Below are 115,343 nucleotides of genomic sequence, written 5' to 3' on the forward strand. Positions count from 1 at the left end.
CCAGTAGAATAGATGGTAATTCCGAGCTCATCAAACTTTTTTACAATAGGCTCGAGACCATCTTTATGAAATACGGAAATTAATGCGGAGGTTACTTTTTTAGTGCTCATTTTCTTTGCGTGTAGTTATCGTACTATAATGACACGCAAAAGTAATCGATTAAAGATAAAAAACCGACGAGGTTATCAACAAATAAGCTTAAGTTGTAAACGCTTTAGGCCTGCCATTGTCCAAAAACGGACTAGACAACAGAAATGAGATGTTTTGGCCTTCCTAAAGTTTTATAACGGTCTACTTCTAGTCTTTTTCGATTAGTTGGGCAATTTCTTCATTGATAAATTCCAGAAAGCGCTCATCTTCCTCCGTAAAAGGGTCCGGAGTATTGGAGTCTATGTCTATTTGGCCAATATTTTCTCCATTGACAAATAGGGGAACCACAATTTCTGCCTTTACAGTAATACTACAGGCAATATAATTGTCTTGTGCCTTTACATCAGGGACCACAAAATTTTGATTGGAAACTGCTACCTGTCCACAAATCCCTTTTCCAAAGGGTATGATGGTGTGGTCTGTAGGTTCACCTGCGTAGGGCCCTAGTTTAAGTTCTTCTTTATCGCCATTTTTAAAATAGAAACCTACCCAGTCATAATGGGGAACGGTAGATTGAAGATAATCACAAAGCTCCTGCTGCTTTTGTTCAAGAGGTTTATCGGATTTTAATATTGTTAGTGCCTTAGGGCGAAGTTCTGTAAACATGCTCAATTTTTTTGCAAATATACGTATCGCCTTGGTCGTACCGGATTAAATTACTTAACAAGAAAAAAAGGATGCCTTTTTGGGGCATCCTTTTTTTCTATTGTCTCTGTATAACTTATGGTTGTATTTTTACATCGAACATGATATAGTCGTTGTTGTCAAACCCTGGTTCAATGGCCGTAACTTTTATAAGACCTTTTTTACCATAGTTGTCTACGAACTCTATAACGTCACCTGCATTGATGTTGGTGAATTTTTGAAAATCTGTCTTTTCAATAGAATCCAATTCACTGGCCATGGTAATGGCATCAAAATCAGCCCCCGTTTTTACGGAAAGTTGGAAGAACATTTCGTTTAATTCTTCGTTTTCGGCATCATCTTCTGAGTCATCAGGCTCTAGTCCGTCCACAAAAAATCCAAAAGACTCATTAAAGGTAGAAGCGGATGCTAAGGTAGCCTTGTCGTCTGCAGAAACACCAGAGGCTCCATAGTAATAGCCAAAGTCCCAATATGCTCTAAATTCAGGACCTTCATTGATTCGGTAAATATGATCATCCTCTGTGTCTGGTTGCTCCAAGAAAGAGAAGAAGGATTCGGTAGTACCGTCTTGTGCGGGTGCAAATAATTGAACATCGGTAAAACTCATAACCTCTGCATCCGGGTTATTTCCGTTGCCAACCGTAACGGTGATGGTTCCTACACCCAAAGCTTTTCTTTTAGTTGGGTCTCTAAAGTCTCCTTTTCCTGTGGTGGTCCAAAAGCTATAAACAATTTCTCCGTTGTCAATATCTGGTACCGGTAGACTAAAGGTAAAATCAATCTCTTTTTTGGTAGCTCCATCCAAATCAATGGATCCATCTGCCTTGGTGGCTTTTTTAAGGTCATCACTGTCCAGATCAAAATTGTTGAAGGGCATATCTCCACTTCCTCCAATATTTTGGGTTATGTACATTCTTCTTTGCGTAAGATCGGTAGAAGTGAAAATAACACGTCCAGGAACTTCCGTCCCAACTTCTCCGCTGGCTTCTGCCACCACAATGTCATTAGAAGGGTCTCCCTCGTTAAAAACTAGGGTAGCTACTTCCTCCTCCTCATTGGGTTCACCATCTGGATTTTCTTGTTGTGGGATGTCCGGGGTGTCAAAAACATTACCGTCATCAGAACTACAACTGGCCGCAAATAGCGAGAATGCCATTATAGCCGCTCGGTACGTAATTTTTGAAAACATAATTTTTTTCATCATTCAGGATTTAATTTTAAATGTTAATGGTTTTAGTTGAATGTGCTTTGTACACATCCTAATAATTAGTTAGAACGTTCTAAAGCTTAAATTATTTTCCTTGTTTGGGGGATGTTGTCTTAGCTCCTTTATTTAACAATTTCTTTGTTTGCCAATTATATGATCATGTTTATTTCCCCAATACTAGATTCATTTAGTGTCTATTTTGTAATTTTGCTACATGAAGGAATTCTTACATCGTATTTTTTCATGCTGCATGGCCCTGCTTTTGCTGGCATCTACCACTTCTTGGAAAGTGGAGAAGCATTATTGTATGGGCAGACTGATCAATGTGGCCTTTTTTGTAGATGCCGATGCTTGTGGAATGGATATGCCAGTCTTAGGTCAGCAGGAGGCTACATTGGAGCAAAAGACATGTTGTGATAATGAGGTGATTCTGCTTGAAGGTCAGGATGAGGTGACTGCTGTTAACAACGATTTGGATTTAGATCAACAACAATTTCTGATTGCCTACACCCTTAGTTTTCTAGAAGTTTTAAAACCTATAGAGTCCAAAGAGTTTTTATTTAACTCCTATCATCCCCCCAAAATAGTCAAGGATATTCAATTGCTTGACGAAGTCTACCTCCTTTGATTTTTTAAGTTTTTTCAGTTGAAACTCTTTTGGGTCCAACACCTTTGTTGCCTTTGAGGGATATTTTCTAATTGATTATTTCTTAAAAATGAAAACAGTACTACATATAAAAAATATGGTGTGCGACCGTTGCAAAATGATGGTCGGTCAACCATGGCACAATTAGGATATACTGATGTGCAAATAGATTTAGGTTCAGTTACCCTCACGCACCGATCGCCGTTAGATATCCCAGAAATTGCGCTGCTGCTACAGGAAAAAGGTTTTGAGCTGATCTCTGATTCCGAGGCTATTCTTTTGGAAAAAATAAAGACCAACTTGGTAGAATTAGTGCATCCGGATTCAGTACAGCAAGATGTGAACATTTCCATAGTGCTTTCCCGAAAACTGCATAGAGATTATTCTTATTTGAGCAAACTATTTAGTAGACGAGAAGGTATTTCCATAGAAAAATATGCCATTAAATTAAAGATGGAACGGGTGAAGGAATTGGTACAGATGAACCAATTGAATTTTACGCAGATTGCCTATGCCTTGGGATATAAAAGTAGTAGTCACCTGTCCCGCCAATTTAAATCGGTAACCGGGCTCTCCATGTCGGAATATAAAAAGGGACACAAGCGAAGAATTTCCTTGGACCAAATTGTATAAATCTAATCCATAAACTGTCAAAACAAACTTGGTATTGGCCCTTAGCTTTGTACTGTAAATTGTATTAAGATGAAGAAGACCTATTACATACACGGAATGACCTGTAACGGATGCAGGGCCCATGTTCAGCACATTTTGGAAAATGTGAATGGTGTTGGTGGCGTATCCGTTGATTTGGCCGAAGCAAAAGCGGAATTGGAAATGGACAAGGAGATTCCTTTCAAAACGCTTAAGAAAGCTCTTGAAAAGGACGGTGGTTCTTATTCTATTCATGAAAAGGAGGTGCAGCACCAAAAAATAAAGAAAAAAAAGCCGGTTGAAAATGGTACCGGCACCTTTTATTGTCCCATGCATTGCGAGGGCGATAAAACCTATGATAAGGCGGGCGATTGCCCAGTGTGCGGTATGGATTTGGTGGAAGAAGTTGCAACGGCAACCCCTACGGGCGAAATTTATACCTGCCCCATGCATCCGGAAATTGAAGAAGAGGAAATGGGTGAGTGCCCCATTTGCGGTATGGACTTGATGCCTAAAGAAGTGAATATTTCCGCGGAAGAGCGTAATTACCAAAAATTGCTTTCCAAGTTTTGGTGGGCCTTGGCCTTTACCTTGCCCATTTTTTTGATCGCCATGTCCGAGATGGTTCCCAATAACCCACTTTTTAAGGTAATGCCCTTAAGATATTGGAACTGGGTGCAGTTGGGTCTATCGCTTCCCGTGGTTTTCTATGCAACTTGGATGTTTTTTGAACGCGCTTTTCGCTCCGTAAAAACATGGAATTTGAACATGTTCACCTTAATTGGGATTGGTGCCGGTGTAGCTTGGCTTTTTAGTGTTTTTGCATTATTGATGCCCGATTTTTTTCCGGAGCAGTTCAAGACCGAAAGTGATACGGTACACGTTTATTTTGAAGCGGCTACGGTTATCCTAACCTTGGTATTATTAGGGCAGGTGCTGGAAGCCCGAGCCCATAGCAAGACCAATACCGCTGTCAAGGAGTTGTTGAAACTGGCGCCGAATAAAGCCGTAAGGTTGGTGAACGGAGAAGAAGAAAGTGTTGCCATAGATCAAATACAGGTAGGGGATTTGCTCCGGGTAAAACCAGGAGGCAAAATTCCGGTGGATGGCAAAATCACCGAGGGCGAAAGTACCATAGATGAATCCATGATTACCGGCGAGCCAGTTCCCGTGGAGAAGTCCGCAGGCGATACCGTTACTTCCGGAACCGTCAATGGAAAACAGTCTTTTATAATGGAAGCAGAGAAAGTGGGACAGGAAACCTTGCTTTCCCAAATTGTGGAAATGGTGAACAATGCCAGCCGCAGTCGGGCGCCCATTCAAAAATTAGCGGATAAAATATCGGCCTATTTTGTTCCGGCAGTGGTCTTTATTTCTGTGCTCACCTTTGTGGTCTGGGCCGTTTTTGGTCCGGAACCCTCCTATGTATACGCCTTGGTAAATGCCATTGCCGTACTGATCATTGCCTGCCCCTGTGCTTTGGGTTTGGCAACTCCCATGTCCGTTATGGTGGGAGTAGGGAAAGGGGCCCAAAACGGGGTGTTGATCAAGAATGCTGAAGCCTTGGAGAAGTTGAATAAGATTGATGTATTGGTGGTGGACAAGACCGGAACCATAACGGAGGGTAAACCTTCCGTAGAACAGGTGCTGGCCGCTTCCGATCATATGAAGGAAGATGAGTTGCTTCAGTTTATAGGTAGTGTCAATCAGTTGAGTGAGCATCCTTTGGCGGAAGCAACAGTTCGTTATGCCAAGAAAAAGGGCGTGTCGCTCTTGGAAGTGGCCAATTTTAATTCCGAAAGCGGAAAAGGAGTTTCGGGAAATGTCAACGGAAAAGTGGTAGTTCTGGGGAACGCAAAAATGTTGGAGGCGGAAAACATTTCATCTTCAGGTGAATTGAAAGAAGCTGCGAGCCATCAGCAGGAAAAGGGGAAAACGGTCTCCTATCTAGCCGTTGATGGTGAGCTTCTTGGTTATGTGGTGATTTCCGACAAAATAAAGGCTTCCAGTAAAAGGGCCCTTCAAGAACTGCAAAAAATGGGGATTGAAGTGCATATGCTTACAGGCGATAACAAGACAACGGCGAGGGCCGTTTCCCAAGAGGTGGGACTGGATTCCTTTAAAGCCGAAATGCTTCCGCAGGATAAATTGGCCGAAGTGGAAAAACTGCAGGCCCAAGGTAAGGTAGTGGCCATGGCAGGTGATGGTATCAACGATGCACCCGCATTGGCACAGAGTGATGTGGGTATAGCCATGGGTACCGGTACCGATGTGGCCATTGAAAGTGCCCAGGTTACCTTGGTGAAGGGCGATTTACAAGGGGTTGTAAAAGCCTACCGACTTGGGGAAGCCACCATGAAGAACATTAAACAGAATCTCTTTTTTGCCCTTATTTATAATTCAATTGGGGTACCCGTAGCTGCGGGGATATTGTTTCCTTTTTTTGGAATGTTGTTGTCGCCCATGTTAGCGGCCTTGGCCATGAGTTTTAGTTCGGTTTCCGTGATAGCCAATGCCTTACGATTAAAAACCGTTTCGCTTAATTAATTATTAAACACAGTTGATGAATAAAACAATAAGTTTCTTAATCTTTTTAATACTGGTACAGACTGTTAGCGCTCAGGATGTGGTGACGGGCAAAGTGGCCGAAGCTACTTCCAATGGAGACGGGCTTCCACTTGCCGGGGCCAGTGTGTACTGGTTGAATTCGCCCCTGGGAGCGGTTACCGATGTGGATGGAAATTTTGAAATTCCCTTTAAAAAGGAGTACGACCATTTGATCGTAAGCTACATCGGTTTTGAGTCGGACACCTTGGTCATCAAAAAACCGAAGTCCGTAAATGTGTTTCTAAAAGCCTCCAACGAGTTGGATGAAGTAGTGGTGGCCCAGAAAAAAGAACCGATGCAAAAAGCGTTTTACAGTCCGCAAAACGTGGTTACGGTCAACAGTGCGGAACTTTTAAAGGCAGCCTGTTGCAATCTGGCCGAAAGCTTTGAGACCAATCCCTCCATAGATGTCAATATTTCGGACGGACTTACCGGTACCAAACAAATACAGATGTTGGGCTTAACGAGTCCGTATTTGTTGATTACACAAGAGAACATACCCATGGTTCGTGGGGCGTCGCAAGCGTTTGGACTCACCTTTACGCCCGGTACATGGATAGAGAGCATTCAGATTTCCAAAGGGGCCGGTAGTGTAGTGAACGGTTACGAAAGTATATCGGGCCAAATAAATACCGAGCTCGTAAAACCCTTGACGGATCAACCCATATTTGTTAATGGCTATGCCAACCAAAATGGCCGTTATGAAATCAATACACATTTGAATACTAAGTTGAACGACAAGTGGAGTACCGGTCTGTACATCCATGGAAATAAAAGAACCCAAAAAGAGGATGATAATGGCGATGGATTTTTAGATGCGCCCCTGGCGGACCAAATCAACGTTATGAACCGCTGGCAGTACCAAAATCCGGAAACGGGATTCGTGAGTTTTTTTAACGTTCGGTTTTTGAACGATGAAAAGCAAATTGGGGAAGTAGACTTTTATCCGGATACGGATAGGATTACGGCAAGCAATCCCGTACTAAACGGAAATGAAGTATGGGGAGGGGAAATAGACACCCGAAGATTCGATAGTTCTATTAAGTTGGGTTATGTATTTCCTGAGTTGCCCTTTCAAAGTATGGGCTTTCAGGCGAGCTATAGTAAGCATTTACAAGATTCTTATTTTGGACTGCGAAGCTACGATATTGATCATGAGAGCATTTATACCAATTTTATCTTTAACAGTATCATTGGCGATACCCGAAACAAGTTTAAAACCGGGCTCACCTTTGCCTATGATGGTTATGAAGAAATGGTAAGTACCACGGATTACGGCAGAAGCGATCGCTCGGCAGGTGCTTTTTTTGAGTATGGCTATGAAAATTTGGAGAAATTGAGCTTAACCGCAGGTCTGCGTATCGATACCCATAACCGTGTGGGTACGTACATTACGCCCCGCTTTCACTTAAGGTATACCCCCTGGGAAAGAGCCAGTTTAAGAGGTTCGTTCGGAAGGGGAAAAAGAGCGGCCAATATTTTTGCCGAAAATCAGCAATTGTTCGCTACCTCTAGAAATATCAATATTTTGGATTCCGGTGGAAGTATTTACGGACTGAAGCCTGAAGATGCTTGGAACTACGGCCTTAGCTTTTTGCAAGGCTTCACGTTTTTGGGTAAAAAGGGAAACGTGTCCCTAGATTATTACCGAACCGATTTTAGAAATCAAATAGTGGTCGATTGGGAAAATCCGCGGGAAGTGTCCTTTTACAATCTTGAGGGTGAAAGTCTGGGTACCAGTTTTCAAGCAGAAGTAGATTACGAAATTCTGCCGCGAACCCATGTCAGGGGCGCTTATAAATATTATGACGTGCAAGTAGATTATAAGGGAGGAAGGTTGCAAAAACCCCTTCAGGCACAGCACCGCTTTTTTGCAAACGCCAGTTACGAGACCCGAATAAAAGAAAATGGAGCACAATGGCGTTTTGATTATACCTTGCACAGTTTTGGGGAGCAACGCTTGCCCAATACAGCCGATAATCCGGTTGCGTATAGGCTAGAGGAATATGCATCGCCCTACAACCATATGAACGCTCAGATAACCAAAGTGTTTTCAAATGCTTTTGAGGTTTATCTGGGAGGGGAGAATTTAAGTGATGTGCAGCAAGACAACCCTATTTTGGGAGCCGATGACCCTTTTGGACCGTATTTTGATACGAGTATTGTATACCGGCCCATTATGGGTAGAATGTTCTATGCCGGATTTAGATTAAAATTGTAATAACAACTAAAAATAGAAATAATGAAAAAGATAGTAACAACTCTTTTAATGAGTTTGGCAATTACTACCGTTTTTGCCCAGGACAAGAACAAAAAGGTAGAGATGGAAGTAGACGGTAAATGCGATATGTGCAAAAACCGAATAGAAAAGGCCGCCTTGGATGTAAAAGGGGTTAAATATGCCATGTGGGATATTCCCACTCATCAATTGTCTTTGGTTTTAGATGAGCGAAAGACCAATGCCATGCAGGTAAAAATGGCTATGGCAGAGGTTGGGCATGATACCAAGGAATTAAAAGCAACCGAGGAAGCTTACAATAAGGTGCACCCTTGTTGTAGGTACCGTGAAGATGGTTCTGATGATAGTGGTAATCATTGAAAATGAGGGATTTAGAGCCTTTTTTGGAAAGTGTTAAATTCTTCATAATTAAATTTGGGAGATTTAAAAACAGCCTACATTTAATTTAAATTTAATACTGTCAAATTATGGCAACATCTAAGAAACCGGCCCCAGCGGCCGCTGCCAAAAAAGTAGCTCCTAAGGCTGCTAAAAAGGCACCTTCTAAAAAGAAGTAATTTTTATGGGCCTGTTAAGAACAGGCTGGAACATGGAAAGGGAAACCATCTTAATTTAAACGATTGAGATGGTTTTTTTATTTTTAACGTTATGGTTTGGGGGATGTGGGATTTATAATAAGTATAAAGCAATTACAGAACACCCCTAAAGTCCCCTCAAGGGGACAATTAAAAAGTACTGAAAAGCAAAATCATAAAGGAACCGTTTAAGTTATTGGTAGCCAAATTAACAAAGGGCACGAGCAAAGATGCTCGCGCCAGCGGGGGGGCGCTTTAAAATAGCGGTATCTTGAAACCTAAAAGAGGTAAAGAGCCAATTATAGCTTACTCTATTGCAATAATGTTAATAGTGTATTTACTTGCTAGCTATGACACATTTTCCGTTGATGAAAATCTTCCTCCTCACGGAAAATGGATTGTTATTGTTTATAAGTTTCTTTTAAACGAAGAATTTGGCCATATAATTGGTAAAGTAGGTCTATTGTTGTTGGGTGGCTATTGCTGCCATCAACTATATAACACTTTTAAGACTAAAAAATAAGTGAGGAAAATAAAATGAAGGAGCGGATTAGGATGGACTTTTATAAATTAGAACTTAAACTGATTTTTGCCCAAATTTTGATTCCAAGGCTTTAAAATAGAGGTTATTATGAAACCTAAAAGAGATATAGAGCCAATCATAGCTTACTCTATAGCAATATTGTTAATCGGGTACCTTCTTCTGAATTATGGCTCGTTCTACATAGATGACGGTTACCCTTCATCATGGAAAGCAAAATTGATACACGTAGTCTCTATTTTTCTTTTAAATGATTCAGCCGGACGCATGATAGGCCAAATAGTTCTTTCGCTATTGGGTATCTATTGCTGTTTAAAACTTTACACAGTGTTAAAAACTAATAGAGGTAAAAAGTAACAAAAGGGAAGGTTGGCCCCTGAATGGTACAGTCAATTGAATATTTTTGGGGCGATCAAATAATAATGAAGTACGAATATGTAGTCATCGTATGGGTAGGATAAATGATTGTTTTTAGGACAGGCGAAATTTATTCATGTGGTGACTTCTGCTTTCAATTTCCAAAATTATGTGTAAAGTGAAAATTATCAAATTAATAGCTCTCTTTGAGTATTTAGCACATGTTGAAACCTCACCAGCCTTTAAAAAAATATTAAAAGCTTAAAACGATGTCTATTTAGTTATTTCCGATAAGGAAGAAAAAAATATAACTGAGAAGGATTTTAAACCATTATTAAATGTTTATAAGATTTATTCTGAGGCAAGACCTAAGGACATACAACTGGGTAAGTATGTGATGGATAAGATGCAAGAATTTTACAATTGTCAAAAGAAAATAGTCGAAAAATGAGTTCTCCATTATAGCGCGAGCGTCACGCTCGTGCTAACAGTAATAAAAAGTAAAGACAAGGATTTATAATGAGTAGAAAAAAATAACAAAACACCCCTGCAAAGTAATGTACCATTACTTTAACGTCCCCTCAAGGGAACAATTGATATTTCCCCTTCCGATAGCTATCGGAAGAAGGGGGTGCCCGCAGGGCGGGGGATGTATTCCCCCAAATGTGGCGACGTTGTGCCAACAACGGGCGAGCAGAAGTGATGGAGGTAGCATATAAAAGGAATGAAGAAAAAAGGCAATTAAATGCAACAAAGAACACCCCTGCAAAGTAATGTACCATTACTTTACCGTCCCCTCAAGGGGACAATGGGTTTATTTATAATGAAAGTACAAAAATGTTCGTGAAACGATGATAAAAATTAGAGGTTATTACCTAGGCAAAGGAAAGACACATGATGATTGGCATGCTGGAATATGCTTTAAAAGTCAAAATTATATCATATTGAAATTTTTTGAGGATGGAAAAGTTCTAAAAAACAATGAATGGATATTGTTAGATAGGCTTGAAGAAAATTTAAATAAGTTTCTTGAAGATTCCTTAAGAGAAATGAATTTAAATAAAAACAGAGATAAATTAACAAAATCAGGTTGGTGGGTTGGTGGTTTTAGAGAATGGGAAAAGCTTCTTGAATTAAGGTTTGAGTTCAACGATAATGCTTATTTGAATAATTATACTATTGTTTCCTCCGATTTGATTTTGGATGAAAATTTAAACGAATTTCATTACAAAAGAACAAAAATCGATTTGAGTTACAATAGCTAATAATTCCCCTGCTAGCGCGATTGTCACGCTCGTGCCAACAGTAATATAAAGTAAAGACAAGGATTTATAATGAGTAGAAAACAATAACAAAACACCCCTGTAAAAACCGTTTTGGTTTTTACTGTCCCCTCTCCCTCCCGATAGCTATCGGGAGCTATCGGAAGAAGGGGGCGACGTTGTGCCAACAACGGGCGAGCAGAAGCGATGGAGGCGGGGGATGTAATCTTTCAATATTGAATCTTGAATTAGGCTAAATAAAAAAAGCCGTTCCAAAATTTTTGGAACGGCTTTTACTTTTTTGGATGATGGAATTACATCATTCCTGGCATTCCGCCACCACCGTGGGGCATTCCACCTCCTCCGGCAGGAGCTTCTTCCTTAATATCGGTCAAGGCACACTCGGTAGTCAAGATCATTCCAGAAACAGATGCAGCATTTTCAAGGGCTACACGAGTTACTTTCTTAGGATCGATAATACCGGCCTTTAACATCTCAACATATTTCTCTGACTTGGCATCGTAACCGTAGTCCGCTTTTCCGTCAAGAATTTTAGCTACTACTACAGAACCTTCGCCACCGGCATTCTCTACGATGGTACGCAATGGAGCTTCAATAGCTCTTGCAACGATCTGTAGACCAGTTTCCTCATCAGGATTCTCAACAGTAACTTTGCTCAATACGGTCTTGGCACGTACCAAGGCAACACCACCACCGGCAACAATACCTTCTTCTACAGCAGCTCTAGTTGCGTGAAGGGCATCATCTACACGATCTTTCTTCTCTTTCATTTCAACTTCAGAAGCGGCACCTACGTAAAGTACGGCAACACCACCGGCCAATTTGGCCAAACGCTCTTGAAGCTTCTCTCTGTCATAGTCAGAAGTAGTGGTCTCAATTTGAGATTTTATTTGGTTCACGCGGCTCTTGATATCCTTTTGCACACCACCACCGTTTACAACCGTAGTGTTGTCTTTATCAATGGTTACTTTTTCACAAGTACCCAACATATCAACGGTAGCATTGTCCAAAGAGAAACCTCTTTCTTCAGAGATAACGGTACCACCTGTCAAGATGGCGATATCCTCTAACATGGCCTTTCTTCTGTCACCAAAACCAGGAGCTTTTACAGCAGCAATCTTCAATGAACCTCTTAGTTTGTTCACTACCAAAGTGGCAAGGGCTTCCCCGTCTACATCCTCGGCAATGATTAATAAAGGCTTACCGGATTGGGCAACAGGCTCCAATACAGGTAGCAAGTCCTTCATGGCAGAGATTTTCTTGTCGAACAAAAGAATGTAAGGATTCTCCAGATCGGCAGTCATTTTTTCTGAATCGGTTACGAAGTAAGGAGAAAGGTAACCTCTGTCAAACTGCATACCTTCTACAACGTCTACATACGTATCCGTACCTTTAGCTTCCTCAACGGTGATCACACCTTCTTTACCCACTTTACTGAAAGCCTCGGCAATCAACTCACCAATAGTCTCATCGTTGTTAGCGGAGATAGAAGCAACCTGCTTGATTTTTTCAGAAGAATCACCTACTTTTTTAGACTGCTTGGCCAAGTTCTCAACAATAGCATCTACAGCTTTGTCAATACCTCTTTTCAAATCCATAGGATTGGCTCCTGCGGCAACGTTCTTAAGACCTTCTTTTACGATGGCCTGTGCAAGTACGGTAGCGGTAGTAGTACCGTCACCGGCTAAATCGTTGGTTTTGGAAGCAACTTCTTTAACCATTTGCGCACCCATGTTCTCAAGGGCATCTGCCAATTCAATCTCTTTTGCAACGGTAACACCATCTTTGGTTACTTGAGGGGCACCAAAAGACTTGCTGATGATTACGTTTCTACCTTTTGGACCTAAGGTTACCTTTACTGCATTTGCCAATGCATCAACACCTCTACGGAGGCCGTCACGTGCATCGATATCAAATTTTATATCTTTTGCCATAATTATTTATCGTTTTTTAAAATTTAAAATCCAATAATCCTACACCACAAGGTTTAGAATAATTCTTGGAGTTTATTTGTATTTAAGTGTTGTTGATTTTTTAGCTTAGACAATTGCCAAAACGTCGCTTTCGCGCATCATAAGGTAATCTGCACCTTCCAATTTTAGCTCAGTACCGGCATATTTTCCATAAAGAACGGTGTCACCTACCTTTAAGGTCACTTTTTCGTCTTTAGTGCCAGGACCCACGGCAACAACCTTACCTTGTTGCGGCTTTTCTTTTGCGGTGTCTGGAATGTAAATGCCGGACGCTGTTTTTGTCTCAGCAGCCATAGGCTCGATAAGTACTCTATCTGCCAATGGTTTAATGTTGACTTTTGCCATATTTTTAGTTTTTAGTTTGAAACATTATTAAACTCGTATCCTGTTTGGCAGAAATTATGCCATGTACTAAAAACTGACACATTGTTAAACAAAAATGCCAGCTTGTCATTCAAGCTGGCATTTTATACAATTTTGTCTCTTATTATAGGCTGTCAGACGGCGTAGTTGCCGGAGCCGGAACTTCCTCAGGAAGTGATTCCGGTACGGTTTCAGGAACCGTTGTCTCTATATCATCGCCATTTAACAACTTGGAATCATTGGTGCCAAAGTTGCCTTTAAGTGCAATGTTGGAAGCTAAGATGAGAACTACCAACAAAATGGCCAAGGTCCATGTGCTTTTATCCAGAAAATCCCCTGTCTTTTTTACACCGCCAACAACTTGGCTTCCGCCACCTCCAAAAGAAGAAGATAATCCTCCGCCTTTAGGGTTCTGTACCATAATGACTAGAACCAACAAAAAGCAAACGATGATGATAAGGATTAAAAAAATGGTAAACGTGCTCATAACTTCCTTACTTGTTATCTAATTGAATTCTTTCCACCGCTTTAATTCGGTCTGCAAAGAAACCACTTTTTTCCGGATATTTCAAACTTAAAATTTTATAGGCTTGAATGGCTTTTTTATACTTCTTTTGCTCGAGGTACACCTTTGCCAAAGTCTCCGTCATTAGCTCCTTTTTGTCGATTTTTATCGATTCTGAAATGGCTATTTTTGGTACGTTTTCTTTAGGTTTGATTTTGGGATTTTCCGCTATGAACTTATCAATTAGGTCGAATTTCTTCTTTTTGAGTACTTCTTCCTCCAAGGAATTGTCTTCTTCCTTTACCTTTTCCTTTGATTTCTTTTTAGAAGTTTCCTCAGGTGTATCCTCTCGCTTAACGGATTTAAATGCGGTAAGCTGAAGCCACTCTCCAAAACTGTATTTTTCCCTTTTTGTGAATGGTAACGGTTCACCAATTTCCAAATCCTTCTCCGCCATTTGCTTGGAACGTGCAATTTCAGCATCAATACTGGGGTCTTTGGAAGAAAAAAGTTGAGGGTCAAGAATGCTATCCGCTTCCTGTTTGGAAATGGGTATGGGCTCTTTGGTGTCCTCTTCTGCTTTATCAATTAAAATTTCCTCGGAGATAATTTCAGTGTCTTCCAAGGAAGTGGACTTACCAGAAATGGTATCAGCAATGGCATTTTGTAAAAAATCTTGAGAGGTAATAAAATCGAATAGTACATCACGGTCCGTGGTGTATGCCGCGGTCAGCTTAAGGGCGTTGTTGTACTTAAAACTATTAAGGTTCTTTAGGCCCTTTAAATGCAATGCCCGTGCCGCCTGAAAATAGGGGTACTCCTCCAGCACCTCTTCCAACTGATTGGTCTGAACAGGGTTTACCACCTTTTCCGGGTTTTGTAATAAGTATGTAAAATCCTTTACATTCATAGGGCCTTGTTACTAGACTTAGATTACCAATCTGCCAAAGAGGCATTAAAGATATCTTGGGTAATTCGTTCAAAAATTACTTCTAAGGCTTCGTCCTTTACGGCAGATAGCTGCAAATTATCGGCATAATCATAAAAGAAAGAAAATCTTTGGTCAAAATCTGCATCTTCCTTTGTTTTATTATAGAATCTCACTTTCACTGCCATAGATAGTCTATTTTGTGCAGCGGTCTGCTGGGCAGTTGCACTCATAGGGGAAATCCGGAATTCAACAATTTCGCCTTCATAAAGTAAATCCCCTCCAGAAGATACCAAATTTAGGCTGGTCTGGTTTTGAATACGGTCTTGTAAGGCCAAGGTAAAATCACGATCCAAGCCCGGTTCAAAAGTGGAACCCGGACTTTGCGTGGCATAATTTTGAAATCTGGGTACGCTAAAGGTCGTTGCCGTACCTACATTACCGCCCGTAAAATTATATACGCCACAACCACTTAAACTAAGGGTGAGTGCTATGCAACCAAGATAATATAAAATGCTTTTCAAGATTCTAGTTCTTATGAAATGAATGAATTTACAGATCGTACTGCTTTATTTTTCTATAGAGGGTACGTTCAGAAATGCCTAGCTCTGCAGCAGCGGCCTTTCTTTTTCCGCGGTTACGCTCCAAGGATTTTTTGATCAGTTCTACTTCCTTTTCCTGTAAAGATAGGGTTTCTTCTTCCTCTATTTCCTCGGCAAAATGGTACTTGTCCTCTGCGGGAGGTCTACTTACGGGTGTTTCTACTTTGGGTTCCGGTAAATGTAGTACCTCTAAGGAGGAACGGTCTATATCTTCAACATCTTCACCATTTTCTCCGTAGATTTTTCTAATAAGGCCTTCATTTTCTTCCTGTACCTTTTCGCCATTGTCATTCTTCATGAGCTCCAAGGTCAATTTTTTAAGGTCATTTAGGTCGCTTTTCATATCAAAAAGAACCTTGTACAGAATTTCACGCTCGTTGCTAAAATCGCTTTCGTCCTTCTTCTGGTTCACCACAGCCGGTAAATTGGTGCTTCCGGAATTTGGTAAATAACTATTTAAGGTAGACCAGGAAACCTGCCTGCTTTCCTCAAGAACGGAAATTTGTTCAGCAATGTTTCTGAGCTGCCTAATGTTACCCGGCCAGCGATATTTGAGCAACAGTTGTACGGCATCATCATCCAAACGGATGGTAGGCATTTTGTATTTCTGACCAAAATCTGAAGCGAATTTTCTAAAAAGAAGGTGAATGTCTTCCTGTCTTTCACGTAACGGCGGAATGTTTATTTCTACCGTACTTAATCTATAGTAAAGGTCTTCGCGAAACTTTTCCTTTTTAATGGCCTCGTACATATGTACGTTGGTGGCGGCCACAATACGAACATTGGTCTTTTGTACTTGGGATGATCCTACTTTTAGAAATTCACCGTTTTCCAAAACCCTTAAAAGCCTTACTTGGGTGGTAAGGGGCAGTTCCCCAACCTCATCCAAAAAGATGGTACCACCATCGGCCACCTCAAAATATCCGCTTCGGGTTTGGGTAGCTCCTGTAAAAGCGCCCTTTTCGTGACCAAAAAGTTCACTGTCTATGGTTCCTTCAGGAATAGCTCCACAGTTAACGGCAATATATTTAGCGTGTTTTCTATGGCTAAGGGAGTGAATGATCTTTGGAATGGATTCCTTACCAACCCCACTTTCTCCGGTAACCAATACGGAAATATCCGTTGGTGCCACCTGAACCGCTTTTTCTATGGCCCGGTTAAGTTTGGGGTCATTGCCAATAAGTTCAAAACGTTGCTTTATAGCCTGTACACTTTCCATAATATGCTTAACCGTTAAAAAACGGTGTTGTTATTTATATTTGAATTGGGTTAGCCCTGATTTTTTGAATAGCCAACCGCCTTGCCCAAAAGCGTGGCAGAAGTACAATCTTGCATTTCAACCAAGACAAAATCACCCACTTGGTAATGTTCCTTAGGAAAAACGGCAACCGTATTTTGCGAGTTTCGGCCCATCCAATGGTCATCTGAACGTTTAGAACTTCCCTCAATTAGAACTTCTTGAACTTTTCCCAAGTTGGCTTGAATGCGCTCAAAGGAGTGTTGTCTTTGTAGGTCAATAATTTCGGTAAGCCTTCTTTTTTTGATATCATCGGGCACATCATCCTCCAATTTTCTTTCAGCTAGTGTGCCTGGCCTTTCGGAATAGGCGAACATAAAACCATATTCGTATTTTACATATTCCATTAAGGACAAAGTATCTTGGTGGTCTTCTTCCGTTTCCGTTGGGAAACCTGCGATCATATCCTGTGATATGGCACAATCCGGTATAATCCTTTTAATGTTGTCTATCAGTTCAAAATATTCTGCACGTGTATGTAGGCGGTTCATGGCCTTCAAAATACGGTCACTACCACTTTGAACGGGAAGGTGAATGTAATTACAGATATTTTCATATTTGGCCATGGTGTGAATAACATCCAAGGTCATGTCCTGTGGATTGGAGGTTGAAAACCTAATACGCATTTTAGGCTGTGCCAAGGCCACTTTTTCCAATAATTTTGAAAAGTTAACGGCCGTGGCGCGTTCCATTTCCGAAGCTTTGTCAAAGTCTTTTTTAAGCCCTCCACCATACCATAGATAACTGTCCACATTCTGGCCTAAAAGGGTAATTTCCTTGAAGCCTTTTTCCCATAGGTCATTTACTTCTTGGATAATGGACTGTGGGTCTCTGCTGCGCTCCCTTCCCCTTGTAAAGGGTACCACGCAAAAAGTACACATATTGTCACAACCGCGGGTAATGGAAACAAAGGCTGTGATTCCGTTCGTGTTAAGCCTTACAGGTGCAACGTCTCCGTAAGTTTCTTCCTTGGATAGAATGACGTTCACCGCATTGCGACCTTCATCTATTTCTTGAATTAAATTGGGTAGGTCTTTGTAAGCGTCCGGCCCAACCACCATGTCCACAATTTTTTCCTCTTCCAGAAATTTATGCTTGAGTCGTTCTGCCATACATCCAAGAACACCCACTTTTAAATGGGGACGGTCTTTTTTTATCGCATTGAATTTCTCCAATCGCTTTCTAACGGTAAGCTCTGCTTTTTCTCGTATGGAGCAGGTGTTTACCAATACTAGGTCTGCTTCATTTAGTTGTTGTGTGGTATCAAAGCCTTCTTTAGAAAGAATGGATGCCACAATCTCACTATCTGAAAAATTCATTTGGCAACCATAGCTTTCAATATAAAGTTTCCTTGTATTGCCATTGGTACCGTCTAGTGAAAGGGTGGAACCTTGTAAAGATTCGTCAATTGTTTTTTCCATGTATTATTCCATCATAAATGCGGGCTGCAAATATAGGGCTTTATCTATCAGTGTGACAAATTGACAGTGAACTTTAATAGTATTTTAAACATAGGTCAGTTCCTTATATTTGTTTCATAACAATCAACCAATTGCCACATTAAATATGGATTTTAACCAAGTTACCTCTCGGATTTCAAAAAGCGATAAATTGGAATTTGGGGCTATTTTAACCAAGACTTTTGAATTGTATAAAAAAGTATGGCTCCAAGGTTTTTTTACCCTACTATTTGGGCTTTTATTAATTGCCCCATTTTACGTACTGTTATACATACCCATGATTGCGGCCGGAGTAACTGAGCCTGATATGTTGAAATCTGAAGAAATGAGTCCGGTATTGGGTCTAATGATGATGGTGCTAATGCCAATTTTAATGGTTGCTGCTATGACTACGGCCATCGCCCTTAATGCCGCTTTTCTAAGAATTTGCCATCACAAGTATCACAATTTGGATGTACAGGATGATTATTTTTATTTTTTTAAAAATGGTAGGTGGAAAAAGAGTTTGGCACTTGGGCTTATAATGTTGGTAATGGCTTTTTTAGGCGCCATGATGTGTGGGGTAGGTATTATTTATTTTGTAGTGCCCATTTCTTTGTTGCCCGCATTTTTTGCTTTTGCTGAAAGTCTTTCACCTATTGAGATTACAAAAGCTAGTTTGCAATTGGCCAATAAGAATTGGTTGGTCATTTTTGGTTTGATACTGCTAACGGGATTCATTGCAGAGCTGGGCATAATTCTTTGTTTTGTTGGCATTCTGTTTACTGCCATGCTCTCAAAAATACCTATGTATTTTGTATATATGGATGCTATGGAAAGCGCTAACGATACAGAAATTATTTAGTTAAATAATAGTTATGTTACGCAACTAAACGGTGAATTTTCCATCTTTTGGGAAACAAACCACTTGCTATTATGAAAAAGACTTTTCTAGTATTGTTCCTAGCCTTTACGGCACTATTTACCTCTTGCTCCGATGATGATAACTCTGAAAAAAAGGAATATCGCGTAGCGGTGCCCCTTACATCGGATTTAAGGGTTTTTAAAGAAGAGGCCGTTGATGTTATGGAGCCAGAACCTATACAGCAATCCGGTAAGATATATGCATATCAAGACTTTGTGTTCGTTAATGACCTTTACAGAGGTATTCATATTATTGATAACAGTAACCCGTCCACTCCACAAAATATAGCATTCATTAAATTGGAGGGTAATAACGACATCTCTATTAAAAACGATAGATTATATGCGGATAGTTATGGTGATTTGGTAATTTTTGATATCTCGGACATTGATAATATACCTGCGGCGAAAAGAATTGAAAATGCTATTTATCAAGAATTTTGGTGTACGGTAGGGTTCGATGTGGATTGGCCAGAGGCCGATTATTTTGATTATAGCGAGTTTGATGCCGGAAATGAGGCTATAGTTGGTTGGGAAGTGAAGAGAGAACGTCTGAGCCAAGCAGAGTTTGAAAGTAGGTTTGGTTATAATGATTTGGCGTTGCAAGATGGTATTGCCTTTAGTGAACCTGCCAGAGCTGAAAGTGCTGCTTCTGATAACAGTACGGGACAAGGTGGTTCTTTGGCTCGGTTCAAGATTGTAGGCAACTATTTATATGCAGTAGAATGGTCCAGTATCAGCATTTTTGATATTTCCGATTTAGATAACCCTGTTACCTTAGAGGATGTGTACACCAACGGCGCCATAGAGACTATTTATAATCAGGGTGAAATTCTGTTTTTAGGAGGGCCACAGGGAATGTACATCTACGATATAAGTAATCCTGAGAAACCGGTTTTTGTGTCGGACTTTCAGCACGGGACAGCATGTGACCCCGTAGTGGTTGATGGGGATTGGGCCTTTGTTACCTTAAGGGGCGATACTTTTTGTGGCAATACGGAAAGTGGTCTTTACGTGGTAGATGTATCCAATTTGACAAATCCATCCTTGTTTAAATTTTATCCATTAGCGGGACCTTATGGTTTGGGCTTTAAGGAAGAGTTATTGTTTGTTTGTGATGGTGCGGATGGTTTAAAAGTTTTTGACAAAAGCGATGTGGGCAACATTAAACTTATAAATCATTTTAAAGATATTGTTACTTATGATGTAATTCCGCTATCACAAAGTTTATTGATGATTGGGGACGGAGTGCTCTATCAATATGCCTATTCTGAAGGGAATATTGAACTTTTAAGTGAATTTAGTCTTAACTAATCCTTTATAATAAAGCTCTAAACGCCCCGTTATGTCGGGGCGTTTTTAGTTTGCTAGCCTAGCTGTTGTAAGGCAAATTAAAAATTTCAATTACTTTTGTTGCATCAAAAAACCGTTAATGGCCAAGAATTTAGTAATAGTAGAGTCGCCTGCAAAGGCAAAAACCATAGAAAAGTTTTTAGGAAAGGATTTTAAAGTAGAGTCCAGTTTTGGGCATATTGCAGATTTGCCTTCCAAAGAACTTGGAGTGGATGTAGATAATGATTTTGAACCCAAGTATATTGTTGATTCTGACAAGAAATCCTTAGTGAAAAAATTGCGGGATTTGGCCAATAAAGCAGAGACTATATGGTTGGCAAGTGATGAAGACCGTGAGGGAGAAGCTATTTCATGGCATTTGGCAGAAACACTAAAACTGGATAGGGACAAGACTAAAAGAATCGTTTTCAACTCTATTACTAAAAGTGCCATTCAAAAAGCGATAGAGAATCCGCGTACCATTAATTATAATTTGGTAAATGCCCAACAGGCAAGAAGGGTGTTGGATCGTTTGGTAGGTTATGAACTATCGCCTGTTCTTTGGAAAAAGATAAAACCAGGGCTATCTGCAGGTAGGGTGCAATCCGTTGCCGTACGTTTGATTGTTGAAAGGGAAAGGGATATAGAAGCTTTTACTCCAGAGGCTTCCTTTCGTATATCGGCAGAATTTAAGACAAAAGAGGGCAGTACGTTTGCTGCAAAATTGAATAAGACTTTTGCGTCAAAACAAGAAGCTCAAAACTTTTTGGAGCAGAATATAGGAGCCGATTTTTCAGTTGGGAGCCTAGATAAGAAACCGGGAAAAAAGTCGCCATCCGCGCCTTTTACAACTTCTACTTTGCAACAAGAGGCCTCCAGAAAATTATATTTCTCGGTTTCTAGGACCATGCAAGTTGCCCAACGTTTGTATGAGGCCGGTCTTATAACCTATATGAGAACGGATAGTGTTAATTTATCTGGCGAGGCCATAAATGCTGCCAAGGATGCCATTATTAAGAATTACGGGGAGAACTATAGTACTGTGCGTAATTTTAAGGGTAAAAGCAAAGGTGCCCAAGAGGCGCACGAAGCCATAAGGCCAACGGATATCACCAATCAGTCACCTTCTTTGGAGCGTGATCAGATGAAGCTTTATGAGCTTATCTGGAAAAGGACCATTGCCTCCCAAATGAGTGATGCCCAATTAGAAAGGACCAATGTGAAAGTGGTGGCCAATACCCATCAAGAGCAGTTTAGTGCCAATGGGGAGGTTATAAAGTTTGATGGTTTTCTTAAAGTGTACATGGAAGGGGTAGATGAAGAAGACCTGGTCGAGGAGCAAGAAGGAATGCTTCCGGCAATGGTGGAAGGGGAAGCGGTTTCAAATAACTATATAACCGCAACCGAAAGGTTCTCACGAGCTCCGTATAGGTTTACGGAAGCTTCATTGGTAAAGAAATTAGAGGAGTTGGGAATCGGGAGACCTTCTACGTATGCTCCCACTATTTCAACCATTCAGAATAGGGGATATGTGGAAAAAGGCACAATAGAAGGAACGGAACGTGCCTATGTGCAGTTATTGCTTGAAGCAAATTCGGTAAAAGAAAAGAAATTGTCGGAGATGGTCGGTTCCGATAAGGGCAAATTGGTGCCTACGGATATAGGAATGATCGTAAACGACTTTTTGGTAAGTCACTTTGCCAACATTCTAGACTATAACTTTACGGCCAAGGTAGAAGAGGATTTTGATGAAATTGCAGAAGGAGTAGAAGATTGGCAAAAGGTAATGAAGGAATTCTATAAGGATTTTCACCCTACGGTGTTGGATGTGGAGGAGAATGCCGATCGTGCCAGTGGAGAACGTATATTGGGAGAAGATCCAAAATCGGGTCGCCAAGTTTCGGTTAGATTAGGTCGTTTTGGGCCCATGGTACAAATAGGCACCGTGGAAGATGAGGAAAAGCCGCAATTTGCAAGTCTTTTGCCAGACCAATCCCTAAATACCATCACCTATGATGAGGCAATGGAACTCTTTAAGCTACCTAGAAAATTAGGGGTGTACGAAGGGGAAGAGGTTGAGGCCAATGTAGGTAGGTTTGGGCCTTATGTGCGTTTCGGTAAAAAATTCGTATCCCTGGAGAAAGGGGAAAGTGCCTTTGATGTAGATTTTGAGAGGGCCGTAGAGCTAATTAAGGAAAAGCAAAAGGCAGATGCCCCCATTTATAAATACGAGGATAAAGATGTAACCAAGGGTGTTGGTCGTTTTGGACCCTTTATCAAATGGGACGGAATGTTCATAAATGTGAACAAGAAGTATGATTTTGATAACCTTTCTGAAGCCGATCTTATAGAACTCATTGAGCAAAAGAAGCAAAAAGAGATTGAAAAAGTTGTCCAAAACTGGGAAGAAGAAGGAATTAGAATAGAAAAGGCCCGTTGGGGAAGACATAATATCATTAAAGGTAGGGTCAAAGTAGAACTGGCCAAAACCGTAGATGCCGCAAAAATGTCCTTGGAAGAGGCTAAATCTTTAATTGAGGCCAAAACTCCAAAAAAGAAAACGCGAGCAAAGAAGAAGAAATAGAAATTTTTATCTCAAAAGCAATAAAAAGCAGGTCTCAGATTTTAGGGAGCCTGCTTTTTTTCTTTTAAAGCCCCTTTTCAGTCGCAAACTTTCAAAGTGATAGTTATCTTTGAATTTATTGAACGTAACCTAGACTACTCGCAAACTTTTTAAGTAATGGAACTAGATTTTTTAGTACCGGTGGATGATAGGGTTTTGGCCCATTGCGAACTTCTTCCCCAACAGGCTATTGGTAAACATGTAAAAATACATTCAAGACAGGAGGGGATGCCACAAATGCATGGTGTTACCCTGGCCATTTTGGGTGTTAAAGAATCCAGGAACGCTTTTGAAAAAAAGCCGGAAAAATTGGATGTATCCGCAATTCGAATTCAATTGTATAAACTGCTGTTGGGAAATTGGAATACGAGCTTGGCAGATATTGGGGATATTGAGGAAGGGGCTACCGTAGAGGATACTTATTTTGTGGTTAAAAGTACAGTTGCGGCCCTGCTAAAAGAAGATATTGTACCTATTATTTTAGGTGCAACCCAAGATATTACCTATCCTGCCTATAGGGCTTTTGACGATTTAAAAAGTTTGGTCAACCTTGTTTCTATTGATAGTAGGTTCGATTTTGGAATGGACGATGAGTTAATTTCTTCCCATTCCTATATGAGTAAAATCATAACGGACAAACCTAACAATCTTTATAACTTTTCCAATATTGGGTATCAGAGCTATTTCAATGCCCAAGAAGAAATGGATTTAATGGAAAGGTTGTTCTTTGATGCCTACCGCTTAGGGGAATTGGGGAACGATATAACATTGGCAGAGCCGGTGTTGAGAAACGCTCATATGGTAAGTCTGGATGCCCGGGCGGTAAGAGCCAGTGAAATGGGCTACTCAGATAGTTTTTCGCCTAACGGCTTTACAGGCCGTGAAATTTGTGCTATTGCCAGATACGCCGGTTTTGGAGATAAAGTAAGTGTTTTTGGTATTTATGAGATGGAGAACGCCAATCAATCCAGTCAATTGATTGCCCAGATTATATGGTATTTTATTGAAGGGTTTAATTTTAGGATAACGGAAAGTCCCCTTGAGGAACTTGATAATTTTACCAAGTACAATGTGCCTTGTGATACGGAGCAGCTGACCTTTCATAAAAGTAGTCTTACCAATAGGTGGTGGGTGGAAGTTCCATCAATCTTAACACCACACACTAAAACCAATTCAGTAGCGTTATTACCTTGCACAAAAACTGACTATTTACAGGCTTGTGACCAAATAATACCAGAAAGATGGTTAAAAGCCTATAAAAAAGGGTTCAATTAATTAAGGTTTGTTTCAAAAGGCTGTTGTTCAAGGGTTTTGGAAAGAATCAAATCAAAAAGTAGAGAACCCGAAAAAAAATTAAGTATATATCCTGTTGATACAATATTTTAAATAAATCACAGTTTTAGAGTGTAGAATTAAAGCATAGTATTTGCAGTTAATAACCAAGAATCGAAATTTAACCTAAAGTATGAAAAAGCTATTGTTATCATCTATAGCGTTTGTCTTTTTGCTGAGCAGTTGCGGCTCAAGAACAAAAGGAGAGCTAGTCGGGGCCCAAGGTAATAAGTGGTATCCGGAGAAGCCTTATGGTATGGAGCTCATTCCAAGAGGTTCCTTTATTATGGGTAAAACCGAGGAAGACCAGGCCAAGCTCTTGAACGCGCCAACAAAGACCGTAACGGTTCGATCGTTCTATATGGATGATACCGAAATTACGAATAGTGAATATCGTCAGTTTGTAGAATGGGTAAAGGACTCCATTACCAGAACTAGATTGGCGATTCTTGCAGATGAATTGGGCTTGGGCCCAGAAGATGGAGGTATTGGAGACTATGCATTTAAGGATGCGGATACCACCAAACTTTCTGCATATGACAAATATATGTTGGACAATTATGCCGGAATGGGAGAAACCGGTTTTGAGGGAAGAAGCTTGAATAAGGATGAAAATCTTGTTTGGGATATTTCCGATTATCCAGATGAGTACTATACTGAGGTAATGGACTCCTTATATATTCCTGAAGAGGAATCGTATAATGGTCAGCGTACAGTAGATGTTACTAAATTAAAGTACAAGTACAGTTGGATGGATATTGAGGCCGCTGCTCGCTCCAGAAAAGGAAGTAGAAAGGACTTTATCCGTCAAGAAGAATTGGAAATCTACCCAGATACTACCGTTTGGATCAGAGATTTTGAATACTCTTACAATGAGCCAATGCACAATGATTATTTCTGGCACGATGCCTATAGTGACTATCCCGTAGTTGGGGTGTCTTGGGATCAGGCACGAGCTTTTTGTAACTGGAGAACCAAGTTCAAGAATGACGACCAAAAAAGTAGAGGCAAGCAATTTGTGAACCAATTTAGATTGCCTACCGAAGCAGAATGGGAATATGCCGCAAGAGGTGGTATTGAAGGAGGAACTTATCCTTGGGGTGGTCCTTACGTAATTAGTGATACGGGTTGTTTTATGGCCAACTTTAAACCTCAAAGAGGGGATTATGCAGCAGATGCCGCTTTATATACGGTAGAAGCTAAATCCTATGAGCCAAACGACTTTAACCTTTATAATATGGCGGGTAATGTTTCTGAGTGGACCAACTCCAGCTATGATCCCAATTCTTATGAATTTGTGTCTACTATGAACCCTAACGGTGGTGATGGCGCCAACGAAAGAAAAGTGATTCGTGGAGGTTCCTGGAAAGATGTTGCTTACTTCCTACAGGTAAGTACAAGGGATTATGAGTATGCAGATTCTGCTAGAAGCTATATTGGCTTTAGAACCGTACAGGATTACATGGGTGAAGAAGATTCAACACAGTAAAAAACATTTCCCAGGCTTAACGGCTAAAATTGCCCTTGGGAAAGGCACATAATAATTTTTTCAAATACACCGTTCTGAATTATAGTGATTTATCTTATTTCAGAACAAGAATACAAACGTAAAACCAAATCTTTATTTTTAACATTAAATTTCAAATTAAATCTTAAATTATGGCACAGTCAAAATCAACAAAGAAACTGTTTAACATGGCCTATGGCCTTGGAGCATCGGTAGTAATAATTGGTGCGCTATTTAAAATCCTACACTGGGAACTTGGTCCTCTTAACGGTGGAGTTCTATTAGCTATTGGTCTTATTACTGAAGCACTTATTTTCGCAATTAGTGCCTTTGAACCAGTTGATGATGAATACGATTGGTCTTTGGTTTACCCAGAATTGGCCGGTGGTGAATCTCAAGGTAAGAAAAGTAACCAAGCTGTTGAGGTTAAAGAAGCTGAAGCTTCCTTATCAGCTAAATTGGATAACTTATTGAAAGAAGCTGGTGTAGATGCCAACTTGATGGAAAGCTTAGGTTCTAGCATCCGTAATTTTGAAGGTGCTGCTAAAGGAATCGCTCCTACGGTTGATGCAATGGAATCTACAAGAAAGTACTCTGAAGAAATGGTACAAGCTGCCGCTCAAATGGAGTCTTTGAACAGCCTTTATAAAGTACAGTTGGAGAGTGCTAGCAAGCAAGCTTCCGTAAACGAGGAAGTAGTTCAAAATGCTGCTGCCCTTAAAGACCAAATGGAGTCTTTGGCTACCAACCTTTCTAGCTTGAACGGTGTATACGGTGGTATGTTGACTGCAATGAACAGAAACTAATTAGATATTAGTAGTTACCCCAAATCATTTATTTAATCAAAATCTAATTAGAAAACATGGCAGGAGGAAAACAATCACCACGTCAGAAGATGATTAACCTAATGTACCTGGTTTTCATCGCAATGTTGGCGTTGAACATGAGTAAGGAAGTACTTTCGGCTTTCGGTATTATGAACGAAAAGCTTGAGGCTTCCAACGCCAAAACCATAGAAAGTAACGAAGCCTACTTGGCGAACTTAGGAGTGAAAGCGGAAGAAAATGCCGCTAAGTACAAAGATTTGTACGCTAAAGCTCAGCAGATAAAAACTATGTCCAAAGAGTATTATGACTATTTGGAAGGTTTAAAAACTGAGATGATGGCAGAAGTTGAAGATCCAAAAGACTACATGGTAATGGACAAGTCTGATTATTTGGATCAGAAATTCTTCCAAGGAGATGGCCTTTCAGAAGGTGGACAGGAATTCATGAAGAGAATTCAGGATTACCGTACACAAGTAGCGGCCATTGTTCCTGATGGTATCAAATCATCTGTTGAAGCAAGGTTCGAGACTAACGAGGTTACCACTCGTGACGGTTCTAAGCAAGATTGGATCAATTATCACTACGAAGGCTTCCCTCAAGTGGCTTCTTTGGCCAAATTGACTGCGCTACAAGCCGATATTAAGGCTACCGAAGAGTCTGCTTTAAAGGCGATGCTAGAAGGTGAGTTGAGCGATCAAGTATCTTTGAAGAACTTTCAGACTTCTTTGTTCGGTAGTAAGTCCGCTTACTACAGTGGAGAGAAATATGATGGTAAAATCATCATAAGTAAAACTGATAACAGTTCTAAACCAGTAAGGGCAGAATTGACCTTGGATGGTCGTAAGCTTTCAGAAGGTTCAGATTATCAATTGGAAGAAGGTGGTGTTAAAATGTTGATCAGTGCCGGTTCTCCTGGTGACCACGAGGTGAAAGGAAAGCTTTTCTTTTCTCAAGATGGTGAGGAAATCGAAGTACCTGTAAACAACACTTTTGCAACTATCAGCAAGCCAAACGCTGCTTTAATTGCTGCCGATAAAATGAACGTAGTTTATAGAGGTGTTGCTAACCCAATGTCTATCTCTATTCCTGGTATTCCTAATAACAAGGTTACTGCATCTGCTCCTGGTCTTAAATCGGCCGGAGGTAGTAAGTACGTTATGAACCCAAGTACGGGTAGAACCGTAACTATTACCGCTAGCGGTAAGTTACCGGATGGTCAAACGGTTTCTTCTAAATCTGAATTCAGAATTAAGGATATTCCAAGACCAGCAGGTACTGTAAGTAAGCAAGATGGTACGGTTAAAATGCCAAGAAGAAACATGGAAATCGCTACTATTGGCGCAATGTTGGAAGACTTTGACTTTGATTTGAACTTGGCTGTTAGTGGCTTTAAATTCAAAGTTCCTGGTCAGCCTACTGTAAGCGTGAACGGTAACAAATTGAACGGTATGGCCAAAACGGCTCTTAAGAGAGCTAAGAGAGGTGATGTAGTTCAGATTTTTGATATCCAAGCTTATATTACCAATAACAAAAGCTACAAGCTTAAAAAAGTATCTCCTGTAGTTGTGGAGATTACAAACTAATAAATATGTTGAAAACCGGGTGGTCCTAGACTGCCCGGTAATTTTTAAAAATTGAAAAACATGAATTGGAAGAATGTTTTACTAATAGGAGCAGTAACTTTGTTGCCTGCATCCCTTATGGCCCAGGCGAATATATTGAACGCCAAAAAGCCCGAGGATATTGGTGTAAAGACAGAGGCGCAAAAAGCCTTGGACAATGACGCTCCATTGGAATATGGTTACGTAGATGATCGCGATATCTTATGGTCCAAGACCGTTTGGGAAGTGGTTGATCTAGATGAAAGGGTGAATTTTCCATTATATTATCCAACCGATACCATCGATATAGGTAATGACCGTAGGTCTCTTTACGATGTGTTATTAAAAAGTATTAAAACGGGTGAATTAGAAGATGTATATGCAGATTCTTACTTTACCGATAAACGAAAATTCAGTGACCTTTCCGCTACTTTGCAAAAGGTAGATACTACGGATTACGGATATGAGCAGTTGAATGCCGGGGAACAAGTTTCTCCTGAGTTTATCATGAGAAGAGACATCACAGCTGCCGATATTGAAGAATATCGCATTAAGGGTATGTGGTATTTTGATAAGCGCCAAGGAGAATTAAAATACCGTCTTTTAGGTATTGCTCCTGTTGCACCGGACGTTAACTTTATAGACGATGATTCTATGGATCCTTCGGATGCCAAGGTTGAGTTGTTCTGGGTATGGTATCCAGATGCAAGAAAAATTCTTCATGAGGCAAAGGTGTTTAACCAAAGAAACTCTGCGCAACCCATATCATTTGATATGTTGTTGAACGCACGTAGGTTCAACGGTGTAATCTATAGGGAGGACAATGTTCATGGAGATCGAAAAGTGAACGACTATATACCGGATAATGCATTGTTTCAATTGCTAGAAGCCAATAGAATTCAAGAGGTCATTAGAGACCGCGAACAAGACATGTGGGCTTACTAAGCCTTAAATAATATTCCAATTCAATAATAAAACCCCCGAAAGTTTTAGCTTTCGGGGATTTTATCTTTTTAGGGTTTTGTTTGAATAATATTCCATGCAGATGGCTGATTGGTTACCTTTGCCCAGATGGTAGATTATTTAATCGTGGGCTTGGGTTTGGCCGGGGTTTCCTTCTGTGAGAAGCTTCGGGAAAATGGTAAATCCTTTAAGGTAATTAGTGATTCATCCCAAACCTCTTCCCTTGTTGCGGGAGGTTTGTACAATCCGGTAATTTTAAAGCGATTTACGTTAGCTTGGAAGGCGGATGAGCAATTGCAATTGGCCAAACCTTTTTATCGTTCCCTGGAACGAAAACTAGGGGTGCAACTGGATTATCCTCTTAGGGTTTTTAGAAGGTTCAATTCCATCGAAGAACAAAATCAATGGTTTGAGGCAGCCGATAAAAAGTCGATTAGCCCATTTCTTTCCACAACACTCCATAGCAACAAAAATGAAAGCATAGTTGCGCCTTTGGGTTATGGTGAGGTGTTGCATGCCGGTAGGATAGATACCCGTTTGCTCATTCAAGCCTATAAAAATGAATTGTTAAAAAAGCAGCTTTTGGTTCAAGAGACCTTCCGTTATGAAAATCTTCTTGTTGAAGCTTCACAAGTGGTATACAAAGATATTTCCGCCAAAAGAATTGTATTTGCAGAGGGTTATGGGATTAAAGCTAATCCCTATTTCAATTATTTGCCTTTAAACGGTAGTAAAGGCGAGTATCTAATTATTAAGTGCCAGAAATTAAATGAGGAAAAAGCTATCAAATCCTCTTTATTCGTAATCCCATTAGGTGATAATCTATATCAGGTTGGAGCCAATTATGAGTGGAAGGATAAGACCAATTCTCCAACACTAAAAGGAGGTGACTGGGTGTTGGAAAGACTCGAAAAAATAGTTAAATGCAACTATGAAGTTGTGGGCCAAATGGCGGGTGTAAGACCTACGGTTAGTGACAGAAGACCTTTGATAGGAGCTCATCCAGAGAAAGAGAACTTGTTTTTACTCAATGGTTTTGGGTCTAGAGGCGTGCTTATAGCTCCGTTTGCCTCGGCCCAACTGTTTAATTTTATTGAGAATGGAGGATCTTTGGATTCAGAAATTAATATAAATCGTTTCGATAAAAAATGGGTCAGCGTTTGACCTCTTTTTTTTTCGAATCAAATTTTACAAATAGATTGATCCAAATATTTCTGGACAGTCTTATTATTATTGGGAGAAAGACAACGAGGGTGCCTACAATTGCAAAAAAGGAGTTTATAAGTGAAGCTCCTGCCATCAAATAGCTAATAACAAAGGCTGCGACTGCAAATGCTACCCCTACGGCATAACTTACATACATGGCTCCATAAAAAAAAGACGGTTCCATTTTGTATTTAAGACCGCAATGAGAGCAACGTTCATGCATTTTAAAAAGGTTTCCGAAACTATAAGGGTTCTTTGTGGTATACATGCTCTCCTCATTACACCTAGGGCAACTTCCTGTTAAAATGCTGTAAAGTTTGTTTCCTTTTTTTAACATTTGCAAAACTTTACACAAAGATAAGTATAAGCCCATATTTACAGGTTGCTTTTCTTGATTTCCCTAGTGTTTTGAAAGGGTACAACTAATGATAATAGGCCGTGGCCAAATAAAATAATGCTTGCCAAATGTTGAATATTCATAATCTTTCCGTCTCTTTTGGGGGAGAATATCTTTTTGAGGAAATTTCTTTTAGGTTAAACGGAGGTGACCGTGTAGGGTTAATTGGTAAAAATGGTGCAGGAAAGTCAACTTTATTAAAACTCTTGGCTAAGGATTTTGCTCCGGACACAGGAACCATTGCGACGGAGAAAAATATTAGAATAGGTTTTCTTAGACAGGATATTGATTTTGAACTGGGCAGAACCGTTTTGGAAGAGGCATATCAAGCTTTTGAAGAGATAAAAGAGTTGGAACTCCAATTGGATCATGTAAACGAACAATTGGCAAAACGAACTGATTATGAAAGCGAAGGATATAATCAGCTCATTATAGATTTAAGCGACCTCACCCATCGATACGAAATTCTTGGAGGGTATAACTACCAGGGGGATACGGAAAAGATTCTTCTTGGTTTAGGTTTTAAGCGAGAGGATTTTGATAGGCAAACCGAAACATTTTCGGGAGGGTGGAGAATGCGAATAGAACTTGCAAAGCTTTTGCTTCAAAGCAATGATGTGTTACTTCTGGATGAGCCTACCAACCATTTGGATATTGAATCTATAATTTGGTTGGAGCAGTTTTTAAATAATTATTCCGGGGCGGTAGTCATTGTTTCGCACGATAAAATGTTCTTGGATAATGTTACTAATCGTACCATTGAAATATCCTTGGGGCGTATTTACGACTATAACAAACCTTATTCCAAGTTTTTAGAACTGCGCTCAGAGATCAAGGAGCAGCAAATGAATGCCCTAAAAAACCAAGAAAGGGAGATTCAACAGGCAGAAAGGTTGATTGAGAAATTTAGGGCCAAGAGTAGTAAGGCTTCTATGGCACAATCCCTTATTAAAAAACTTGATAAGATGGAGCGGATAGAAGTTGATCAAGATGATAATGCCGTAATGAATTTACACTTTCCTGTTTCTATTACTCCGGGTAAAGTGGTAGCAGAAATTGAAAGCCTGTCAAAAAATTATGGTGAGAAAGAAGTCTTGAAAAATATTAATTTACTTATTGAGCGGGATAGCAAGACAGCCTTTGTTGGACAAAATGGTCAAGGGAAATCCACATTGGCCAAGATTATGGTGGGCGAAATTGAACATCAAGGCAAAATGAAACTGGGCCATAATGTGCAAATTGGATATTTTGCTCAAAATCAAGCGGAGTATTTAGACGGTAATAAGACCATATTAGATACCATGATAGATGCGGCCAATGAAAAGAATAGAAGTACGGTCAGGGATGTTTTAGGTTCTTTTTTATTTCAGGGGGATGATGTTGAAAAGTACGTAAAGGTTTTATCCGGTGGGGAGCGTAATAGATTGGCTTTGGCTAAAATGTTATTGCAACCATTTAATGTTCTCGTAATGGACGAGCCTACCAACCACTTGGATATTAAGTCCAAAAATGTGCTTAAGCAAGCTCTAAAGAATTTTGGAGGAACATTGGTGGTCGTTTCCCACGATAGGGATTTTTTACAGGGACTTACCAATAAAGTATACGAGTTCAAGGATAAGAAAATTAAGGAATACCTTGGGGACATTGATTTTTATCTGGAACAGAGAAAGGCCGAAGATTTCAGGAAAATTGAACAAAAATCTGACGCCGAAAAGAAAGGGAAAGAAAAATCCAAGGGAGGCAATGAATTCAAGGACCAGAAAAAGATTAAATCCTTAAAGAACAAATTAAGTTCGGTTGAAAGCAAAATTGCCACTTTGGAAAAGGAAATTGCTCAGATAGACCATGAGTTGTTAATGGATTATGATGCCACGATAGCGAAACCTAATTTCTTTGATGGCTATCAACATAAGAAAAAGGATTTGGAAAGTTTAATGGAAAAATGGGAATCGATCACTTTAGAATTGGAAGAAATAAGTACCAATTAAATGAAGTAGGAAAACCTGATTTAACTTCACCACAGAATAACTAGGTTTCACAACATTATAGGGTAGTTGACCGATATTTTTTGGTTTTTGTCCACTTATGAACGTAGTTTGTAGGGTGTTTCTTTAAAAACCAAAGTTTACTTACATAAGTGATTATCCAATTATGAAAAACCTACTTTTATTTTTTATAGTTTTATTCTCTTCTTCCCAAGTCCTTAAGGCTGAAGTTCCAGAATCAGAAAAACAAGCACTAATTGATTTGTTTAATTCTACAAATGGATCGGATTGGACCAATAAGTGGAATTTGGACACAGATGTTACCAAATGGTACGGTGTTAAGGTTGTGAATGATCACGTTACGGAAATTAATTTGTTCAGGAACAACTTGAGTGGGGTCATTCCTTCTCAAATAGGAGAATTGAAAAACCTTCGTTCCCTTAACCTTGCTTTTAATTCTTTGACCGGAGAATTACCATTGGAATTGGTTAAACTTTCCAAATTAAGGATATTAAAGCTAGAAATGAATAGAATTAAGGGAGAATTGCCAGAATCTATCGGAAGCCTAAAAAGCCTCGAGGAGTTCACGGCATTCAATAATTTCTTAACGGGTAAAATTCCCAGCAGTATTGGAAATATTAAAAACTTGAAAGTTTTGAACCTTTCCAGCAATAGTTTAAACGGAAGTATTCCAGAGTCCTTGGGAAGCCTTTCTTCCTTGGAAAGCCTTGGGCTATTTGAAAATACTTTGGAGGGACAAATCCCTTCAGAAATGGGTAAGCTTAGCAAATTGAAAGAATTGGTTTTGGCCAATAATAGTCTTGGAGGGGAAGTGCCTGCAGAATTTGCCCAATTAGCAAGTTTAGAAGTATTTCAAATCCAAAATAACAAGTTTCAATCTGTTAAGAATTTGGAATACATGAAATCTTCCAATGATTATCTGGTCTTTGATTATGATAAAGAGGAGTTGAATCTGGATTTTAAAGACCCCAACTTTAGCGAAACTAGAATGGCGGATACTAAATTTGAAGATGAAGGTGTAGATGAATAGATTACCATAATTTATTAGTTAGTTTGGTTAAAAGGGACGCAATTATGCGTCCTTTTTTTTACGAAAAATTAAAAAGACCTACATTTAAGATACATTTAACTTATCTCGCTTAAACTATTGGATAGATTTGTGGTCTAACCACCAGCTAACTTGAACTTATGGATACGCGTAAAATTACCCTTTCGGTAATTGGGGTGCTATTGATAATTGCTTCCGTTTTCGCGGCCAAGGCAATCATAGACAGCAAAACTACTCCTAAACCTAGGCCCCAGAAAATTGTGAAAACTGTGTTTGTAGATACAGTTATAAATGGGCAAGTTGCTATTAAAGTACCAGCCAATGGTAACCTTATTGCCAAACAACGCGTTGAATTATACTCAGAGGTTCAAGGTGTATTTAGAAAAGGAGCTCATTTGTTTAAGCCTGGCCAAAGATATAGCGCTGGGCAAACCATTATCAGAATAGATGCTGCTGAATATTCAGCAAGTGTCCAATCTGCCAAAAGCAACCTTTACAACCTAATAACTTCCATAATGCCCGATTTAAGGTTGGATTATCCGGAAATCTACCCCAAATGGCAGGAGTATCTGTTAAGTTTTGATGTAAATAAAACAACTCCGGCCTTACCGGAAATGACCACCGAAAAAGAGAAATTTTTTATATCCGGAAGAGGAATTCTAACGGATTACTATAATATTAAAAATCTTGAACAGCGTTTGGCAAAGTATACCATTTCAGCTCCTTTTAGTGGGGTACTTACGGAAGCTTTGGTAACCGAAGGCACCTTGATCAGGTCCGGTCAAAAATTAGGTGAGTTTATAGATACGGGGATATACGAGTTGGAGGTTTCCGTGAGTAAAACCTACAGCGATCTTTTAAAAGTAGGGGAAACGGTTGAACTTGTAAATCTGGATAGAACAAAAACCTATGAGGGTAGAGTAGCCAGAATTAATGGCAGTGTAGACCAAGCTTCACAAACCATAAAAGCCTATATAGATGTTAAGGATAGCAATTTAAGGGAAGGTATGTATTTGGAGGCCAATCTCAATGCAAAATCTGAAGAAGATGCTATAGAGGTAGATAGAAACTTGCTATTGGAGAATGACAAGATATTTGTAGTTCGTGATTCCATACTGGATCAAATAGATGTTAAACCTGTTTATTTTTCAGAAAGAAAGGTAGTGTTAAAGGAAGTGCCGGATGGTACAACCATTGTTTCCAAGCCTGTGGTTGGTGCCTATGTAGGCATGCTGGTTAAGGTGTTTGAAGAAAAGAGCAATCCCTAACATTTAAGGAATGAGGAGTATAATTTCCTACTTTATTAAGTACCATGTAGCGGTAGATGTATTCATAATTGCATTCTTCATCTTTGGGGTGGTTGGAATGCTAAGTCTTAACTCTTCCTTCTTCCCGCTTTCAGATTCAAAAAATATTACCATCAATATTACCTATCCCGGAGCCTCTCCACAAGAGGTAGAAGAGGGTATTGTTCTAAAAATTGAGGATAACCTAAAAGGTTTGGAGGGTATTGATAGGGTCACTTCTACTTCCCGAGAGAATAGCGGTATTATTAATGTGGAAATTGAAAAGGGTCGCAATATAGACTTCATGCTTTTGGAAGTAAAAAACGCGGTAGACCGTGTGCCTTCTTTCCCAACTGGTATGGAGCCCCTAGTGGTTTCAAAGTTGGAGGCAATTAGGCAGACCATTAGCTTTGCTTTGAGTGGGGAGAACGTTCCGTTGGCTACACTAAAGCAAATAGGGAGGCAGGTAGAAAATGAACTTAGGGCTATAGATGGAATAAGTCAGATAGAAATGACCGGTTTTCCAGATGAAGAAATCGAAATAGCCTTAAACGAGAATAGCCTCCTGGCATATGACCTCAGTTTTAGTGATGTGGCCCAAGCTGTTTCAAGGGCCAATATTCTGGTAACTGGCGGAAATATCAAGACTGATGCCGAAGAGTATTTGATCAGGGCCAATAACCGTTCTTATTACGGCAAGGAGTTGTCCAACTTGATAATTAAGGCAGATGCGTCTGGCCAAACGGTACGATTAAAGGATGTTGCCATTGTGCGCGACCGCTTTGCAGAATCTCCAAACGCCTCTTATTTCAATGGTGAACTTTCCGTAAATACTGAAATTACAAGTACCAATACAGAAGATCTTATTTCTTCGGCAGATCATGTGAAGGAATATATTGAAGATTTTAACCATAAATACAATAACGTTCAATTGCATGTGGTAAGCGATCAATCAAAGACGCTTAATCAACGTACCGAACTGTTAACGGAGAATGCCATTGTAGGGATGGTTCTCGTGCTCATTTTTCTCTCCTTGTTCCTAAATACAAGGTTGGCCTTTTGGGTGGCCTTTGGTTTACCGGTATCTTTCCTAGGAATGTTCATGCTCGCAGGAAATTTTGATGTTACCATAAACGTACTGTCCTTGTTTGGGATGATAATAGTCATTGGTATTTTGGTGGATGACGGAATTGTTATTGCGGAAAACATCTACCAGCATTACGAGAAAGGTAAATCGCCCATACAGGCGGCCATAGATGGTACAATGGAGGTAATACCTCCTATAGTTTCGGCCATTATCACCACTATATTGGCTTTTTCCATCTTTTTATTTCTGGATGGTAGAATCGGGGAGTTTTTCAGTGAAGTATCGGTTATTGTCATTCTAACGTTGGTTGTATCCCTTGTAGAGGCACTTATCATTCTTCCGGCGCATTTGGCCCACTCCAAGGCTCTTGCGCCCATGCCCAAGAAGCCAAAAACGAAAATAGGGATGGCATTTGCCAAGCTTCGTAACGTTAACGAAATGGGAGACCGTTTAATGGTATGGATGCGAGATAAAATGTATAGCCCGGCATTGCGATTTGGGCTAAAGAACAAAATTTTAACCTTCTCTTTCTTCGCCATGGCCCTTATTTTGACCATAGGTTCTATGGGTGGGGGTATAGTCCGGACCTCTTTTTTTCCACGGGTAGCGAGTGATAGGGTATCGGTAGAGCTTTCCATGCCCAATGGTACCCACGAAGATGTGACTGATTCCATCATTTCTTTAATAGAGGAAAAGTCGATAATTGTAAATAATGAATTATCGGAAAAGTACTTGAAGGGTACAGGTAAGGAATTATTTGAAAATACCATTCGTAGATTAGGTCCCGGTTCTTCAACCGCTACTTTGACCATCAATTTGTTACCTGGTGAAGAAAGACCGGATGAAATTAGGTCGGACATGGTTACCAACAGGCTTCAAGAGCTGGTAGGGCCTGTAGTAGGAGTAGAAAGTCTTATTTATGGGAGTGGAGGCAATTTTGGGGGAAATCCGGTTTCCGTGAGTCTATTGGGTAATAACATTGAGGAATTAAAGGCGGCCAAAGCAGAATTAAAAGCGGAACTGTTGAACAACTCCCTTTTAAAGGACGTAGCGGACAATGACCCGGCCGGAATCAAGGAAATTCGGCTGGAGTTAAAAGAGAATGCGTATTTATTGGGGTTGGACCTTCAAACAGTTATGAATCAGGTGAGGGCCGGATTTTTTGGTGCCCAGGCGCAACGTTTTCAAAGAGGTCAGGATGAAATTCGGGTTTGGGTTAGGTACGATAGGACTAATAGGTCTTCCATAACGGATTTGGATGAAATGAGGATTACCGCCCCTAGTGGAAGCAAAGTTCCCTTGAATGAAATCGCCAATTATACGATAGAGCGTGGTGATGTGGCCATAAACCATTTGGAAGGGCAACGAGAAATACAGGTTTCTGCAGATTTAAAGGACGAAAAAACAACCACGGCGGCTGATATAATGAGTGACATAAAGGAAAATGTCATGCCAGAAATACAGTCTAAATACCCTACCGTTACCGCTTCTTATGAAGGGCAGAATAGGGAGGCCAATAAAATGACGAGCTCTTTAAGAGTGGTAGGTTTATCTGTACTGTTACTTATTTATATAACTATTGCCTTCACCTTTAGAAGCTTTAGTCAGCCATTGCTTTTACTTTTAATGGTGCCTTTTAGCCTTACCGCTGTTGGATGGGGCCATTATATTCATGGCTTCCCTGTGAACATGCTATCTCTTTTAGGAATTATTGCACTTATTGGGATTATGGTAAATGACGGCTTGGTCCTCATTAGTAAATTCAATGGTAATCTTAGGGATGGTATGAAGTTCGATGATGCTATTTATGATGCAGGACGTTCCCGTTTTCGTGCTATATTCTTGACCTCAGTAACTACTATCGCGGGGTTGGCTCCTTTGTTGTTGGAGAAGAGTAGGCAGGCACAGTTTCTGAAACCTATGGCTATTTCAATTTCCTACGGAATTGGGTTTGCAACCATCTTAACATTATTGTTATTGCCCCTCTTTCTTTCCTTTAGCAACAGGATCAAGGTGGGTAAAAAATGGTTGGTCAAAGGTGGGGATGTAACCAAGGAAGAGGTTGAAAGGGCAATAAAGGAACAAAAGGAGGAGGAAGAAATGAACAAAGTGGCCAGCCCGTCCCTTAATGGAAGTTCTCGACATGGAGAGCCCGAAACAATAGAATTACAGGGTAAAGAATAACAGCTAATGAGTTTATTAAAAAAGTGTTTTTTCTTAGGAGCAATCTTCATATCGGTTGGTTTAATTGCCCAAGAACAAGAACTTCTTTCCAAGGACGACGCCATAAAACTGGCGCTGCTCAATAATTTTGATATTAAGATAGCCCGTAATCAGGTAGATGTGGCAAAGAACAACAAGAGTGTTCTTAATTCCGGATATTTACCGACGGTTACAGCTACTTCTGGAGCAAATTACTCTAGGGATGACTCTACAATTGAATTCCCCGGTCAAACTTTGGACGATGGAAGTCCCAGGCCAGATTTAAGCCTGTACAAGGCAGAAGCACAACGATACAATTCGGTCGTCAACGTCAACTATACTCTTTTTGATGGTTTAGGAAGGTTGTATACCTACAAACAGTTGAAGGAGCAATACCAGCTAAGTGAACTTCAGGCCAGGGAAACTATAGAGAATACCCTGCTTCAATTATTTAGCGTGTACTTTGAAGTGGCTCGCCTAACAGAAAATAAAAATGTATTACAGCAGGCTTTGGAAATTAGTACACAGCGAATTACAAGGGCCGAGTATTCTTTTGAATACGGGCAGAATACCAAGTTGGATATCTTAAATGCCCAGGTAGATGTTACTAACGACAGTATCAACCTTTTGAATACCCTACAGCAATTGGAAAATACCAAAAGAGATTTAAATGTGGTGCTTAACAGGGATTTAAATGTCGGATTTGAAGTAGACACGCTTATTTCTTTTATACCAAAATTACAATTGGAAGAATTGGTTTCCCAAGCGCAGATGAACAACGTTGCCATTTTGCAATCGCAAAAAAATCTAACCATTAATGAGTATGATATAAAAGTAAGTAGATCAGGATATCTACCCACTGTAGGGCTTAATGGGACCTATGGTTGGAATTTGAACCAAAGCGCTCCCTCCGCATTTTTTCCAGGTACTAACAATGAAAATTGGAATTTTGGCTTAGGAGCTAGTCTAACTTGGAATCTGTTCGATGGAGGTGGAACTACGGTCCGAATGAAAAATGCCAAAATAGCTTACGAGACCCAAGAATTAGTACTGGAGCAGATTGAACTTCAGGTAGAAAGGGATATACAAAATGCGTTGGCCATTTATGAAAACAGGTTGAATATCTTTCAGATTCAGGAACAGAATGTGCTTACCAACCAAAACAACTTTGATCGTTCCAAAGAACAGTTTCAGTTGGGCCGTATTACATCCATAGAATTTAGGCAGGCGCAAATCAATCTTTTAAATGCCCAAACCAATAAGAACTTGGCCAAGTATGACGCTAAGCTTGCAGAGCTTCAATTACTTCAGCTAACCGGTCAACTGCTAAATATTCAGATTTAAATCAAACACCTATTCCAAAATGGACATGGACTCAAGGTTGCAGATAAACTAAATTCTTTGTAACATAGTCGTAACTTAATTAAACTGCACATGTCATCCATAGGAATAGGAATTGTAGGTACAGGGTCGATCGTTAATAATTACATCAAATGCATTTCTGAGTTGGAAAATGCCCATTTGGTAGCTCTTTTCACCAAATCATCCGATAGGGTAGAGGCGGTAAAAAAGCAATTTGGGGTCGCGGCCTTTAGTAATATGGATGAATTTCTCTCCCAAGATATGCAGTTAGTGTGTATCTGTAATGAAAGTGGTAGACATGGTGAAGCCATTGAAGCTGCGGCGTTTGCGGGAAAACATGTGCTAAGTGAAAAGCCACTGGAAGTTACAACCCAAAAAATTGATCAAGCTATAGAGATTTGTAAAAAGCAGGGAGTGCAACTTGGTTGTGTGCTGCAAAATAGATGCAGTGCAGACTATCGTTTGTTAGAGAAGGCTGTAAATGAGGGGAGACTGGGAAAAATCTTAATGGGCAATGCCCATATTAACTGGTACCGTTCGCATGAATATTACGCGGGTAGCGATTGGAGAGGAACTCTTGAATATGATGGAGGTGCAGCTTTTATGAATCAGGGAATTCATACCATAGATCTGTTAACAAATCTATTGGGAGATGCCAAATCTGTGTATGGTAAAGTAAAAACAAGTGTTCATCCCATAGAAGGAGAAGATGTAGGTAGTGCTATTGTTGAATTTGAAAACGGGGCTATCGGCAATATAACGGCGGGAACCGCTTTGACCCCTGGCTATCCGGAAAGGCTTGAAATCTATGGGGAAAAAGGTAGTGTGCTCATGGAGGCCGGTAAGATTGTACAATGGAATGTTCCTGGTACAGATTCCCCAACAATAGCCCAAAGCGGAGATGCTTCAGGTGCCGCAGACCCTACCGCCATTGGTCATCAAAATCATAAGGAAGTCTTGGCAAATATGCTTCAAGTGATTTTGGAAGGAGGAGAGCCCATGGTAAATGGAACAGAAGCCCGTAAAGCGGTCGCAGTGATCAATGCCATTTATGATTCTTCAAGGAAAGGTGAATTGGTGCATCTCTAAAATCTAATGAATGTACGAGCATTTTTTTCAATGCCCCTACTGCTGGGAAGATATTTCAATGCTGATAGACCCCTCAATAAACAGACAGGTATATGTGGAAGATTGTGAGGTGTGCTGCAATCCTATAGAGGTTGAACCCATTTTTGAAAACTCTGAACTGATGGCTTTTGAAGCCAGAAGTATAGAGCAATAAGCCTAGTCCATTTCTTTTATTTTACCCCCAAAAACTTTATCCTTTTGTATTTCTTTTGGGTTTCCGTAGATGTAAATGGAACCTCCCGCTCTTACCTTTGCCTCTACCTTATCTGAAGCTTTTATGTCTGCACGGCCACCTGCATTCACGACCACTACGGTCTCTTTGGTATCCAGTTGTTTGTTGTAAATTTTTCCGCCCGTATTGACCATTACCTCTTGGGTATTGGCAGAACCGCTTAAGGTAACCTCTCCACCGGAAATAGACTTGGTGTATAAATCGCTCAATGCAACTTTCAGGTCAATCCTGCCTCCCTCTTGGGTCTTAATTTCAATGCGTCCGTCTTGTTTCAAAACTTCGTCAGAATTGATTTTTGCGTTTTCATTGGCATCAATTAGGGCCAAATCTTCTGTGTAATAAAGAGTTGCTTTTGCTTCGTCCCCATCCATAAAATTGTCAAATTCCATTTTTATTTTGAGGAGTCCGTTTTTATTGGAAATATTGACCTCATCCTTATCGTCTCCAGTAATCACGAGTTTGTTCTCCGAACTCTTGACCAAGGTGACAACTATTCTGTCGTAGGCTTTTAACTCGGTGAATTTATCAAGCGTTTTGGTATTGGCTTTTTGGGCAAAAAGACTTCCTGAGATTACAAAAAGAACTATAAAAAGGAGAAAACGATTTTTCATTTGAGTAAAAATTGATGAAGCTCAAAGATAACTCATTTTAACAAATTGAAGCCCCTAGGTGAGGTTAGAGGTTTAGGACCGGTAATTCTAGGGATGCATAAAGAATATGACAATTTTTTGCTTTTCTGGTCGGAAAAAACCCTTAATTTTAGCGAAATCCAAACAAATTAAACTATCTAAATGAAAAAAATTATTTACTGCCTGACCATCGTCGGTGCCCTAACTTATTCATGTACGGCGAAAAAGGTAGCAGTTGAGAAAACTCCTGAAACGGTCACTGAAACACCGGAAGAACCAAAATTACTTCCACCTGCTCAAAGTTCAGAAACCAATGGCTATACCGAAACTGTACCGGCTACCGAAGTAAGTTTTGATATGGTGGCCATACCTGCCGGAAGTTTTATGATGGGCAGTCCTGATTCCGAAACCAATAGAAAAGCGGATGAAGGCCCTCAGAAAAATGTGAATCTAGATGCTTTCTATATGGGTAAATATGAGGTTACCTGGGACCTCTTTGAATTGTTTTTTAAACAGAACAAAGATATGTTCGTAAAGCTGGAAAATGACAGGGTCATGAAGGTGGATGCCATAACCAGACCAAGTCCGCCTTACGAGGATCCTTCGTACGGAATGGGAAAAGATGGTTTTCCAGCCGTTAGTATGTCTGCCTATTCGGCATTGGTATTTTGTAAATGGTTAAGTACCATCACGGGCAAGTTTTATCGGTTGCCCACGGAAGCTGAATGGGAATATGCAGCAAGAGCAGGTACTACCACCGTTTATAGTTTTGGCGATGATTTGAGCCAAATAGATGAATATGCAGTTTATTATAAGAACAGTGAAAGCAAATATGCCAAGGCAGGAAGTAAAAAACCAAACCCTTGGGGGCTACACGACATGCACGGCAACGTCGCCGAATGGACGTTGGATGAGTACAAAGAAGATGCTTATGAAAAGACAGACGCTAAAAATCCTTGGGTGACGCCTACTGTAATTCATCCTCGTTCGTACAGAGGCGGGTCTTGGGATGATGATGCCGATAAATTACGATCTGCGGCAAGAACGGCCTCTAGCTTAAAGCAGCAAAAACGAGACCCTCAAATTCCAAAAAGTTTTTGGTGGTTTACCGATTCTAATTATGTTGGTATGCGATTGGTAAGTCCAAAAGAACAGCCTTCTGCGGAAGAGCAGAAGAAATTTTGGCAAACCGTGTTAGATGAGTAGGTCGCTTTAACCCCTATTTTGATTCATTAATAATCCGGAAATTTTCCGATAAAATATTTATAAATGAAAATTTTGATCACCATAGTATTGGTTGTTTCTACCTTCTCATTGCAGGCTCAAGAAAAATACATGCTACAAGATGACAGTACCTTGAAAATAAATGGAACCTCTACCATCCACGATTGGACGGTGGCAGCTGAGCAGCTCAGTGGAAAATTGACGGCAGATGGACAATCTCCAAAGTCAATCGAGTTGGATGTGGTAGTTGAGGGAATTAAAAGTGAAAGGGGCCCTACAATGGACAATAAAATGTACGATGCCTTGAAAAAGGATGAACATCCTAAAATTAATTTTACGCTTAAAGAGGTGAAAAGTTCATCGGTTTTGGTGGGTACACTTAGCATAGCAGGGCAGAGTGACAATGTGGAAATCCCTGTTGCGTTGGACCATACGGGAGATAACATCAAACTTTCAGGAAAATACGGAATAGCATTGGCCGATTTTGGTATCGAACCCCCAACAGCCATGTTCGGACAGATAGTCGTAGGAGAAAAAGTAGAGGTGGAATTTGCCTTAAATTTTTCAAAGTGATAAAGCGCTAAGCTTCTATGCAAAATGCCCATCTAATTGAAAAAATAAAGAACCTGTCAAAGTCCTTCTTGCCAGAATTTATTTCGGTGAGAAGGCATCTTCATGCCTATCCTGAACTATCTTTTCAAGAGGATGAAACTTCTAAATACCTTCGAAAGTATTTGATTTCCTTAGGTGTCGATACAGTAAAACAGGTGGCAAATACTGGCTTACTGGCTACCATACAAGGGAAATCCAAAGGGCCATCCGTTTTATTGCGTTCGGATATGGATGCCCTCCCCATCACCGAAGAAAATACTTTTGAGTTTGCATCACAAAATTTGGGAGTGATGCATGCCTGCGGACATGACGCGCATGTGGCCTCTCTCCTCATGTGCGCTAAAATATTGATGCAGCTAAAAAATGAGTTTGCTGGCGAGGTACAATTGTTGTTTCAGCCAGCAGAAGAGTTATGGCCGGGCGGTGCAACTAAGGTGCTTGAGGATAAGGTGTATAAGGATTTAGGTGCAATTCCGCATGTAGGGCAACACGTGAGACCAGATTTGCCCGTAGGTAAGGTGGGGTTCCGTTCTGGAAAGTTTATGGCGAGTATGGATGAAATTTTCCTTACAGTGAAAGGGAAAGGAGGTCACGCGGCCATGCCGGAAATAGCTGTAGACCCCGTTTTGATCAGTTCCCACATTATTGTGGCCGCTCAACAGCTGGTAAGTAGAATGGCATCACCAAAAACCCCTTCCGTACTTTCTTTTGGGAAAGTGATTGCCGACGGAGCCATTAATGTGCTTCCTAATGAAGTTTATATAGAAGGTACTTTTAGAACTATGGATGAGACCTGGAGATTGGATGCCCTAAAAAAACTGGAAAAGTTGATAAAGGGCATTGCAGATTCTATGGGTGGTACAGCTGAACTGACTTTTAAAAATGGCTATCCGCATTTGATAAACGATTCTCTTCTAACACCCTTACTTCACCAAAAAGCTTCGGAATATTTGGGAGCCGAAAATGTGGTTGAAATGGAACAGTGGATGGCTGCCGAAGATTTTGCCTACTATTCCCAAAACGGACCCTCTTGTTTTTATATGTTGGGAGTTGGCAATATTGAAAAGGGCATTGCTTCTGGTCTACATACCCCTACATTTAATATTGATGAACAGGCCTTGGAAATAGGCGGCGGTTTAATGGCTTACTTGGCTTTGTCCCAGTTATAACTTTCACATCATTTGTGGCAATTTTCTTTCTTTTTCTCTCTTAAATGTCTTTTATTTTGAGTTTGTGGTATAAATGGGGCTATTCATTGCCTAAATAGCATTGGACAAGACTGTTTAAAATCACTAAATTTAAATGCCAATTTACCTCACCAATTACTAACTATGAAACTCAAATTTACATTACCTCTCATTTTCTTATTGTTGATAGTTGTACTATACGGCTATGTAGATGGGTGGTTTTCTCCCAAGCCTAAAGAATACGCTTCCTTAAAAATACCCGAGGTTGTGGATTACAACTTTCATATCAAACCTATTCTTTCCGATAATTGCTATACCTGTCACGGTCCGGATGCGAATAAAAGAAAAGCTGGATTGCGGTTGGATATAGAAGAGACCGCTTTCAAGGAGCTTTCCGAAAGTTCCGGTTATGCCTTGGTAAAAGGAAAACCTCATAAAAGTAAGGTCTATGAGGTAATTGTTAGCGATGACCCCAAAATTATAATGCCCCCCGCCGATTCAAAACTATCATTAAGTACGTACGAAAAAGATTTAATTAAGAAGTGGATTGAGCAAGGGGCCGAATTTGAAAAACATTGGGCCTATATCGTTCCCGAAAAAGAAGAGCTTCCCCAAAGTGAAATATCGGATTGGGGAAATAATGAAATCGATGCCTTTGTTCTTGAAAAATTAGAGGAAAAAGAACTTCAGCCTTCGGAAAAAGCTTCGGACGAAATTCTAATCAGGCGAATTAGTCTGGATGTCACAGGTTTACCGCCTTCTCCGGAAATGGTAGACAAGCTATTGATAGATACTTCCGAAGAAAGAATTGAAAAGGTCATTGATGCATTTTTGGACTCACCTGCATATGGCGAACGTATGACACAATCTTGGTTGGATGTTGCCAGGTATGCAGATTCCCATGGATATCAAGATGATAGCTACCGCACCATGTGGCCCTGGAGAGATTGGGTTATTCATGCTTTCAACAGTAATCTTCCTTATGAGGATTTCCTAACATGGCAAATAGCAGGAGATTTACTCCCAAATGCCACTAAAGAGCAAGTATTGGCAACCGCCTTCAATAGAAATCATCCCATTACCCAAGAAGGCGGGGTTATTCAAGAAGAATACCGAGTAAACTATGTCTTGGACCGTACCAATACATTGGGTAAGGGCATTTTGGGACTTACCTTGGAGTGTGCCCGTTGTCATGACCATAAGTATGATGCCATTTCGCAAAAGGACTATTTTCAGTTTTATGCTTTTTTCAATCAGGTAGAAGAAAAAGGTCTGCAAATGGATGCCGTACAGGCTAAAAACCAAGAGTTTTTTGCCGATCCTCCATTTATTGAAGTAAGTGCCAAGGACACGTTGGATGTTTTGTCATTTATAAATATGCACAAGACGGAAAAATTGAACGTGATGGTGATGAACGATTCCGCTCCTAAAACTACTTATGTCTTAAATAGGGGAGAATACGATCAACCTACGGATTCTGTTTATCCCGGTACGCCATCCAATATTTTTCCTTTTTCTGGAGATTTACCTAAAAACCGCTTGGGATTGGCCCAGTGGTTAACGGATACCAAGAATCCTTTAACGGCAAGAGTTTTTGTCAACCGAATTTGGGGAATGCTTTTCGGAAAAGGTCTCGTAGAAACAGCAGAGGATTTTGGGGTGCAAGGGAGCTTGCCTACGCACCCGGAATTGCTGGATTGGTTGGCGGTTGACTTTATGGAAAATGGCTGGGACGTAAAATATTTGCTGAAGAAAATAATGCTTTCCGCTACCTATCAGCAGAAATCTGAGCTTACCCCAGAATTGAAAAAAGCCGACCCCGAGAATATTTGGTTGGCTAGGGCGGAGCGGTTTCGTATGAGCGGTGAGATGATCAGGGATTATGTTTTGGCAACTAGTGGTCTCTTGAATAGGGAAATAGGTGGCCCAAGTGTGCGTCCTTACCAACCGGAAGGCTTATGGGAAGAGACCAATGCCGGTGGTAACCGAGGGGTTTTGACCAAATACATACCTGATGAAGGCGATGATTTGTATAGGCGCTCATTGTACACGTTCTGGAAACGAACTTTGCCACCACCTTCCATGACCATTTTTGATGCACCCAACCGTGATTTTTCCGAGGTAAGGAGACAAAAGACTAATACACCCTTGCAGGCCTTGGTGCTGCAAAATGACGTTCAGATTTTAGAGGCGGCCCGCGTCATGGCAGAGAAAATGGTCTCTGAGAACCCTGATGATAAGGACTATGTTTCTAAGGTGTTTAAAAGAATATTGGTGCGTAGTCCTAAAAAAGAAGAGTTGCTCACATTGACCGCATATTACCACGATGCTTTAAAGACCTATTCAGAGAATATAGGGGAAGCCGAAAAATTGGTGGCCGTAGGAGATTTTGAAAAACTGGATGTAAACCCATCCAAAACGGCAGCACTCATGTTAACGGCCCAGGTTATTTACAATTTAGACGAAACCATTACCAAAGAATAAGCCATGAAAGAGAAAAACGAACAGAAAGAAAATCCCTTAAAGGTTAATAGAAGACATTTTTTCTCGCAATTGAGTGTAGGTCTTGGGTCGTTGGCGTTAGGGTCCTTATTGATTCCCGATTTATTTAAGAACGAAGGAAAAATAAGCGCAGATATGCCCTTGGGTATTCCGCATTTTGCACCAAAGGCCAAGCGCGTCATTTACCTTTTTCAGGCAGGTGCTCCTTCGCAATTGGAAACATTTGATTACAAACCTACCCTGCGCAAACGTATGGGAGAAGATTTGCCGGAGTCCATTAGAAACGGACAGCGATTAACGGGGATGACCGCCAATCAGGCTAAATTTCCATTGATGCCTCCCGCAGTAAATTTTAAACAGTACGGACAAAGTGGTACATGGATCAGTGATTTTTTTCCTCACATTGCTAAAATTGCCGATGAGATTACCGTGGTAAGAAGTATGCATACGGAAGCCATCAATCACGATCCCGCCATTACCTTTTTTCAAACGGGGAGTCAGATTTCAGGACGCCCGAGTATGGGGTCTTGGCTGAGTTATGGTTTGGGTAGTGAGAACAAAAATCTGCCTTCTTTTGTGGTGTTGACCTCTAGGGGAAAGGGAAATAGCCAAGGTTTGTATTCCAAATTATGGTCCAGTGGCTTTTTGGATTCCAAACACCAAGGAGTGTTGTTGCGTTCAGGTAAGGATCCGGTTTTGTATTTAAATGATCCTGACGGAATTTCCCGAAGCGAAAAGCGCGATTTGCTTAACGAGGTGTCAGAACTCAATAAACTCCACCATGTAGAAACGGGTGATGATGAGATAGAATCTAGAATCGCACAATATGAAATGGCCTATCGCATGCAAATGTCCGTTCCTGACGTGATGGATATTTCAAAAGAACCGGAGTCCATTGTAAAATTGTACGGAGAAGATTGTCAAGTGCCGGGCACCTACGCTGCAAACGCTTTGCAGGCAAGAAGGTTGGCAGAAAACGGGGTGCGATTTATACAATTGTACCATCAAGGTTGGGACCAACACGGCAATCTGCCCAATGAAATGGCCGGTCAGGCCAAGGACGTGGATCAAGCTTCGGCAGCTTTGGTTATGGATTTAAAACAACGGGGTATGTTGGAGGACACTTTAGTTATCTGGGGCGGTGAATTTGGCCGTGGCAATTACTGCCAAGGTAAATTTGATCCCGCCAATTATGGTAGGGACCATCACCCAAGGGCTTTCAGTATTTGGATGGCCGGAGGCGGTATTAAACCCGGCCTTAATTATGGGCAGACCGATGAGTTTGGTTACAATGTAGTGGAAAATCCGGTTCATATCAATGATTTTCATGCCACCCTTATGCATGCCCTTGGTTTGGATCATGAACAACTTACCTATAAATACCAGGGCAGAAGGTTTAGGTTGACCGACGTTGCCGGAAATGTAGTTAAAGACCTTTTATCGTAATGACAGACTCAAATTCTAAAAGTTCATGGGTAGATTATGTCATTTTCGGTCTATCCATTTTTCTGGTTTTTTGCCTCATTTTTGAATCCCGTATAGAACTTCCAAGCCTAGTAGGTTGGTTGGGACGTTGGCATCCGTTGATACTACACTTTCCCATAGTTTTTATTATCATTACCGTTTTCCTTGGTTTTACGAAAATGACTTTTCCGAAACTCCTGCTGGAAATCATGGTGATTTCTGTTTTGGTTACGGCCATTTCAGGTTTTTTTTTGGGGAAGGAAGCCGGTGAAAAGGGTGACTTACTTTTTTGGCACCAATGGCTAGGAGCAGGATTGGCTTTTCTATTGGTGATTTTTTATCAGGTAGAAAGGAGATTATTTGGTAAGGCGATTGTTAAAAAAGCGTTCTTGGTGGTCATGCTGGTGTTGGTAAGTTTAACGGGCCATTACGGTGGTATGGTCACCCACGGCGAAGATTATTTAGCGCTTCCTACCAGCAAGAATTCAAAGAAATTACCAGAAAACCCTTTGATTTATGCCCATGTGGTGGCTCCTATATTGGAAGATAAATGTGTTTCCTGCCATAATCCGAACAAGCAAAAAGGGGCATTGTTAATGCATAACCTTGAAGGTTTATTTAAAGGAGGGGAGCATGGTAATACGCTTGTTAGTGGTAATCCTGATGAAAGTGAGTTGATAAAAAGGCTGCACCTACCGCTGGAAGAAGAGGAACACATGCCGCCGGAGGGGAAGACCCAATTGGATTCCGATGAGATTGCCATTTTAGAAAGGTGGATCGCTTTGGGAGCTTCCGATACCTTGAAGTATGCTTCACTTTCACCTACGGAACCTTTACAGTCTTTGGTGAAAAATTTAATGGAGCCAAGTGCCGGAGATAGATGGAAAGAATTGCCTATAGTTGCCGATAGTACGCTGCAAAACTTGGCCAGTGATTATTTGACAATTACGCGAATGGCGGGTAATTCCAATGCTTTGAGTATAGATGTCTATTTACCACCTGAATATGACTCCAAACCCATTCTTGACTTGGAAAGAATTGCCGTAAATATTGTGGAATTTGACTTAAGTGGAATTCCTATTGGCGCTGAAGAAGTGAATTTATTGACTAAATGTGCAAATTTAGAGTGGCTGGAATTGGATAAAACCCCAATTACAAATCAAGATTTAGGTCAATTAAAATCACTTACCAACCTGACTCTTTTAAAATTATACGAGACTTCCGTAACGGATGAAAGCATTTCTACTTTACTGGCCTTTCAAAACCTAAAAAGGCTTTACATTTGGGGAACCAAAATTTCAAGCGAAGGCTTGGAAGAATTGACAAACCAAAAACCAAGTGTAAAAATCGACAATGGTATGGATAATGAGATAAAAGATTTCTTTGTTTCAAAAGATACCTTGTCTGCCAAAGAAAAGTAAAATGAAGTTTGATTTATCGGGAAAGAAAGCCATTGTCACAGGTGGTGGTAGTGGGATAGGGAGAGCCATTTCGGCAAACTTGGCCCTTCAAGGGGCTGAGGTTCATATTTTTGAACTCAAAGCAAGCAACGCCAAGGAAGTGTTGGGCGAAATTGAGGCAAAAGGAGGAAAAGGCTTTGTGCATGAATGTAATGTTTCGGTTCAAAAAGAAGTAAAGCAAGCGGTAGAAAAGGTGGCCTCCGGGCATGGGATTGATATTTTAGTGAACAATGCTGGCATTGCCCATATAGGCAATGTGGAGCTCACAAAAGAAGAAGATTTCGATAGAATTTATCAGGTAAACGTCAAAGGGGTTTACAATTGTATTCATTCCGTTATTCCCTTTATGAAAGAAAAGGGAGGTTCTATCATCAATATGGCTTCTATTGCCGCTACGGTGGGTATAAAAGATAGGTTTGCCTATTCCATGTCAAAAGGAGCGGCCTTGACCATGATGTACTCCGTAGCCAAGGATTATCTGGAATATAACATCCGTTGCAATAGCATATCTCCTGCTAGGGTACACACCCCTTTTGTAGATGGTTATTTAAAAAACAATTTCCCTGATGCCATTGAGGAAAAGTTTCAACAACTTTCTAGGACACAGCCTATAGGTAGAATGGGTAAACCTCAAGAAATAGCAGATTTGGCCCTTTATCTATGTTCAAATGAAGCATCTTTTGTAACGGGAACAGATTTTCCAATTGACGGTGGTTTTATACGTTTAAACGGCGATTAGTTTCTATGCCGTAAATTCTTTTTTACCAAATAAAAAGAAAAAGACAGTCTCGTACTGTTCACCAAGACTATCTCGAAGTCTGTTATAGGCCTTTCTCATTTGAACTTCAACCGTTCTTATGGATATGGATAGGTGTTCTGAGATTTCCTTATTGGTAAGTCCCTCCTGTTTGCTTAGGGTAAATATTTCCCTGCACCTAGGAGGGAGTTTTTCTATTTCTTTGGAAAGAAGCCCCAGAAAACGTTCTAATTTGTATTCATTGGTTTCTTCAAGAACCTCGAACATGTGCTTGTAATATTTATCCTCAAGAGGAAGTAGTTTTTTACCCTGCCTGTATTCATCAACAAATTCGTGATAGGCCATTTTATATAAAAAACTCTGTATGGAATGTTCGGGTTTTAGTTTTTTTCTAAAACGCCAAGTTTTAATGAAAGTGTTTTGAACAATATCCTGAGCAAGGCTTCGATCATGGATTAAAGTGAGGGTATAGCTGAAGAGTTTTTTATGGTATTTCTCCAGTAAAAATATATATGCATCTTCCTTTCCTTTGCTCAATCCATTGATTAAAACCTCATTGTTATCGTATTTCTGCATATTGATGATATACTAATTATCAAACTAAAAATTGGTTGAATATAAAAAAATATCAATAAAAAGTAAGTGTATTGTAAATATTGAACGTAATAATTAAAAAAGCAATTAAAAACTTGTATGAATTTAGGTTCCCTCGAAAGGCTTATAATTAAATTTTTGGGCAATTCTGCCAACGGCGAGGATTTAGACGAGCTGGATACATATTTTAGCAAGGAAGAATACAAGGTTTTTATAAAGAACTATTTAAAAACGCACTTTGTTGCCTTATATAAAATGAACCAACCAAATCTGGAGGAAACAAAAAAGGAGCTTCTAAAGGAAATCCGGAAAGACAAAAGACTCACGCTACGAAGAAATGTATACACGGGGCTTAAATATGCGGCCATTTTGGTTTGCTTTTTGGCAGTAGGATTGTATATGTACAATGGTAGTGACCAAGTTGAGGAGACCAATTTATTGCCTAAGGATAATGCCATTACTTTGGAGCACTCTAATGGAATGGTTGAACAAATTTCAGAGTCCGGTACCATATCGATTAAAGGAAAAGACGGTACTGTGATTGCCAATCAAGCTGGTAATAAGATCAGCTTTCAGACTTCCAAGCCCGCAAAGGAAATTGTTTACAATACCATTACCGTGCCTTATGGTAAAAATATAACCGTGGCCCTTTCGGACAGTACAGAAGTTACCATGAACGCCGGTAGCCGTATGACCTTTCCTTCCCAGTTTAAAAAAGGTTTAAAAAGAAAGGTGAAATTATCGGGTGAAGCTTTTTTTAAGGTAAGCCATGATAAAACACATCCTTTTGTGGTAGCTTTAGATAGCTTGGATGTTCAGGTGTTGGGTACCACTTTTAACGTGGCCAATTACAATGAAGATGCAACTACGGAAGTAGTTCTTGTTTCCGGTTCGGTTCAGTTGGTGCCCAATAAAACAAAAGAAAAAAGTCCCGTTCTTTTAAAACCGGGGTTTAAGGGTACTTTTTATAAGAATTCGTCCAAAATTGAAACGGTAGAAGTACCTACTGATTTGTACACCTCTTGGGTCAATGGGTATGTAGTGTTCAGGAATGCGCCTTTCAACAATATTTTACGAAAATTGGAAAGACATTACAATGTGGTTATTTCCAATCCCCAAAACCATTTGGAAGGGGAGCGCTTCAATGCTACCATAGATGTGCAAAATGAATCCATTGGTCAGGTTTTGGAATACTTCAGTAAGATTCACAATATTCAATTTCAAATATCGGAAGATAAAATAACCATCATTAAAAAGTAAGGCCTATGAAATGACTTAGAAAAAGCCCACGTAACCCGGCACAAAGGGTTTAATGATCGAAAAAAAGAAAAATCGGAGAATGTTCGCACCATCCTCCGATTGTAAGCGATTATCAATAATAACCACTCTAGATATTCAAAATTATGAAAAAACGGTTGAATTCCGCAGGAAGAACGTCCTGTCTATTCAAATTACAGATGAAATTATCGCTATTACTCCTAACGGTGACCATTGCGATGCAAGCCAACTCAACTTATTCCCAGAAAAAGATAACCCTTGATTTGGAGAATGTTACTCTCTCAAGGGTCATAGATGAAATTGAAGCGAATACAGACTTTAAGTTCATCTTTAACTCAGAAACTGTCAATACCAATAGGGTATTAAGCTTGCGCATTCGCAATGGAGAAATAAATAAGGTCTTGAATATGGTTTTCAAGCAAAGCCTTATTGATTATGAAATTTACCGAGACAAAATCTTGTTACTACCCAAAAAGGCCGGTGAAAGGGCTGCAATGGATACCAAGGTGGCACCTCCCCAACAAATGGAAGTTTCTGGAACTGTGGTAGATGAAGCAGGTACCCCCTTGGCCGGTGTAAACATTGTGGAAAAGGGAACTGGAAACGGTCAAATTTCCGATTTTGATGGAAATTATTCTATTTCGGTCGCCGGAAGAGAAACGGTTTTGGTATTCAGTTACCTAGGATTTGAAACCAAAGAGGTTCTAGTTGGCGATAGCACTGAACTTAATGTAACTTTAAAAGAGAGTGCCCAAGGTTTGGAAGAAGTGGTAGTTGTAGGTTATGGTTCCGTTAATAGGAGCGATCTTACCGGCTCTGTTTCCACGGTAGATGCCGAAGAAATCACAGCCTTGCCTACTACAGATGTACAACAGGCCCTCAAGGGTAGGTCTGCCGGTGTAAGGGTTACCCAGAATTCGGGTCAACCAGGTTCTTCGGTTCAAATTCAGATACGTGGGGGAAATTCTTATTTGGGTGATAACAATCCGCTTTATGTAGTAGATGGCTTTCCTATTACAGGAGGTATCGATTTTTTAAATCCTTCCGATATTGAGTCCATAGATATTCTAAAAGATGCCTCCGCCACTGCAATTTATGGTTCTAGAGGCGCCAATGGGGTGGTCATGATTACCACCAAAAAAGGTAAAAAAGGTCAAAGGGGTGTTGTAGATGTACAGAGTTACTACGGTATTCAAAATGTGATGAAAACCTATGACATGCTCAATTCTCGCCAGTTTGCTGAATTAGCGAACGTAGCAGCGGTCAATGAGGGAAACACAGAACCGTTTGACTTGAACAATCTTCCCAATGTCCATACAAACTGGCAAGACGAAGCCTTTAGGGCAGCGCCCATTCAAAGCCATACCTTAACATTTTCCGGAGGTAGTGAGAGTTCTTCCTATTCCGCTTCTGCCAACTATTTTGAGCAAGAAGGTATTATTTTGAATACGGGACAAAAAAGGGGGGCCGTAAGATTGTCCATGGATAATCAAGTGAATGATTGGATCAGATTGAGCGCCAATACGGTGTTGACGCGTAGTAAGACCAATAGGGCTAATGTAAACAATGGTAACTCAGGGAACAATATCTGGTCGGCAACCTTACAGGCACCACCAACTGTGGCTCCTTTTGATGCCGATGGAAATTATAGCGAAATCGATTTCTACGATTTTAGTCCGGTTTCCATTGATAACCCTTTGTTATACGCCGAAGTAAAGGATGAAATCTTTACCTCTAAGGTCTTGGGAAATATTGCTGTGGAATTTGAATTGGCAGACCGTTTAAAACTGAAGGTTTTAGGTGGTACGGAACAAGAATTTAGAGAGCGTAATTATTACTCCCCGTCCATCTTGAAAAAAAGAACGCCTCAAGGATCGGCCACTTTCAATATGTTTAGGGGTATTTCCTATCTAAATGAAAATACGCTTTCCTATGACGCCACAATTGGCGAAGATGATAGGTTGTCTGCCGTTGCAGGTTTTACCGCCCAAACGTTTAGAGGTAAAACAAATGAGTCCAGTGCTACAGGCTTTACTACGGATATTCTACAGGATAATGCTTTGGGTACCGCAGAAAGTACTTTACCAAATTCCAGTGATGTAAGTGATTGGAAACTGTATTCATGGTTAGGAAGGGTCAATTACAGCCTTAACAACAAATATTTGTTTACTGCCAGTGTACGGGCAGATGGTTCCTCTCGATTTGGGGATAACAATAAATGGGGAGTCTTCTCCTCAGGGTCTTTTGCGTGGAGATTGAGCAATGAAGAGTTTCTTTCCAACTGGGAATCCCTTTCGGATTTAAAACTAAGGGTAGGTTATGGTGAAACCGGTAGTACCGCTATTAATCCTTATCAGTCATTGAATACGTTGGGTGAGGCCAGAACCACTTTTGGTAATTCAGATGTAGTTGGCTTTGCCAATGTTTCCGCTCCAAACCCAGATTTAAAATGGGAAACCACCGCGCAAATGGGTGCCGGTATAGATGCCTCTTTCTTGGAAGGTAAATACCGCTTTACTATTGATTACTATAAGAAAAACACCAACGATTTATTGGCAATTATTCCATTGCCGGGATCAACAGGTTTCACTTCTTTGGTAACCAACTTGGGTGAAATTGAGAATACAGGGATGGAATTTAGCGCTGGAGCTACTTTTGGCAAGAGTGATTTCACTTGGGATGTTAATGCACAGTTGTCTTTCAACAAGAATGAGGTGATTACAATTGGAGAGGATATTTTTGGAGGTTCTTTGGATATTCCATTTAACTCTCCGGTAAACATAGCAAGGGAAGGTGAACCGTTGGGTATGTTCTACGGTTTTCAAGAAGATGGTTATGATGACCAAGGTGTTATTCAGTATGAGGACTTAAATGGAGATGGCGAGGTAACCAATGAAGATCAGACCATTCTTGGAGGGCCGTACCCAGATTTTATTTATGCATTGAACACAACGCTTAATTACAAGGCATTAAGTTTAAACATTTTCTTTGAAGGTTCTGAAGGCAATGAGCTTTTCTGGGCTACAGGAGGGTATATTGCCAACTCTTTCAGTACCGGGGGTAACCAAATTGTAGATGTCTATAACGATTATTGGACACCTCAAAATACGGATGCCGTATATCCTGCCCCAAGTGAGAATAGGGCACAATTGAGAGTTTCCGATCGCTTTGTGAAAGATGCCTCCTATCTAAGATTGAAAAACATTAAACTGGCCTACAACATCCCGGTAAAGAATATTCAACCGGATATTGCAGGCTTGCAAGTGTATCTAAGCGCCCAAAACGTCTTTACCATCACGGATTTTCCAGGATTGGATCCAGACGTAAACACAAGGGGAGGCGCTGGTGATTTAAGGTTGGGTATTGCACAGACCTCTTACCCAAGTTCACGTACCATCACGGTAGGTATGAATCTGAAGCTTTAATTTTTACAAAACAATTTAAAGAGATGAAAAAATATATATACATCATAAGCGGTTTGGTTTTGGGGCTGCTGTTCACTTCCTGTGAAGAGGCCTTGATGGAAGAGCCCGAAAGCCTTTTGGTAAAAGAGAATTTTTACAAGAACGAAACGGATGCCTTTTCGGCCTTGGCAGCAGTTTACGGAACTTTTCGTTCGGGTGGTAACCGTTACTTTCCGGTTACCTATTTCATGGCCACTTTGGAAAATAGAGCGGAATATTCCAACGGACGAGGAAGTCAAGCAGGTTTCAGTAACTATGATGGGCCTCTGGACAATACCAGCCAAGAGCGTGTGTTTGCAGCCTATAATGATATTTATCTTGGTGTAAACAGGGCAAATTCGGTCATATCTAATGTCGCTAATATCGAGGATATGAAAGAAGACCTGCGAAAGCAATACGTGGCCGAAGCGCGTTTTTTAAGGGCTTTTTTCTATATGAACTTGGTCAAGTATTGGGGCGGTGTTCCTTTAAGAACTGAGGAATTTACCAGTTTGGACCAGATTCCAGCTCCAAGGGCTTCCGTAGATGAGGTTTGGGAATTTATTATAACTGAGTTAAATGCGGTGATTCCTGATTTGGCCGATAGTTTTTCAGATGCTGATTCTGGTAGGGCCACCTCATGGACGGCCAAGGCGGCCTTGGCAGATGCCTATTTAAATACAGAAAACTGGCAATTGGCTGCGGATATGGCAGATGATATTATTGTAAACGGGCCTTATACCTTGGTAGAGGTGGCTGTAGCCGATGATTTTATGAATATTTATGGTCCTGAAGTGGTAACCCATTCCGAAGATATCTTTTCGGCGCACTATTCGGAGACCAACGGTATGGATGTTCCCAGATTTATTCATAGGGCCAATACCGGTTTCTCAATTGGTGGTTTTCACGCTTGGTTACCAGTTGAGAACTCTATCTTAGGTTCATGGGAGACAAATGATTTACGTAGACAATTTAGCCTCTATACGGAGTATGTAGATGATAACGGGGAAGTTCAGCAATTACCCGAGGATTCTCCCTTATTATTTCACAAATATCGTGATCCAGGAGCCGCTAGTGGGCCACAGAGTAGAAACAATATTCCGTTTTACAGACTCCCTGAGATGTACTTGATTTATGCGGAGGCTACGGCCGAAGCCAGTGGAGCACCAACTTCTTTGGCAACGGAGCGATTGAATATTGTTCGTAGAAGGGGTTATGGTTTTCCTTTGAATGCAGCATCAGCAGAAGATTATCCTGCGGGAATGTCCGCTACGGACTTTAAAAATGCCGTTTTGGATGAAAGGGTCTATGAAATGAACCTTGAGATGAAACGTTGGAACGATCTTCTCAGAACGGGTAGGGCGCAAGAATTTGTAGAGGCTACGGGCAAAACGTGGAGTGATGTATCACTTTTATTGCCCTTGCCGATTGATGAAATAAATAATAATCCGGCCATGGGTCCTGGTGATCAGAACCCGGGGTATTGATCGTGATTACTGTTAGTTGATGTTAGTTTCTATAAGCCGGGCCGTCATTAAGGTCGGTCCGGTTTATTTATAGGGAATTAACTTTTAGTTCAATTGCTTGAAAATTAACAATGAAAATTTACCAACTACCAAAATCCAAATTCTTGCCATTTACTTTTTTGGCCATCTTAGCATGCTTTTCTTGTAAGGAAGCTAAAGAACAAACCCGGGAAAAGCCCAATGTCATTTTTATATTGGCAGATGATTTAGGTTACGGGGATATTGGCGCCTACAATACTAATTCTAAAATACCTACCCCAAATCTAGACCAATTGGCCAAAGAGGGAATGATGCTCACCAATGCATATTGTCCCATTTCTGTTTGTTCTCCATCAAGATATGCTTTAATGACGGGTGTCTATCCGTGGAGAAGTTGGAACAAACATGGAGTAATGAGAAACTATGAGCCTTCTATGATGGAGGCCGATATGGTTACTTTGGCAGAGATGTTCCAGCAATCAGGTTACCGTACGGGCGGCTTTGGAAAATGGCATTTAGGCACCACTTTTCCGACGTTGGACGGGGAAAAACCAATGGGTTATGGGAAATTTTATGCAGCTAATAATGGGGCTAACCTTGATTTTTCCAAGCCTGTTTCCGATGGTCCTACCGATCACGGTTTTGATCAATGGTATGGCTTTAGTTGCGCCAGTGAATGCTGGATTTTTGAAAATGATAAGGTAAAAGCCTATTTGGAGCACGATTATTACACGGTGGAGAATGCACCTGGTTCCGATAAATTACAGCCCATTCCCATGGATAGTTTTTTAAATGAGATTACTGATCGGTCTTTGGAATTTATTTCCGCCAATGCGGATAAAAAAGAGGAACCTTTCTTTTTGTATTACGCACCGTATGTGCCGCATGTTCCACTGGCCGTTAGTGAGCCTTTTTTGGGTACCACCGAGGCTGGTACTTATGGGGATTATGTACATGAATTGGATCATTACATTGGTAAGCTGCTAAAAGAATTGGAAAACAGAGGCCTAAAAGACAATACCATTGTTCTTTTTGCCAGTGATAATGGGTCCGTTTTTAGGGAAACTTACAAAGGAATGACAGCCTCGGATGATAACAATAGGGTTCCTGGTCATTATAAGGATACCATTGGCGATAGCTACCCAGATTTGCAAGTTCCTGATTTTAAACATATACCCAACGGTGAACTCCGTGGATGGAAACGCACCGGGTGGGAAGGTGGTGTACGTACTCCTTTTATAGCTAGGTGGCCAGGTCATTTTCCGGAAGGAGGTAAAAGTGAGGCAATTCTCGCTTTGAACGACGTGCTACCAAGTCTAGCTTCCGTGTTGAATTTTAATTTTCCGGCGGATATGAAAATGGATGGGGAAAATCATTTTTCGGTTTTTGAAGGTTCAGGTAAGGGAAGGGAATCATTGGTAATCCAATCCGGTAACAACGTCTTTGGTTACAGAAAAGGTAACTGGAAACTAATTGTTTTAAAGGATGGCAATACGGATGGGATAGTGGATTATTTCTACGAGTTGTATAACTTACAGGAGGATCCCAGCGAATTGAACAATCTGGCAGAAAAGCATCCAAGAAAAGTAGCTGAAATGCATGATGAGCTGCAACAATACTTATAACCAAACAATACCATTAAAAGTTAAAAATGAAAAGTATAAGATATTATAAAAAAATCTCGCGGCTCTTGGCCTTCGCGGCCTTTACAGTGCTGTTTGTAGCTTGTAAGGAAGAAAAGACCGTGGTTGAGGAAAACATATTTACGGCAGATGTCATTGTTTATGGAGGAACTTCGGCAGCGGTAACTACAGCGGTTCAGGCAAAACAAATGGGAAAATCTGTATTGGTAGTTTCACCGGATAAACATTTGGGCGGTTTGTCCTCTTCCGGCTTAGGATACACGGATACCGGGAATAAAGAGGTGATCGGTGGTTTGGCACGTGAGTTTTATCAGAAAATATATCAGTATTACCAGAAGGATGAAACTTGGCAGTGGCAAAAAAAGGAAGAGTATGGCAATGTGGGCCAAGGAACTCCCGCAATTGATGGAACCAATAGAACTATGTGGATTTTTGAACCCCACGTAGCGGAACAAGTTTTTGAGGATTTTATTACTGAAAACGAGATTACCGTTTACCGGGAAGAATTTTTGGACCGGTCCAATGGCGTTACCCTTGACGATGGTAAAATAACACGGATAGAGACCCTGTCCGGAAAAAAGTTTGAAGGAAAGGTTTTTATCGATGCTACCTATGAGGGAGATTTAATGGCTGCCGCAGGTGTTAGCTATACCGTAGGAAGAGAGGCTAGAGAGACCTATGATGAGGAATGGAATGGTGTGCAAGTAGGTATTTTGCATCATCAGCATCATTTTGGCGATATGAATATCAGCCCGTATAAAATTCCCGGTGATAGCAGCAGCGGGGTGGTTTATGGGGTGTCTACTGAAGATCCTGGGAAACGTTGGGAGGCAGATAATAGGGTACAGGCCTATAATTTTAGGATGTGCTTGACCAAGGTAGAAGAAAATAGGGTAGCCTTTGAAAAACCGGATGGCTACAATCCTGAAAATTATGAGTTATTGGCAAGGGTGTATGAAGCCGGTTGGGACCAAACGTTTAATAAGTTTGACCCCATTCCCAATCTGAAAACGGATACCAATAACCACGGGCCCTTTAGTACCGATTTTATTGGTATGAACTATGATTATCCGGAGGCGAGTTATGAAAGGCGTGCCGAGATTATTAAAGAGCACGAGAACTATCAAAAAGGCTTAATGTACTTTGTGGCTACCGATGATAGAATTCCCGAAGAGGTGCAAAATGAATTTAAGCAATGGGGCTTGGCCAAAGATGAATTTGAGGATAATGGTCATTGGCCCCACCAAATTTATGTGCGGGAAGCGCGCAGAATGATCGGGGATTATGTCATGACGGAGAACGATATTTTAGGAAAACGCGAAGTGCCCAATTCCATAGGAATGGGATCTTATACCATGGATTCTCATAATACGCAGCGTTACATAACTCCAGAAGGCTTTGTGCAAAATGAAGGGGACATAGGAGTGCATGCCAAGGAACCGTATGAGATTGCACTAGGCACTATTCTACCTAAAAAACAGGAGGTTAGTAATTTGATTGTACCCGTGGCGGTTTCCAGTTCCCATATTGCTTTTGGGTCCATTCGTATGGAGCCGGTATTTATGATTTTAGGTCAAAGTGCGGCAGCTTTGGCAGGTTTGTCCATTGATCAAGGTAAAGCTGTTCAGGATGTAGCCTATGCAGATTTACAAAAGGAGTTGTTGCAAAAAGAGCAACGGTTAGAAGCCCCTACAAAAAATAAATAGCACGTTAATGGTCTCATTCTTACTTTCCATAGTTGTACTGATTATAGGATACCTGGTGTATGGGGTATTCTTGGAGAAAGTCTTGGGTATTGATAGAAACAAGAAAACACCGGCCTATGAACTTAGGGATGATGTGGACTATACTCCTTTACCCACCTGGAAGGTATTTATGATACAATTTTTGAATATTGCCGGCCTGGGACCCATTTTTGGTGCTATTGCAGGTGCTATGTTTGGGCCGGCCGCATTTTTATGGATTGTGCTCGGTAGTATTTTCGCTGGGGCCACGCATGATTATTTTTCGGGGATGTTGTCCGTTAGGCATAAGGGGTTGAGCATTAGTGAAGTAGTGGGGATTTATTTGGGGCCTAAAGTAAAACACCTCATGCGTGCTTTTACCATCATCTTGCTCATTTTTGTGGGGACGGTTTTCCTGGTAGGTCCGGCAAAAATTATTGATGGTCTCAGCAGCGAGAGCATGGGAGTGCCTTTCTGGGTGCTACTAATTTTGGTCTACTATTTTTTGTCTACTTTGTTACCCATAGATAAACTCATTGGTAAATTATACCCGATTTTTGGTTTGGCCATGCTTATTATGGCTTTAGGGTTGTTCGTTGTTCTTATGACCGGCGATTTTACCATACCAGAAGTCACCTGGGGAAATCTAAGGAACATGACTTCCAATCCCACGGAAACACCCATTTTTCCAGTGCTGTTTGTGACCATTGCCTGCGGAGCTATTTCGGGTTTTCACGCCACCCAGTCGCCACTTATGGCACGTTGCATGAGAAATGAAAGCAACGGGAGGGTCATTTTTTCTGGAACTATGATTACTGAAGGTATAGTAGCACTTATTTGGGCAGCTGCCGCAATGGTCTGTTTTGGAGATGTAGGCGCTCTTAATTCCACCATGGCTGCCAATAACAATAATGCAGCCTGGGCCGCAAACGAAATTACCTTATCCATGCTTGGGCAGGTAGGTGGGGTCTTGGCCGTTTTAGGAATTATAGCAGCTCCCATAACTTCGGGGGACACGGCTTTTAGGTCGTGTAGATTGATTTTGGCCGATGTCTTTCAACTCGACCAGAAAAAATACATCAAAAGATTTTACATAAGCTTGCCATTGTTCGTCATTGCTTTTGCCCTTACGCAGGTGGATTTCGGAATTATCTGGAGATATTTTGCATGGAGCAATCAGACCCTGGCCACCGTAGTACTTTGGACCATTACGGCCTATCTGATTTTTGAGAAGAAAAATTATGTGGTGTCTTTAGTGCCGGCCATTTTTATGACCATGGTTTGTAGTACCTATATTTTGATTGCGCCGGAAGGCTTCTCTATTGAAAACACCTATGCCTATTGGGGTGGAGCCGTTATAACCATTTTAGTAATGGGACTTTTTGGATGGTACGTGACCAAGGGTAGACTGCAAATGGCTTAAACCTGAATCGATGTTGAAATTGCTTTTAGGGCTATTTGCCCCGCTTATAATATGCTTTCAAATGAACGCGCAACAAATGGAAATTATAAATGCCGGAATTTCGGGAAACAATACCAAAGATTTATTGGCTCGCCTTCCCCATGTACTGGAGGAAAAACCAGATTGGGTGTTGTTGATGGTGGGCACCAATGATATGCTTAACTCCAATAAGTTTGTCCCTTACGAAGCGTATCAAAAAAATCTGAATTCATTGGTTCAAAAATTAAGGAAAAATGGAGCTTCAGTAGTTTTGGTAACCCCGCCTACAGTGGATTCCTTATACCTTTTTGAACGGCATAATTCAGAAAATTTTCAAAAGTCACCAAAGGAAAAACTGGAGTTCGTAAGGACCTGTATGCAAGATTTGAGTAAACAGCACGGCGTTTACTTGGTAGATGTTTTTCAGGCATTTCTCAATGCGAATATCCCGGTTCATAATGAGGATGGATTGATCATGAACGAAAAGAATTTCAACAAACGGGATGGGGTACATCCCACTCCGGAAGGATACCGATTCATCGCCAAAACTATTGCCCAGTCTTTGAATGACGGAAAAGTACGACTTAAAGGAAAGGTAATCTGTTTTGGGGATTCCATCACTTATGGATTGGACGTTGAAGGAGAAGGTACGGTTGAGGGCGAAACCTATCCCGCCTACTTAAAACAAATTTTATCAGGAAAGTAATAGGAAATCGATGAAGAGGAATGAAAGGATAGTGAGAATTCTTGTTGTTGGTTTAGGTGTTTGTCTCTTAGGAACATCGGCCTGTAAAGAACATAAGCCAAAAAGGGAGGTGAGTGAAACAGAAGTATCAAGTGCTGTTGAAAGCCCCAAATTGATTGTTTTGGCCGGCCAAAGCAATATGGTGGGCGGTGGTAATAGATCGAATACGGATTTGCCGGAATCCTACCCAAATATCACCTACATAAATCAAGGTTTTAGCTCAGGGTTGAAAAGGCCTGGGTCACATTCTTTTGGTCCTGAACAGGGCATTATACAGCAACTTAAAAAAAAGTTTCCTAAACAGGAATTTGTGGTCTATAAGTATGCCGTAGGTGGTTCTTCCCTATATGATTGGTTACCGGAACAAGATTCGGCCAAAGTTGCGGAAATGGGGCATCCAAAATTTGGAAGTCTTTATGACAGCTTACTAAAATATTTACCCAAACAATTGGAAGGACTGATATTACAACCAGATGCCTTTTTGTGGATACAGGGCGAGACCGATGCCCGCTTTCCGCAAGCAGGAGAGGAATACCATGAAGGATTTAAAAATTTATTGCAACGCTTCCGAAAGGACGGAGGAAATCCCGGAGTCCCTGTTATTATTGGACAAGTGAACCCGCCAGCGGAAAGATATCCTGCAGCTTTAGCGGTGATGGAGGCACAATCAAAAATGACATCGGCCTTGCCAAACGTTAAAATGGTAAGTCTGGAGGGTATTAGCAAACGGGAAGACAACTTGCATTACAATACACCAGGCCAGATTGAAGTGGGAAAGCGATTAGGAAAAATGTTGAATTCCATTTTGGAGTAAATCAGAAAACATATGAATATTAACGGAGCGGATAAAAAGGCGAATACCTATGACGCTATTGTCATAGGCTCTGGTATTAGTGGAGGATGGGCGGCCAAGGAACTTTGCGAAAAAGGGCTGAAGACTTTGGTGCTGGAGCGTGGGAGAAATTTGGAGCATGTAACCGATTATAAAACGGCCAACACGCCTATTTGGGACTTTCCTCATAGGAACAAAATTCCGCTTGAGATGCGAAAGGAGAACCCTATCATCAGTAGATGTTACGCTTTTAGGGAGGCCACCGAAGATTTGTTCGTAAAAGATGCGGTCCATCCCTATGTTCAGGAAAAACCTTTTGATTGGATCAAGGGCTATCAGGTAGGCGGAAAATCGCTTATGTGGGCGCGACATACCCAGCGATGGAGCAATCTGGATTTTGAGGCCAATGCCAAGGAAGGCATAGCGGTGGATTGGCCCATTCGCTATAAAGATTTGGAACCATGGTATAGTTATGTGGAGAAGTTTGCGGGGATAAGCGGTAACCGAGACGGTTTGGAGCAAATTCCCGATGGGGAATTCCTGCCGCCCATGGATATGAACTGCTTGGAAACCCATTTTAAAGGGGAGTTGAAAAAGAAATTTCCCGATCGCGACTTGGTCATTTCCCGCACCGCCAACCTTACCGAAGGCAAAAAGGGTAGGGGGCCTTGCCAACATCGTAATCTGTGTAAACGCGGTTGTCCGCTAGGAGGTTATTTTAGTTCCAATTCGGCTACTTTGCCTGCAGCGAGGGAAACCGGAAATTTAGAGCTGAAAACCCATGCCGTGGTACATTCTATCCTCATAGACCCGGTAACCAGCAAAGCCACTGGGGTTCGGGTAGTGGATGCCATTACCAAAGAAACCAGGGAGTACTACGCCAAAATCGTTTTCCTGAATGCGGCCACCCTTAACTCCACCTTGGTATTAATGAACTCCGTTTCAGAAAGATACCCAGAAGGTCTGGGCAACGATAGCGGCGTATTGGGCGAAAATTTGATGGATCATAATTATAATGCCCGAGTTCAAGGCGATTGGAAAGGTTTTGAGGACAAGTACTACGAAGGCAAAAGGCCTACCAGTACCTATTTGCCACGCTTCCGGAATTTTAAGGGCGACAAGCAAAAAGATTATTTGAGGGGATTCGCCTATTCCTGTGGCGGATTTAGAACCGCCGGTACGCCGGAACAACGCTTTTTAATGGGCGATGCCCTTATGGACAACCTGTTGCAGGTAGGTCCTTGGAAATGGAACATGTTGGGAATGGGGGAGTGCCTGCCGTACAAAGAGAATAAAGTGACCTTGAGCAAAGATCAAAAAGATGCTTGGGGCATGCCCTTATTGCAAATTGATGCCGAATACAAAGAAAACGAGCGAAATATGGAAAAGGATATGGTGAATGCGGCTATGGAAATGTTGGATTCCCTCGGGTTCAAGAATGTTAGGGATATGGGAGAAAGACGCAATTTTGGGCTCAACATCCATGAAATGGGAACTGCTCGCATGGGCCGAGACCCAAAGACCTCGGTCCTTAACGGTAACAATCAAGTTTGGGGCACTCCCAACCTCTTTGTAACGGACGGTGCTTGTATGACTTCCAGTGCCTGCCAGAACCCTTCCTTAACCTATATGGCCTTGACGGCGAGGGCCGTTGATTTTGCAGTAAAAGAGTTGAACAAACAAAACCTGTAAGTGATGAAAAGAAAAGATTTTTTAAGATTGTCAGGTTCCTTGGCCTTGGGTACGGTCACCACTGCGCCAGCCTTGTTAGTCAGTGGTTGTGAGCCCGCTCCGCCGGTGCCAAGGGAAAAAGTGACAGAAAATGATATTGCCCTTCTAAATGATATTGCCGATGCCATATTGCCCGGAAAAGGGGAGGTTCCGGGAGCCAAGGCAGCAAAAACAGGGGAATACATGTTCATGATGTATTCCGATATGCTAAAGGAAGACGACAAACAATTGATGCTCACCGGACTCAACCGCATAGATGCGGATGCTTTTGAACTCTTTAAGTCGGATTTTAGTAATCTAGAAAAGAAAAAAAAGGAGTTTCTACTTAAAAACTATCACAATGAAACTTTTGCTTATGGAAAACAAAGGGCGGCAGGATTGCCCGCCGATGACCATTTTTATGGCCTTTTTAGGAGCTTGACGTTGTCCGGTTATTTTAGTTCGGAAATAGGTTCCACCAAAGCCAGGATCTATAATCCCGTTCCGGGAGGGTTTTCAGGTTGTATACCCATAAAACCGGGGCAAAAGCCGCTAGGGTAATAAAAAATATACTTCAATAAAAAACCCTCAAAATCGAAAGATTAAGAGGGTTTTTTCGTACTCGAGATGGGACTTGAACCCATACGGCCATAATGGCCATTGGATTTTAAGTCCAACGTGTCTACCAATTCCACCACTCGAGCCTTTTGGCTGCTATAAAGCTACCACGCACGTAAATAAAAAAACGCCGGCAAGCGGCGTTCATTTAGAGCGAAAAACGGGATTCGAACCCGCGACCTCCACCTTGGCAAGGTGATGCTCTACCAACTGAGCTATTTTCGCATTTAAAAGAACTAACTAACTCGGTTTGTTAGCGGAGGCAAATTTAATATATTTCTATAAAATGCAAAGAAAAATTTACTTAAAACTTACATAGGTTTTTCTATCCCTTGAGAATGATGGAATTAAGAAGTGGCTTTCTGTTTTTTAGAGAGCATTCGCTTAATTTCGTTTAGTTTCATCAGGGCTTCAACTGGGGTAAGGGTATTAATGTCTAAATGCACAATCTCCTCTTTTATCTGCTCCAGCAATGGGTCGTCTAAATTAAAGAAGCTCAATTGCATTTCGTCTTGGGCAGACTCCAACTTGTCTGTCAGTTCTTCACTTGAATGCGATTTTTCAAGTTTTTTCAGAATCTTATTGGCCTTATGGATGACTTGCTGTGGCATTCCCGCCATTTTCGCTACATGAATACCAAAGCTGTGCTCACTGCCTCCAGGGGTCAATTTTCTTAGGAAAAGAACATTGTCTTTTAACTCCTTTACGGACACATTGTAATTTTTGATACGCTCAAAAATATGGGCCATCTCATTGATTTCATGGTAGTGGGTGGCAAAAAGAGTTTTGGCCCTTGCTGGGTGCTCGTGCAAATACTCACTAATGGCCCATGCAATGGAAATACCGTCATAGGTACTAGTACCCCGGCCAATTTCATCTAAAAGAACCAAACTACGCTCGCTAAGATTGTTCAAAATAGAAGCGGTCTCGTTCATTTCTACCATAAAGGTAGATTCACCCATGGAGATATTGTCACTGGCCCCAACACGTGTAAAAATTTTATCTACATAACCTATTTTTGCTGCTTCTGCTGGTACAAAAGACCCCATTTGTGCCAAAAGTACTATAAGTGCAGTCTGTCTTAAGATGGCCGATTTACCACTCATATTAGGACCTGTAATCATTATGATTTGTTGGTCTTCACGGTTTAGAAGCACATCATTGGCAATATATTCTTCCCCTAAAGGCAATTGCTTTTCAATAACGGGATGCCTACCATTGGTAATTTCAATATCAGTGGACTCATCCACTTCCGGTTGAACATAATGGTTTTCTTTGGCCAACTGTGCAAAGCCGCAAAGGCAGTCCAATTGGGCAATCTGTACGGCATTGTTCTGCACGGGATTGATATACTCCTGCATCCACACCACCAACTGGGAGAACAATTGCTGTTCCAAGCTTTGAATGCGTTCTTCGGCACCCAAAATTTTGGCTTCGTACTCCTTCAATTCTTCCGTAATGTAACGCTCGGCATTCACCAAGGTCTGCTTACGCGTCCATTCTGGAGGAACTTTGTCTTTATGGGTGTTTCGTACTTCTATATAATATCCGAAAACATTGTTAGAGGCAATTTTTAGGGAAGTAATGCCTGTACGTTCACACTCCCTTTCCAGCATCTTATCCAAGTAATCCTTACTGGAAAAGGCCAACATCCGCAATTCATCCAATTCTTCGGAATACCCATCGGCTATGGTTTTTCCCTTGAGCATATTTACAGGAGCTTCTTCATTGAGCATTTCTTTGATGCGCTCCCGCAGCAGGTCACAGGTATGCAGTTGGTCTGAAATGAGTTGCAATGCCTCGTTAGAGCTATTACCGGTAAGTTGTTTGATGGGGACGATTGCTTCCAAGGAATTTTTAAGCTGCACTACCTCCTTTGGGTTGATTTTTCCGGTGGCAACTTTGGAAATCAAGCGTTCCAAATCGCCCATTTGCTTAATGTTCTGCTGTAACTTTTGTAAAACGTTTTCCTCCTTCAAAAAATGGGAAACCACCTGATGGCGGCGTTTTATCTTTTCGATATTTTTTAGCGGAAGCGCCAACCACCGTTTTAGCATACGCCCACCCATAGGTGATATGGTCTTGTCCAAAATATCAAGTAGGGTCACCGCATTCTGATGTGGGGAATGATAGAGCTCCAAATTGCGAATGGTAAAACGATCCATCCAAATATATTCCTCCTCGGCAATTCTCTTTAACGAGCTTATGTGTTGTAGTTGCCTGTGTTGCGTTTCCGATAAGTAGTGTAACACCACGCCCGAAGCAATCACCCCCAAACTTAAATGATCTACGCCAAAACCTTTCAGGGTCTTGGTCTTAAAATGATTGGTAAGGGTCTCTAGGGCATAATCTTCTTGAAATACCCAATCTTCCATATAAAAGGTATGGAACTGATTTCCGAAAAGTTCCGCAAATTCTTTTTTATGTGTTTTTGGAACCAGTACTTCGTTGGGCGAAAAATTCTGGAGCAATTTGTCTATTTGTTCTTCGGTGCCCTCCGAGGTTAAAAATTCTCCGGTGGATATATCCACAAAAGAAATTCCCAATAGCTTTCTTCCAAAATGAACGGCACATAAAAAGTTGTTGGCCTTGGCATTGAGAATGTCATCGTTCATGGCTACCCCAGGAGTGACCAGCTCGGTAACGCCCCGTTTTACAATGGTTTTGGTCATCTTGGGGTCTTCCAGCTGGTCGCAAATGGCAACCCTTTGACCAGCTTTTACCAATTTAGGCAAATAGGTGTTGAGGGAATGGTGGGGAAAACCGGCCAATTCGGTTCGGTCTCCTCCGTTGTTTCTGTGGGTTAGGATAATGCCAAGAATTTTAGAAGCCTTAACGGCATCCTCTCCAAAGGTTTCGTAAAAATCTCCCACCCTAAATAGCAGAAGTGCATCAGGATATTTGGTCTTGATGCTATTGTACTGTTTCATTAAAGGGGTCACCTTTTTTGCCTTTGCCATCTTGTCCTAAACGATTTATTTGACCTATTTTTGTCTTCTATTTTGCAAAAAACGAATGTATTAATTTTGTCAAGGAATCGCCACATTTGTTGATATTTAGGAATAACTTTCTAACACGTTTTGGTGGCTAGAGGCAAGCAAACGAGATTATGCGAAAATTAAGGAACGAGGAACTTGATAGGTTGGATGTGGAAGCTTTTAAGGAGGCCGATAAATCACCCCTGGTCATTGTGTTGGACAATATCCGAAGCTTGAACAATATAGGCTCTGTTTTTCGCACGGCCGACGCCTTTTTGGTCGATAAAATATACCTCTGCGGTATTACGGCAACCCCACCGCATAAAGATATTAGAAAGACAGCTCTTGGTGCTACGGAGAGTGTGGATTGGGCCTATGAGGAAGATACCGTGGCGTTAATTCAACGTTTGCAGGCAGACGGGTATGAGGTATTGGCCATTGAGCAGGCAGAACAAGCACAATTCTTGAATACTTTTCAAGTAGATGACAAGAAAAAGTATGCCTTAGTCTTTGGTAATGAAGTAAAGGGGGTTTCTCAAAAAGCCGTGAACCAATGTGACGGAGTGATTGAAATTCCGCAGTACGGTACCAAGCATTCCTTGAATATTTCGGTAAGTGCGGGGGTGGTTGTTTGGGACTTTTGGTCTAAATTTAATGACTAGCTTTCCTTCACGATAAAGGCAACTCTCGTCATCATCCCTTAACCGCAGGTAATTTTACGGCAAATTGGGTGATTTTATTGATGATGGCATCATAATCAGCTTTGTTTTCCACAAAGTCCTTATCCTTTAAATCAATAATCAAATTATTCTGCTCAGGGTAACTTTTAATGAATTCAAAGTAGCCCTTGTTTATCGATTCCAAATAGCCAACGTCAATACTTTTTTCATACTCACGACCTCGTTTTTTAATGTTTTCCAAAAGTCGCTCCGTAGATTGATAGAGGTAAACGTAAACCTTTGGTTTTTTTACCTCTTTGTACATCAAATGGAAAAGTTTTCTGTACAACTCGTACTCATCTTGCTGAAGCGTAATACGGGCGAAAATCAACGACTTGTAGATGTCATAGTCACTAACCATAAAACTTTTGAACAGGTCATATTGTGAGGTGTCATCAGTAAACTGCTGGTAACGATCGGCCAGAAAGGACATTTCCAAAGGAAAGGCATAGCGTGCCTTTTCCTCATAGAACTTAGGAAGAAAAGGGTTGTCCGCAAAGCGTTCCAATACCAGTTTTCCATTGAAGTCTTCGGAAATCTTGTTGGCCAATGTGGTTTTTCCGGCCCCAATATTTCCCTCAATGGCCAAAAAGTTAAGGTTGGCAAACAGTTCTTCCCTGTTTTTATGTAATCGGAAAAGGGTGCGCTCCAACTTGCCCTTATCCCGGCATTCTTGAATAAGGTTGCGGGTGTCTTTGTTCACTACCGGGTGGTAGAATTGCGGGGCAATGTCCGCTAAAGGTTTAAGTACAAATTTTCGGTAGCACATTTCCGGATGTGGAATAACCAAGGTGTCCGAAATAAAGGTTTCCCTTTCGTAATAGAGAATGTCTATATCAATGGTGCGAGCCTGATAACCCTCTTCATTATACCTTATTCTGCCAAGATCCGTCTCGATTTTTAAAAGCGAATCTAAAAGCTTTTGCGGTGGCAAAGTAGTTTGCAAACTCAGGCAAATATTTAAAAAATCTTCAGATTCAAAACCCCAAGCACTGCTTTGGTAAACAGGGGAAATGCGTTGCACATCTCCAGCTAATTCCTGAATGGAAAAAACAGCGGATTGTAAGTTGTTCAGGGTGTCTCCCAGATTACTCCCAAGCGATAAATATGCAGTTTTAAGTTCGCCCATAATTGTAAGACAAAATAACAAAAAGAAGTGGGTAAGTTGTTCTAGGGTTTATCAATAGTTATTCACCAATTTAAACTTTAACGTTGGAGTTTGGTGATAACTAAATAAGGTTGTTGTGCTTCATCAATAAAAGAGCTGTTGCTATCCGTATGTTTATAATCAATGAAATAACCGAGAATAGTATCTTTGCTGCGTCTTTACGGAGAATATGGAATCCAATACGGGAAATGCTACTGCAATTAATTTCTTGAGAGAGGAGTAACAAAGTCCGGTTTTGGAGACGTATATTCATAATCTTAGTTTATAATATGAAGTTTTTGAGAAATTTATTGGCAGCCATTTTGGGTTGCATCATAGCCTTTGGAATTGTGTTTATCATGTTTTTGGTATTCGCAAGTTTGCTGAGTAGTTCCGAAGAAACGGTTTCCGTTAAAGAAAACAGCGTTCTTGAGTTGCAATTACAGCAGCCTATAAGTGATTATGTGGGCGATAATGCTTTAGATCCTTTTGCTGGTGGACTTTTTGAGCAAAACCAAGGGTTGGATGAAATTTTACAGGCCATAGCTGTTGCCAAGGATGATGATGATATCAAAGGAATCAGTATCAACAATAATTTTATAATGGCCGGTCTGGCCCAGACCCAGGCCATCCGTAGGGCATTAAAGGAATTTAAGGAGAGCGGAAAGTTCATATATACCTATGGGGATTTCTACATGCAGAAAGACTATTATTTGGCGAGTGTAGCAGATAGTGTTTTTCTGAATCCGGTGGGAGTACTCGATTTTCGTGGCTTGTCTTCCGAAGTGCTTTTTTTTAAGGATTTGCAGGAAAAAACCGGTGTAAAAATGGAAGTCATTCGCCATGGAAAATACAAAAGTGCGGTAGAGCCTTTTATTGCCAATGAGATGAGTGAGGCCAATAGGACCCAAATTAAAGAGTTGATCGGTTCCCTTTGGGGTTCTATGATCGATGAAATTTCCGAGGGGAGAAACATTTCACAAGAAAACCTAAATATTATTGCAGATACCTTGGGCGGCCGATCTCCAGAAATCGCTTTGAAATCAGGGTTAATCGATGCTATTGCTTTTTATGATCAGTATGAACAGAAATTGAAAAAGGCCCTTGGTGTCACTGCTGATAAGGAGCTAAATGTGGTTCATTTAAGTGATTATGTCATCCGTTCCAATAAAAAAACACTCAAAAAAGGAAAGAATAAAGTGGCAGTGGTATTTGCCCAAGGTGAAATTCTCTATGGAGAAGGCGGCCCTGATGTGATCGGACAAGGAATTATCAATGAGGCAATCATCAAAGCCAGGGAGGATGAAGATGTGAAGGCCATAGTATTAAGAGTGAATTCCCCAGGAGGAAGCGCTTTAACGTCCGATATAATCTGGAGAGAGGTTGAATTGACCAAACAAGTGAAACCCGTGGTGGTTTCAATGGGAAATGTGGCAGCTTCAGGGGGCTATTATATTGCGGCAGGGGCTGATAAAATATTCGCAGAACCTACTACCATTACGGGTTCTATTGGTGTTTTTGGTACCATTCCCAATATGGCCGGACTAGCCGAGGATATTGGTATTAACGCAGAGCAGGTAGGCACGAACAAGAACTCGGTGGAATATTCATTATTTGAGCCTTTGGACGAAGGTTTTAAAGCCGTGGTACAAGAAGGAATTGAAAGTACCTATAAAACCTTTCTTCAACGAGTTGCCCAAGGCAGGGGAATATCAATGGCCGAGGCCGATAGTTTGGCTCAAGGTAGGGTTTGGAGTGGTGTGGACGCCCAAAGGTTGGGCTTGGTAGATGAGTTGGGCAATCTGGAAGCAGCTATTGCCGAAGCTGCTGAAATGGCAGAACTGGAAGAATATGGAATAAAAAAATTCCCAAAATACAAATCGGGCTTGGAGCGCTTTATGGAAGACCTTGGCGGTGCCTCGGCTAAATTAAAGGCAAAAATCATTGAAGATGAAATTGGCACGGAGGCCTATTCCATCTTAAAAGAAGTGAATCAGGCCATGAACCAAAAGGGGATTCAAGCGAGAATGCCTTTTGTTCTCGATATCAAATAACCTGCGACTTATACAAAATAAAATCACCCCATTACGGGGCGATTTTTGGTTTAAGTGTATGGTTGGTCTATTTGACTAAATTAATTTCTACCCTTCGGTTTTTGGCTCTACCATCTTTGTACATATTGGTGGCAATGGGTTTGCTTTCCCCATATCCAATAGCCTCTAATCTAGAAGCATCGATTCCTTTATCGACCAAGAATTGTTTTACCGCCTGAGCTCTAGACTCTGATAAGCGTTGGTTGGTCTGTTCAGAACCAATACTGTCGGTATGGCCCTCAACGGTAAATTTGGCATCGGGATATTCGTTCAAAATCTGAATAATATCAACTAAGGCAGTGGTAGATTCGGTTTTAATAGTCGCTTTTCCTGGGTTGAACAAAATTGTTTTGGCATATTCGTTCAAGGTCTTTTGTACTTCCTCGGTTACCTCGGGGCAACCTTGATTGGCGACGGTTCCGGCTACTTCAGGGCATTGGTCATCTTTATCTAGAATTCCATCTCCATCGGCATCTGGCCAAGGACAACCTTGGTTTTCTGCAGGTCCGGCTTCCTGCGGGCAAGTATCATCCTTATCCAATACAGCGTCTCCATCGGTATCTTCCCAAGGGCAGCCATTGTTTTCAGCCTCTCCAGCTTCATCTGGGCATTGGTCTTCATTATCATTTACCCCATCACCATCAGTATCTGGCCAAGGGCATCCATTGTTTTCAATTGGTCCGTACTCATCAGGGCAGTTATCTTTTTTATTTACAATGCCATCACCGTCCCTATCTTTTGGTTTTCCTTGGTACACCGGTATTTTAAGTCCGGCATAGACGTCGGCAGCCTTTGAGTTGTCACTTAACAATAAAGATAAAACCGAACCCGAACCAATGTAGAGTGGTCCAGCCCTAAAGCCTGCGCCCCATTGTGCTCCCGCACCCTGTACCAAGCCTACTGGCATATAAAAACTAAACCACTTGCTTTCAAATCTTGGGGTCAGGTACACATTGTTGGCCGTACGGCTAACGTTTCTTTTGGTATTGGAAGTAAGTGAAAGGTCGGTATTCAAGTTCAAGTAGAACTTGCTCGCCATGGCCCAGTCCACATTCAAATGTAAAGCGGTTGGCAAGACCCATTTGGTAGACCCGCCCGTATCCGTTTCTGTATAGAGGTTTTCAAGAATTTCTTCAATGGTTTCTTGCTCTTCAAAAGTATCTTCGTTGACCACCCCTGTGATATCATATAGGCTTTCGGAGCCATTTTTATAATTGATGCTACCAATATCCGTAAGTGATAGTCCTACCTTCAATTTGTATTTGTTGAGGTGATTATAGGTCATGGCATCATTACCGTTGGAGCTGTAAGAGGAATAATCTGGCCTATACTCATATATAAAACCAAGATCGGCCCCAAAACCGGTAGCGCCTTCCACGATTTCTAAATCAAAATCGTCTAGGTCTTCATTGATATTTTGGCTGTGACCGTAATATACTTCCCCCTGAGAGGTGATGCTTCCGGTAGTGTTGCCTCCGCCTAAATCCGTACCATCCGCGTCATAGTCAATTTCCACGTTGCTTCCACTGGCATAGGCGTTTCCTAGTCCTTGTAAATATTTAAGGGAAAGACCTCCTTTTAAAAAGTGTTGGTCTTTGTTCATAAGAATAGTGGCATACGAAATACCAACTTCTGCCCAAGCGTTGGCAGTCAGGTAGAAGTTGTCTTCGTTCACCATAAAATCTTCGTTTTCATCAAACTCATCGGCCAAGCTTTCATAGGTTTGACCATCAATTTCATTGATGTTGTATCCTACCCTTCCTCGGGAGAATAGGGCAATGGAGTTGTTCTTGTTGATATTGAACATAAATGATGGTCCAAGTACATCGGCATTTCCTATAAGATTGTTACTGGTTTTTGGCGACTTATTGCCGTTTTCATCAAAGTCGAAATCGGCATCCAACACATCCCCCAATTTAACGCCATAGTAATCGTTTCCGAAGAAAACGCTGGCACCCACCAAGTTCACATCGGTTTTGAACCTTGAATCTACAATATTGGCCGGGTTGCTTATAATACCGTGAACACCACTGTAATTATCGGACAGGTACCCTATGTAAGACTGCGCCTTAACAGTAGCTGCGGCTGCCAATAAGAGTCCGGTTATAATGGTTTTTTTCATGCTTGGTAATTTTTAGGTTATTTTTGTTGTTTTGCAATAACGACCGTTGAACGGGTAAATTGTACGTTTTAGCGATTATCCTAAAGAAAAGAGCCTATGACCATTAAAGATAAGCGCCTTGCCTATAAAATTTATCTGTATTTGGGTGCGCTTTTTATCACGTCTTTGGTGGTTTCCAACCTTATTTTTCAAAAGTTTTTTTATTGGAACCCATTTGGAGAGGTTGAGATCTTTGGGGTTTCTCTATTCGAGATTTCAGTGGGAATTTTGCCGTACCCCATCACTTTTTTAATTACCGATTTGATTTCAGAAATCTTTGGAAGGAAAAAAGCGAACCAGATAGTCACGGCCGGTATTTTCGCTTCATTTTTCTCCATGGCCATTATTTTGGTTGCTGAGGTGGCCCCAGCCATTGAATCGTCACCCATTAACGATGAAATTTTCACACAGGTATTTGCCTTGTCGCCCATTGCCGTTTTCGCCTCAATGATAGCCTATCTTCTGGCACAATATGTAGATATCGCCATTTATCACTTCTGGAAAAAACTGACCAAGGGTAAATACCTATGGCTTAGAAATAACTTTTCCACTTTTCTGTCCCAGTTTATAGACACCTTTACCGTAGTGGGCCTTTTATGTGTTTTTAAAATTCTTCCCTGGGACCTATTTTTCGGTTTGGTGGTAAGCGGTTTTATTTTTAAGATTTTTATAGCATTTGTTGACACTCCTTTCCTTTATCTTTTCGTATATATTCTAAGAAAACGGTTCAAACTAAAAGTTGGTGAAGAAATTGAGCTCGAGGTATAATATACCGTTGTTTTAAGAGTTTTATCGATACGACCAATAAACAGTATCATCGAGCCAAAGTGGAAAATGAAATTTCAATAGGTTGGCAGTTTTTAGGACGATGGCCCATTTGAAATTACAATTATAAAAATATGCAAAAAAAAATCTTAAGAATTATAGGTGTTGTGATCGTTTTGGTTCTTGCCATTCTAATTGCGGCTCCCTTCTTTTTGGAAGCGAAAATAGGAGACCTTATCAAAAATAATGTCAACAATAATGTGAACGCTACCCTTGATTTTTCCGAGGCAGATTTAAGTCTCATAGGAAGTTTCCCAAATGCCGAGGTTAGCCTTAAAGAGGTATCTTTGGTAAATAAAGCTCCATTTGAGGGCGATACGCTGTTTGCTTCCAAAGAACTTTCCTTAAAAATGGGAATTGGAGAACTTTTTAAAGGTGCGGGCGAACCCATTGGTATCAAAAGTTTGATAGTTGACGGAGCCCTTCTTCAAATGACCATTGACAAGGAAGAGAATGCCAGTTTTGATATCGCCAAAGAATCTGAAACTCCTGCGGCTACTACTTCTGAGGATACTGCAACGGACGGTTTCAGTTTTGACATGCAATCCTACGAAATTACCAACGCAAGAATCATTTATGATGACCGTTCTACGGGTATGAAATTGGTTGTTGAAGAAATGCAACATAAAGGAACTGGAGACCTTTCTTTGAGCAATTCAGAACTGCAGACCCAGACCAATGCATTGGTTTCTTTTGAAATGGACAGTACCAATTACCTTGACAGAAATAAGGTGCAATTAGATGCATTGATCGGTATTGACTTGAACGAGAGCAAGTATTCATTTTTGAAGAATGAAGCCTATGTGAACCAGTTGCCACTTGTTTTTGACGGTCTTGTCAAGGTGAACGAAACCAACCAAGAAATAGATATTAGCTTTAAAACTCCATCTTCAGATTTTAGAAATTTCTTGGCGGTGATTCCTGAAACCTATTCCAAAAATATCGAGAACGTAAAAACTACCGGTAATTTTGAGTTGCAAGGGAAGTTCGCCGGAATCGTGGATGAAGAGCATATTCCTAAATTTAACATCAAAATCAATTCTGAGAACGCTTCTTTCAAATATCCAGATTTACCAAAATCAGTGAGAAATGTCTTTATCGATACCGAAATTAACAACACCACCGGAATAGTTGAGGACACCTACGTGGATGTTGAAAAACTGTCTTTTATGATCGATGAGGATGTGTTTAACATGAACGCCAAAATTACGGAGCTCATGGGCAATATGAAGGTGAATGCCCATGTAGACGGCAAAATGAATCTGGCAAACATAGAAAAGGCCTATCCCGTGCCTCCGGGACTTAATTTAAAGGGGTTGCTAACAGCAGATATCACTACGGCCTTTGACATGAACTCTATTGAAAAAGAACAATATGCCAATACCAAAACCAATGGAACACTTAACCTGAACGATTTTGAATACAAGTCTGAAGATATACCCAATCCGGTAAAATTGAAGACCACTAATGTAACTTTCAATCCACAGACCGTTACTTTGAACAAATTAAACGGTAGTACTGGCAAAACTGATTTTAACGCTACCGGTACCATCAACAATTTCTTGGGTTTCCTGTTCAACGACGAAAATGTAGAAGGTAATTTCGATTTGAATTCCAACGTGTTTTCACTAGATGATTTTATGGTAGCGGAAGAGGTGAGTCCCAAGAATGAGGGTGAGAGCGGTAGTTCTGAAAAAACCGGAGGGAGGGTAACCGAAGAACGAATAAAGATACCTGCCTTTTTAGATGCGACTATCAATGCCAATGCCGGTACCGTACTTTATGACAACCTTACCCTAAAAGATGTAAAAGGGACTTTGAAAATTAAGGATGAAAAAGCCACCCTTTCCAATATGACATCCTCCATTTTTGATGGGAAAATGGCATTTAACGGAGAAGTTTCTACAAAAGGGGAAACTTCAACTTTTGCGATGAACCTTGGTATGGATAAGCTGGAAATTGGTGAAACCTTTCAATCTTTGGAGCTATTTAAATCCCTAGCGCCCATTGCCAATATTTTAAAGGGAAAACTGGATTCTGATATTCAGCTTTCAGGAAATCTGACAGACGATTTACTGCCCGATTTATTAACGCTAAGCGGAAATGTGTTGGCCAACATCATGACACGGGAAATCAATTCTGAAGAAGCCCCTCTTTTAACGGCGCTGGATGGGAAATTGGATTTTATCGATTTGCAAAAATTGAATCTTGATGATTTAAAAACCAAGTTGTCTTTTGAAAACGGATTGGTGACTGTAAAACCATTCACGTTGAAGTATAAGGACATTGCCATCAACGTAGATGGTAGCCATTCATTTGATGAAAAGTTGAACTACAAGGCCACCATGGAGGTGCCTGCCAAATATCTGGGAACTGAAATCAATAAGCTCATCGCACAAATTGACGACAACAGTTTAGAAAATTTGACCATACCGGTAGTGGCCAATATCGGTGGAAACTACAGTAGTCCCAATGTTTCCACTGACTTGACGGCGGGAGTAAAGTCGCTGACAAATCAATTGGTTGAAATTCAAAAACAAAAATTGGTCAATAAAGGGAAGGACAAAGCCAAAGATTTGATTGGGGATGTGCTAAACAAAAACAAGTCCACAACCGATTCCACTAAAACTAATAACGATACCAAAGAGGACGTAAAACAAGTTATTGGTGGTATTTTAGGCGGGACTAAAAAGGATACAGCCAAAACTACCGAAACGGATACGGTAAAGAAATCCGGTGAAGAGGTCGTTAAGGAAAAAGCAAAAAGTATCTTGGGAGGTCTTTTGAATAAGAAGAAATCGGAAGAGGGTTCTGGTAATTAAGTCCGAGCCGCTATGGTTTTTAAAGCTTTGATAAATTGGTCCAATTCTTCAGTAGTGGTAAAAACATTGGGGCTAATACGGCAGCCATGGACGTTGGCCCCGTCAACAGCTACCGTAAAAATTTTAAATTCCTCCATCAGCGTATCTGCCAATTGCTTGGGAGTAATGTGGGCCATACCTACATTCGCTATGCCGCAGCTGCGTTTAGGGTCTTCCGGAGTATTTAATATAATATTTTTGGTGCCTCTCACGGCATCGCTCCAATAATGTTGAAGAAAACGTAAACGTTCTTCTTTCCGCTCCATACCAATGGTTTCATGATAGTCAATGGCATCATTAATGGTCAAATCTGTGTGTACTGGATGCGTGCCCGTATGGTTCAATCTTCCAATATCATCTGGTTTTCGGTTATGTTCGGCCAGCAAAGGCCAAATTTTCGGAATGTTCTTTTTTGATACATATAAAAAACCGGCTCCCAGTGGAGTAGCCAACCATTTATGTAAGCTGGTTCCATAATAATCGCAGTTAAGCTCTTCAATATTGACATCAAAGTGCCCAATGCAATGGGCACCATCCACCAAAACTTCAACACCCTTTTTATGGGCCATATCACAGATTTTTCTAATCGGGAGAATGTGTCCGGTAATATTGATCATGTGACTGACGAAAATCAATTTGGTGTTGGCGGTAATCTGCTCCCGGTATAGTTGTACAATTTCCTCATCGTTTTTGGGATGATTGGGAACGGATAGCATTTTATTCACCATCCCATAGCGTTTTGCGGCGAGTTTGAATTGGTCTAGCATAGAGCCATAATCTTGCTCCGCCATAATAGCTTCATCCCCTTTCTGCCATGGGTATCCGGTAATCACCATATCCAATGATTCCGTTGCATTTCTTGTAATAATGAGCTCTTCCTTTGAACAGCCCACCATTTGAGCTAGACGGCCGGCTACAGCCTTCTTGTTGTCCCATTGTACCGTTCGCATGTAGTAAGAACCTTCCCGATTCACCATTTCCATATGTTTCATGAGTTTCTCTCTCGTGGGTCGTGGAATAATGTTGTAATAACCGCTTTCTAAATTGATATAGTCTGGTTTCAAATCATAATCTCCCCTGATTTTTAACCAGAAATCTTCGTTGATTTCATCAAGAGCAGTCTTGTTCTTGGGGAACTGTGGTTGGCCATGACCCATTTGAGGGAGTAGGGGACTGGCTAAAACTACCTGACCCAGTCTTTTAAGGAAGGTTCTTTTCTGCATGCTGGTTGGTTTTGCTCTTGAAGATACACTATAATTCAACCGCACCCATATTTCGAGGTAAGAATTGGTAATATGGCAAATAGGCAATGCTTCCCCTGTCAAATAATAAAAATGAACATTCTTAAATAAGCAATTAACAAAATAAGAGAATTGGAATCAGAATCATTTCTTTCTTTTCTTGTCCCACCAAACATATGCTAGAAAAATGATAAGACTTACGAGAGAACCCCAGAATAACCCTGTTTTTAAGCTATCCGTATTTTTTCCTAAAAATGCGATGAAAAGAGTAAGTGGCGCAATACCAACAAGTGTGGCTCCTATGAATTTCCAGTAGCCCATTCTTAATATGCCACCGACAAAGCTAATGGCGTCATTTGATAGAAACGGATTAAGCCGGGTGACGATGACCGCCCAAAAACCATAGTTGTCTAAAAATGCTTCCACTTTTTCTTCGGATTTCTGCCCGATTATTTTTTCAATTTTACCTTGTCCCAGTGTATGACCGAGACCATAACCCACACTAGAAGCCAAGTAAACCGAAGCAAATACAATGAGACTGCCCCAAATTGGACCGTATGCCAAAATGGAAACCACCATCAACATGACGGATGGAATAACAATAAGAAACATTTGGGCTATCATCGAAATTATTAAAACAACAGGTCCCCAAGCCCCAAATTGCTCTACCCAGTTTTTGGTCTTTTCCCTATCACCACTGCTCAACACCTGCCAAGCTTCCGAGAAAAAGCCCTTTACTGATGGAAAAACAAAGTAGGAAACGACTAACAATAGAATAATGGCCAACGAAATTATCATTGGCCATTTACTTTTTTTGGTAGATTTTTTCTTTTCCGAACCCATAGGTTAGGCTTTGACTACCATTTTACCTTTATTCTTGCCTTTAAAAATATCGAGAAAAGCCTGAGGGGTGTTCTTAAAACCCTCTACGATGGTCTCTTCATGGGTGATTTTTCCTTCTTGTAGCCATTGGGCCAGTTGCTGAATGGCATTTCCAAAATCCTTGGCATGGTCACGAACCAAAAAGCCCTGCATCAGAACTGTCTTCTTGACTAAAATTCCTTCGTGTCTTGGGCCCTGTGGAACTTCCTTTTCGTTATAAAGGGAAATAGCACCGCAATTAATGACCCTACCGTTCTTATTAACATTGTTCAAGGCAGCATCTAAAATATCGCCGCCCACATTATCGTAATATACGTTTACGCCGTTAGGGCAAGCCTTGGCAATGGCTTTCGTCATATCATCCGTAGTTTTGTAATTGATACCTTCATCAAAACCAAACTTATCTTTCATCAAAGCCAATTTTTCATCGCTCCCGGCAATGCCTACTACATGGCACCCCCTTATTTTACCGATCTGTCCAACGGTACTGCCCACGGCACCACTTGCCCCGGAGACTAAGAGTGTTTCTCCTTCCTTTAAATCGGCAATTTTTTCTAGACTTATGTAGGCGGTTAATCCGGTAAGCCCTAAAATTCCTAGATAAGCCGAAAGTGGCGCTTTTTCTGGGTCCACCTTATTTAGTCCCGTGCCTGAGGAAACTTGAAATTCCTTCCATTTCAACATCCCAAATACAAAATCCCCTTTTTCGAAATTGGAGTTTTTGCTTTCCACAACCTCGGCTACAATGGTAGATTCCATAGGTTCGTTCAGTTGAAAAGGGTCTATGTAAGATTCCACATCTCGCATACGTCCTCTTAGATAGGGGTCAACAGAAATGTATTTTGATTCCAGTAGTATTTCGCCATCGTTGGGACTAGGCTTATCCTCGGTAACAAATTCAAAATCACTTAGCTGAGGTTCGCCCGCAGGTCTGTTGGCGAGTTTTATAACGTTGTTCATTTCTCTGATTTTTGTTAATAACTACAAAATTAAGGTCTTGTTGATAAGTAGTTTGACCTAAAAGCAGTTGTTTTTTGTGCGAATGCCGCTATTCTATTTATCTATTTAATAGTCAAGGCAACGTAATATCCTTCGTTGCTACGAACATTAAATACGGTGTTGTCTTCAAAAATGAGATACTGCCCTTTGATACCTTTAAGTTTGGAGGTGAAGGATGGGGTTTTGTCAAGATTGAGGCTTTTTACTTTGCTAGGGTAGGCCAGTACGGGAAATTCGAGGTTGGTTTCAGAATTCGATTCAATAAAATACGCTGCGGCCTCTTCAGGTATGTACTTTTTTAGATTGTTTCGCCAAGTGACCAAATCCTCATCATCCGCATTGTTCGTAAGCATCTTTCGCCAGTTGGTCTTATCACCAATATGATCTTTTAGGGCAACTTCAGTAATGCCCGCTAAATATCGATTGGGTACTTCTACAATTTCAATGGCCTCGTGTGCCCCTTGATCGATCCATCTGGTGGGGATCTGACTTTTTCTGGTGACACCCACTTTTATGTTACTCGAATTGGCCAAGTATACAATGTGCGGCTGTAATTGTACTTTCTTCTCGTAGGCTAGGTCGCGGTCTTCCTTATCCAGATGTGCGGTACTCAATTCTGGTCTCATGATCCAATCCCCGGTGGCAGGTATTTCAAAAAAACAGGATTTACAGAAACCTTGTCTAAAAATGGGTTTGTCCAAACCGCAATTGAGGCATTGATGCTTTAAAAAATCTATTTGTAATTGTTTGTCAAGTACTTGGTTGACGTTAAGGAAATCGTTCTCAAAAAGCATGTAATATTGAATGGGGCTCCCAATTTCCGTTTGCATTTTTCGTAACACTCCCTCGTACTGCATAAAAGATTTTTCTATTTGAAAATGATAAGTAATAAAGCTATTTTTAGCGATACAAAGATACCTAAAAATGCCTATTCCGCTTTTCAATTCCATTGCTTCTTGGTTGCTCAAGAAACGTTATCACCAAATAGAGCTTTTCTTAAAATATCCGGCCGAAGTGCAGGAAGAAGTGCTTTTTCAATTGTTGGAGGTTGCCGAGGATACTGAAATCGGTAAAAAATATGGTTACGCATCAATTGAAAAATATGAGGCATTCCGGGAACGTGTTCCTATTGTTACTTATGAAGAGATAGAACCTCTCATAGAACGAACCCGTAGAGGAGAGCAAAATCTTTTTTGGCCAACCTCTATTAAGTGGTTTGCGAAAAGTAGCGGTACAACCAATGCCAAAAGTAAATTTATTCCGGTAAGTACGGAGGCTTTGGAAGACTGTCATTACAAATCCGGGAAAGACCTTTTGTGTCTGTATTTGAACAATAACGAAAATTCTCAATTGTTCACAGGAAAGAGTTTGAGACTGGGGGGTAGCAAGGAGATTTATCAAGATAACGGTTCCTTTTTTGGTGATCTGAGTGCCATACTTATTGATAATATGCCCCTGTGGGCAGAATTTAGTAGTACGCCCAGTAATAGAGTTTCCCTTATGAGTGAATGGGAAAGTAAGTTGAAGGCGATAATTGAAGAGACTACACAAGAAAACGTGACCAGTTTGGCAGGAGTACCTTCTTGGATGTTGGTTTTGCTCAATCAAATAATTGAAGATACAGGAAAGGACCACTTATTTCAGGTCTGGGAGAATTTAGAGGTTTATTTTCACGGGGGCGTCAGTTTTAATCCTTATAAGGATCAATACAAAAAAATCTTGCCCAGAAAGAGCTTTAAGTATTATGAAATATATAATGCATCTGAAGGTTTTTTTGCCATCCAAGATAGAAATGGAGCGGATGATCTTTTGTTAATGTTGGATTATGGTATTTTCTATGAATTTATACCAATGGATGTGTATGGTACAGAGCAACAAGAGGCCATTCCTCTTTGGGAAGTAAAAACTAATATAAACTACGCCATTATTATTACAACCAATGCCGGTCTTTGGCGGTATAAAATTGGAGATACGGTTCGTTTTACTTCCATCAATCCGTATCGCATTAAAATTACTGGTCGCACAAAACATCATATCAATGTTTTTGGGGAAGAACTTATAATAGAAAATGCAGAGGAAGCCCTAAAAACTATTTGTATAAAAACAGGGTCTGAAATCAAAGATTATACGGCTGGGCCCATTTTTATGGAAGGGAAGGAAAAGGGAGCCCATGAATGGATCATAGAATTTAGAACTCCACCAGAAGACCTTAATTATTTTACAGAGTTTTTGGACAATGCCTTAAAATCATTAAACTCTGATTACGAGGCAAAAAGGTATAATAACATAACTTTGAGAAGTCCAAAAGTTCATATGGCCAGGGAGAATCTTTTTTATGATTGGTTAAAGGCGAACGATAAGTTGGGAGGCCAACATAAAATACCTAGGCTTAGTAATAGCAGGGACTATATCGAGGAATTGCTGCATATGAACAAATAAAAAAGGAAATTCGTCGTTTAATATTCATATTGAGACTGAAACTTAACCGACCTATCGAATTTTAACTTTTAATTATGGCTGAAAGACTCGTAATCATTTCTGATATGTGGGGTTCTAAAAAGGGGCTCTGGATTACATCTTATCTGGGTTATTTACAACAATACTTTAATATTACATTTTATGATAGTCAGCAACTTGCCAATCTTAAGGTTGCAGTAAATTCAGAAGAAAATATACATAATGCTTTTGTAAATGGAGGTATAGATACTGCCGTTGCACACTTACTAAAAAAAGAGAAAGAGCCTGCGCATTATCTTTGCTTTAGTATGGGCGGGGCCATAGCTTGGAAAGCAGGTTTGTTAGGATTGCCAATGAAATCCTTTTATGGCGTTTCTGCGACTAGGGTTCGGTCAGAAAAGGCAAAACCTCAGTGCGAAATCAATCTTATGTTTGGAGATAATGACATGTACAGACCCAAATCATCTTGGTATGATCAAGTTGGCGTTGAGTCGGAATTAGTGCCCGGTTTTGGTCATAACATGTATACTGATGATAAAATTATTCAAAAGGTCAGTTTAGACCTCCTAAATTTGGTTACCCATAAAGCCAAAACTGGAAAGGACAATAAAAAAGAAAAAGCGGTTTAAAAACCACTTTTTTTGTATCCTGAATTTATTGTTTTAACGCGCTTTAAGAAACCGCTTTAAGCTTCTTAATGGTTTCATAGGATAGTTTATCTTCTGCATAGGCTTTTGTAACCTTGAACTCTGATTCTTCATTGCTTGGCATTTCAAACATGGCGTCCGTAAATATAGCTTCACATAAAGAACGAAGTCCCCTAGCTCCTAATTTGTATTCAATAGCCTTTTCTACAATATAATCCAATGCCTGGGGCGTAATAGTAAACTCAATATCATCCATGGCAAACAATTTTTCATATTGCTTGATGATGGCATTTTTGGGTTCCGTTAATATAGCCCTAAGAGTTTTTTGATCTAATGGATTCATATGCGTGAGCACCGGCAGCCTACCAATAATTTCAGGTATAAGACCAAATTCCTTCAAATCTTTAGGAATGATGTATTGTAAAATATTATCCTGGTCCATATGGTCATCGGTCTTAGCGGCGCTATATCCTATGGCCTGCATGTTAAGTCTTTTTGAAATGGTACGCTCAATACCATCAAAGGCCCCGCCTGCAATAAATAGTATATTTTCCGTATTGACCTCTATGAACTTTTGGTCCGGATGTTTTCTTCCTCCTTTTGGAGGGACATTTACCGTGGTGCCTTCCAACAGTTTTAGCAAACCTTGTTGGACCCCTTCTCCAGATACGTCTCTAGTGATGGATGGGTTATCGCTTTTACGGGCAATTTTGTCTATCTCATCTATAAAAACAATGCCGCGTTCCGCTTTTTCCAAATTGTAGTCTGCCGCCTGAAGTAAGCGAGTCAGTATACTTTCTACATCTTCTCCTACGTAACCTGCCTCTGTTAATACAGTGGCATCAACAATGGCCAGAGGTACATTCAACATTTTGGCAATAGTCTTTGCCATAAGTGTTTTTCCTGTACCGGTTTGACCTACCATGATGATATTGCTCTTTTGTATTTCAATATCATCTTCCTTGGACTTTGGCTGTAAAAGTCTTTTGTAGTGATTGTACACCGCTACTGACATTACTTTTTTGGTTCGTTCTTGGCCAATGATAAAAGTGTCCAAGAAATCCTTGATATCCAATGGTTTCTTTAACGTAAGTTCAGAAGATAAATCGTTCGTTTTTGTTTGTTTGGACTCTTCTGCAACAATGCCATGCGCTTGTTCTATACAGCGATCGCAAATATGTGCATCCAAACCGGCAATCAAAAGATTGGTTTCCGGTTTTTTGCGTCCACAAAATGAACATTCTAGGTTTTCTTTTGCCATACGAGTGTGCTTTCTGTGTTGGAAGAAACGAAAAGATTTCCATTTTGGTTTGCCAAAATGGATAAAAAACTATCGTTACTCGTTGTTATGTCGAAATTATTCTTTTTCCCTTACCAAGATTTCATCGATCATGCCATATTTCTTGGCTTCCGGCGCTTTCATCCAGTAATCTCTGTCACTGTCTTCATTCACCTTTTCCAAAGTTTGGCCAGAATGCTTGGAAATAATCTCGTAAAGTTCTCCCTTAAGTTTTAATATTTCTCGTGCGGTTATCTCAATATCGCTGGCTTGTCCTTGCGCACCGCCCATTGGTTGGTGGATCATAACCCTGGAGTGGGGCAATCCACTTCTTTTGCCTTTTTCTCCGGCACATAGAAGAACGGCTCCCATAGAAGCGGCCATACCCGTACAAATGGTAGCAACGTCCGGTGATATAAATTGCATGGTGTCATAAATACCTAGACCGGCATATACACTTCCGCCTGGGGAATTGATATAGATTTGAATGTCCTTTGCAGAATCTGTACTTGCCAAGAAAAGCAATTGAGCCTGTACAATGTTGGCAACCTGATCATTTATTCCGGTACCCAAAAAGATGATGCGGTCCATCATAAGACGTGAAAATACGTCCATGGCTACAGCGTTCATTTGTCTTTCTTCTATAATATTGGGTGTTAAGGAAACCGGGTACATGCTACTTAATATAGAGTCATAATAAGTGCTGCTTATCCCTTGATCCTTTATAGCATATTTCTTGAATTCTTTTGCGTAATCCATGTCTTTCTATTCGGTGTTAGTTTACCTAAAGGTAAAAGATAAAAAAAAGTGCCGAAAAGTAATTTTCGGCACTGTAAAGATACTTATTATTTTTTGGAAAATTAACCGTAGACTTCTTTCACAAAGTCATCATAGGTAATCTCTTTTTCCTTTAGATTTACTTTCTCTTTATAAAGATCCAGAAGTTTTTGGCTCATCAATTGCTCAGAGAGTCGCTTCACCTCATCCTGGTTGCTTAAAACCCTGTTAGCAATATTTTCCAACTCCTCTTCTTGTGGATTCAATTGACCAAATTGAGCCATCTGTGATTTGATGAAACCTTTGGCGAACTCTTTTAGCTCTTCAAGTTGAATCTGTAAATCGTTCTCCTTAATTATCTTGCCTTCAATTAATTGATACCGAAGCCCCTTTTCAGACTTTTCGTATTCTTCATTGGCCTGCTCTTCGGAGAGTTGTTCTTCACCGGTCATTTGAATCCATTTGGTCAAGAAACCTGCTGGTAATTCAAATTTGGTGTTTTCAATGAAATGTTCGGTAATGTCGTTTAAAAGCTTTTGGTCAGACTGTTGCTCAAATTGTTTTTCGCTGTCTTCCTTGATTTTTTCCTTTAACTCTTTTTCCGTTGTTACTTCATCTTTACCAAATAACTTGTCAAAAAGTTCTTGGTCTAGCGCCGCCAATTCACGCTCATTAATTTCCTCAACGGTGAATTCTGCTTCAATATCAAGTCCTTCGGCTTTATCTTGAGATACGCCAAAAGCACTGGAAGTAAGATAATCTTCCTTAAAAAGACCTTTTGACTTTAATTTAACCGTATCTCCAACTTTACTGCCTATTAAAGCATCCAAAGCTTTTTTGCTCTTTATTTTGTCAAGTTCTAGGGTAGTTTTCTTGTCTATTTCCTCTTCCTCGTTCTTAAAGGTTCCGGTTACTTCAAAATCTTTGGCTACTTCTTCTTTGCTAACAAGTTTGCCGTATTGTTTTTGAATACGCTCTACTTGCTCGTCTACCATTTTTTTGTCCGCAACAATTTTATACTGCGTAATTGGGTTTTTGGTTTCAAGCTCTACTTGAAAATCAGGAGCCAGGCCAATTTCGAACTCAAAATCAAACTCATCCTTGTCCCAGTCAAAATTATCCTGTTGTTTCGGAAGTGGATTTCCAAGAACATCTAATTTTTCTTCCGTTAGGTATTTGTTCAAGTTATCTTGAAGTAATTTGTTTACCTCGTCTACCAAAACGGCCTTCCCGTATTGCTTTTTGATTAGGCCCATAGGAACATGGCCCTTTCTAAACCCAGGGATGTTTGCGGACTTTCTATAGTCCTTTAAAATACCATCTACTCTATCTTGATAATCCTCCTTGGTGATGGCGACTTTAACAACGGCATTTAGCTCGTCTATCTGTTCTTTACTGATGTTCATCTAGATCTTCTTTATTAGTTCCCTAAAAACGGGATGCAAAAATACTATAATTAATGTACCCCACCAAAGATTTTAAGTGGTTGGATCTCAAACCTTATCTATCGGGTCAGTCTTCTTTTAATAAGGAGAATAGTATAGATTGTAGGAAGGAGAGCAATAAACTAAAAAGCACTGCCCACCAAATACCGTCCACGCTAAACCCATCAATAAGATTATCTGCCAAAAGAATGATTATGGCATTTATAATCAAAAGGAACAAGCCAAGGGTCAATATGGTAACCGGTAAGGTGAAAATTACTAAAATAGGCTTTACGATGAGGTTTAAGAGACTAAGGACAATAGCTACGATGACCGCGGTAAGGTAACTGTCTACAAATACGTTGGGCAAAATTTTGGATAGGATTACCACCGCTAGGGCACTTAATAATATTCGTAAAATAAGTTTCATAATTTAATAGTTTAGTGAAGGATGTTTCTAGGATTTTAGAAATGACATGGATTTATTGAAAAATTGCTTGGGATTCTGGGCATGCAACCAGTGGCCCGCTTTATCAATTACTTCAATGGAAGCGTTTGGAAAATGTCTTTTTATGTTTTCGGTATCAGCTTTTTGGATATATTCAGATTGATCTCCCCGCAAGAACAGCGTAGGTCCAATAAAACTCTCATTAGATCCAATGTTTTCTCCAACTTCGGCCATTTTCTGACTCAGGACTTCCAAGTTGAACCTAAAGCCCAACTTTCCCTTTTCTCTCCAATAAAGGCTTTTTAGTAAAAACTGTCGTGTACCAAAATCTCTAATATACTTGCCAAGGGCATCATCTGCATCGCCGCGGGAATTAAGGGATGGTAAGTCTAGTTTTAACAAGGAATCTATAATTGGTTGGTGATGGGGAGGGTAGAATTTTGGTGCAATATCCGCTACAATTAATTTGGCCACCCTTTCCGGATAGGTACAAGCAAATTGCATGGCTGTTTTGCCCCCCATGGAATGACCTAAAATAATGGCTTCATGCAATTGGTGTTCGTCCATATAGTATTTTAAGTCCTCGGTCAATAGGTCATAATTAAAATCTGTGCTCCAAAAGCTTTTCCCGTGGTTCCGCTGGTCTATAAGGTGAACTTCATACCCTTCTTCGGCATATTGGGAACCTAAAGTTTTCCAGTTGTCCAGCATACCTAGAAAACCATGTAAAATTAAAAAAGGGGTTCCTTTCCCTTCTATTTTGGAATTTAATAGGGTGCTCATGTCAATCGGTTCAGGTACATGTTAACTACGTTTTCAAGGCCAAGGTAAAGGGCTTCGCAAATTAGTGCGTGTCCAATGGAGACTTCCAATAAGTTGGGGATGTTTTTTTGAAAATAGGCTACATTTTCCAAATTCAGGTCGTGCCCTGCATTGAGTCCCAAGCCTGCTGTTGTTGCGGCCTTGGCAGTTTCTATAAAAGGGGCTATTCCCGTTTGCTTCTCATTTTGGTCAAAAGATTTGGCGTAGCTTTCTGTATACAGCTCAATTCGGTCCGTACCGGTATCTGCCGCGGCCTTTGCCATTTCGGGATTAGGGTCCACAAAAATGGAGGTGCGAATTCCTTCCTTTTTAAATAGGTCGATGGTTTTTACCAAAAAAGAGCCGTATTTAATGGTGTCCCATCCCGCATTGGAGGTAATGGCGTCCTCGGCATCGGGAACCAGGGTGACCTGGTCCGGTTTTACCTCCAAAACCAAATCTATAAATTTTGGTACAGGATTTCCTTCTATGTTTAATTCCGTGGTAACAATCTTTTTTAAATCGCGCGCGTCTTGGTATGTAATATGGCGTTCATCCGGTCTTGGGTGGATGGTGATGCCCTGGCCTCCAAATCGCTCTATATCCGTTGCCGCCTTTAATAAATCTGGCATATTGCCGCCCCTAGCATTACGTATGGTGGCTATTTTATTGATGTTGACACTAAGTTTCGTCATTTACCGATGGTTTTTACCGTTGGGCACAAAAATACGAATAAGGCATACCTTTTGAGACTATAAATTAGTATTTTGCGTTTAAGAGATAACACTATGCAGATCCAATCCCACATATTAACGAACATTCCCACTTTTGAAGTGGAAGAATCCTTGTCTACCGTAATAGATTTTTTTCAGGAGAACACGCACTCCCATATTGCCGTAACCGAAAATGATATTTTTTTGGGGTTACTCTCTGAAGAAGACCTAGAGAATTTTGACCGGAAAGATCAAGTGGATCAATACCGCTATGAATTGGAAGCTTTTTTTGTTACCAAAGAAACGGGTTGGTTAGATGTTCTGGAGGCCTTTGCCAGGAACGAGGCCAATTTAGTGCCCGTGGTGGATGATAAAGGGAGAATTGAGGGTTATTATGATTTGACAGATATTGTTAGCGTATTTATTGACACCCCATTTTTTACGGAGCCCGGTGGTATTATTGTAGTGGCTAAGGGTATTAGGGACTATTCTTTTAGTGAGATTGCCCAAATTGTGGAGAGTAACAATACAAAGTTGATCGGTGGTTTTATTACCGATTCCAGAAATGATGTGATTCAAGTGACACTAAAGGTTTCTTCTACGGATTTAAATGATATTCTACAGACCTTTAGAAGGTATAACTACACCGTAATATTTGGGAATGCAGATGATCAGTTCCTAGAGGATTTAAAGGAGCGTTCAGATTACTTGGATAAATATTTGAACGTCTAGATTTTTTTGGAATAAGTCGCCATTTGTGCCTTTTTCCAATTTCCCATTCTTTATTTTTGTCTTTTAGAGATTAGAAGGTTCTAACAAGATAAAAATTCCCTATGAAAGTTGCCATTTATAGTCAGATGTTTCAAGAAGACACGATAGAATATGTGTCCAAACTTCTGTTGGAACTTGATAATTATGGCGCTCAAGTGGCTGTGGAGGCAGATTTTGCCGGTTTTTTGAATAAGCATGAATTGCTTGATAATGCCACAACCTTCAACCAATCCCGGGGATTGGACACCAGTTTTGATTTTTTTATAAGTTTGGGAGGAGACGGTACCATGCTTAGGGCAACCACCTTTGTAAAGGATTTGAATATTCCTATTGTTGGTGTGAATATGGGAAGGCTGGGCTTTCTTTCTACCTTCAACAAAGAAGAGGTACAGAATGTAGTCCAAGAGTTCGTGAAAGGTAATTACACTATTGTAGAACGTGGATTGGTAGAAGTTTCCTCAGAATCTGAAATAGAAGAACTGGGCAATCTCAATTTTGCCCTTAACGAAATAACTATCAGTAGAAAGGATACCACCTCCATGATCACTGTGGAGACCTATCTCAATAACGAATACTTAACGGCGTATTGGGCAGATGGACTCATTATTTCAACCCCAACCGGCTCCACCGGATATTCTTTAAGTTGTGGTGGTCCTGTAATAGAACCCACGGCCAAATCATTGGTGTTAACGCCTATTGCTCCACATAATCTCAATGCTCGCCCATTAGTGGTTTCGGACGATACCGAAATTAGATTGCGCGTTTCGGGTAGGGAAGAAAACCACCTCATATCACTTGATTCAAGGATAGCATCAGTAGAGAACGGTACGGAAATTACCATAAAGAAAGCGGGTTTTACCATAAAAATGATTGAGTTTGCTTCAGAAAGTTTTCTTAAGACACTTCGCAATAAATTGCTCTGGGGAGAAGATCGTCGCAATTATTAAATCGGAACAATAAATAGGCACAAACGCTGTTTATCATGTGAGAGCATTAATGAATAGATGCAAAACCCGTTTATTGGTGCATGATTACGGTTCAACTGTTGCTATTGAGCAATAGTTGATGGCAATTGCTATATTAGCAAACTATTTCAACATATGAAGCGGTTCTTATTTGTTTTACTTCTTTTGGGATTTGGAGTTTTAAATGCCCAAACCTATGAGGTGGGTTTATTTGCTGGGGGAGCCAATAATATTGGTGATGTGGGTAGAACAACCTATATAGCACCTTCGGATATTGCCATTGGTGGTTTGTTCAAATGGAACAAGGCCAAGCGTTATGCATGGAGGGCCAGCGTTATTTACGGAAAGTTCACCGCAGATGATACCAAATCCAATAATCCTTCTAGACAGCAAAGAGGTTATGTGATGGATAATTCCATTTTGGAGGCCTCTGCAGGGTTGGAGTTTAATTTTGTTGAATACAACCTTCATAAACTGGGCCCTGCGTTTACTCCTTATTTATATACCGGTCTAACCTATTTTAGATATGATTATGATTATTTTGATGGGGGAGATTTTTTGAGTGTTTCACAAAAAGATGGTTCCTTTGCAATTCCAATGACTGTTGGTGCAAAGCTTAGATTGAGCCAATTCTTTATTTTGGGTGCCGAGATTGGTGCCCGTTATACATTTACGGATAATCTAGACGCCAGCAATCCTTCCAAACTGAACGTGAGCCAACAATTGGGCGACCTTGATTTTGGGAACATTTTTAGTGATGATTGGTATGTTTTTTCAGGATTAACGTTAACTTACACTTTTGGTAGAAAACCTTGTATGGACTGTTTTGAGTAGACCCCGTGTCCACTGCAGGTTGTTTTTCTCATGATTGTTTTACGGAAATAGTATGGATGTTCTCGACGAGATAGAAAAAAAGAATTTGCCGGAACACTTGGCCATCATTATGGATGGTAATGGCCGTTGGGCCAAACAAAAAGGTAAAAGAAGGGTGTTTGGGCATGAAAATGGTGTGCATACCGTTCGTAGGACAGTGGAGAATTGTGCCAAGATCGGTGTAAGATATTTAACGCTCTATACCTTCTCTACAGAAAATTGGAACAGGCCCAAGATTGAGGTGGATACCCTCATGCGCCTGTTAGTTTCTTCGCTAAAAAAAGAGCTTAAAACTTTCATGGAAAATGACATTAGGCTCAATACAATTGGAGACATACAATCCTTACCTAAAAAAGCCCACAGGGAATTGACGGAGGTGATGGAAAAAACAAAGGGCAACTCTAAAATGACCCTTACTTTGGCCCTTAGTTATGGAGCCCGTCAAGAGATACAGAACGCTGTAAAACAGATAAGCGCCAAAGTTAAAAATAATATAATTTCAATTGAAAATATTGATGAAGCCATTATTAATACTCATCTTTACACGCATGATTTGCCAGATGTAGACCTGTTGGTGCGTACCAGTGGGGAGCATCGTATCAGCAATTTTTTGCTTTGGCAGATTGCATATGCGGAATTATATTTTGTTGACGTATATTGGCCCGATTTTAGCAGCGAGCATTTGGCAGAAGCCATTAAAAGTTATCAGAACAGAGAACGAAGATTTGGAAAGACCAGCGAACAACTTATCAAATAATGGTATGAAAAGGTTCATAGCCATTGAACCAGTAATAACAATCCTCCTACTTTTTTTAACCTCCTTAGTCAGCGCTCAAGAGCTCTCTTTTGACGAAGGTAAAAAATACATTTTAGGCGGTTTGGAAGTAACCGGACTGCAAAGCTACAATGAGCAGACCGTAAAGACCTATACCGGTCTAAGGGTAGGCCAACCTATTACGGTACCTGGGGATGAGCTAAGTGAAGTTATTAAAAAACTTTGGGGGCTGGAACTTTTTAAGGATATCCAATTTGATTTGGTGGATATCCAGGATGATAAGGTTTTTCTAGAGTTGCACATAACGGAAAGACCAACCTTGTCAGATGTTAAGGTAAACGGTATCAAGTCCAGAAAAGTGGATGATATCATTAAAGATACCGACTTAAAAAAGGGTAAGAAAATCACCGAAAGTTTAATTGCCAACACCAAAAATTACTTGGAAAACAAGTATAAGAAGCAGGGCTATTTAAACGCAAAGACCAATATTGTTGTAATCAATGATACTGCGCAGACCAATGCCCAAAAAATGGTGATCAATGTGGATAAGGGCGATAAGGTTAAAATCAAGAAAATGATTTTTGAGGGCAATGATAAATTGTCCGATAGAAAACTTAGAAACGCCTTTAAGAAAACCAAGGAAAAGCGGTTTTGGCGTTTTTGGAAGAAATCTAAATTCATAGAAGAAGATTACGAGAATGACCTAGACCTTTTAGTGGATAAATATGCGGAGAATGGATACAGGGATGCCCGTATTATTTCAGATTCCATAATTAAGGTGAATGAGAACAATATCAACATCAAGTTTAAAATTGAGGAAGGTAACAAGTATTACTTTGGAGATATTGATTTTGTAGGTAATACGGTGTATAGTGACCGGCAATTGGCATCTGTCCTTGGAGTAAAAAAAGGAGATGTTTATAACGGTGTTTTATTGAGAAAGCGTATTGCGGACGATTCCAAACCGGATGCGGAAGATTTGACCAACTTGTACCAGAACAATGGCTATCTTTTCTCTTCTATTAACCCAGTAGAGCTTTCCGCACAAAATGACACTATCAACTTTGAAATACGAATTATTGAAGGAAAAGAAACCTTCTTGAACCATGTAGAAGTGGTGGGTAATGACCGTACCAATGACCACGTAATTTACAGGGAGCTTCGCACTAGGCCTGGTAATAAATACGCTAAAAGTGATATCATCAGGACCATTCAGGAATTACAACAATTAGGGTACTTTGATGCGGAGCAAATAAAGCCGGACATTCTAAATGCGGATCCTAATGAAGGAACGGTAGATGTAAAATGGAACCTTGTAGAATCAGGTTCTAGCCAAATAGAGCTACAAGGTGGTTATGGTGGTGGTGGATTTATAGGAACCTTAGGACTTTCTTTCAACAATTTTAGTATCAAAAATATTCTTAACGGAGAAGCCTATAAGCCGGTTCCAATGGGAGATGGGCAAACTTTTGCCATGAGGGTGCAGGCTAGTAGAACTTTTAGGGTGTATAGTCTAAATTTTCAAGAACCTTGGTTGGGTGGTAAAAAGCCTGTACGTTTTAGTCTCAACCTTTCCAGAACGCAGCAATTTGGTGTTGACTACGGTAACTCTACCAGTAGAAGAATTGAGGTTGATAAAAGTAGAGGTTTTGCAATTACAGGTATCACCGCAGGATTGGCAAAAAGGGTACAATGGCCAGATGATTACTTTACCATTTCCCATGCCTTGAGTTACCAGCTCTATGAATTCAATAATTACAATATTGGTCTTTTTAATTTTGGTAATGGTAAGGCAAACTCTGTAGCTTACACCTTGGGAATCTCCCGAAACGCTACCGCTGGTGGACGAATATTTCCAAGAGGAGGTTCTAATTTTGAAATAACTGCCAAGTTTACACCTCCGTATTCTCTCTTTAGTAACAAGGATTTTGAATCCTTAAGAGATCGTAGTATTGAATTACAAGAGTTGAATAATGAGGGTAATGCTACAACACAGGATTTACAGGAACTTGAGGATATTGATCAAGAACGATTTAAATGGTTGGAATACTATAAGGTAAAGTTTAAAGGAGATTGGTATACAACCCTGGTAGGTGATTTAGTTCTCCGTACCAATGCTGAATTTGGTTTCTTGGGCAATTATAACAATGACGTGGGAGACACCCCTTTTGAGCGCTTTTTTGTAGGCGGGGATGGTTTAGGTAATTTTACATTGGATGGAAGGGATATTGTTCAGTTAAGAGGTTATGAAAACCAGTCCATTACTCCCTATGATCCATTGGCACGTAACAATAACAGTGGTGGTCTTGTCTACAATAAGTTCTCTTTGGAAATGCGTTATCCATTGACGTTGAAACCTTCAGCATCCATTTATGGGTTAGCTTTTTTAGAAGGAGGTAACGCTTTCAACAATTTTCAGGAATTTAATCCGTTTCAAATAAAACGATCGGCCGGAGTGGGGCTACGCATATTTATGCCGGCGTTTGGTTTGTTGGGAATAGATTTTGGTTATGGGTTTGACGAAGACCTTTTACCTTCTTCCATTGGCAACGGACCTAGCGGGTGGCAAACACACTTCATCATCGGCCAACAGTTTTAAACAGGGTCGTGTCATAGCTAAAGTATTCATTTTAAAACTTTTAGTAATTTTGGCACGATATTTTCTATTGGATAAAACGATTAAAGTGATGAAAACTAAATCAAACGTTCTTTTAGTATGGGCCGTTCTCTTTTGCACTGCCTTTACCTTTGCCCAAAGAGGGGTGCGAATTGCTTACGTTGACATGGAGTATATCTTGGAAAACGTAGAAGAGTACCGTGAGGCCACGGAGCAATTGGCCAATAAGGTAGAGAAGTGGAAGGTAGATGTTGAGCAAAAGCAGAGCCAAGTGGAGCAAATGAAAAAGGATTTGATGGCCGAAAGGGTTCTTTTGACCGATGAGCTTATTGCGGAGCGGGAAGAAGAAATATTGATCCTTGAAAAGGAGATGGTAGAGTACCAACAAGATCGTTTTGGCCCCCAGGGAGATTTGGTACTTCAGAAAAGACAGTTGATCCAGCCAATACAGGATCAGGTTTTTAATGAGGTGCAGAAGATCGGAGCCAATAAAAAGTATGATTTTATTTTTGATAAATCTGCGGATGTTGTAATGTTGTACTCCGAAAATCGGCACGATATCAGCGACTTAGTTTTACGCGGTATTGCTAGGACCAGAAGGGTTAGTAAACCAAAGGAGAAAGAAGTTCGTAGCAGATTGGAAGATTTTGAGGATGAGCCGCAAGAAGAGGAAATAAGCGAGGCCTTAAAAGAAAGGCAGGAGAGAGCGGAGCAAGCTCAGCAGGCGCGAGAAAAGACAGCAGAAGAACGCAGGGAAGAGCAGTTGAAATTACGAGAGGAACGTAAAAAGGCCTACGAAGCCCGTAGAAAGAAATTGCTAGAGGAGCGTGAGGCCAAAAGGAAGGCTAAGTTGGAAGAGCGCGAAAACAACGAAGGGGAATCAAACAGTGATAGCGAAGAATAGTAAACAGTTTCGTTATAAAATGTTAAGAAAGACCACTAATAGTAAGAATTGAAATAAAATAACCATAAATTAACACTCAAATATTTTAACAAGAATCAGTATCATGAAAAACGTAAAGAAAATAGCCACAGCCATTGTATTGTTTGTAGCATTTACCGGGTTCGTTAACGCGCAAAGCAAGGTAGCCCACATTGATGTGACACAATTGTTGAGCGCAATGCCGGAGATGAAAGCTGCTGAGGCTGAATTAAAGAAACTTTCTGAGACTTATAATGCGGATATAGAAAGTTCTATGACTGAGCTTAGAAATAAGTACACGCAGTATGAAAATGAGGCTGCTTCCAAATCTCAGGAAGAAAATGAAAAAAGAGCCATTGAGTTACAGGGAGTTCAAAAAAACATTGGTGAGGCGCAACAAGCCGCACAACGTGAACTTCAAAAGAAACAACAGGAGCTTTTTGCCCCTATTTCAGATAAGGCCAAGGCAGCCATTGAGAAAGTTGCGGCCGATCAAGGTTTTGATTATGTGATCGATGCCCAGCCAGGTGGTGGACTAATCGTATCTAAAGGAAAAGACCTTTTGGCAGATGTAAAGAAGCAATTGGGTATTTAAAATATCCTTTCAAAATAGAAAAACCCGCTTTATGCGGGTTTTTTTGTGTCTTGTTTTTAGTAATTAAAGCAGTTTCTTTTTAATGTTGGCCCACCTCAACTTTCTAATAAACACACCTTCTTCCTTGGAAACCAGAAATTCTTTCTTTTCTTTTTTAGCTTCTAAATAGCCTTTCATGTTGTCCATTAGAGCTATTGGTTTTTTTTGTTTTAAAGCCATTTTTAAGGAAGCTATTAGGGTAATTGCCCATCCATAACGCATGGTGTACATGGCCTTTCCCTGTAGAAGCTTCGCTTTGGCATTATAGGCTTTACCTGTAGGCCTTAGGTGTTTCACTTTCAAATAGTCATCCGTATAGACCTCATAGTCATTATAAGCAGCCAAGAGCTCATCTACGGTATCCCAGCCCATTGCGGAACGCAAACCTCCAATGGCCTTAAAGCACCCTTTGGAATACGCTTTAAATGCCCCTCTAACATGATTTTTGTTCATGGGATGGTTCAATACCCAATTGCCCTGTTGATTTTGCTCATAAACAAAGCCACCTGCAATACCAACATTGGGATGTCCCTTGAAGATGTACGCTATTTTTTCGAAGTAATTATCAGGTAATATCAGGTCCGCATCCAATTTTACCAAAAAATCGTAGTGGTCATCCAGTTGGGCCAAACCTTTTTTGAAGGCGTTTATCACTTTGCTTCCAGGCATATGTTCTGCAGAGGAAGCGGTATTCAATTTTGTAAATATGGGGCTCAGCCCAATAAATTGGTCTATGATGTCTTCCGTTCCGTCAGTTGAATTGTCATTTACCAAAACCACCTTGGCAGGTTGAAGTGACTGTCTTAAAATAGAGGTGAGTGTATCCTTTAAGAAGTCTTCTTCGTTATGTGCCGGAATGACAATATAATATCTCATGGATATATTTTGTTGCTTTTATAAACCGAGCGATGGTCTATTTTTTTCTTTCGGCATACACAATGTAATACCTTGGGGTGAAACTACGCAAAAGCGGTCTAAGGCCTATTTTTTTTACGGGATTGGTCCATTTTTCACTGTCCTTGATTTCCCATCCTGCTTTTTCCAACAACCAATCAAACTGCCAGTCTTCAAATTCATGGTAATGACGGTCCCATGGGTCTGTTTTTGATCGGTAGGCAGGTGAGAACCATAATTTTAGCGGTATACTGGCCACTAATTTGTTGGCTTTTATCTCTTTTAAGACATTGAAAGGAGCCAATAAATGTTCAAAAATTTCAAAGGCCGTCACCACTTGGGCATTACTATTTTTAACAACTTTGAAATCAAGGTCTAAATCTTCACCTGAAGTGTTTTCTACTTGATACCCTTCTTGTGCCATGATTTCCGAAAACGGATTGCTCACTCCTAAATCCAATATGGTTTCAGTGGTATCCACATGCTTTTTCAAAAAAGTGAGCGTATGTTTAAAGCGTTTATTGGGATATGTGTTTTCGTACATGGATACTTTGGTAAAAATTAGCCTAGACTTATTTTACGATTCCATTTCTTCCGCGTAGGCCTCCATAGGTGCGCAAGTACACATAAGATTTCTATCTCCATAGGCGTCGTCAACTCGTCTTACCGAAGGCCAAAATTTATTTTCCATTACATACGGTAATGGGAAGGCTGCCGTATTTCTGCTATAGGGAAATTGCCAATCATCACAAGTTGCCATTTCCAGCGTATGTGGCGCGTTCTTTAAGACGTTATTGGGTTCATTGGCATCTGCAGCGTCAATTTCTTTTCGTATGGAAATCATGGCATCACAGAACCTATCAAGTTCCGCCAGACTCTCACTTTCGGTAGGTTCGATCATTAGTGTGCCCGCTACGGGAAAGGATAGGGTTGGGGCGTGAAAGCCGTAGTCCATAAGCCTTTTGGCTATATCCGTAACTTCAATGCCGTTCTCTTTAAATGGCCTACAATCTATTATCATCTCATGGGCGGCACGTCCCCTTTCGCCAGTGTAAAGAACATCAAACTTTCCACTAAGTCTGTTTTTGATGTAATTGGCATTGAGTATGGCCATTTCGGTAGATTTTTTCAATCCGGATTCCCCTAACATTTTAATATATCCGTAGGAAATCAAACACACCAAAGAACTGCCCCATGGCGCTGCTGAAATTGCCTTGATACCTTTTTCACCACCTGTTTTAATTATAGGGTTGCCCGGTAAAAAGGGAACCAATTGTTCTGCTACGCAAATAGGGCCCACTCCGGGTCCACCACCACCATGGGGTATGGCAAACGTTTTATGAAGGTTGAGGTGACACACATCTGCACCAATCGTTGCGGGATTGGTAAGTCCAACCTGCGCATTCATGTTGGCTCCATCCATATACACTTGCCCTCCATGGTCATGGATCAATTGGGTTATATGCTTTATGGACGACTCAAAAACTCCATGGGTGGAAGGATAGGTTACCATCAACGCCGCTAAGTTTTGAGCATGTTTTTCTACTTTTTCTTCCAGGTCCGCCACATCAATATTGCCCTTTTCATCCGTTTTGGTCACTACCACTTTCATACCTGCCATTACTGCGGAAGCCGGATTGGTCCCGTGTGCAGAAGAAGGAATCAGGCAAATATTTCTATGGTCCTCCCCATTACTTTCGTGATAGGCCCTTATGGCCATAAGCCCCGCGTACTCCCCTTGTGCACCTGAATTTGGCTGAAGTGACGTAGCCGCAAACCCTGTTATTTTGGTTAAGTCCTTTTCTAGTTCCTTTAAAACTATTTGGTAACCCTTTGCTTGTTCTATGGGGACAAACGGGTGAATATTGGCCCATCTTGGCATACTCAGGGGAAGCATTTCAGAAGCGGCATTCAATTTCATAGTGCAACTTCCCAAAGAAATCATGGAATGGTTGAGGGACAGATCCTTGCGTTCCAATTTTTTGATGTAACGCATTAATTCCGTCTCCGAGTGATAGGAATTAAAAACCGTATTGGTCAAAAAGCTGGACGTTCTTTGTAGGTTGGTTGGAATGGCGGTTTCCTCCAACAAATGTTCAACAGCGCTTTTTTCTTTGGACAGTGCTTCACCAAATACTTCCAAAATCTGATTTATATCATTAATGGAAGTGGCTTCGTTGACCGATATGGACACGGTACCTTCATCAATATACCAAAAATTCACCCCATTTTTTTCCGCTATTGGGCGCAAATTGGCGGTATCCGTTTTAATACAAATAGTGTCAAAATAAGCAGTATTCATTTGGTACAAGCCAAGTTTTTCCAATTCGTTGGCGAGGGTAACACCGGTTCTATGAACCTTGGTTGCAATATATTTTAGACCATCGGGTCCATGATACACTGCGTACATTCCCGCCATAACGGCTAGTAGCACTTGTGCGGTACAAATGTTGGAAGTTGCCTTGTCCCTTTTTATATGTTGCTCACGTGTTTGTAAGGCCATCCTAAGGGCCGGTTTTCCATCAATATCCTTGGTTACGCCAATGATTCTACCGGGAATGTTTCTTTTGTACGCTTCTTTTGTGGCAAAGAATGCGGCGTGTGGCCCACCATATCCCAATGGAATTCCAAATCTTTGTGTAGTTCCCACAACAACATCCACGCCTATTTCACCGGGAGGTGTTAAAAGAACCAAACTTAAGATATCTGCAGCAACCGCTACTTTAATTTCGTTTTCCTTGGCTTTGGAAACAAAGCCTGTAAGGTCTGTAACTTGACCATATTTGCCCGGGTATTGCAAAATTGCTCCATAGAATTCAGGGCTGTAATCAAAATCCTCGTGGTTGCCTACCACTAATTCAATACCCAGTGGAGTGGCTCTTGTTTCAAGCAGGTCAAGGGTTTGGGGTAAAATCTCGTGGGATACAAAGAATTTTACCGTATTATTTTTCTTTTGTTCCCTGCTTCTTACCTCAAAAAGCATGGTCATGGCTTCGGCTGCAGCGGTACTTTCATCAAGAAGGGAAGCATTGGCCAACTCCATTCCAGTAAGGTCGCTGATTACTGTTTGAAAATTTAAAAGGGCTTCCAATCTTCCTTGGGCAATCTCCGCTTGGTAAGGCGTATAGGCCGTATACCAACCCGGGTTTTCAAGTATATTTCTTTTAATGACCGAAGGAGTTAAGCTTTCATGGTAGCCCAATCCTATATAAGTTCTAAAAAGTTGATTTTTTTCGGACAGTTCTTGTATATGGGCCAGGAATTTATGTTCGCTCATGGCTTTATCCAATCCTAAAGGTTGTTTTAGGCGAATGTCATCAGGGATGGTTTCGTAAATCAATTGGTCTACATTTTCTGTCCCAATGGTTTTAAGCATGTGCTCAAGGTCCTTTTCCTTGATTCCTATGTGCCGTGACGCAAATACATCTGTCTTCATATAGTTTCGATAAAAAAGATGTGCAAAATTAGCGATAAATTGCAGAAAAATGTGCCATTTGCCGATTCTCTAGAAGAAAGTTTTTAACTGAAAACAAGGGTTATAAACACTTTGGTTACATTTGCTTAATGAGGTGGTTGCAAAGGATTTTTCACTTTTACTTGGACGCCAGCATACATGTCTCCTTTGCGGTGTTTGCCTTTGTACATATAACAGTTTTGAGACTGCAAATTCCCCTTAACGAACATTTGGCCTGGTTTATGTTTTTTGGAACCATATGCTGCTACAATTTTATGAAGTATGGTGTAGAGGCCAAAAAGTATATTGTGGTAGCCAATAGGTACCATAAGAATATTCAGTTTGTTAGTTTTTTGGCCTTTGCATTTGCTGTGTATCACTTTTATTATCTGCCTCAAAGCGTTTGGTGGGCCACTGCTATTCTTCTACTACTTACTTTTTTGTATGCCTTGCCCATTTTGCCCCATTCCAAACAACTACGAAGTTGGGGCGGCATGAAGATTTTTATTGTGGCCTTGGTATGGGCCGGAACAACGGTCTATCTTCCCGCACTGGTTGATGGACTTGTAAACTGGTGGGATGTGCATATTGAAGCCATCCGGCGTTTTTTGTTGGTTTTCATCCTTATAATTCCTTTTGAAATCAGGGATTTAGCGTATGACTCTCCAGAATTGAGAACCTTGCCTCAGAGATTTGGAGTGGCCAGAACCAAAGTGTTGGGAGCCTTGGCAAATATCCCTTTGTTTTTTTTGGTTCTCTTAAAGGATTCAATAACGCTCAAAGAAGTAATAGTTTCGGGAATTCTATTTTTATTTCTGGGATCGCTAATGTTTATAACCAAAAGACATCAAAACAAGTATTTTTCATCCTTTTGGGTAGAATCCGTACCAATAGGTCTGTGGCTTCTTTATCTTTTATTGGAGGTTTTATTCTATTCTGCTCCCGCTTGAAGTTTTTCTTTCATTTTTCTTTTATCCCCTTCTGACAGACTATTTAGACCGGCTTTATCGCAAAGGTAGGTGAGCTCTTTGTTCTTTTTACTGAATTTAGAACAGGTCTTACAGACAACCAAATGAAATCGCAATTGCAACTTTTCAATGAAAGTAGCCTCATTATACTGGCTCTTATTACAAATTAGGGCGGCTTTTTTGCAGGAAATCATTGCGCTACTATTCTATTTTATCTATTGAACGGGGCCCTTTTTAAGGATGTTCCGTTTACTTAATACCATGTTTCATTAAGGCAGCCCATTAAAGCGGTTCTAGCTCTATGAATCATAACCCAAAGGTTAGACGGATTAATATCCAATTCTTTACAAATATCTTCCGTGCTAATGCCTTGTATGGTTTTCATGGAGAAAACTTGGGCTTGCTTTTGCGGTAATTTTCCAATACACGATTGTATGGCCAGCCCCAGTTCCTCATTTTCAAGATTGCTGTGCTCATAATTGCTGAAAGGGTCTGCAATTTGCTCTTCAAGCCAATCTCCTTCCGCGTCTGTTTGGGCGCTATAATTTATTTTTACCTCTGCCTTTCCTTTTTTGGAATTGGTCTTACGGTAATGATCTATGACCTTTCTTTTTAAAATAGCAATGAGCCAGGTTCTTTCGGCCGCATCGCCTTTATAATTTTTTGCAGACTTTAAACCGGCCAAAAAAGTTTCCTGTACCAAATCCTTTGCTATTTCCGCATCATTAATACGGGCAATGGCATAGTTGAAAAGGTAGTCTGCATATGCATCTACCCAAGTGTTGGGCTGTAATTGGTTTTTTGCCATACTTGTTCGGTCACTGGTAAAATTACGGGAATTTGATGTAACTACCCTCATTTTAGATTCCTTTTGCTTTTCGTATTTGATTGCCGCCATATTTTTTATTTTTGATTAAACCTTCAATAGAAATGAAAAAAGTACTAACGCTTCTTTTTCTGGCCACCCTTTTTTGGGGCTGTGCTCAAAGTAAATCAAAACCTATCACAGAACTTTCACAGAAAGATATAGAATCGTCTATATTGTTGGATGTAAGAACCCCTCAGGAATTTGGGGAAGGACATTTGGAAGGTGCCGTAAACATGGATTGGTTTGATGAAAGCTTTCAAAAACAGGCGGAAACGTTGGATAAATCAAAACCTATATTGATTTATTGTAAGATGGGCGGACGCAGCGCCAAAGCCACCCAAAAATTGCAATCCATGGGGTTTGATAATGTAGTCAATCTTTCCGGGGGGTATGATGCCTACGTATCGCAAAAGAATAATTAAAGCAATTTGGTAGCAACTTCTTCCCAATTGTCCACTCTTTCAAAACCGTTGATATGTACGTTGTGAGGAGAGGTGAAAAGAAGACTCCTGCCGTCAAAATTTTCAAGGTTATAGCTTCGGTCGTCTATGAGCACATCTCCTTTTAAAATGTGCTTGTTTCCTAGTAAAATACGGTTCTGCCATGGAATAAAGGGGAAATGTTCATCTAACCAGTCTGATTTTTCCTCTAATGAATTTGGAAATTGCATAGCGGCAGAGGCAATGTACACATCATGCATTGAACTTAATTCCTTTAAGACCACCTTGCTGTTTTCTATGGGTTTCAAGTCCCTAAAAAAGCCTCTATTCCTTGCATGGTTTCGTACACTCAATTGTCTGTCTTCCGGAACGGTATGCCAAACTTCCTTACCCAAACAGTGTTCAAGGGTGAGACATTCTTCAAATTCCTGGTTGTAAATTTCTATATGGGCACCATAGGTATCTGCCATAACCTCGTCCATGTCAACAAAAATTGTCATTCTAATTTTTTTTCAAATTTCAGAAAATAGGGGTAAAGAGAAAATAGGGAGGATGTTTCTTGCCAATATCTTAACAATTACAGCCTCTAGTAAGTTGTGAAAATAAAAAAGAGGGTATCCCCACACCCTCTTTTTCTTAAAAAATGTTATTGTTAACTAACCTTTTTTAACCTACTTATGAGTTGTAAAAGTATAGCAGGGCCAGTTGAAGTGTGTCCGTTATCCTAACTTAAATTGACTCAAAAAGAAATTGGGCTATATTTTGCCGTTTTCCTTCAATCTCTCAATGATAGTCCTTAGTTGGGTTTCCCTAATGGGTTTAACAATGTAGTCTGAAATTTCGCTGATTTTTCTAGACCGCTCTACGTCCTTCGGATCCATAGAAGAAGAAACCATATAGATGGTAATCCGTTTGCCCACTTTGGGCTTTATTTTCACATATTCTTCCATAAATTCAAAACCGTCCATGATAGGCATATTGATATCTAGGAAGATAACATCGGGGAGCTCCTCGGTATTATTAATATTATCTAGAAAAAAATCCATGGCTTCTGCACCATCTAGAAAAACTTGAATTCTATTAACTGAGTTAATTGAGTCTAACGCGGCAGACATGGTGTATTGGTAGATGTCGTCATCATCTATAATACAAACATTTACATTTTCATTCATTAAGCAATCAGTCTAAATTTATAATAAAAGTGGTTCCTTTACCCACCGTACTTTCCACTTTTATAGAACCTCCCATGGCCTCAATTTGGGCTTTGGTCAAGAAAAGACCTACTCCCTTGGCTTCCGGATGTCTATGAAATACTTTGTTAAGACCAAATAATTTGGCGCCATGCTTTTTTAAATCTATCCCTAATCCGTTGTCTTTAAATGAAATAAGGGTTTTGTCTCCTTCTTTCCAGCTCTTGACCTCAAGGGTTGATGGCCTGTCTGGAGACCGGTATTTAATAGCATTACTTACTAAGTTAAGAAAAATACTGTCCAAATATACTTGATTATAAGTAATATTGGAAGCGTGAGAAAAATCTGAAGTGATTTTTATTTCACTGTCAGATATTTGAGCTGTTAATAACTCTTCGGTTTTTTGTAATGCATCGTTAAAATAAAGTTTGGTTTTATTGTCCTTGGTTTCACTTTTGATTCGTAGGGTTTCAATGAGGGTTTCCAAAGTATCCGATAGGTGGTGGATTACCTTTTCAAACTTTCTAAAGAGTACTTCACGCTTTAGCGGGTCTTCCTCCGCCAAGTATAAATCCAATAAAGAATTTAAATTACTGACCGGAGCCCTTAAATTATGTGAGGTTATGTGGTTAAAATCACTTAACTGTTTATTTTGTATGTTCAGCTTTTTGGAGGTTTCTTTAAGTCTTTTGTTGGCTTCTATAATTTTTTGTTCTGCATTACGGCGTGCGGTAATATCCCGTACCGCTATGGAAATAAGTAGGCCGTCTGCCGTTTCCACCGGACCAAAGCTCACTTGAACGGGAATTCTTTCTCCCCTTTTATTGAAAATAAAAAGTTCTTGGTTTTGAATTACGTACATTTCTGACGGATTCTCTAAAAACTGCGTGGCGTATAAAATGTGCAGATTCTTAAACTTATTGGGATATAAAGAAGTTATAGGCTTGCCTATAAGCTCATCAGGTTCGTATCTCAACAATAATCTGGCCTGTTTATTTGTAAACTGAATATTACCTTGCCTATCCGTTATAATCATCGCATCCGGGGCAGATTCCAATAGGCCGCGGAATTTGATTTCTGCCATACGCCGTTCTGTAATATCCTGTGCAGTACCGATCATTTCAACCACCCCGTTCTTATCCGTAATAAACTCACCAACTACTTCCAATGTGCGCACGGTCCCATTTTTTCTGATGATGCGATGGGTGAATTGCTCAAATTTCCGTTTTTGAAGAAAATCATAAAAGGACAACGTAACCAGTTCACGATCCTCTGGATGGAGGCACTCCATATACCGCTCATAATCCATAGAAGTGTCTGGTTCCAAGTCCAGAATACGGTATAGATTATCCGAAATTTCGAACTTTTCGTGTAGCATATTCCATTTGAAATGGCCTATTCCACTTAGTTCTTCCGATATTTTTAATAGTTGGTTCTGTTGTTTTAGTTCTTGTTCATAGTTGATTCTTTCCGTAATGTCATTTGAAGAACCAATAAGCTCTATGACATTACCAGCGGTGTTTAGAATGACCTCGCCGGTAAGTTCTAAGGTTCTCTCGCTGCCATCCAATCTAATAATTCTATGTGTGAACTTCTCAAAAGTTTTTTCCCTTACAATCTGCTGACTTTTGGCCACTACCATGTCCATATCTTTTGGGTGAACCCTAAGCAAATATTTATTGAAGTTTAAAAGGGTACCCGGTTTAAAATCAAGAATTTTTAATAAGTTTTCCGATTTTTCGATGACGTCATTGATAACGTCCCATTTCCAATAACCAATTCCTGAAAGCTCTTCTGCAAAGGACATCATACGGTTTTTTTCAACCAATTCTTGTTCTCGTGCCACTTGATCTGAAATATCTTGGCAGGTACCCATCAATTCTGTCACTTCTCCTGATTGATTAAGGATAACTTTACCCACTCCTTTAATGGTTTTAGTACCACCTTGAGGTAGCGAAATGCGATAAACATTTCCCTCAATTTTCTTAGTTGCAATAGTAGTTTCCAAATTTCTTTGGACCATTTCCCTATCTTCTTCTACAATACAATCAAAATATTTTTCAAGGGTTATGACGGTGTCTTTTGGTAAACCATGTATGTGATAAAGATTGTCTGACCAATAGGCGGTATCTGAGTCCAAATTCCATCTCCAATGACCTATTTTGGCCATTTTTTCTGCGGCCACCAGTTGGTCATTTTTGTGTTCTAATTCAAGTTCCTTGGTTATTTGTTCAGATATATCTTGGATAGTACCAACTAACTTAACAGGTTCACCAGATTCATTAAGAACCACATCGCCAATGGTCCTCATGGTTTTAATGTTTCCATTGGGCAGTACTATGCGATAGATTACGGGTGAAAAGATTTTACTTTCTAACGCCCCCTCAATAGTATCCCGTACCTTATTTCTGTCATTCTCATGAACAAAGGTCAAGTATTTTTCAACTGAAATCTCGGAATTGACCTCTACTCCATGTATCTCATAAAGATTATTTGACCAATAGGAATTGTCTTCCCCAATGGTCCATTGCCAATGGCCAATTTTGGCCATTTTCTCGGCATTGTTCAATTGCTTGTTCTTCAAAACAAGCTCTTCTTGGGTCCTTAATCGGTCTGTAACATCCTGTCCGGTTCCAATGACCTCTGTAATATTTCCTTTTGAGTCGAAAATAAGTTCCCCATTGATTTCAATGGTTGAAATAAAACCGTTTTCGTTAATGATTCTGTGGGTCCACCTTTTAAACGATTTTTGTTCCAAACAATGCGCCATCATATCGTATAATTTGGATACGTCCTCCGGGTGTATGTGGTTGGCCATGAACTCAATATCAACCGGTATTCCAATTTCTACATTATAAAGACGATAGATGTTGTCTGACCATTCAAGTTCATTGGTTGAAGGAAACCATCTCCAATGCCCCATCTTGCTTATACGCTCTCCTAAAACAAATAATTGGTTCCTTCTTTCTTTTTCCTCTTGGTCCTTTATTATTTGGGTAATATCATGAACGGTTCCGGAAATATGCGTGATTTCACCTTTTTTATTCAATTTCAATCGGGCATCGATTTCTACGTGTTTCTCTATACCATTTTCCAGAACAATTCTATACTGGTAAGGTCTAAAAGTTTTGGTCTTAAATATCTCATCAATGAATTTTTGAAAGGATGCTACATCGTCTGGATGGGTTCTGTCAAAAGCATCATTGAAACGTACCTTTTGATGCATTTCCTTCTCAAAAATTCGATACACATTATCGGACCACTGTACATCATCCGTTTTTACGTTCCAACTCCAATAGCCCAATCCGGCCATTTCCTCTGCAAAATTCAATTGCAGGTTTTTCTCCGTTAATTCATGCTCTTTTAGTACCTGTTCCGTAACATCTTGACAGGTGCCCATCATTTCGGTAAACTTCCCTTGTATGTCACAAACTACAGTACCTGTGGAGCTTATTGTTTTAATTTTTCCATTCTTAAGCCTAATACGATAGATCAGTTTTTCGTAAACTCCTGTTTCTCTTGCTTCATCAATTTTACCTTTTACATAACCATAATCTTCTTCATGAACGTAGCTGAGATATACTTCATAGGATAAAGGCTGATCCTTAGGGTGGTCAAAGATTTCATATAAATGATCTGACCATACAACTTCGTTGGTAAGGGAGTCCCAATGCCAATTTCCCATTTTAGCCATTTTTTCGGCCAGCTGGAGTTGGTTGTTTTTTTCTTCAAGTTTCAGTTGTTGTAATACAGTTTCTGAGATATCCTGTGTAACACCGGTTAGAAGTATTTCTCCTTCAACCTCCGTTATTTTACCCTCTATTTGTAAGGTCTTTATTGCGTTATCCGGACCAAAAATTCTATAACGGAACTTTGGGAATTCCTTGTTTTCAAGAATTTCCATTATAATCCGTTCAATTTTTGGCATATCTTCCGGGATTACTTTGGAAGTCAATAGCTGCATGGTCATAGGTATGCCCAACTCAAAACCAAAAATTCTGTAAAGATTATCAGACCAAATAAAAACATCCTTATTGGCATTCCATTGCCAATGACCCAAATTGGCCATTCTTTCGGCTTCAAGTAAATGGTTGTTTTTTTCTTCTAAAGCCTTTTTGGCAATTACTTTTTCGGTAATGTCCTGAGTGGTGCCGGTAACCTCCACTATATCACCAATGTTGTTCTCAACAATACTTCCGTTCACCTCTACCCACCTAACTTCCGTTCCCTTTTTTAGGATTCTGTAGGAGAACCGATCAAAAACTTTTTCTGTAAATATTCTTCCGGTGTGCTCTTGTACTAAAGGAATATCTTCAGGGTGTACAAAGGCAATGGAGTCCTCAAGGTTCATGGGTGTACCTATTTCCCAACCGAATATTCTATATACATTATCTGACATGGTATATACGCCATCATCCGGTGTCCAACGCCAAAAGCCAACATTTCCCACTTGTTCCGCTGCATCCATTAGTTGGTTTTGGGCAATCATTTCTTCTTGCTGGGCCAATCTTTCGCTAATATCTTGAGCAGTACCCAATATTTCTTTCACTCTCCCTTGCCCATTAACAATTATATCTCCAGCTAGTTCAAAGGTTCTAATGTCTCCATTTGGTAAGATGATACGATATTGAAACGTGGTAAAAACCTTTGTTTTGAGAAATTCTTCTGTCTTTGATTTGATTAAGGGTACATCATCCGGGTGTGAAATTTTGGCCACCGCAGCCAAATTCATTGGGGAACCAATTTCCAGTCCCAATAGACGGTATGCATTGTCTGACCATATGAATTCATCCTTCTCTGGAAACCATTGCCAAAAACCCATTTGACCAATCTGTTCTCCAAGTTGCATGAGCTGGTTCTTGCGAATAAGCTCTTGTTCCCTTAAAATAGTTTCAGTAACGTCTTGTGTAACCCCGTTGATCTGAATCACTTTGCCCCCCTTGTTGGTGACGGCACTTCCAGTGACCTCTACCGTAATAGTAGTTCCATTGTCATGAACTATTCTATGGGTGAACTTTTTAAAGACACCTTGAGATATGTATTTTTTTATCCGTTGTTCCGTTGCTTCACGGTCTTCGGGATGGATGCTATTAATGATGGCCGCTTTATTTAAAGGTGTGCCCTGATCATAACCGTGGATGCGATAGAGGTTATCTGAACATTTGATTTGGTCCTTTACCACATCCCATTCCCAGTAGGCCATATTTGCCAAGGTTTCACCAATATCCAGCAGTTGGGTTTTACAACGAAGTTCAAATTCATTGGTAACTTGTTCAGTGATGTCGTTTACGGTACCTCTAAAGGCTATTGTATTGCCATTTTTATCTTTTTCTACATTTACTAAGGCTTCAATATGTTTTACCTTCCCGTCAATTGGTACTGTCCGGTGATGAAATTTTATAGTGCTTTCGTTGTCATGTGTACCGCTTAGAATGTCATGTGCTTTATACTGGTCATCTGGATGAATTTTTGATAAGTATTGTTCCAAAGTGACTTTTTGATCCATTGGAATACCGTAGATGCGATGGGTATTGTCTGACCACTCTGCAATTCCTGTGATTAAGTCTAACCGATAGAAACCAAAATTGGCAAGTTCTTCTGCATATTTTAGTTGCTGGTTACCTGTTTCAAGCTCTTGAGACCTTAAAATCTCCTTGGTGATATCTACGGTAATGCCCGTAAGCTTTATGCTCCAGCCGTTTTTATTTGTTACAGCTTTGCCTATGACCTTTAAATAGTGAATAGTTCCATCTTGATGGTACGATCTATGGATGAACTCTTGCTTCTTTCCTGTCTTTATGGCCTGTCTGGTATGGTCAATAACCGTTTGTCTGTCTTCTGGATGAATTTTCTCCAAAAAGCTTTCATATGTAATTTTGGAACCCAATTCCTCATCGTATAGGCGATATAAGGTGTCTGACCATTCTATAGTGTCCTTTTCCAAATCTATGATCCAATGCCCTAGGTTGGCCATTTCCTCTGCAAAACCTAACAATTGATTTTTTTGGGATAAGTCTTGTTGTTGTGAGAGATTTTCAGTGATGTCTTGGGTGGTTCCCACCATTTCAATGGCTTGCCCTGATGCATTGGAAATGACCTTACCATAGGCCTGCAAGAACCTTGTTTCTCCTTCATTTGGACAAACCCGGTACATAAACTTGTTGAACTGCTTGGTTTTTAGAAACTCTTTTATGTTGGATGAGAGCATTTCGCGGTCATCCCTATGAACCTTGCTTAGAATCAACTCGAGGTTGATCCTTGTTCCCATGCCAATACCGTAGGTCTCCCTTAGATTATCCGAACATTTAAAATGGTCCTCCGCAATATTCCACTGCCAATATCCAATTTTTGCAATATTTTCGGCCATGTCCCACTGCTCCTTAATTTGCATGAGGTCATGTTCCGTTTGCTTTTGGCCAGTAACATCCATTAGTCCGCCCGAGAGGGCCACGCATTCGCCGTCCTTAAAAGTAGGATGCCCAAAGGCTCTTACAGTTTTATGATTTCCCTTAGCCGTTACAATTTGGTTCTCCATTTCAAACGGAGTGCCATTTTTTATGCTCTTTTGATAGGTGGCGTGCTTGAGCTCCAGTTGCTTGGGGTCCGGGAAAAATTGATCGCTGGCGCCCATATAAGGTTCAAAATCGTGGGGAATCTCAAAAATATCTTTGAGAACGGTGTCCCAATAGGATACCCCCGTAATTAGATCAACGTGGTAAATACCTATTTTAGCGACTTTATTAATATCCGCACGTAAGTCTTTAAGGTCGCTTTCCTGTAGCATCTTCTCTCCCATCTAAATTTTTGAATAATGGTGGTTCAATCAAATGGTTGGCAATGGTCTGTAGTACAGGTAAATTTAGAAAATATGTGCGTAAACGACTACATTTTAAAGAAAAAGTTGGGTTATGCGTAGTTTAGATTTGTCTTGACGTTACTTTCTGAGTTACAATAGTCCGGCTCTTTCCAAAAGGGCTTCTACTTTAGGCTCTTGTCCCCTGAATCTTTTGTAAAGCTCCATTGGATTTTCTGTTCCGCCCATGGAAAGTACGTTGTCCTTGAATTTGGAAGCGATGGTTTTATTGAAAATTCCATTTTCCTTGAAATAGGCAAATGCATCTGCATCTAGCACCTCTGCCCATTTATAGCTGTAATATCCTGAAGAATAACCTCCTTGAAATATATGGGAAAAAGCCGTACTCATACAGGTTTCCGGGGTTTCAGGATAAAGTTGCGTTCCTGTAAAAGCTAATGTTTCAAAGGCTTTAACATCTTCAATAGCCGTTGGGTCCTGGGCGTGCCATGCCATATCCAAGAGTCCAAAACTTAACTGTCTCAAGGTTTGCATCCCTTCTTGGAAGGTGGCGGATTCCTTGATTTTTTGAACCAGTTCCATAGGAATCAACTCACCGGTTTCATAATGGTGTGCAAAGAGCTCCAACGCCTCTTTTTCATAGCACCAATTTTCCATTACCTGGCTTGGGAGCTCCACAAAATCCCAATACACTGATGTTCCAGATAAACTGGGATAGGTGGTATTTGCCAGCATACCGTGTAGCCCATGGCCAAACTCATGAAATAGGGTTGTTACCTCGTTAAAAGTAAGTAGGGACGGTTTACTGCTGGTTGAACGTGTAAAATTACAAACGTTGCTAATATGGGGACGGATATTCTTGCCGTCTTTTTTGTATTGCGATTTATAGGAGGTCATCCAAGCGCCGCCACGCTTTCCTTTTCTAGGATGAAAATCTGCGTAGAACAAGGATATGAAATTGTCTTTTTGGTCGTAAACTTCATATGTAAGTACCTCCTCATGATATTTGTCTACATTGTTGACTTCCTTAAATTTTAGGTCAAAGAGTTTTTCTGCTACCTTAAAAACACCGTTAATAACGTTTTCAAGTTTAAAGTAGGGTTTTAGTATTTCGTCATCCAGATTAAAGAGCTTTTGTTTTAGCTTTTCGGAATAATAACTGGCATCCCATTTTTGCAATTGGTCCAAGCCGTCCAATTCATTGGCAAACTGGGAAAGTTCTTGAAATTCGTGTTCTGCGGCAGGTTTGGCCTTTAGAAGCAGCTCGTTTAAAAATTCTTGTACTTTTTCAGGGGTTTCTGCCATACGTTCTACTAGGACAAAATGGGCATGGGTTTCATAATCTAATAATTGTGCTCTTTCATGACGTAATTTGGCAATCTTTAGAACGTTTTCTTGATTGTCCAATTCATCATGATGAAACCCTTTGCTTCCAAAGGCTAGGGACAATTCTTTACGAAGCTCCCGGTTTTTGGCATATTTCATAAAAGGGATGTAACTGGGGTAATCCAAAGTTACCAACCAGCCTTCTTTTTCCTTGGACTTTGCCAATTGGGCCGCTGCCTCTTTTTCACCTTCCGGCAGCCCTGCTACATCTTTCTCATTGGTAAGATGCATTTCATACTTATTGGTTTCGGCCAGAACGTTCTCGCCAAAAGTTAACTTAAGTTTTGATAGTTCCGAATCTATTTCACGAAGTCTTTTCTTTTTATCCTCTGGTAAATTCGCTCCGTTTCGGCTAAAACTTTTATATTTTTTCTCCAACAAGGTGCTTTCCTCAACGCTAAGGTCCAAATCTTCCCTGGCGTCAAAAACATACTTTATACGTTTAAAAAGTCCCTCGTTTAAGGTAATGTCATTACTGAATTCAGAAAGTAGGGGAGAAACCTCTTGGGCAATTTTTTGAATTTCCTCATTGGTCTCGGCAGAGTTCAAATTGAAGAAAACACTGGAAATACGATCCAATTGCTGACCGCTAAATTCAAGCGCGACTATGGTGTTTTCAAAACTGGGCTCCTCCTTATTTTCCGTTATGGCATCAATTTCTGCACGGGCATCTTCCATGGCCTGAAGAAAAGCAGGTTTAAAATGCTCGTTCTTGATTTTTGAAAATGGGGCTGTATCAAAAGGTTGTAATAAGGGGTTCATAGCTACTCGTTTTTTCTAAATTCGTATTCTATCTGTTTTAGACTTGAGGTAAGTGGTAAAGGTATCCATTCCTAAAGCGATTCCTGCCATTAGTAAAGATAAAAGGGCAGCGTTTAAAA

The 115,343-nt window shown here is 40.4% G+C and carries 91 protein-coding genes and 2 tRNA genes (2 of these 93 running past the window's edge); 55 read left to right on the top strand and 38 right to left on the bottom strand.

Features of this window, described 5'->3' with window-relative positions:
* From purH to IL355_RS05535, 3 genes are all read right to left on the bottom strand, one after another.
* A protein-coding gene (gene purH / locus IL355_RS05525) for a bifunctional phosphoribosylaminoimidazolecarboxamide formyltransferase/IMP cyclohydrolase (protein ID WP_192461155.1) crosses the window boundary here: on the bottom strand, window positions 1-110 show its start. Its footprint begins 1,417 nt before the window's first position; only the first 110 of its 1,527 coding nucleotides appear in the window; the start codon lies at window positions 108-110; the stop codon falls past the left edge of the window.
* A 187-nt stretch (window positions 111-297) separates the two neighbouring features.
* On the bottom strand, window positions 298-756 hold the full coding sequence (locus IL355_RS05530; protein ID WP_192461156.1) for a GAF domain-containing protein: 459 nt from the start codon (window positions 754-756) through the stop codon (window positions 298-300).
* A gap of 115 nt (window positions 757-871) precedes the next feature.
* Window positions 872-1,999, bottom strand: coding sequence for a hypothetical protein (locus IL355_RS05535; RefSeq protein ID WP_192461157.1), 1,128 nt, complete (start codon window positions 1,997-1,999; stop codon window positions 872-874).
* Window positions 2,000-2,216: 217 nt separating this feature from the next.
* Here IL355_RS05535 and IL355_RS05540 point away from each other — a divergent pair, with 217 nt between their 5' ends.
* The 7 genes from IL355_RS05540 (at window position 2,217) to IL355_RS05570 (ending at window position 10,883) form a co-directional block, all read left to right on the top strand.
* Window positions 2,217-2,630: an HYC_CC_PP family protein gene (locus tag IL355_RS05540; protein WP_192461158.1), complete on the top strand. Its 414-nt coding sequence runs from the start codon at window positions 2,217-2,219 to the stop codon at window positions 2,628-2,630.
* A 120-nt stretch (window positions 2,631-2,750) separates the two neighbouring features.
* Window positions 2,751-3,281 (top strand): helix-turn-helix domain-containing protein, encoded by a 531-nt coding sequence (locus IL355_RS05545; RefSeq protein ID WP_192461159.1) that lies wholly within the window; start codon window positions 2,751-2,753, stop codon window positions 3,279-3,281.
* Between the two features lie 69 nt (window positions 3,282-3,350).
* Window positions 3,351-5,846, top strand: a complete 2,496-nt coding sequence (locus IL355_RS05550; RefSeq protein WP_192461160.1) for a heavy metal translocating P-type ATPase — start codon at window positions 3,351-3,353, stop codon at window positions 5,844-5,846.
* 16 nt (window positions 5,847-5,862) lie between these two features.
* Window positions 5,863-8,127, top strand: coding sequence for a TonB-dependent receptor (locus IL355_RS05555; protein ID WP_192461161.1), 2,265 nt, complete (start codon window positions 5,863-5,865; stop codon window positions 8,125-8,127).
* A gap of 21 nt (window positions 8,128-8,148) precedes the next feature.
* Window positions 8,149-8,505: a heavy-metal-associated domain-containing protein gene (locus IL355_RS05560; protein ID WP_192461162.1), complete on the top strand. Its 357-nt coding sequence runs from the start codon at window positions 8,149-8,151 to the stop codon at window positions 8,503-8,505.
* Window positions 8,506-8,991: 486 nt separating this feature from the next.
* A complete protein-coding gene (locus IL355_RS05565) occupies window positions 8,992-9,243 on the top strand; it encodes a hypothetical protein (protein WP_192461163.1) in 252 nt (83 codons plus the stop codon).
* Between the two features lie 1,226 nt (window positions 9,244-10,469).
* Window positions 10,470-10,883, top strand: coding sequence for a hypothetical protein (locus IL355_RS05570; RefSeq protein ID WP_192461164.1), 414 nt, complete (start codon window positions 10,470-10,472; stop codon window positions 10,881-10,883).
* A gap of 311 nt (window positions 10,884-11,194) precedes the next feature.
* On the opposite strand, the gene groL is transcribed toward IL355_RS05570, so the two are convergent.
* The 7 genes from groL to miaB form a co-directional block, all read right to left on the bottom strand.
* Window positions 11,195-12,835, bottom strand: coding sequence for a chaperonin GroEL (groL, locus tag IL355_RS05575; RefSeq protein ID WP_192461165.1), 1,641 nt, complete (start codon window positions 12,833-12,835; stop codon window positions 11,195-11,197).
* A gap of 105 nt (window positions 12,836-12,940) precedes the next feature.
* Window positions 12,941-13,219, bottom strand: coding sequence for a co-chaperone GroES (locus IL355_RS05580; RefSeq protein ID WP_187459172.1), 279 nt, complete (start codon window positions 13,217-13,219; stop codon window positions 12,941-12,943).
* A 142-nt stretch (window positions 13,220-13,361) separates the two neighbouring features.
* Complete coding sequence (secG, locus tag IL355_RS05585; RefSeq protein ID WP_187459171.1) at window positions 13,362-13,724, bottom strand: preprotein translocase subunit SecG; 363 nt, start codon at window positions 13,722-13,724, stop codon at window positions 13,362-13,364.
* A gap of 7 nt (window positions 13,725-13,731) precedes the next feature.
* Window positions 13,732-14,652 carry a hypothetical protein gene (locus tag IL355_RS05590; protein ID WP_192461166.1) on the bottom strand — a complete coding sequence of 307 codons (921 nt, stop codon included), beginning with the start codon at window positions 14,650-14,652 and terminating at the stop codon, window positions 13,732-13,734.
* A 23-nt stretch (window positions 14,653-14,675) separates the two neighbouring features.
* On the bottom strand, window positions 14,676-15,185 hold the full coding sequence (locus IL355_RS05595; RefSeq protein WP_317175477.1) for an LptE family protein: 510 nt from the start codon (window positions 15,183-15,185) through the stop codon (window positions 14,676-14,678).
* Between the two features lie 37 nt (window positions 15,186-15,222).
* Window positions 15,223-16,491, bottom strand: a complete 1,269-nt coding sequence (locus IL355_RS05600; protein WP_192461168.1) for a sigma-54 interaction domain-containing protein — start codon at window positions 16,489-16,491, stop codon at window positions 15,223-15,225.
* A 50-nt stretch (window positions 16,492-16,541) separates the two neighbouring features.
* Window positions 16,542-17,990, bottom strand: coding sequence for a tRNA (N6-isopentenyl adenosine(37)-C2)-methylthiotransferase MiaB (miaB, locus tag IL355_RS05605; RefSeq protein ID WP_192461169.1), 1,449 nt, complete (start codon window positions 17,988-17,990; stop codon window positions 16,542-16,544).
* A 145-nt stretch (window positions 17,991-18,135) separates the two neighbouring features.
* Here miaB and IL355_RS05610 point away from each other — a divergent pair, with 145 nt between their 5' ends.
* From IL355_RS05610 to IL355_RS05650, 9 genes are all read left to right on the top strand, one after another.
* Entirely contained in the window at window positions 18,136-18,873 is a 738-nt protein-coding gene (locus tag IL355_RS05610; protein WP_192461170.1) for a hypothetical protein, read from the top strand.
* A 71-nt stretch (window positions 18,874-18,944) separates the two neighbouring features.
* Window positions 18,945-20,246, top strand: a complete 1,302-nt coding sequence (locus tag IL355_RS05615) for an LVIVD repeat-containing protein (protein WP_192461171.1) — start codon at window positions 18,945-18,947, stop codon at window positions 20,244-20,246.
* 118 nt (window positions 20,247-20,364) lie between these two features.
* Window positions 20,365-22,848 (top strand): type I DNA topoisomerase, encoded by a 2,484-nt coding sequence (topA, locus tag IL355_RS05620; RefSeq protein ID WP_192461172.1) that lies wholly within the window; start codon window positions 20,365-20,367, stop codon window positions 22,846-22,848.
* Between the two features lie 156 nt (window positions 22,849-23,004).
* Window positions 23,005-24,162 (top strand): formimidoylglutamase, encoded by a 1,158-nt coding sequence (locus tag IL355_RS05625; RefSeq protein ID WP_192461173.1) that lies wholly within the window; start codon window positions 23,005-23,007, stop codon window positions 24,160-24,162.
* A gap of 190 nt (window positions 24,163-24,352) precedes the next feature.
* Window positions 24,353-25,708: a T9SS ring complex lipoprotein PorK/GldK gene (gene porK / locus IL355_RS05630; RefSeq protein ID WP_192461174.1), complete on the top strand. Its 1,356-nt coding sequence runs from the start codon at window positions 24,353-24,355 to the stop codon at window positions 25,706-25,708.
* Window positions 25,709-25,878: 170 nt separating this feature from the next.
* Entirely contained in the window at window positions 25,879-26,532 is a 654-nt protein-coding gene (gene porL / locus IL355_RS05635) for a type IX secretion system motor protein PorL/GldL (RefSeq protein WP_192461175.1), read from the top strand.
* A gap of 56 nt (window positions 26,533-26,588) precedes the next feature.
* Complete coding sequence (gene porM / locus IL355_RS05640; protein WP_192461176.1) at window positions 26,589-28,136, top strand: type IX secretion system motor protein PorM/GldM; 1,548 nt, start codon at window positions 26,589-26,591, stop codon at window positions 28,134-28,136.
* Window positions 28,137-28,196: 60 nt separating this feature from the next.
* A complete protein-coding gene (gene porN, locus IL355_RS05645; RefSeq protein ID WP_192461177.1) occupies window positions 28,197-29,099 on the top strand; it encodes a type IX secretion system ring subunit PorN/GldN in 903 nt (300 codons plus the stop codon).
* 126 nt (window positions 29,100-29,225) lie between these two features.
* Complete coding sequence (locus IL355_RS05650; protein WP_192461178.1) at window positions 29,226-30,281, top strand: NAD(P)/FAD-dependent oxidoreductase; 1,056 nt, start codon at window positions 29,226-29,228, stop codon at window positions 30,279-30,281.
* On the opposite strand, the gene IL355_RS05655 is transcribed toward IL355_RS05650, so the two are convergent.
* Window positions 30,271-30,660: a DUF983 domain-containing protein gene (locus IL355_RS05655; protein WP_192461179.1), complete on the bottom strand. Its 390-nt coding sequence runs from the start codon at window positions 30,658-30,660 to the stop codon at window positions 30,271-30,273. The genes IL355_RS05650 and IL355_RS05655 overlap by 11 nt on opposite strands.
* A 128-nt stretch (window positions 30,661-30,788) precedes the next feature.
* Between IL355_RS05655 and IL355_RS05660 the strand changes: the two genes are divergently transcribed.
* From IL355_RS05660 to IL355_RS05690, 7 genes are all read left to right on the top strand, one after another.
* Window positions 30,789-32,708 carry an ABC-F family ATP-binding cassette domain-containing protein gene (locus tag IL355_RS05660; RefSeq protein ID WP_192461180.1) on the top strand — a complete coding sequence of 640 codons (1,920 nt, stop codon included), beginning with the start codon at window positions 30,789-30,791 and terminating at the stop codon, window positions 32,706-32,708.
* A 163-nt stretch (window positions 32,709-32,871) separates the two neighbouring features.
* The gene (locus IL355_RS05665; RefSeq protein WP_192461181.1) at window positions 32,872-33,756 is read left to right on the top strand and encodes a leucine-rich repeat domain-containing protein; all 885 of its coding nucleotides are present in this window, start codon (window positions 32,872-32,874) and stop codon (window positions 33,754-33,756) included.
* Window positions 33,757-33,914: 158 nt separating this feature from the next.
* Window positions 33,915-35,042, top strand: coding sequence for an efflux RND transporter periplasmic adaptor subunit (locus IL355_RS05670; protein ID WP_192461182.1), 1,128 nt, complete (start codon window positions 33,915-33,917; stop codon window positions 35,040-35,042).
* Between the two features lie 10 nt (window positions 35,043-35,052).
* Window positions 35,053-38,331: an efflux RND transporter permease subunit gene (locus tag IL355_RS05675; protein ID WP_192461183.1), complete on the top strand. Its 3,279-nt coding sequence runs from the start codon at window positions 35,053-35,055 to the stop codon at window positions 38,329-38,331.
* A gap of 6 nt (window positions 38,332-38,337) precedes the next feature.
* The gene (locus IL355_RS05680) at window positions 38,338-39,693 is read left to right on the top strand and encodes a TolC family protein (protein WP_192461184.1); all 1,356 of its coding nucleotides are present in this window, start codon (window positions 38,338-38,340) and stop codon (window positions 39,691-39,693) included.
* 90 nt (window positions 39,694-39,783) lie between these two features.
* Window positions 39,784-40,800 (top strand): Gfo/Idh/MocA family protein, encoded by a 1,017-nt coding sequence (locus IL355_RS05685; RefSeq protein WP_192461185.1) that lies wholly within the window; start codon window positions 39,784-39,786, stop codon window positions 40,798-40,800.
* 10 nt (window positions 40,801-40,810) lie between these two features.
* The gene (locus tag IL355_RS05690; protein WP_192461186.1) at window positions 40,811-40,993 is read left to right on the top strand and encodes a CPXCG motif-containing cysteine-rich protein; all 183 of its coding nucleotides are present in this window, start codon (window positions 40,811-40,813) and stop codon (window positions 40,991-40,993) included.
* A 2-nt stretch (window positions 40,994-40,995) separates the two neighbouring features.
* Here IL355_RS05690 and IL355_RS05695 read toward each other — a convergent pair whose 3' ends face one another.
* Window positions 40,996-41,682 (bottom strand): head GIN domain-containing protein, encoded by a 687-nt coding sequence (locus IL355_RS05695; protein ID WP_192461187.1) that lies wholly within the window; start codon window positions 41,680-41,682, stop codon window positions 40,996-40,998.
* Between the two features lie 180 nt (window positions 41,683-41,862).
* Between IL355_RS05695 and IL355_RS05700 the strand changes: the two genes are divergently transcribed.
* The 7 genes from IL355_RS05700 (at window position 41,863) to IL355_RS05730 (ending at window position 50,888) form a co-directional block, all read left to right on the top strand.
* Window positions 41,863-42,906 carry a formylglycine-generating enzyme family protein gene (locus IL355_RS05700; protein WP_192461188.1) on the top strand — a complete coding sequence of 348 codons (1,044 nt, stop codon included), beginning with the start codon at window positions 41,863-41,865 and terminating at the stop codon, window positions 42,904-42,906.
* A gap of 63 nt (window positions 42,907-42,969) precedes the next feature.
* A complete protein-coding gene (locus IL355_RS05705; protein WP_192461189.1) occupies window positions 42,970-43,497 on the top strand; it encodes a YceI family protein in 528 nt (175 codons plus the stop codon).
* Between the two features lie 17 nt (window positions 43,498-43,514).
* On the top strand, window positions 43,515-44,705 hold the full coding sequence (locus IL355_RS05710; protein WP_192461190.1) for a M20 metallopeptidase family protein: 1,191 nt from the start codon (window positions 43,515-43,517) through the stop codon (window positions 44,703-44,705).
* A 162-nt stretch (window positions 44,706-44,867) separates the two neighbouring features.
* Window positions 44,868-47,207 carry a PSD1 and planctomycete cytochrome C domain-containing protein gene (locus IL355_RS05715; protein ID WP_192461191.1) on the top strand — a complete coding sequence of 780 codons (2,340 nt, stop codon included), beginning with the start codon at window positions 44,868-44,870 and terminating at the stop codon, window positions 47,205-47,207.
* Window positions 47,208-47,210: 3 nt separating this feature from the next.
* Window positions 47,211-48,671: a DUF1501 domain-containing protein gene (locus tag IL355_RS05720; RefSeq protein ID WP_192461192.1), complete on the top strand. Its 1,461-nt coding sequence runs from the start codon at window positions 47,211-47,213 to the stop codon at window positions 48,669-48,671.
* Window positions 48,671-50,110, top strand: coding sequence for a c-type cytochrome domain-containing protein (locus IL355_RS05725; RefSeq protein ID WP_192461193.1), 1,440 nt, complete (start codon window positions 48,671-48,673; stop codon window positions 50,108-50,110). The genes IL355_RS05720 and IL355_RS05725 overlap by 1 nt, the downstream gene beginning before the upstream one ends.
* A 1-nt stretch (window position 50,111) precedes the next feature.
* Window positions 50,112-50,888, top strand: coding sequence for an SDR family NAD(P)-dependent oxidoreductase (locus tag IL355_RS05730; protein ID WP_192461194.1), 777 nt, complete (start codon window positions 50,112-50,114; stop codon window positions 50,886-50,888).
* A gap of 3 nt (window positions 50,889-50,891) precedes the next feature.
* Here IL355_RS05730 and IL355_RS05735 read toward each other — a convergent pair whose 3' ends face one another.
* Window positions 50,892-51,482, bottom strand: coding sequence for an RNA polymerase sigma factor (locus IL355_RS05735; protein ID WP_192461195.1), 591 nt, complete (start codon window positions 51,480-51,482; stop codon window positions 50,892-50,894).
* Window positions 51,483-51,599: 117 nt separating this feature from the next.
* Between IL355_RS05735 and IL355_RS05740 the strand changes: the two genes are divergently transcribed.
* The 10 genes from IL355_RS05740 (at window position 51,600) to IL355_RS05785 (ending at window position 66,382) form a co-directional block, all read left to right on the top strand.
* Window positions 51,600-52,760 carry a FecR family protein gene (locus tag IL355_RS05740; RefSeq protein WP_192461196.1) on the top strand — a complete coding sequence of 387 codons (1,161 nt, stop codon included), beginning with the start codon at window positions 51,600-51,602 and terminating at the stop codon, window positions 52,758-52,760.
* 143 nt (window positions 52,761-52,903) lie between these two features.
* The gene (locus tag IL355_RS05745) at window positions 52,904-56,203 is read left to right on the top strand and encodes a TonB-dependent receptor (RefSeq protein ID WP_192461197.1); all 3,300 of its coding nucleotides are present in this window, start codon (window positions 52,904-52,906) and stop codon (window positions 56,201-56,203) included.
* A 23-nt stretch (window positions 56,204-56,226) separates the two neighbouring features.
* The gene (locus IL355_RS05750; protein ID WP_192461198.1) at window positions 56,227-57,708 is read left to right on the top strand and encodes a RagB/SusD family nutrient uptake outer membrane protein; all 1,482 of its coding nucleotides are present in this window, start codon (window positions 56,227-56,229) and stop codon (window positions 57,706-57,708) included.
* A 110-nt stretch (window positions 57,709-57,818) separates the two neighbouring features.
* A complete protein-coding gene (locus tag IL355_RS05755; RefSeq protein ID WP_192461199.1) occupies window positions 57,819-59,351 on the top strand; it encodes a sulfatase family protein in 1,533 nt (510 codons plus the stop codon).
* A 26-nt stretch (window positions 59,352-59,377) separates the two neighbouring features.
* A complete protein-coding gene (locus tag IL355_RS05760) occupies window positions 59,378-61,075 on the top strand; it encodes an FAD-dependent oxidoreductase (protein WP_192461200.1) in 1,698 nt (565 codons plus the stop codon).
* A gap of 7 nt (window positions 61,076-61,082) precedes the next feature.
* Complete coding sequence (locus IL355_RS05765; protein ID WP_192461201.1) at window positions 61,083-62,516, top strand: carbon starvation CstA family protein; 1,434 nt, start codon at window positions 61,083-61,085, stop codon at window positions 62,514-62,516.
* A 10-nt stretch (window positions 62,517-62,526) separates the two neighbouring features.
* Window positions 62,527-63,240, top strand: coding sequence for an SGNH/GDSL hydrolase family protein (locus tag IL355_RS05770; protein WP_192461202.1), 714 nt, complete (start codon window positions 62,527-62,529; stop codon window positions 63,238-63,240).
* A 10-nt stretch (window positions 63,241-63,250) separates the two neighbouring features.
* A complete protein-coding gene (locus IL355_RS05775) occupies window positions 63,251-64,093 on the top strand; it encodes a sialate O-acetylesterase (RefSeq protein ID WP_192461203.1) in 843 nt (280 codons plus the stop codon).
* 12 nt (window positions 64,094-64,105) lie between these two features.
* Complete coding sequence (locus IL355_RS05780) at window positions 64,106-65,803, top strand: GMC oxidoreductase (protein ID WP_192461204.1); 1,698 nt, start codon at window positions 64,106-64,108, stop codon at window positions 65,801-65,803.
* A 3-nt stretch (window positions 65,804-65,806) separates the two neighbouring features.
* Entirely contained in the window at window positions 65,807-66,382 is a 576-nt protein-coding gene (locus tag IL355_RS05785; RefSeq protein WP_192461205.1) for a gluconate 2-dehydrogenase subunit 3 family protein, read from the top strand.
* Window positions 66,383-66,440: 58 nt separating this feature from the next.
* On the opposite strand, the gene IL355_RS05790 is transcribed toward IL355_RS05785, so the two are convergent.
* From IL355_RS05790 to mutS, 3 genes are all read right to left on the bottom strand, one after another.
* A tRNA-Leu gene (locus IL355_RS05790) sits at window positions 66,441-66,525 on the bottom strand.
* A 66-nt stretch (window positions 66,526-66,591) separates the two neighbouring features.
* A tRNA-Gly gene (locus tag IL355_RS05795) sits at window positions 66,592-66,664 on the bottom strand.
* Window positions 66,665-66,786: 122 nt separating this feature from the next.
* Entirely contained in the window at window positions 66,787-69,399 is a 2,613-nt protein-coding gene (mutS, locus tag IL355_RS05800; RefSeq protein WP_192461206.1) for a DNA mismatch repair protein MutS, read from the bottom strand.
* A gap of 149 nt (window positions 69,400-69,548) precedes the next feature.
* Between mutS and IL355_RS05805 the strand changes: the two genes are divergently transcribed.
* Complete coding sequence (locus IL355_RS05805) at window positions 69,549-70,079, top strand: RNA methyltransferase (RefSeq protein ID WP_192461207.1); 531 nt, start codon at window positions 69,549-69,551, stop codon at window positions 70,077-70,079.
* Window positions 70,080-70,110: 31 nt separating this feature from the next.
* Here the strand turns inward: IL355_RS05805 and folK are convergent, their stop codons facing one another.
* The gene (gene folK, locus IL355_RS05810; protein ID WP_192461208.1) at window positions 70,111-71,265 is read right to left on the bottom strand and encodes a 2-amino-4-hydroxy-6-hydroxymethyldihydropteridine diphosphokinase; all 1,155 of its coding nucleotides are present in this window, start codon (window positions 71,263-71,265) and stop codon (window positions 70,111-70,113) included.
* A gap of 308 nt (window positions 71,266-71,573) precedes the next feature.
* On the opposite strand from folK, the gene sppA reads away from it, so the two are divergent.
* Window positions 71,574-73,337, top strand: coding sequence for a signal peptide peptidase SppA (gene sppA, locus IL355_RS05815; protein WP_192461209.1), 1,764 nt, complete (start codon window positions 71,574-71,576; stop codon window positions 73,335-73,337).
* Between the two features lie 67 nt (window positions 73,338-73,404).
* Here sppA and IL355_RS05820 read toward each other — a convergent pair whose 3' ends face one another.
* Window positions 73,405-75,498 carry a DUF5723 family protein gene (locus IL355_RS05820; RefSeq protein ID WP_192461210.1) on the bottom strand — a complete coding sequence of 698 codons (2,094 nt, stop codon included), beginning with the start codon at window positions 75,496-75,498 and terminating at the stop codon, window positions 73,405-73,407.
* Between the two features lie 96 nt (window positions 75,499-75,594).
* On the opposite strand from IL355_RS05820, the gene IL355_RS05825 reads away from it, so the two are divergent.
* Together IL355_RS05825 and IL355_RS05830 are read left to right on the top strand one after the other, a co-directional pair.
* Window positions 75,595-76,305, top strand: coding sequence for a queuosine precursor transporter (locus tag IL355_RS05825; RefSeq protein ID WP_192461211.1), 711 nt, complete (start codon window positions 75,595-75,597; stop codon window positions 76,303-76,305).
* A gap of 131 nt (window positions 76,306-76,436) precedes the next feature.
* Window positions 76,437-79,184: an AsmA family protein gene (locus tag IL355_RS05830; RefSeq protein WP_192461212.1), complete on the top strand. Its 2,748-nt coding sequence runs from the start codon at window positions 76,437-76,439 to the stop codon at window positions 79,182-79,184.
* Here the strand turns inward: IL355_RS05830 and IL355_RS05835 are convergent.
* The 4 genes from IL355_RS05835 to IL355_RS05850 all read right to left on the bottom strand — a co-directional run bounded on the left by IL355_RS05835 (window position 79,181) and on the right by IL355_RS05850 (window position 83,202).
* Window positions 79,181-80,446, bottom strand: a complete 1,266-nt coding sequence (locus IL355_RS05835) for an aminotransferase class V-fold PLP-dependent enzyme (RefSeq protein ID WP_192461213.1) — start codon at window positions 80,444-80,446, stop codon at window positions 79,181-79,183. The two genes, IL355_RS05830 and IL355_RS05835, sit on opposite strands and share 4 nt — an antisense overlap.
* Window positions 80,447-80,608: 162 nt before the next feature.
* The gene (locus IL355_RS05840) at window positions 80,609-81,307 is read right to left on the bottom strand and encodes a TVP38/TMEM64 family protein (protein WP_192461214.1); all 699 of its coding nucleotides are present in this window, start codon (window positions 81,305-81,307) and stop codon (window positions 80,609-80,611) included.
* Between the two features lie 3 nt (window positions 81,308-81,310).
* The gene (locus IL355_RS05845) at window positions 81,311-82,306 is read right to left on the bottom strand and encodes an NADP-dependent oxidoreductase (RefSeq protein WP_192461215.1); all 996 of its coding nucleotides are present in this window, start codon (window positions 82,304-82,306) and stop codon (window positions 81,311-81,313) included.
* A 101-nt stretch (window positions 82,307-82,407) separates the two neighbouring features.
* Window positions 82,408-83,202: a DUF2797 domain-containing protein gene (locus IL355_RS05850; RefSeq protein ID WP_192461216.1), complete on the bottom strand. Its 795-nt coding sequence runs from the start codon at window positions 83,200-83,202 to the stop codon at window positions 82,408-82,410.
* 67 nt (window positions 83,203-83,269) lie between these two features.
* On the opposite strand from IL355_RS05850, the gene IL355_RS05855 reads away from it, so the two are divergent.
* Together IL355_RS05855 and IL355_RS05860 are read left to right on the top strand one after the other, a co-directional pair.
* Window positions 83,270-84,784, top strand: coding sequence for a GH3 auxin-responsive promoter family protein (locus IL355_RS05855; RefSeq protein WP_192461217.1), 1,515 nt, complete (start codon window positions 83,270-83,272; stop codon window positions 84,782-84,784).
* Window positions 84,785-84,858: 74 nt separating this feature from the next.
* Window positions 84,859-85,431: a dienelactone hydrolase family protein gene (locus IL355_RS05860; RefSeq protein WP_192461218.1), complete on the top strand. Its 573-nt coding sequence runs from the start codon at window positions 84,859-84,861 to the stop codon at window positions 85,429-85,431.
* A gap of 43 nt (window positions 85,432-85,474) precedes the next feature.
* Here the strand turns inward: IL355_RS05860 and clpX are convergent, their stop codons facing one another.
* The 6 genes from clpX to IL355_RS05890 all read right to left on the bottom strand — a co-directional run bounded on the left by clpX (window position 85,475) and on the right by IL355_RS05890 (window position 90,873).
* Complete coding sequence (gene clpX / locus IL355_RS05865; RefSeq protein WP_192461219.1) at window positions 85,475-86,710, bottom strand: ATP-dependent Clp protease ATP-binding subunit ClpX; 1,236 nt, start codon at window positions 86,708-86,710, stop codon at window positions 85,475-85,477.
* A 96-nt stretch (window positions 86,711-86,806) separates the two neighbouring features.
* Window positions 86,807-87,487, bottom strand: coding sequence for an ATP-dependent Clp endopeptidase proteolytic subunit ClpP (clpP, locus tag IL355_RS05870; RefSeq protein ID WP_192461220.1), 681 nt, complete (start codon window positions 87,485-87,487; stop codon window positions 86,807-86,809).
* A gap of 101 nt (window positions 87,488-87,588) precedes the next feature.
* Complete coding sequence (gene tig / locus IL355_RS05875) at window positions 87,589-88,911, bottom strand: trigger factor (protein WP_192461221.1); 1,323 nt, start codon at window positions 88,909-88,911, stop codon at window positions 87,589-87,591.
* Between the two features lie 106 nt (window positions 88,912-89,017).
* Window positions 89,018-89,359 (bottom strand): phage holin family protein, encoded by a 342-nt coding sequence (locus IL355_RS05880; protein WP_192461222.1) that lies wholly within the window; start codon window positions 89,357-89,359, stop codon window positions 89,018-89,020.
* Window positions 89,360-89,386: 27 nt separating this feature from the next.
* The gene (locus tag IL355_RS05885) at window positions 89,387-90,160 is read right to left on the bottom strand and encodes an alpha/beta fold hydrolase (RefSeq protein ID WP_192461223.1); all 774 of its coding nucleotides are present in this window, start codon (window positions 90,158-90,160) and stop codon (window positions 89,387-89,389) included.
* A complete protein-coding gene (locus IL355_RS05890) occupies window positions 90,157-90,873 on the bottom strand; it encodes a pyridoxine 5'-phosphate synthase (RefSeq protein ID WP_192461224.1) in 717 nt (238 codons plus the stop codon). The genes IL355_RS05885 and IL355_RS05890 overlap by 4 nt, the downstream gene beginning before the upstream one ends.
* A 93-nt stretch (window positions 90,874-90,966) precedes the next feature.
* Between IL355_RS05890 and IL355_RS05895 the strand changes: the two genes are divergently transcribed.
* From IL355_RS05895 to IL355_RS05925, 7 genes are all read left to right on the top strand, one after another.
* Window positions 90,967-91,623: a CBS domain-containing protein gene (locus IL355_RS05895; protein ID WP_192461225.1), complete on the top strand. Its 657-nt coding sequence runs from the start codon at window positions 90,967-90,969 to the stop codon at window positions 91,621-91,623.
* A gap of 101 nt (window positions 91,624-91,724) precedes the next feature.
* Window positions 91,725-92,609, top strand: coding sequence for an NAD kinase (locus IL355_RS05900; RefSeq protein WP_187458613.1), 885 nt, complete (start codon window positions 91,725-91,727; stop codon window positions 92,607-92,609).
* 153 nt (window positions 92,610-92,762) lie between these two features.
* The gene (porG, locus tag IL355_RS05905) at window positions 92,763-93,461 is read left to right on the top strand and encodes a type IX secretion system protein PorG (RefSeq protein WP_187458614.1); all 699 of its coding nucleotides are present in this window, start codon (window positions 92,763-92,765) and stop codon (window positions 93,459-93,461) included.
* A gap of 52 nt (window positions 93,462-93,513) precedes the next feature.
* The gene (locus IL355_RS05910; RefSeq protein WP_187458615.1) at window positions 93,514-94,257 is read left to right on the top strand and encodes an isoprenyl transferase; all 744 of its coding nucleotides are present in this window, start codon (window positions 93,514-93,516) and stop codon (window positions 94,255-94,257) included.
* A gap of 4 nt (window positions 94,258-94,261) precedes the next feature.
* Complete coding sequence (gene bamA, locus IL355_RS05915) at window positions 94,262-96,874, top strand: outer membrane protein assembly factor BamA (protein ID WP_192461226.1); 2,613 nt, start codon at window positions 94,262-94,264, stop codon at window positions 96,872-96,874.
* An 88-nt stretch (window positions 96,875-96,962) separates the two neighbouring features.
* A complete protein-coding gene (locus IL355_RS05920) occupies window positions 96,963-97,796 on the top strand; it encodes an OmpH family outer membrane protein (protein WP_192461227.1) in 834 nt (277 codons plus the stop codon).
* A 103-nt stretch (window positions 97,797-97,899) separates the two neighbouring features.
* Window positions 97,900-98,409: an OmpH family outer membrane protein gene (locus IL355_RS05925; RefSeq protein WP_192461228.1), complete on the top strand. Its 510-nt coding sequence runs from the start codon at window positions 97,900-97,902 to the stop codon at window positions 98,407-98,409.
* A gap of 63 nt (window positions 98,410-98,472) precedes the next feature.
* Here IL355_RS05925 and IL355_RS05930 read toward each other — a convergent pair whose 3' ends face one another.
* Genes IL355_RS05930 through gcvP form a run of 3 tightly spaced genes read right to left on the bottom strand, consistent with a single transcriptional unit; the run spans window position 98,473 to window position 102,778 of the window.
* The gene (locus tag IL355_RS05930; RefSeq protein WP_192461229.1) at window positions 98,473-99,324 is read right to left on the bottom strand and encodes a glycosyltransferase family 2 protein; all 852 of its coding nucleotides are present in this window, start codon (window positions 99,322-99,324) and stop codon (window positions 98,473-98,475) included.
* 37 nt (window positions 99,325-99,361) lie between these two features.
* Window positions 99,362-99,886 (bottom strand): methyltransferase, encoded by a 525-nt coding sequence (locus IL355_RS05935; RefSeq protein WP_192461230.1) that lies wholly within the window; start codon window positions 99,884-99,886, stop codon window positions 99,362-99,364.
* 33 nt (window positions 99,887-99,919) lie between these two features.
* The gene (gene gcvP / locus IL355_RS05940) at window positions 99,920-102,778 is read right to left on the bottom strand and encodes an aminomethyl-transferring glycine dehydrogenase (protein ID WP_192461231.1); all 2,859 of its coding nucleotides are present in this window, start codon (window positions 102,776-102,778) and stop codon (window positions 99,920-99,922) included.
* A gap of 128 nt (window positions 102,779-102,906) precedes the next feature.
* Here gcvP and IL355_RS05945 point away from each other — a divergent pair, with 128 nt between their 5' ends.
* A complete protein-coding gene (locus IL355_RS05945) occupies window positions 102,907-103,746 on the top strand; it encodes a UbiA prenyltransferase family protein (RefSeq protein ID WP_192461232.1) in 840 nt (279 codons plus the stop codon).
* Here IL355_RS05945 and IL355_RS05950 read toward each other — a convergent pair.
* Together IL355_RS05950 and IL355_RS05955 are read right to left on the bottom strand one after the other, a co-directional pair.
* Complete coding sequence (locus IL355_RS05950; RefSeq protein ID WP_187458623.1) at window positions 103,728-103,958, bottom strand: hypothetical protein; 231 nt, start codon at window positions 103,956-103,958, stop codon at window positions 103,728-103,730. The two genes, IL355_RS05945 and IL355_RS05950, sit on opposite strands and share 19 nt — an antisense overlap.
* Before the next feature lie 59 nt (window positions 103,959-104,017).
* The gene (locus IL355_RS05955; protein WP_187458661.1) at window positions 104,018-104,572 is read right to left on the bottom strand and encodes a sigma-70 family RNA polymerase sigma factor; all 555 of its coding nucleotides are present in this window, start codon (window positions 104,570-104,572) and stop codon (window positions 104,018-104,020) included.
* Between the two features lie 122 nt (window positions 104,573-104,694).
* Between IL355_RS05955 and IL355_RS05960 the strand changes: the two genes are divergently transcribed.
* Entirely contained in the window at window positions 104,695-105,054 is a 360-nt protein-coding gene (locus IL355_RS05960; RefSeq protein ID WP_187458624.1) for a rhodanese-like domain-containing protein, read from the top strand.
* Here IL355_RS05960 and IL355_RS05965 read toward each other — a convergent pair.
* From IL355_RS05965 to IL355_RS05985, 5 genes are all read right to left on the bottom strand, one after another.
* Window positions 105,051-105,572, bottom strand: coding sequence for a 5' nucleotidase, NT5C type (locus tag IL355_RS05965; RefSeq protein ID WP_187458625.1), 522 nt, complete (start codon window positions 105,570-105,572; stop codon window positions 105,051-105,053). The two genes, IL355_RS05960 and IL355_RS05965, sit on opposite strands and share 4 nt — an antisense overlap.
* Before the next feature lie 255 nt (window positions 105,573-105,827).
* Window positions 105,828-106,244: a response regulator gene (locus IL355_RS05970; protein WP_192461233.1), complete on the bottom strand. Its 417-nt coding sequence runs from the start codon at window positions 106,242-106,244 to the stop codon at window positions 105,828-105,830.
* Between the two features lie 7 nt (window positions 106,245-106,251).
* Window positions 106,252-113,058, bottom strand: coding sequence for a PAS domain-containing sensor histidine kinase (locus IL355_RS05975; protein WP_192461234.1), 6,807 nt, complete (start codon window positions 113,056-113,058; stop codon window positions 106,252-106,254).
* Between the two features lie 150 nt (window positions 113,059-113,208).
* The gene (locus IL355_RS05980; RefSeq protein WP_192461235.1) at window positions 113,209-115,224 is read right to left on the bottom strand and encodes a M3 family metallopeptidase; all 2,016 of its coding nucleotides are present in this window, start codon (window positions 115,222-115,224) and stop codon (window positions 113,209-113,211) included.
* Between the two features lie 37 nt (window positions 115,225-115,261).
* On the bottom strand, window positions 115,262-115,343 hold the final stretch of the coding sequence (locus IL355_RS05985) for a hypothetical protein (RefSeq protein WP_192461236.1). It continues 299 nt past the right edge of the window; the window shows 82 of its 381 coding nt (coding positions 300-381); its start codon lies off the right edge, out of view; the stop codon is at window positions 115,262-115,264.

The sequence above is a fragment of the Euzebyella saccharophila genome, from assembly GCF_014855495.1.
Taxonomy (GTDB): Bacteria; Bacteroidota; Bacteroidia; order Flavobacteriales; family Flavobacteriaceae; genus Euzebyella; species Euzebyella saccharophila.

Bases quoted from the DNA above. Each gene is read 5' to 3' on its own strand.
- IL355_RS05615 (WP_192461171.1), top strand. From the start codon at position 18,945: ATGAAAAAGACTTTTCTAGTATTGTTCCTAGCCTTTACGGCACTATTT.
- bamA (WP_192461226.1), top strand. From the start codon at position 94,262: ATGAAAAGGTTCATAGCCATTGAACCAGTAATAACAATCCTCCTACTT.
- IL355_RS05890 (WP_192461224.1), bottom strand. From the start codon at position 90,873: ATGACGAAACTTAGTGTCAACATCAATAAAATAGCCACCATACGTAAT.
- IL355_RS05945 (WP_192461232.1), top strand. From the start codon at position 102,907: ATGAGGTGGTTGCAAAGGATTTTTCACTTTTACTTGGACGCCAGCATA.
- IL355_RS05925 (WP_192461228.1), top strand. From the start codon at position 97,900: ATGAAAAACGTAAAGAAAATAGCCACAGCCATTGTATTGTTTGTAGCA.
- IL355_RS05910 (WP_187458615.1), top strand. From the start codon at position 93,514: ATGGATGTTCTCGACGAGATAGAAAAAAAGAATTTGCCGGAACACTTG.
- IL355_RS05750 (WP_192461198.1), top strand. From the start codon at position 56,227: ATGAAAAAATATATATACATCATAAGCGGTTTGGTTTTGGGGCTGCTG.
- IL355_RS05900 (WP_187458613.1), top strand. From the start codon at position 91,725: ATGAAAGTTGCCATTTATAGTCAGATGTTTCAAGAAGACACGATAGAA.
- IL355_RS05805 (WP_192461207.1), top strand. From the start codon at position 69,549: ATGCGAAAATTAAGGAACGAGGAACTTGATAGGTTGGATGTGGAAGCT.
- IL355_RS05885 (WP_192461223.1), bottom strand. From the start codon at position 90,160: ATGAGCACCCTATTAAATTCCAAAATAGAAGGGAAAGGAACCCCTTTT.
- IL355_RS05860 (WP_192461218.1), top strand. From the start codon at position 84,859: ATGGCTGAAAGACTCGTAATCATTTCTGATATGTGGGGTTCTAAAAAG.
- groL (WP_192461165.1), bottom strand. From the start codon at position 12,835: ATGGCAAAAGATATAAAATTTGATATCGATGCACGTGACGGCCTCCGT.
- IL355_RS05895 (WP_192461225.1), top strand. From the start codon at position 90,967: ATGCAGATCCAATCCCACATATTAACGAACATTCCCACTTTTGAAGTG.
- IL355_RS05760 (WP_192461200.1), top strand. From the start codon at position 59,378: ATGAAAAGTATAAGATATTATAAAAAAATCTCGCGGCTCTTGGCCTTC.
- miaB (WP_192461169.1), bottom strand. From the start codon at position 17,990: ATGGAAAAAACAATTGACGAATCTTTACAAGGTTCCACCCTTTCACTA.
- IL355_RS05710 (WP_192461190.1), top strand. From the start codon at position 43,515: ATGCAAAATGCCCATCTAATTGAAAAAATAAAGAACCTGTCAAAGTCC.
- IL355_RS05745 (WP_192461197.1), top strand. From the start codon at position 52,904: ATGAAAAAACGGTTGAATTCCGCAGGAAGAACGTCCTGTCTATTCAAA.
- IL355_RS05555 (WP_192461161.1), top strand. From the start codon at position 5,863: ATGAATAAAACAATAAGTTTCTTAATCTTTTTAATACTGGTACAGACT.
- IL355_RS05540 (WP_192461158.1), top strand. From the start codon at position 2,217: ATGAAGGAATTCTTACATCGTATTTTTTCATGCTGCATGGCCCTGCTT.
- IL355_RS05700 (WP_192461188.1), top strand. From the start codon at position 41,863: ATGAAAAAAATTATTTACTGCCTGACCATCGTCGGTGCCCTAACTTAT.
- IL355_RS05690 (WP_192461186.1), top strand. From the start codon at position 40,811: ATGTACGAGCATTTTTTTCAATGCCCCTACTGCTGGGAAGATATTTCA.
- IL355_RS05880 (WP_192461222.1), bottom strand. From the start codon at position 89,359: ATGAAACTTATTTTACGAATATTATTAAGTGCCCTAGCGGTGGTAATC.
- IL355_RS05580 (WP_187459172.1), bottom strand. From the start codon at position 13,219: ATGGCAAAAGTCAACATTAAACCATTGGCAGATAGAGTACTTATCGAG.
- IL355_RS05835 (WP_192461213.1), bottom strand. From the start codon at position 80,446: ATGCAGAAAAGAACCTTCCTTAAAAGACTGGGTCAGGTAGTTTTAGCC.
- IL355_RS05680 (WP_192461184.1), top strand. From the start codon at position 38,338: ATGAGTTTATTAAAAAAGTGTTTTTTCTTAGGAGCAATCTTCATATCG.
- IL355_RS05845 (WP_192461215.1), bottom strand. From the start codon at position 82,306: ATGAACAACGTTATAAAACTCGCCAACAGACCTGCGGGCGAACCTCAG.
- porG (WP_187458614.1), top strand. From the start codon at position 92,763: ATGAAGCGGTTCTTATTTGTTTTACTTCTTTTGGGATTTGGAGTTTTA.
- IL355_RS05530 (WP_192461156.1), bottom strand. From the start codon at position 756: ATGTTTACAGAACTTCGCCCTAAGGCACTAACAATATTAAAATCCGAT.
- IL355_RS05960 (WP_187458624.1), top strand. From the start codon at position 104,695: ATGAAAAAAGTACTAACGCTTCTTTTTCTGGCCACCCTTTTTTGGGGC.
- IL355_RS05765 (WP_192461201.1), top strand. From the start codon at position 61,083: ATGGTCTCATTCTTACTTTCCATAGTTGTACTGATTATAGGATACCTG.
- mutS (WP_192461206.1), bottom strand. From the start codon at position 69,399: ATGGCAAAGGCAAAAAAGGTGACCCCTTTAATGAAACAGTACAATAGC.
- IL355_RS05950 (WP_187458623.1), bottom strand. From the start codon at position 103,958: ATGATTTCCTGCAAAAAAGCCGCCCTAATTTGTAATAAGAGCCAGTAT.
- IL355_RS05830 (WP_192461212.1), top strand. From the start codon at position 76,437: ATGCAAAAAAAAATCTTAAGAATTATAGGTGTTGTGATCGTTTTGGTT.
- IL355_RS05655 (WP_192461179.1), bottom strand. From the start codon at position 30,660: ATGTTAAAAAAAGGAAACAAACTTTACAGCATTTTAACAGGAAGTTGC.
- sppA (WP_192461209.1), top strand. From the start codon at position 71,574: ATGAAGTTTTTGAGAAATTTATTGGCAGCCATTTTGGGTTGCATCATA.
- IL355_RS05675 (WP_192461183.1), top strand. From the start codon at position 35,053: ATGAGGAGTATAATTTCCTACTTTATTAAGTACCATGTAGCGGTAGAT.
- secG (WP_187459171.1), bottom strand. From the start codon at position 13,724: ATGAGCACGTTTACCATTTTTTTAATCCTTATCATCATCGTTTGCTTT.
- porK (WP_192461174.1), top strand. From the start codon at position 24,353: ATGAAAAAGCTATTGTTATCATCTATAGCGTTTGTCTTTTTGCTGAGC.
- IL355_RS05840 (WP_192461214.1), bottom strand. From the start codon at position 81,307: ATGGGTTCGGAAAAGAAAAAATCTACCAAAAAAAGTAAATGGCCAATG.
- IL355_RS05570 (WP_192461164.1), top strand. From the start codon at position 10,470: ATGATAAAAATTAGAGGTTATTACCTAGGCAAAGGAAAGACACATGAT.
- IL355_RS05670 (WP_192461182.1), top strand. From the start codon at position 33,915: ATGGATACGCGTAAAATTACCCTTTCGGTAATTGGGGTGCTATTGATA.
- IL355_RS05735 (WP_192461195.1), bottom strand. From the start codon at position 51,482: ATGCAGAAATACGATAACAATGAGGTTTTAATCAATGGATTGAGCAAA.
- IL355_RS05720 (WP_192461192.1), top strand. From the start codon at position 47,211: ATGAAAGAGAAAAACGAACAGAAAGAAAATCCCTTAAAGGTTAATAGA.
- porM (WP_192461176.1), top strand. From the start codon at position 26,589: ATGGCAGGAGGAAAACAATCACCACGTCAGAAGATGATTAACCTAATG.
- IL355_RS05625 (WP_192461173.1), top strand. From the start codon at position 23,005: ATGGAACTAGATTTTTTAGTACCGGTGGATGATAGGGTTTTGGCCCAT.
- IL355_RS05850 (WP_192461216.1), bottom strand. From the start codon at position 83,202: ATGCAGTACGAGGGAGTGTTACGAAAAATGCAAACGGAAATTGGGAGC.
- IL355_RS05715 (WP_192461191.1), top strand. From the start codon at position 44,868: ATGAAACTCAAATTTACATTACCTCTCATTTTCTTATTGTTGATAGTT.
- IL355_RS05755 (WP_192461199.1), top strand. From the start codon at position 57,819: ATGAAAATTTACCAACTACCAAAATCCAAATTCTTGCCATTTACTTTT.
- IL355_RS05935 (WP_192461230.1), bottom strand. From the start codon at position 99,886: ATGTACGAAAACACATATCCCAATAAACGCTTTAAACATACGCTCACT.
- IL355_RS05725 (WP_192461193.1), top strand. From the start codon at position 48,671: ATGACAGACTCAAATTCTAAAAGTTCATGGGTAGATTATGTCATTTTC.
- IL355_RS05600 (WP_192461168.1), bottom strand. From the start codon at position 16,491: ATGGAAAGTGTACAGGCTATAAAGCAACGTTTTGAACTTATTGGCAAT.
- IL355_RS05780 (WP_192461204.1), top strand. From the start codon at position 64,106: ATGAATATTAACGGAGCGGATAAAAAGGCGAATACCTATGACGCTATT.
- folK (WP_192461208.1), bottom strand. From the start codon at position 71,265: ATGGGCGAACTTAAAACTGCATATTTATCGCTTGGGAGTAATCTGGGA.
- IL355_RS05695 (WP_192461187.1), bottom strand. From the start codon at position 41,682: ATGAAAAATCGTTTTCTCCTTTTTATAGTTCTTTTTGTAATCTCAGGA.
- IL355_RS05660 (WP_192461180.1), top strand. From the start codon at position 30,789: ATGTTGAATATTCATAATCTTTCCGTCTCTTTTGGGGGAGAATATCTT.
- IL355_RS05975 (WP_192461234.1), bottom strand. From the start codon at position 113,058: ATGGGAGAGAAGATGCTACAGGAAAGCGACCTTAAAGACTTACGTGCG.
- IL355_RS05705 (WP_192461189.1), top strand. From the start codon at position 42,970: ATGAAAATTTTGATCACCATAGTATTGGTTGTTTCTACCTTCTCATTG.
- IL355_RS05820 (WP_192461210.1), bottom strand. From the start codon at position 75,498: ATGAAAAAAACCATTATAACCGGACTCTTATTGGCAGCCGCAGCTACT.
- IL355_RS05770 (WP_192461202.1), top strand. From the start codon at position 62,527: ATGTTGAAATTGCTTTTAGGGCTATTTGCCCCGCTTATAATATGCTTT.
- clpX (WP_192461219.1), bottom strand. From the start codon at position 86,710: ATGGCAAAAGAAAACCTAGAATGTTCATTTTGTGGACGCAAAAAACCG.
- IL355_RS05550 (WP_192461160.1), top strand. From the start codon at position 3,351: ATGAAGAAGACCTATTACATACACGGAATGACCTGTAACGGATGCAGG.
- porL (WP_192461175.1), top strand. From the start codon at position 25,879: ATGGCACAGTCAAAATCAACAAAGAAACTGTTTAACATGGCCTATGGC.
- IL355_RS05785 (WP_192461205.1), top strand. From the start codon at position 65,807: ATGAAAAGAAAAGATTTTTTAAGATTGTCAGGTTCCTTGGCCTTGGGT.
- IL355_RS05955 (WP_187458661.1), bottom strand. From the start codon at position 104,572: ATGGCAAAAAACCAATTACAGCCCAACACTTGGGTAGATGCATATGCA.
- clpP (WP_192461220.1), bottom strand. From the start codon at position 87,487: ATGGATTACGCAAAAGAATTCAAGAAATATGCTATAAAGGATCAAGGG.
- IL355_RS05535 (WP_192461157.1), bottom strand. From the start codon at position 1,999: ATGATGAAAAAAATTATGTTTTCAAAAATTACGTACCGAGCGGCTATA.
- IL355_RS05590 (WP_192461166.1), bottom strand. From the start codon at position 14,652: ATGAATGTAAAGGATTTTACATACTTATTACAAAACCCGGAAAAGGTG.
- IL355_RS05730 (WP_192461194.1), top strand. From the start codon at position 50,112: ATGAAGTTTGATTTATCGGGAAAGAAAGCCATTGTCACAGGTGGTGGT.
- IL355_RS05980 (WP_192461235.1), bottom strand. From the start codon at position 115,224: ATGAACCCCTTATTACAACCTTTTGATACAGCCCCATTTTCAAAAATC.
- IL355_RS05920 (WP_192461227.1), top strand. From the start codon at position 96,963: ATGAAAACTAAATCAAACGTTCTTTTAGTATGGGCCGTTCTCTTTTGC.
- IL355_RS05610 (WP_192461170.1), top strand. From the start codon at position 18,136: ATGGATTTTAACCAAGTTACCTCTCGGATTTCAAAAAGCGATAAATTG.
- IL355_RS05855 (WP_192461217.1), top strand. From the start codon at position 83,270: ATGCCTATTCCGCTTTTCAATTCCATTGCTTCTTGGTTGCTCAAGAAA.
- porN (WP_192461177.1), top strand. From the start codon at position 28,197: ATGAATTGGAAGAATGTTTTACTAATAGGAGCAGTAACTTTGTTGCCT.
- IL355_RS05650 (WP_192461178.1), top strand. From the start codon at position 29,226: ATGGTAGATTATTTAATCGTGGGCTTGGGTTTGGCCGGGGTTTCCTTC.
- IL355_RS05825 (WP_192461211.1), top strand. From the start codon at position 75,595: ATGACCATTAAAGATAAGCGCCTTGCCTATAAAATTTATCTGTATTTG.
- IL355_RS05930 (WP_192461229.1), bottom strand. From the start codon at position 99,324: ATGAGATATTATATTGTCATTCCGGCACATAACGAAGAAGACTTCTTA.
- IL355_RS05560 (WP_192461162.1), top strand. From the start codon at position 8,149: ATGAAAAAGATAGTAACAACTCTTTTAATGAGTTTGGCAATTACTACC.
- IL355_RS05965 (WP_187458625.1), bottom strand. From the start codon at position 105,572: ATGACAATTTTTGTTGACATGGACGAGGTTATGGCAGATACCTATGGT.
- topA (WP_192461172.1), top strand. From the start codon at position 20,365: ATGGCCAAGAATTTAGTAATAGTAGAGTCGCCTGCAAAGGCAAAAACC.
- IL355_RS05685 (WP_192461185.1), top strand. From the start codon at position 39,784: ATGTCATCCATAGGAATAGGAATTGTAGGTACAGGGTCGATCGTTAAT.
- gcvP (WP_192461231.1), bottom strand. From the start codon at position 102,778: ATGAAGACAGATGTATTTGCGTCACGGCACATAGGAATCAAGGAAAAG.
- IL355_RS05740 (WP_192461196.1), top strand. From the start codon at position 51,600: ATGAATTTAGGTTCCCTCGAAAGGCTTATAATTAAATTTTTGGGCAAT.
- tig (WP_192461221.1), bottom strand. From the start codon at position 88,911: ATGAACATCAGTAAAGAACAGATAGACGAGCTAAATGCCGTTGTTAAA.
- IL355_RS05970 (WP_192461233.1), bottom strand. From the start codon at position 106,244: ATGAATGAAAATGTAAATGTTTGTATTATAGATGATGACGACATCTAC.
- IL355_RS05665 (WP_192461181.1), top strand. From the start codon at position 32,872: ATGAAAAACCTACTTTTATTTTTTATAGTTTTATTCTCTTCTTCCCAA.
- IL355_RS05775 (WP_192461203.1), top strand. From the start codon at position 63,251: ATGAAGAGGAATGAAAGGATAGTGAGAATTCTTGTTGTTGGTTTAGGT.